The following is a 115,343-nucleotide window of genomic DNA, read 5'->3' on the forward strand; positions in this document are numbered from 1 at the left end:
TACCACTGAGCTACTTCCGCATGACAAAAGGTATTTTACCACATTCGCACTAGCTTGTCAACACATTATTTTATGTATTGAATACCGGGCTTTTTATCAGGTGCGTTCATCGGAACGCTTAATTATAATACCAAATCGCGCTACTACTGTCAAGGGATTTTGCTAAAAAAATATATTTTTTTACTGTCCTAGCAAAAAACTGTACTATGACAACAAAACGAACAGGCAGCCCCATGAAATTTAATCCGCTTCATGGTGCTGCCTGTTTCTGATGTGTGTAACGTATGTATCGTTAGAATGGAAGAGGTGTTATCTTTAGAAGGGAAGAGGTGTAATGATAGGTGGAAGTGCTTTAGGAAAGAGCTTGGGCAATGACCGGATCGAGTTCTTCCGGTGTCGTGCTCGGTTCAAATCGCTGAACCTGTGAGCCGTCGCGGCTGACGAGGAATTTCGTAAAATTCCATTTTACGCCGTTGCCATCGGCATTTTCCGGATAATACTGGGCGACGACCTGTTTGATAAGGCGGCCGCTTTCTTTATCCAGTTCATAACCGGCAAAGGGTGCTGCTTCCGTCAGGTACTGATAGAGAGGAATAGCCTGTCCGCCACGTACGTCTACTTTGGCAAATAAGGGGAATGTCACGCCATGGTTGATGCGGCAGAACGTTTCGATACTGTCATTATCAGCCGGTTCCTGTTCGAGAAACTGATTGGAAGGGAAACCGAGAATGACCAGACCTTTATCTTTATATTTCTGATATAAAGCTTCCAGGCCGTCATATTGCGGCGTAAAACCGCATTTGCTGGCCGTATTGACGATGAGGAGGACACTGCCCTTATACTGGCTCAAGGGCACGTCATTGCCCCGGATATCCTTGACGGTGTAATCGTATATGCTCATGATCAGGGCCTCCTATTATAATTCATGGATCCGGCAGCCGCCGAATTCAGGAGAGCAGGCAGCGCCATCGAGAACGTCGGCATCGCCCGTTTCAAAACTTTCCTTCCACAGGCCATGGAGATTGCAGTAGGCGTAAATTTCACCGGCATCGCCTGTTTCAAACAAAGCTTTCGGTTCTTCACCCGGCTTCAGGTAGTGGAAGTGGACGCCGCTGTCATCAACCAGGGCAATCCATTCGATGTAATGCTTTTCTTCCATAGGATGGGTAATGGATCCAACGTGGACCTCCAGGTGTCCATCGATTTTCTGAAAAGACGGTACGTGTTTTTCCTGTGCCGCATCGACAGAGCCTGCGACGAGACGGGTCAGTTCCTGGCCATCATAGATAACGCTGTCCGGAGTTTGTCCTCCCGTAAGTACTAATACCTTGCCATCTATATTGTTACGATAAAATTCTACGCGTTTCATAATAGTTTCCTCCTTTGACGGGAACGAAATGGATATATTTAATGTGATGTATTGATGTATTTAAGTAGAATTTATTTACTAGTGAATAATCATTTTCGATTACAAGTTAATTGTATACTAAAAAAGTCCATTTGTCAATAAAAAATAATGATTATCCGTTAATTATTTTTTCACAATCATCCGTTCTTCAGTCTCCGGCGGATACTGCTGTTGGGGATACGCATCTTCAGGCGGAATTTCGTTATCGTCCGGCGGGCAATATGGATATCGGCAGCGGCGAAGCGGTCGGCCAGTTCCTGATCGGAATAGGGGTGAGCTGCATCTTCTTCCTTAATCAGCTCAGCCATTTTCTGCCGGATGGCCTGATCAGAAATTTCCCCTTCAGCCCCGCTGTCTCTCCGGTAGGACTGGGCAAAGAAATCCTGTATGGCATAGGTCCGGCGGTCAAAGAGAACATATCTGCCATGACAGACACGGCTCACTGTCGCCGTGCTTAGTCCCGTTTCGACAGCTATATCTTTCTGGCGCAGGGGCTGCAGCGTATCGCCATAGAGGAAATGACCCTCCTGATGGCGTATGATACAATCCATGACCGTAAAAATAGACTGCCAGCGATAGGCCAGAGCCGACTGGAGGTCGAGGAAAGCCCTCCGTGCCTTGTGGATATAGGTCCGCGTCTTTTTGTCGCCTTGTTCTTCATATTCCTTATAAAGGTCTTCACGGAAAAACACTTCCGGCAGTTCTTCCAGAGAACGGACCGCCAGATGGCCCGATTCATCGGTATAGATTTCCACATCAGGACGGACAAATTCCGTTTCCGTCTCAGCCTGTCCGGCAGGCTGCAGAGCCAGAGTCTTCAAAAAATCCCGGATAGACTGGAGATCCGTATTGCTGAGTTCCATTTCTTTCTGCAGTTTCTGCCATTTCCCCGTGAGGAATTCCTGATAATGGTCCTGCAGGAGTTCTTCCGTCCGCGGCGGGGCATCGTCATGGCGCCGGGTCTGGATAAGCAGGGCTTCACAGATAGAACGGGCCCCGATGCCCGGCGGATCAAAGGATTGCACCAGAGCCAGTCCTTTTTCCATATCTTCCAGCGACAGGGCATAATCCTGGCCCAGAAGGTCAAGATCACCGGCAAAGAAACCTTTTTCATCAAGGGAGCGGATGATAAGGCCGGCAGCCAGCATGGTGGCTTTGGGAACGTTTTGTACCCGCAGCTGTTTCATTAGCCCTGTTTCCAGCGAATCACCGCGGTTCTTGATATTGTCAATGGGCTTTTCCTTGCCGTCTCCGCTGCTGGAACGGACATCTTTATACCGGATATCGAGGAGGGGATTATCGGTCACCTGTTCATGGAGGAAATCGGTCAAATCTTGTGAATGAAGGGTCAGCATCTGAATGGTCAGCCGCTGTATCTGGGACAATTTTGTTTTCTGTTCCAGTTTAAGTGCTATCTTTGCCATACTATCACGTCCTTTTACCTGTATGAAATAATTATACCATGATAGATGGCAAAAAAAAGCAGTCCCACTCTGGTTTTCATCATGGGACTGCTGACATTATTCTAAAAAGAGCACCAATGCCCCGATACCGGGAATGATGGTCATGACGACTTTCAAAACCTTCCGGGGAATGCGCCGGGTAAATTTAGCTCCTATGTAGGCCCCGGTCATGAGGCCGGCAACGACCTGGATGAACAAGGTGAAATCGAGATTGCCTTCCAGCAGATAACCCAGACCGCCAAACACGGCAATGGGCAGGATGACCATCATCGTCGTGCCAATAGCTACGGGAAGGGGCAGCCCAAATAAGATGAGCAGCACGAGCTGGATGAAGGGCGTCGCCCCAATGCCGAAGGTGCCGGACAGACAACCGACGACGAATCCGGCCGGCACTGCGGTCAGCCAGAATCGGGAGCCACCCTCTAGTTCAGTCGTGCCCACATAGGCAAACGGCCCGGACTGGGGATGATAGAGGCGCAAGTACATGAGTGCCATAGAGAGGAGCATCATGCCACCAGTGAACCAGTGCAAATCAGCCGCCGGAATCATAGCCGCGATTTTAGCACCGGTAAACGCGCCGGCTGCACCGAATACACCGACAGCAGCTCCGGTGCGGATGCGGACATTTCCTTCACGGAAATGACTGACCGCCCCGGATAAGGTCGTAAAAGTCATGGCGCTGAGACTCGTCCCCAGAGCCAGATGAATGGGCACGCCAAAGGCGGCCGTCAGCACGGCAATGACCACACCAGCTCCGCCAGCCCCGGTCAGTCCCAATAGGAACCCCAAAACAAATAACGTTATCAGAATCAACATTTCCATCACTCCTGTCCCGCCTGGTATTCTCTGAATATTACTATAGCATATTTCCGGTCATCTGTTATCTCTCCACCCAAAAGATATCCAAGAACAGCAAAGGGCTCCGCCTCTCATGGCAGGCGGAGCCCTTTATTTCATACACCTATATCTATGTCCATACTGCCGGGAAAGCAGGACCCATCTGCTGCGTTACATCTTACTTCCCGTATACGGATTAAACAGCGGCAAATCCAGCATCGAAGGCTTTCTGGTTAACTTCGATGAATTTCGGTTTGACAGCCTTGGCAATAATGGCTTTCCAATCGATATCCGTCATGCCGATTGCCTTGATGAGCGCACCCAGGAGAACGACATTGGCACTTTTAGGATTACCCAGATCGGTAGCAATCTTGGTAGCATCAAGCGTCATGGTCGGCACCTGTTCAGAGAGACTTTCAACGATGTGTTCCGGATAGGTCCGGGACCCGGACAAAATCGGCATAGAAGGAATCCGGTAGGTATTAACGACGATTTTGCCATCTTTCTTCAAATACTTGGCATAACGGGCCGCTTCCATTTCTTCAAAGGAGACGAGGAGATCTGCCGTCCCTTCCCCGATGATAGGAGAATAGACTTTCTTGCCGAAGCGGACCTGGGTGCTGACGCTGCCGCCCCGCTGGCTCATGCCGTGTACTTCCGACATTTTTACATCATATCCATTTTCGATAAGCCCCATAGTCAGAATCTTGCTGGCCAGAATCGTTCCCTGACCGCCGACACCGACGAGAAGAACACTTTTTACATCACTCATTATTTATACCCCTTTCTGCTGATGGCTTTGACCGGGCAGACCTGCATGCAAACTTTGCAGCCGACACAGTCCGATTCCACGATTTCCGATTTCTTATCTTTCAGATTAAAGCGTAAGGCCGGGCAGCCTGTGGTCAGACACTTCTTGCAGCCAATGCATTTTTCTTCATCGATGACGCACGGTGTCTTATCGAGATTGAATTCTTCTGCATCTTCGTGAGAATATTTCTTGAGTACGCAGGGCCACTTGGTAATGATGACGACCGGTTCCTTTTCGATGGAATACGCCCAATCAAGGGTTGCTTTCATATCGGCCAGATTATTCGGATCGACCGTACGGACATTGCGGATTCCGAGGGCATGGACAACTCGTTCTACATCGATGAGCGTTGTCGGTTCGCCTTTAATGGTATAGCCCGTCCCAGGATTTTCCTGATGACCGGTCATGCCCGTAATGCGGTTATCGAGGATGACACAGATCGTATTGGATTTATTATACGATACTTCTGTAAGGGCATTGATACCCGTATGGAAGAAAGTCGAATCGCCCATGACGGCTACGACCCGTTTCTGCTGGCCACTGTCAGCAAAGGCTTTGACCATGCCGTGGCCCAGAGAGAAGGCACTGCCCATGCAAAGAGCCATATCTTTGGCATTGAGCGGTTCAGCACCGCCCAGGGCATAGCAGCCGATATCGCCGACCATGACCGTATCTTTACGTTTAGCCAGTTCATAGAAGAAACCGCGGTGGGGACAGCCGGCACAGAGCGCAGGCGGACGGGGGACAAATAAGTCATCGGAAACGGTGACCCCTTCTTGTCCTTTATGGAGAATCGCTTCAGCAATGATGTTCGGGTTCAATTCATCGATATTAGGAATGACGTCTTTCCCATGGCAGGAAATGCCGGTGCGCTGGATTTGTTCTTCCATGAACGGATCCAGTTCTTCGACGACATACAGCGTATCGACTTTATCGGCAAAGGCACGGATTTTATTCATGGGCAGTGGATAGGAAAAGCCCAGTTTCAGGTACGATGCATTGTCGCCAAATACTTCTTTACAATAGTTGTAAGATACACCGGCTGTAATGATACCGATTTTTGTATCGTGCATTTCTTCAAAATTGAGCGGCGTCTGTTCGCTGTATTCTTTCAGTTTCTGTTCCCGTTCTTCGACAACGAAGCGTCGTACTTTAGAAATAGCCGGCACGGGATCCATTTTATCACGCTGTTTGACATAGGGAACCGCTTTGAAGGGAACGCGTTCACCCAATTCCACGAGGCTCTTAGAATGATCGACACGGGTCGTCATGCGCAGCATGACCGGCGTACCATAAGTTTCGCTGATTTTATATGCTTCGGCAACCATATCCTTAGCTTCCTGGGAGTCGGACGGTTCCAGCATAGCAATCTTGGCAAATTTGGCATAGTTGCGGTTATCCTGTTCGTTCTGGGACGAATGCATGCCCGGATCATCGGCGGAAACAAAGACAAGACCACCGTTGATAGCCAGATAAGCAAAGGTAAAGAGCGGATCGGCGGCCACGTTGAGACCTACCATCTTCATAGCTGCAAAAGAGCGGACACCACCGATAGAAGCGCCGATAGCTGCTTCCATGGCTACTTTTTCATTTGGTGCCCATTCGGAAGAAATACCGTCGTATTTCGCTACGTTTTCCAGGATTTCTGTGCTGGGCGTACCAGGATAGGCAGAAGCAAAGGACACGCCGGCTTCATATAACCCCCGGGCAATGGCTTCATTCCCCGTCATTAACTGTTTCATTCTGTTACCTCCTGTAAATAGACATATTGGAAAAATTATCCCTGATGACACTTGCGTGCCTGGATGAGACTGCTCGTCGGAACAGCCTGGATTTCGTCGCACATAGAGCGGACGGTGGACAAGACCTTATCCAGATCATATCCTGTATCATATCCTAAGGCCTGCAGCATATGCACCAGATCTTCTGTTGCGATATTACCTTTGGCCCCGGGCACGAAGGGGCAGCCGCCCAGGCCGCCGGCAGCTGCATCGAGAGAGGTTACGCCTTCTTCGACAGCTGCGTAAGCATTGGCCAGGCCCATGCCGTACGCATCATGGAGATGGATATCGATCTGACTGATATCACAGATTGACTTCAGGGCGCGGATAATTTCTTTTGTATGGGCCGGATTGGAAATACCTGCCGTATCGCCGAGGCCAATGCGGGTGACGCCGACCTTAAAGGCTTCTTCACACAGATATTTGATCCGGTCCGCCGGTACGTCATCACCGAAAGGAGACCCGAGACCGCAGGCCAGTGCCAGGGTCATCTTTACTCCTTTGACCTGGGATGCCATAGCCTTGAAGTTTTCCAGTGATTCTTCTATGGTCCGGTTGGCATTGCGTTTATTGTGTTCTTCGCTGGCAGAAATGACAAACTGGACGCTCGTCGCACCGGCCTTGAGAGCATTTTCAATGCCTTTGCCATTCAGTGTCAAAGCCATGAATTCGATATCTTTTCCTAATTCTTTCGCATACTTCTTACTTTCCTGCAGGACTTCTGCCGCATCCTTCATCTGCGGGACCCACTTAGGGCTGACGAAGGAGACGAGATCGAACATAGTGGCACCGTAATCGATCATTTCTTTGATATATTTGACTTTTGTTTCCGTCGGAATGGGAACTTTATGATTCTGCCAGCCATCGCGGGGGCAGACTTCTACGACGGTTATCTTTTTACCCATGATTCTTCCTCCTATTTAATAGCGCCATCGGCCTGCATAGCCGCAATCTGTTCATCCGAAAAGCCAAGTTCCTTCATGATATCCACATCGTCTTCACCGAGGTCCGGAGCCGATTTGCGGTATGTGCAGGGATAGGTATCCATCTTGATAGGATTGCCCAGGACGGTAAATTCGCCGGCTTTTTTGTCAGGAACCTTGACCAGCATATCTCTGGCTTCAACGATATTCTTATCGTTGCATACGTCGGCAATATCATAAATCGGACCGGCCGGAACGCCTGCACCGAGGATGATATCGACGACTTCCCGGCTCGTCTTATCGCTGGCCCAGTCTTCAATGATTTTTTTCAGGGAATCTGCATTCTTTTTGCGCAGTTCCGTATTCTTGTACAACGGATTCTGTGCCAGTTCAGGCATGCCCATGGCTGCCGAGAGGTGTTCAAAATGCTTGTCCGTCCCGCTGGCCAGTACGAAATAGGCATCCTTTGCTTTAAAGGAATCGTAAGGAGCGGAAGAAATGTATTTATTACCCGTCTTTTCAGGAACTTTGCCGGTATACAGATACTGCATGCATTTGGCTTCCAGGCCGGAGACGATGGAATCGACAAGAGCTACATCGATTTTCTGGCCTACGCCGGTCTTCTGCCGCTTAATCAGCGATGCCAGGATGCCCATACAGCAATTCATGCCGGCCATCATGTCGCCGATTGCCATGCCGGCACGGGTCGGTTCCGAACCGGGCCATCCGGTAATGCTCATGGAGCCGCCCATAGCCTGGGCGATGAGATCATATCCCGGACGGGAAGAATAGGGGCCGTACTGGCCAAAGCCGGAAATGGAAGCAAATATGATGCGCGGATTCAGGGCTTTACATTCTTCGTAGCCGAACCCTAATTTTTTGATAACGCCGGGACGCATATTTTCCAGAAGCACGTCGGCCGATTTGACCAATTCAGCAAAGGCCTTTTTCCCATCTTCTGATTTCAGATTGACGGCAAAACCGCGTTTGTTCCTGTTCAGATTGCCAAAATACATACTGCGGCCTGTCTTTTCTTCCAGTGGCCGGGCATAGCGGCAGAATTCGCCTTTGGTCAGTAAATTTTCTACTTTGATGACATCGGCTCCCATATCAGCCAGGAACATCCCGCAGTAGGGACCAGCCAGGAAACCTGTAAAATCGAGAACGCGGATACCTTCCAATAATCCTTCAGTCATGTCTTTCACCTTTTCCTTTCTTTTTATACAATCAGTCTTATGAGCATTTCATTCGCCAGTATATATGAAATTTCAATGCCAAATATGAAATTAGCCATATATAGGGATCTAGCGGTGTATGTGCGGGATGAACTGCAAGCGGCGTATATATTTTTTTACATTAATTTGACATTATCCCTATTTTCCCGTACACTGAAAGCGAGGTGAGGATATTGGAAAAAATCTGCTTCCTGGCCACTGACCAGGTCATGAAAAATAAAATCGAACAAGCCTTATGGAATCACACGAAAGAACCGGACAGTATGCCCATTGACGTAGCCATACTCGATTTCAATCATATCTTCCGGCAGGCCCGGGATATGATAAAAGAAGGGGCACAAGTTCTCATCGCCAGCGGCGGCACCTATCAGGAACTAGCTCCTGTCATCCGGGAAGTCCCGGTCCTGCGTCTGTACATTTCGACCTATGATATTATGTACGCCTTGGAACAGGCACGGAAGTATAAAAAAATTTATCTTCTCCTGAATTCCAGTGTCATCTTCGAAAGTTCTATGTGTCCGCCGGAATTACGGAGCAAAACGGAAATATATACCTATAAAGACCGGCCAGATCTGGAACATCTGGTGGACAGTCTCGATGTCGGTCCCGATATTGCTATCGTCGGCACAGCTATCCTGCCACGCATCACCAACATTCCTCTGCCCATATTTACTATCATGCCCAGCAATCCGACTATCTTTTCACTGTATCAGTATGCCCACGACCTGGCCTCGTTCAATAAGCGGGAACGGCAGCAGTTATCTTTGCTCTCCTCTGTATTGTCCCACGTCGATGAAGGCATCATCATGTACGATGCCGAAGGCACTATTTCCCATATTAACAAACAGGCCCGGCTGTTCCTGAAGATCAGGGAAGATACTCCGTCTATGGAAACCATTCTCCCCAGGCAGCAGGGAAGCCATGCCTATTCCTATTCCAATACAATCGTAGAAAAACCACCTTATACGCTCGTACTGAATTCCTCACCCTTTTCTATTGACAAGCAGACCCGGTACATCCTGAGCATCCGTGATGTCACGCAGCTGCAAAAAATGGAAAAGAATATCCGCTATAAGCTCTCCAAAACGGGGCTGACGGCAGTGCATCATTTCGCTGATATCCTGACGGCGGATGCAAAAATGAAAGCCCTCAAGGCGACGGCAGAGACGATGGCCGCCTATGACGCACCAATCCTCATCCAGGGAGAAAGTGGCACCGGCAAGGAACTTTTCGCCCAGAGCATCCACAATGCCAGTCCCCGCCGCAGCGGTCCTTTCGTCGCCGTCAACTGCGCCGCCCTGCCACCGGAACTGCTGGAGAGCGAACTCTTCGGCTATGAAAGCGGCGCTTTTACCGGAGCACGTAAGGAAGGCAAAGCGGGATTATTCGAGCTGGCCCACGGCGGAACGATTTTCCTCGATGAAATCAACAGCATGTCGCCGGCTATCCAGTCCAAGCTCCTGCGCGTCCTGGAAACGAAACAGGTCATGCGCATCGGCTCCGACTATGTCATTCCCCTCGATATCCGCATCATTTCCGCCACTAATACGGATATCATCGAAAAAATCAACGAGGGCGCGTTCCGCAAGGATCTATACTTCCGCCTGAACACCCTGACTCTTACCCTGCCGTCTCTCGACGAACGGCCTGCCGATATTGTCTACCTCTTTCTCCATTTCCTGTCGGAATTCGCCGGGCACACCGTAAAAAAATCTGCCCTTCCGGAACCGCTCCGCCAGGCATTACAGGACCATCACTGGTGGGGCAATATCCGGGAAATACGCAGTACAGCTTTGCGGTATTATATTTATGGGAAACCCGATTCGCCTTCCTATGATTATCTCTTTGACCAGACGAATCACAAAAAGCGGGTCCACCTCATCGACCCGCGGACGTTCAAACTGGATATGAAAAAGGCCCAGCATACCTTCCAGCAGCTGGTCATCAACGACCTTTTGGAGCAGGGGTATACGAAAACCGAAGTGGCTTCCATGCTCAACATCACCCGCCAGACCTTATTCAATCACCTGAAATAAAGCCCCTTTCACCGCTATGGCGGCTCCCGGCAAAGATACCCAAGGAGATGAACGTATGCGAAAACTATTAGCTGTTTTATGTATAATCGGATGTATAGCCCTATACAGCAGCGAAACCCACCAACCTGCCACGACCAGGCCGGCAAAATCACCAGCATCCGATAGCCAAACCGTAAAAACACAGGAAGCAAAACAGGAAAAGCCGGCGGCAAAGGCACAGGATCAGCCTGTGGAAAAGCCCGCCAAAAACTGGTATCGGGCCGGATACAGCGACGGATTCCAGGACGCCGGCAAGGGCATTTATCAGCCCAAATCGGAACGAGAAGACTACCGTACATACTACGACATGGGATACAGGGAACGGATAGAGGCCATACAGGCCAAAAGAGCCAGAAACTCATCAGATGATGAAGACCGGTACCAGAAGGGGTTTGACGAAGGCTATGAAGCGGGCCTGGAAAAATATGCCGACCCGTCAGCAGACGACGAACAGTACATGAACGGCTACGAAGACGGCCATGAAATGGCCAGAGACGATCAGGGCGAAAGAGACGACGAGTAGGAGAAGGGCCGCAGGACGGAAAGATAGTTTGCAGGCCCGAGTTTGCAGTTTGCAGGAAAAGAGCGGGCCGGGGAAGGAATAGTTTACAAAAAAGAGGAGGCCGCAACAAACTGAGATAAAAGCTCAATTTGTTGCGGCCTTTTTTCGTACCATATGCTTTAATTATCCGCCAGGGGATCTGGTCCATATGTATTAGGTCCCGTCGTGCCAGGAGCAAACAGTAAATAAAGACTGGCAATAATATTTACAATGGGAACAAAAACTAAAAGATAAAACCAACCGGATTTATTAACATCATGGCAACGTCGAATCCCCAACATAATACTGCTAATAGTAAGAACAAACATTATAGGAACCGCCAAAACAGGAATTGCATCCAGAAAAGGAGTATCTATAATGAGTATAATAAAAATCAATAGTCCTCTAAGGAAATATCGCTTGCGATTCAGTCTTCCATTATATGTAAAATACTTATCTACCAGTACTCCTAATATACCAGAACGCCCCTTACCGATTGCATGACTACTCGTGGATTGTACTTCTTTTTTTACAGCCTCGACAGGTGAAGTCATTTTAGTCGTGAACATATCTTTATCAAAAGCAGAAGTTTTGTCATGGCCCTGCATTTTCATATTGGTATTAGTTGTACCCATATTCATGGGATGATCAGTTATAGAATGGACCGTCTGTGTCTGCTTATCCGATTCTATGTCTGAAGAGACCATTGTTTCCATTGGCGGCTCATTATGGTCATGCTGCTTTAATGGCTCCCTGACATCTTCCATAGCATCATACACTTTTTTCCCGCATTTGCTACAAAATTTTGCATTTTCAGGTAATGGAGTTCCACACTGTGAACAAAATTTAGCCATTTTTACTGTCTCCTTCCCTCAAAATCATTCCAGACGTTCACCATTTTTCTGGCCACTTATCTCCTGAATTTTCCACTGGCCATTATCATTTACCATCGTCACACTTCCTGTAAAGTGTTGTACTTTTAAACGACTGTTACCAGGAATCCTATCCTTGGACTGCAGTTTGTATGAAAAAACCACCTTGCTGGGTCCTGCCGACTGGATACCGATGTTTGTAACTTTGCTTTCCACGGTATTCCCATACCCTACTGCATACCCGTCATATCCTCCTACACTGTCCTGCATACCCGGTGTAAAATACTGAAAAGCATCCTTTATTTGTCCTCTGGACAATGCATTGTGATAGGCCAAAAACGCCTTTTTCGCATTGTTTATATCATCTGACAAATCCCTGATACTTATGTAATCCACGTTATGGCTGTCATTGTTAACCGCAAAGCGTAATAGCGCCGGGACGCCATCTTTTGTTTTATAGGTATATTCATAATACGTTTGTGAATCATAATCGGATTCCTGATAATTGGAACCATATGCATTTAACACATCTGATAAGGAACTTCCCTGATGAATTCCTTTACGAGTGCTAACAGATGAATCCCGTGATACAAGTGCTACAACCGTTCCATCACTGACAACTACTTCCATATCCTTGAATTTATAGCGAATATAATTATGAGGTTCTGTCGCACTACTAAGTTCCTTGCCCAACTCTTGATGCGCCTCCGTCCATGATTCACCTACATATACGGGGCCCAGTGCCAAGTCAGAGGCCGGAGCCTTCTTTTTAGGTACTTCTTTTTTAGTTTCTGTAACCGGAATATCTTTTTTAACCGGCTGTTTATTTTCGTTATGAAAGAAGACTCCCATTCCTAAAATAATAAAAAGTAAGATAATACCACCAAAAACAACAGCTCTGTTTTGAAGCAACCGGGCAAATGCTGTTGTTTTTTCATTTTCTACCGGCTGTTGTGTATTTTCCACCGGCTGTTGTGCAGATGTTTCCCTTTCTTGCCTATCTGATATGTTATGGCTGCCACTATCACGGATTTCATCTTTATCCCGTATGGTGTCTTCCAATACAGCAGAATGATCCATTATATTTTTTTCATCAAATGCATCGGCAGCCGTTTTGTCTTGCGAAGGCTGATTTTCATGGTTATCAACGTTTTGGGGTAATGGGCTGCCACATTGGGGGCAATATTTCAGATTTGCATCAACCATCGCTTCACAAGTAGGACATTGAATCTGCCTCTTGCACGGAGTACCGCAATATATGCAAAATTTACTTTCATTGGGAATCTCTTTCCCACAATTCTCGCATTTCATAGTTTCATCTCACCACTTTCAGCCGTACTTCTTATGATTTGCACACCGCATTTGCAATGACACATCCTATAATAAATCCAATAACTCCTCCTGCGATTCCCCCACCACAAATGCCTAAAAAAATGCATATACAGACAATCCATGTAGCGCCATTGCCCGTCTTATTACCATTAGCATTGCCGCCAGATTGCGCTGTAGCAGATTGCACTGTATGAGAAACTGTATGAGAAGTAGCATTCACTAATTCGCATGCCGCGTTGTAAATCTTCTGATCCGAACCGAGTCTGGCATATTCCTGCGCTTTTTTTCCATATTCATTAGCGAGTTTTGCATCATTTATCCATGTGTATAAGTTGCCCACTTGAAGGTAGATAAGAGAGGCATATAAAAAAACAGCTTCTTTTTCTTCTGGAGTATATCCAGAATGCCGGATAAATTCTTCAACAATTTTTTTAAAACTTTTTTCAAAACTGTTTTGCAGAAAGTTTCTGTTCTGGTTTTCATATCCCGCTTCAAAATGACCTTCTGCTTCTATCTGTTTTAGTATTTCTTCAAAAGCTGTTTCTGCCTCTTTGTATGCAAAAGTTGATGATTGTCGCCCAACCGGGCGCCTAACCGGGCGTCCAACTGGTTGATTATTTCTTTTTAAATACTGGAGAATCGATTCAAAATCTTCATACCTTTTTGCAACAAGAGGGAAGCATTCTTTTAACAGCAGGAAGATCTTATAGGCTATATCCCTTCTCCCTTCATCGCGAATAGCCAAAGCGTTCCTTGCAAGTGTAGAAAAATAATTTTTGACATCACTGCTAAAAGAATCCTCTCCACGGCTGTCTATTAAAATGCATTCTGCCTTCGTGATGCTCGACATGACTCTAACATGGCTTTCCAAATGATTCAAAAAAAAGTCAGACGTATATGTTTCATTTTTGAAAAGCTGCTCCATGTCTGCCTGTTCTTTTAGTACATATGTACTCATGTCCAGCTTATAGGTATCAAAAAATCTTGTTAAAATACTTCCAAAAATGTTTTTATTGCGAGAAACGTTCTCGGCTATTTCATTGGCCAACCGGCTATATACAGGCCGTTTCAATTTTTTTGTATATTGCTGAATCGCACGATGGACGTCGTCTTCCAGGCCATGTATTCCCTGCTGAATATCCTGGACCTCCTGCACTAAAGGAAACCCGGCTGATTTTCTATCTGCATTGATGAGAAAGCGCACTTTTTCCGGTAACAGCTCCGTATATAATGAATCCAGGCGAATAATTTGCTTTACCGCTGTTTCGATATCTAATTGTTTCAAGCGATTGACAATAACTACAAATTCCTCTACTTCATTCTGGAATGTATATACATGTTCCAAATCATCAAGCAATCCCTTCAAATCAGCCGATGATACACCCAAAAACCAGCTGACTTCAGCTGCAATCCGCTTGTGCGGATTCAACAATATATCCCGGGCGCGATTATATGCATCTTCATTTTCCGTATCATCAAATGATTTATCTTCAGCCGCTTCCAAAATGCTATTTTTGTCTGATTGAGAATGTACGCCTAAAATATAAAACGGGTTTTCCTCTAGTAACATACTATTTCCTCTCTCTTATCCTTTAGTAATGTTAGTCATAACATCTGGTTCGTCATCTGCAATTTCAATTCTTGCTAATTCACCAATAACTTGTTTAACAGTTGAAATATCATTTTGTTCAATTGCTTTTTTCCCAATTTCTGCTAATTGATAAAATTGTTCCTGATTGCTATAATTTTCCGGATTTTGAATTTTATACATAAACCATCTTATTGGAAATTCCGGATTATTTTTATACAGAACGTCAAAATTTAAATATCTAACGGACTGCAACATATTGTCAAAAGCTGAGCTGTTTTCACCCATAACCAGTCTGGCATTGGCAAATAATTTCTCATAGCGTTCACGATCCTCTTCATCCGAGTATTTCTCTGTGGTATCATGGTAATACTCTATTAATTGTTCCAGATCCTTTTCTCTGATTTTCTGTAAATTTTCTCGTTTTATCCGATTCAGTATCCGTTTTGCATGCAGGATATCATCCGATAAATGCTGTAATGATTCTCTATCACTGGTTTCCTGTCTGACACAAATAGCACGAGATGCAATTTCCCCGCATTCATTCAATTCTTCATACGGTTGATCCAGCTGCGAAGACAGGCCTCTTACTTTTGCCAATATATTTTTGCCATCAGCATTGATTTTATTGGCAATATGGTCTAAATCAACCTGACCTTCCTGACGAGAATAGAAATTCTTATTACTGTTAAAACTCTGACTGATAGAATCAATGTTCAATTCAATATCGATAGAACCTGAATCATTGACGACAAACGAGCACTCAATTTCTGCCCCTGCCGGAATCATGCCATATGAAAAATCTTCACCGCTGACCTTGATGCAGCCGATAAAGCGATTATCTTCTACTTCGTCTTCAATTTCCCCTTCCCACAACTTAAAATTCAATGAAGCCGGACTGCCGGCTCTGATTGTTTCTGCAGCCCGAAACACCTTGGTTCCCTTTGCCGGCAACGTATCACCTTCCCGGACTAAATAATCTAAAGTGGATCTGGTCGAAGTACTGCTTTCCCTTACTTCAACACCGATAGAATGAGATGCTAAAATAGCCCCTACCGTTGCCATCGTATATGAAATAATGATGTGAGATTCCTGCAAAGGTATACTCCGGCCATAATTATCAAATACTTCTACGCTGAAATGATTGTCTCCACGTTTTTCCAGTGGAACGATTACCTTGGCCTTATCCTTTAAATCCACCAGCCCGGACGTCCAGCCTGTATCGTCAGATTTTATTTCAAATGTATAACCAGTTGCAGATTTCGTAAGAGAAACCGCCACACGAGCCTGATTTTCAGTGGTTCTCGAGACATATTTAAAACTTAACCCCAACGCATCTGCGCTTTCTACTTTCTTTCTCGTCGCTTTTCTTCCATGTTCTTCACTGGACCAGTCAATAGATTCGGCAAAAATGGCAGCACCTTCCGATACGGCAGTCATCGGGTTAACTTCTATACTGCCCTGGATACCTGTTTCTTCACAAACTTTGTCACGCAAAGGTTTATAATTTGTAGGCCCGCCAATAAAAACGATACGATCTATATTCGATTTCGTTAAGCCGGATTTTTCAATTGTTTCTTTTGTGGCTTTAATAGACTGCATGACCATATCATGTATCAGCTGGTTAAATTGTTCACGTTCAATCACTATGTCAAGGTAAATTTCTTCCCCTGATTCGTCAGTGACACCTGTTTCTCCATCGACACTGGAAGTTTCATCTGTTGACAGTTCAATTTTAGCAATTTCAGTCTTGTATGAGGCGATGCGCAATAATTTTTTATACTTATTGCTCTGCTGCATTTCCGTATGCGATGGAAGATCATAGTTTTCCTGCAGCCATGGAATCACTATTTTTTCCATTAGAATTCGGTCGAAATCTCTGCCACCACACATGGCAATGCCGTTATGGGCCAATAAATTGACTTTACCGCCAATACTCTCTGCTATAGCAACGTCCAATGTCCCGCCGCCTAAATCATAAATAACAAAGTTGGCGTCTTTGGAATTCACCAGCATGACACTCATAATAGCTGCTACAGGTTCCTGCATTAATGCCACTTTTCCCAGTCCCGCTTTTTGAGCTGCTTCTTTTGTCGCTGCATTCTGCATTTGATTAAATGCGGCAGGAACCGTAATAACTGTCGCCTTTTCATCACTTTCCCGAATTTCTTCCGGTAAGTTTTTATATAGTTCTTTTAATATTTCCGCACTGCATTCTTCCGGGCTCATTTTTTCATCACCGACAGTTAAAAGCGTATTGGTTCCCATATACCGCTTAAACAAAACAGCGCATCTGTCCGGCTGTTGTGCGGCTTTCAAATACGCTGTTTTACCATAAAAACGTTTTCCCCGTTTATCAATGTATATAGCAGATGGCGTAACATCATTTTGATCTTTTTTACTTTTCCAAACACGGACATTTTCTCCATCAAAAGTGGATATGGCACTATTAGTCGTGCCTAAATCAATTCCTACATAGTATTTCATATTATTTTTTTATCCTCCCTAAAACAGCAATTCCCTTATGAATAATATCGGGACTGTTCTTAATTTTTATAACCGGTTCCATCATAAATTCAATCATCAACTTATCATCTTCATCCTGAAAATCCGCGAGGTTTATGGGATTGATCGGCAATCCCGGATCGTATATTTTCCCAGAAAAATCAAGAACTTCCAGACCTATATCCAGTACTCCGGGAAAATAATGCTTGTCAAACCTGGTCATCTGATTTCTCAGCCTGTTTATCGATTTGGCATCTTGTATAAACCGGCTTTCCTGGATAATAGCCATTCTTAATCTCCAGGTTTCGACAATCAGTTTCGCTTCTTGTTCCTGCAAATCCCTGTCATATTGCTCATTTTCATCTGGTTTATCAGGTATTTCATGTTGCATATCATCATTTGAATCCAATTTTTTATTATTTTCTATCGGTTTTTCTTTAGGAAATTCCTCTCGTTTTCTAAAGGAAAAAATACCCATAAAATAACCTCCTTTATAGTTGAAAAATAGCATCTTGTAATTTCTGCTATAGTATTTTTATACAAGTGCTACTTGCATCAGCATGATTGCACATAGATGAATATTGAAAGAGTAGTATTAAAATTAGTTATTTTTCACTTACGTTTATTCTACTACCAACATACCACCCCTCACAAGGCCTTTGTGTCATAAAACTGTAACACAATATACTTTTTTATGTCATATTACTATCAAACAAGGACCCCATCTTCAATGGAAGACGAGGTCCTTATTTATTTTCGAGACGAATGTGTCACATATCCATCCGTTTTCGTACTATATAATTGTTTTTACATGGGACAGAATATGTTGGCGATGACATCAAAGAACAGGAATGCACAGATCATCAGTACGAGCAGGTTGACGGCTGCTATGATGAGGAGCTGGACAAATACTTTGTTCTGCTGTTCTTTGGTAAAGCGGTCTTTCAATTCTACAGCCATGATGGCGATGATCATGGCACCACCTGTGGACATGGGGGAAATGCCACTGCAGGAACCGCCGGCTGCGACGGCAGACATGAGAGCCACCGGATTGATGCCGCTGATCTGCTGGGCGATGCCGACGCTCATGGGCATCATGGTCGGGTAGACGACGCCGAGAGCGGAGCTGACGAAACTCAGGAGCCCTGCCGACAGGGCCATGAGGGTGGATGCCGTCGACGGCGACATCATGCCGGCCAGCGCCTGTGTCATGAGGGCGATGCCCCCGGTCTTTGCCACGATATGGAGCAGTGCGCCGACACCCAGGACCATGAGTATCGTTCCCCAGGGGACGGATTTGATGCACTTACCATCATCGGCAATATGAAAGAAGAGCAGGACAGCCGCAACGATCAGTGCCGCCAGACCTACGTTGACATTGGCAAAAATGATCAGGGCCAGCATGGCGACGATGCCGGCGAAGGAAATCCACTGCTTTTTCGTAAAGCTTTCCATTTTTTCTCTGGTGCCGTCCATGGATTCCGGTGCCTTTACCTTGTATCCCTTGAAGGCGATGAACAATACGATGGCCACGACGGCGTTAAACAATGTTACATTGACGATAATGGCCGGCACGGCGCTGGCGCTGCTGATTCCCGTATTTTCCAGTGCACTGAAAATAATGGCCGTTTCCGGCGTAATGGGGGAGAAGCGGCCGCCGGTCATGCCACAGATGCCGATGAGCGACAGCATGACCGGGTTGTAACCGACCCGTATGCCGATGGCGATCCCCATGGGGATCATGATGGCCAGAACGGGAATACCTCCCGGGCCGGCACCGGTAATGATGCCGCCGGCAATAAACAGCAGCACAGGTATGAGCCACAGCCTCTTTCCTGCAATGGCGACAATTTTACGGGCCAGCAGTCCCAGGGCTCCCGTATCGTTGACGATAGAAAACAGAAGGGTAATGCCAACCAGAGTAATGAACAAATTCCCGTTGACGCCGGCAATGATTTCCTTGCCGGGCATCCCGATCAGCATGGTACAGGGCACGGCCAGGGCCAGTGCCACGATGCCGATGTTTATCTTGCGGATAAAAGCCAGCACGATGGCTGCAATAAAAAATATAATCGAAATAATATCTGCTCCCATATCAGGATCCTCCTCGTATTCAATAATCCGGTATATCCGTACATTTCGATCAATCAGGGCAATACAATCACTTGATTCTATTATGCCTTTTTACTCGTGTTCTGCCTATCCCCCTCTCTTAACTTTATGTGATATGAAATATGCGTTTTTGTATTTGTCAATCTAAATGAAATTATAATGCCAATATGAGAAATGCCTGTATACAGCCGGTTCCAGCCGCTCCCGGTATGACAGCGGCCGATTTATGTATATATTTTTTTACACATATTTGACGTTGATTGAAATCTGCAGGCCGCAGGTAGCCGTCCGCAGGCCGTTTTTCGTAGGTCGTTCATCGAAGGTCGTTTGACGTTAGATGAAAAAGCTGGTTTGAAGAAAAGCTGGTTTAAAGTACCATGTAACATGGCGTCCCCGCGAGGGGAAGCTGGCGCCGCAGGCGTCTGAAGGGGCTTTTTATTATCTGAGTTCCAGTATCTGAGTCCGAGTATATGGCATGACGAACCGGCGTCGTCATTGCACGGACAAACTGACTCATAAAATTAAGACTCTGTATATATGTAAAGACCCTTCCGCCCTGACGGGCACCTTCCCTTCACAGGGACGGCAAAAATATCCGATCAGTCAAACCGGCTTTTTCTGCAAACTGCAAACTGGCCACTATCTCTCCTGCCGGCTTCAAGGAACGATATTGAAATAACGGGAGAATCCTCGTACAATAATAGTACTGCATGAAATCTTTATTTTACAGACAGGTACATTATGGACGAAGAAAAATATTTAGAACTCATCAAAATAAATCCGCTGACCATCCGCCACATCGACCATCCGTCACGGCGCCTGCAACTGGCTGCCGTAGAAGGAAACGGCCTCATGATACAGTATATAGATCAGCCCGATGCCTCCATCCAAGAGGCCGCCATCGCCAATAAGCCTGAAGCTATCCGCTATATCCGCCAGCCCATCCCGGGACTGGCCGAAAAGGCCATCAAAGCCAACTGGTATAACCTGAGTTATATTAAGAATCCATCGGAACCGCTGGTCCGTCTGGCACTGAAACAGTCGGCCTGGGCTATCCGCTACGCAAAAAATCCCAGTGAAGAACTGCAATTGGCCGCTATCGAAAAAAACTGGGAAGCACTGCAGTATATCAAGGATCCTGCACCGGCGGTGCAGCTGGCTGCCGTACGACAGAATCCGGAAGCGTTGCGCTATATAGAGTCTCCCACGGTAGAAGCTGCCGATCAGGCCATTGGCAGCGACGCACGGACACTGCGCTTTGTCATGCATCTGACCCACAACCAGGCCCTGCATTTCCTGGGCATCAACGTGTCTGTACTGGCCACGCTGCCACCGTCCATCCACATCAGCGAAGACGAATGCCGGTCCGTACTCAGCCAGGTCCTCACCCGGTCCGATGTACCGGAAAAATACGTCCGCAATCTCATCGGCTGCCGCGCGCTGAAGCAGCTCTACCACTGGACGCCGGCCGACGTACTGCGCCTCATCTATCACAAGGGCAGCTGCCGGGCTAAACAGATTGCCGTCGATGAACGGCTTCGCTTCAAACAGAACCGGGAGGAATCATAATGGATACAACACTGGCAGACCAGGCATTCGACCTGCGCAATCGTCTGGAAATCTGGGCCAACGATTATTATTTTCTTCCTGACCCAAAAGACCGGGCAACTGAACTTCCGCCATCACTGAAGGACGCCTTTTTCTCCTTTATCAGTCGCCTCAGTCTGGCTCTCATGGAAGATGAAGACAATTTCTTCGGCTACTTCTTTTTCCAGATGGGAAAAGAACTGGACCTGACGCTCCGGGCTCCTACGGGAGTCACCTTCCGGGGTACGAAATACGTTCTTTTTTTCCATCCCTTCCTGTTTCTGGAACAGACACCGGAACAGATGCTCAGTTCGATCCGTCACGAAATCCTGCACATCGTATTCCGCCACCTCCTGCGCGCCCGGGACCTTCGCAGTTCGTACAGCAAGCTGGCCCTCAACCTGGCCATGGATGCCATCGTCAACACGTATCTCGACCCGGTTCCGGCTGACGGCGTAACAATTGAACGCATCAACGGCCAATATCAGCTCTATCTGACGCCATACGATACACTGGAAAATTACGCCGAACAAATCCAGCGTGGCCTCGAATGGAAGAAAAAGAGCCAGACGACTACGACCGGCCAGGTCACCGATTCGGACAAGCCCCAGTTCGCCCCGGCCCACGCCCACGATTTATGGGAAACGGCAGACGCCTCCGATCCGCAGACCATGGTCAAATTTACGGAAAAGTATCTCGACGAAGCCGATAAGGGCAATCTGCCATCTCATCTCAGCAGTGCCATCGCCGCTATTAAAAGTGAAAACCCGGCCCTGCCCTGGGACTGGTACCTGCGCCGCATGGCCGGCACGTTGTCGTGCGGCACCAAACACACGACGGCCCGGCTCAGCCGCCGCCAGCCGTACCGCCTCGACCTGCGGGGAGAACTCCATCATTATAAGGCGCGTATCCTCGTCGCCCTCGACGTGAGCGGCAGCATCAGCGATGCCGAATTCCATCAGGCCATGGAAGAAGTATTGCACATCGTCCAGACCCAGCGTGTGGAAATCACTGTCATCGAATGTGACGACCAGATAAAAAAAATCTATCACGTCCGTTCTGTCCGCGACCTGCAGGAACGTTATCCCTACCGGGGCGGCACGGCCTTTTCTCCGGTCTTTGCCTACGCCAACAAACATAAAATCGACCTGCTCATCTACTTTACCGACGGCCAGGGAGAAGAGCATCTGGAAGTCAAACCGGGAGGCTATAAAGTATTCTGGATTCTGTCAGGCAAGGGGAAGACCTTGTCTCTCCTCAATCCGCCGGGCCTTATCAAACCATTGAAAACAAAAGAAGACATCACCCTTTCCGAACTGGATGACCCCCATAACGACGGCTATTCCATGAACAATCAGGAACCCATCGCCTTTACCTGATGCACCTTAACAGACGTTTAACGCACACGTGCGTTAGAATTAATACACCCTAACGCATATGTGCGTTAGGGTGTATTAAGGTGTGTGTTGAAATGTCGTTTTTTCCCTTATGTAAACTACATTATCAGACCATGGTCACGACGTATGCCAGGGCTTTGGCGCGGGCATACAGTGATTCTACGCTGGCGTATTCTTCCGGACTGTGATGACGGCTGCCTTCGACACCCATAGCACAGATAGTCGGTACGCCGGCAGCTACGGTATAGGCCGAATCAGATCCACCGCCGACGGTGATACCACTGGGGCGGGGCATACCGAAAGATGCATACGCATCCTGGACTTTGGCCAGCAGACCATCGGTTTCTGTCATCCGTTCCATGGGGATGCAGCACGAAAGCCGCGTCAGAGATGTCTTTGTCCCATTGACATAGGTCGTATGGGCTACATCCTGTAATTTCGCTTCAATATTGAGGACATACTCTTTCTTGAGATAGCGGACATCGATGAGGATAGACGCCGTATCCGGGACGGCATTGGCTACGGTACCGCCGGAAATGACACCTACATTATAGGTCGTTCCCTGTTGCCAATCCGTCAGATTCTGGATAGCAATGACCTTGTGAGCCACTTCCAGGATAGCACTGCGGCCTTTTTCCGGTTCATTTCCTGCATGAGCCGCAATACCGGTGACATCCATGCGATAGGTCAGTGCCCCTTTGCGCTGGACGACGACTTCATTTCCCAGACGGCCGCTTTCGCAGTTAAAGGCAGCTACGGCTCCCCGGGCTTGTTCCATGATCTGCTGGTCGCAGTCAGAATCGCAGTGACCTACCTCTTCATCACCGGCCAGGACGAGGCGGACCGGTCGTTTGGCCCAGCCCGCTTCTTTCAATGCTTTCATGGCAAATACGGCAATGGTTACGCCGCCTTTCATATCGAGGACACCGGGACCATAGGCCTTGCCATCCCGCAGGGTAAACGGCCGGGCTGCTACGGTACCATCAGGGAATACCGTATCCATGTGTCCCAAGAGGAGAACCGGGGCTTCCGGTACGTCTTCATTCAGGACCGACACGAGCATATTGCCGGCCCGTTTCATTTCGTGGATTTCCGTATGGGCCCCAATCGTATCCAGTTCTTCCTGTACCCGGTGCGCCACGGCATCGACACCGGCCTTATTGGCTGAACCGCTTTCTATCTGTACCAGCTGCCGCCAGAAATCTATCATGGCGTCGCGGTGCCCATCTATATAGACAGCAATCTGTTTCCGTATATCTTCCATTGTATATCACTCCTTTATACCATGTTCCCCTATATCATAGCACAAGGTCCGGAAAAAGATAGTTTGCAGTCCCGAGTTTGCAGAGGAAAGACCGCTGGCCGGGGAAGGCCAGCCGTTAGCAGTCAGCAGCTAACGGCTGGTGGTCAGTAGGGCTTTGCCGTTTCTGCGCGTAAAACGGGGCTGTACCCTAATGAGCTTTTCAGCCATTGGGGTACAGCCCCTGTCTCTGATCTGACACTGCCGGATTATTTTCCCTGCAAACTAATTACTGGTCACTATCTTTCCCCGCCTGCGACGGCCTCGCGGCCTTTCTGGAAGGCCTTGAGATTGACATCGACGAATTTCGGTTTGACCGTACGGGAAATGAAGTCCGACCAGTCCAGGTTGGTCAGGCCCAGTGCCTGGACGAGAGCCCCCAGGAGTACGACGTTGGCACTCTTGGGATTGCCGATTTCCGTAGCAATGCGGGTAGCATCGAGGTCGAGTACAGGGAAATCTCTTTTCAGTGATTCAATAATGTGTTCCGGATAGGCAACCTGACCGGAGAGGACCGGCAGGGACGGGATGCAGAGCCGGTTGATGACCATCTTGCCATCGGGTTTCAGGAATTTGGCATAGCGGGCCGCTTCCATTTCTTCAAAGGCGACGAGGATATCTGCCATGCCTTCCCCGATAATCGGAGAGTAGACCTTTTTCCCGAAGCGGACCTGGGTGCTGACGCTGCCGCCACGCTGGCTCATGCCATGTACTTCCGACATTTTTACATCATATCCGTTTTCTATGAGACCCATGGTCAGGATTTTACTGGCCAGAATAGTACCTTGTCCGCCGACACCGACGAGCAGTACATTCGTTACATCACTCATTATTTATACCCCTTTCTGCTGATAGCCTTGACCGGGCAGACCTGTGCGCATACGCGGCAGCCAACGCAGTCGCTTTCGACGATTTCCGATTTCTTATCTTTCAGATTGAAGCGCAGTGCCGGACAGCCTGTGGTCATGCACTTCTTGCAGCCGATGCATTTTTCTTCATCGACGACGCACGGCGTATGATCCAGATTGAATTCTTCCGCATCTTCCTGGGAGAATTTCTTGAGTACACACGGCCATCTGGTGATGATGACTACCGGTTCATTTTCCAGAGAATAGGCCCAGTCGAGGGTTGCTTTCATATCGGCCAGGTTGTTGGGATTGACGGTGCGGACATTTTTCAGGCCCAGAGCGTGTACGACCCGTTCCACGTCGATGAGCGTCGTCGGTTCGCCTTTGATATTATAGCCCGAACCGGGATTATCCTGATGGCCCGTCATACCGGTGATACGGTTGTCGAGGATGACGCAGATCGTATTGGATTTATTGTACGATACTTCCGTCAGGGAATTGATGCCCGTATGGAAAAAGGTAGAATCGCCCATGCAGGCGACGACCCGTTTCTGCTGGCCGCTCTTGGAGAAGGCGTGGCTCATGCCGTGGCCGATAGAGAAGGCACTGCCCATGCAGCCACCTAGATCCTTGGCATTGAGCGGTTCCGACCCGCCCAGGGCATAACAGCCGATATCGCCGACCATGACCGTATCTTTGCGCTTGCCCAGTTCATAGAAGAATCCCCGGTGAGGACAGCCAGCACAAAGAGCAGGCGGACGGGGGACAAACAGGCCATCGGGAACAGTCTTGCTGGGGAAACCCTTACCCAGGATACCCGTAGCCACGATATTGGGATTGAGTTCATCAATATTTGGGATGACATCCTTGCCGTGACAGTCGATGCCGGCCGCTTTTATCTGTTCTTCCATGACCGGATCCAGTTCTTCGACGACATACAATGTATCTACTTTTTTGGAAAAAGCACGGATTTTTTCAATCGGCAGAGGATAGGAAAAGCCGATTTTCAGGTACGACGCCTTGTCTCCCAGCACTTCTTTGGCATACATATAAGCCACGCCGGATGCGACGATCCCGATTTTCGTATCGTGCATTTCTTCATAGTTGAAAGAAGAATTTTCCGAATATTCCTTCAGCTGTTTTTCCCGTTCTTCAATGACATAGCGGCGCTGCTTGGAAACGGCCGGCACATCGTCAAGACGGTCCCGTTGTTTGACATAGGGAACAGCCGGGACTTCCTTCCGTTCACCCAGTTCGACCAGGCTCTTGGAATGGTCCACCCGGGTCGTCAGGCGGATCATGACCGGCGATTCGTATTTTTCGCTGATTTCATAAGCTGCCCGGGTCATATCGAGACATTCCTGTGAATCAGCCGGTTCGAGCATACAAATTTTCATCGCCTTGGCATAGCGGCGGTTATCCTGTTCGTTCTGTGAGGAATGCATGCCCGGGTCATCGGCATTGACGAAGGCCATGCCGCCGTTGATTCCCTGATAGGCAAAAGTAAACATCGGATCAGCCGCTACGTTGAGGCCGACCATCTTCATCGCTGCAAACGACCGGACACCGCCCATGGATGCCCCGATAGCCGCTTCGACGGCAACCTTTTCATTCGGTGCCCATTCGGAGTAGATTTCATCGTACCTGGCTACGTTTTCCAGGATTTCTGTACTCGGCGTACCCGGGTAAGCTGATGCAAAGCTGACGCCTGCTTCATAAAGCCCGCGGGCAATCGCTTCATTACCAGAAAGTAATTTTTTCATGTATAGACCTCCCGTCCTTTTTGGAACGTAAACTAAATGACTGCATTACACTACTGTACATGGAATAACCGTGCCAGATACTATAGCTGGCAAAATGCCCTGCAAATGCGCTTTGTCACCATCCGGCCAATCTGGTATTTGTACGGAATGTTAAATATTTTTGTCGTCTTTTACATCTGGCATTTACAGACATCCCATTCCGGTATACACTGGTACAAAGAAAAGGAGGGCGACTATGGATACCATCTATTTTTTAATCGCCGATACCGTGCAGGAACGCATGATAGAACAGACCTTGTGGTCCTATCAGGAGAGCTTCAATACGCATCACGTCGCCATCAGGATTGAAATCATCGATTTCCCCCGTCTGCCGGACCAGGCCCGCGCTATGATCCGCAAAGGAGCCCGGGTCATCATCACCAACAGCGGGTCCTATCAGATATTGTCCAATGCCATCGACGAAGTCCCCATTCTCTGCCTGTACAGCTCGACAAATGATGTCCTGTATACTCTCCGGGATATCCACTGCCAGAAAATCCATTTGTTCCTGAATAAACATTTCATCTTCAATATCAACGCCTGCCCGCCGGATGTACGCCAGCGCCTCATCGTCCATCCTCCCTACGGGATCGAACCGACTTACCACAAACTGCTGAAAATGGTGCAAAGCCTGCCGGTGACGCCCGATACGGCCATCGTCGGCTGCACTCTGCTGCCCCAGATTGCCCGGAACAGCCCCATGCCGATTTATCCCATCCGGCCCAGCGAATCGACCATCCTGTCCGTATACCAGTATGCCCTGGAACTCATTGCCTTCAATAAGAAAGACCGCCGCCAGCTTTCTCTCCTGGCCTCCATCCTGTCCCACGTGACCGACGGCATCATCCTGTATTCCACAGGAGGCGTCATTTCTCATATCAACCGTCAGGCCCGGGCTTTCCTGTCCCTGCCGCCCAATACGCGGAACATACGCGATATTTTCCCGGACTGGCAGGAGGGGAGCCAGCCATCGTTCAAAGAAAAAATCATCCAGCGGCCGCCTTATACCCTGGTAGCCAATTCGGACGTATTCCTCATGGATAAGGAAAAACAGTATATCCTCACTCTGCGTGACGTGACCGAACTGCAGCGGATGGAAAAAAATATCCGTTACAAACTCTCCCGGACAGGCCTCACGGCCAGCCATCATTTCTCCGATATCAAGACGACCGACCCGGCCCTGCAGACGCTGATCCGTCGTGCTGCCACCATGGCCTCTTACAATGCACCTATCCTCATACAAGGGGAAAGCGGCACCGGCAAAGAACTCTTTGCCCAGAGCATCCACAACGCCAGTCCCCGGCGCAACGGCCCCTTCGTCGCCATCAACTGTGCCGCCCTGCCACCGGATATCCTCGAAAGTGAACTGTTCGGCTACGTAGGAGGCACCTTCACAGGAGCCCGCAAAGAAGGCAAGGCCGGCCTCTTTGAAATCGCCCACAATGGCACGATTTTCCTCGATGAAATCAACAGCATGCCTCAGGACATCCAGTCCAAACTGCTGCGCGTCCTGGAAACAAAACAGGTCATGCGCCTGGGGTCAGACTACGTCATTCCCCTCGACATCCGCATCATCTCGGCCAGCAATGCCGATATCATCCAGTCGGTCCGCAAGGGGACATTCCGGCGGGACCTCTTCTTCCGCATCAACACCCTGCGCCTGACCCTGCCCCCCCTCAACGACAGACCATCGGATATCCCGTACCTGTTCTCCTATTTTCTCAATACCATCTCCGGCACCTCGGTCCCGGTCCCACAGACACTGAAAAAAATACTTACCCATCATCACTGGTGGGGAAATATCCGGGAACTGTACAGCGTAGCCCTGCGATACCATATCTATGGCGATACCGGTGATTCGTCCTACCAATACCTGTTCGACACGACAGAGGAAGAACAGACACCGCAGCTCCTTGATACGGGTTCCCTGTCCCTCAATATGAAAAACCTGGAAACGACCATCGAACAAATCCTCATACAGGAACTATCCGACAAAGGCTATACCCAGACAGACATAGCCAGACTCCTGAACGTCTCCCGCCAGACCGTATTCAACAAGATGAAGAAATGACAGTCAAAAACCGCCCTGCACGCGATACATGCAGGGCGGTTTTTTTAGCTGATTCATTAAAGAATGGATTTGTAGAGAGCGACGATCTGGGATTTTTCTACATCACGAGGATTGCCCGGTGTGCAAGCATCGGCCATGGCAGAGTCGGCAAGGAAGTCGATGTCTTTTTCCTGTACGCCCAGGTCAGATAATTTATGGGGAATTCCGACATCATCGGCCAGTTTCTGGCAGGCATCGATAGCAGCCTTGCGGTATTCTTCCTGGCTCATGTCATCGACACCGGCGACGCCCATGGCACGGGCTACTTCACGGTAGCGTTCGCCCGTTGCTTCGGCATTGAAGGTGAGGACCGGTGCCAGGAGGATAGCACAAGCTACACCGTGAGGAATGTCATAGAAGGCACTGAGGGGATGGGCCATGGAGTGATCGATGCCGAGGCCGACGTTGGAGAATCCCATGCCGGCGATATACTGGCCGAGGGCCATTTCTTCACGGGCTTTCATGTCGCCTTCGACGGATTTACGAAGCCATTTGCTGATGATTTCAATGGCTTTGAGATGCATCATATCGGTCATTTCCCAGGCGTTCTTTGTAATATAGCCTTCGATAGCGTGTACGAGAGCATCCATGCCGGTAGCGGCACAGAGTTTCTTCGGCATCGATGCGACCATATCAGGGTCGATGACGGCTACGATAGGGATATCGTGGGGGTCACAGCAGACGAATTTACGGTGTTTTTCCGGGTCAGTAATGACGTAGTTGATGGTTACTTCGGCTGCCGTGCCGCTGGTCGTAGAAACGGCAATGATGGGCAGACATTTGTTTTTCGTCGGCGATGCCCCTTCGAGGCTGCGTACGTCGGCAAATTCCGGATTGGTGAGGATGATGGCAATGGCCTTGGATGTATCCATGGCAGCACCGCCGCCGACGGCTACGATGATATCAGCTTTAGCCTGCTTGCAGAATTCGACGCCTTCCTGTACATTCTGGATGGTCGGGTTCGGTTTGATATGATCGTAAACGGTATAGGCAATGCCGGCCCCATCGAACAGGTCTGTGATTTTCGTCGCTACTTTAAATTTCATGAGGTCCTTGTCGGTGATGACGACGACATGCTGGCAGCCGCGGTTTTTGACTTCTGTTACGATTTCGTTAATGGCACCTTTGCCAAAATACGATGTTTCATTCAATGTAATCTTATTTGCCATAATAAGTTGTTCCTCCTTTTAACATAGGTAATACCAGATTTTGCTTATTTATATGGAATTTCTATGCCAAATAAAGAAATCAGGAGCCATCTGTCTGCCATATCCCGGAAGGATGCCCTATTGGCGGCGTTGAAGAGTCTGCAAAAAAACCTCGTCAGGTGAATACGCGAACCCTGCGAGGTTATTTTGTCTCATTATTCTTATTTTTCTCAAGAAACCAGTGATATATTTTGATATAAATGAGATTTTTGATACTTAGTGAAATTGCCGGCGGATCTGTTTCGGCACGATGCCATAGTGACGGCACAGGCGGTAAAAGGTGGCCCGGCTGACGCCCATGGCAGACGCCGCCTGTTCGACGCAGCCCCGGGCTTCTTCGAGATAGTGCAGGCATTCGGCTCGTTCATACGAAGCAGCTTCCGCCGGAGATTCCGGAGAAAGGGGAGACGATGGCGATAGGGCATCATGCTGTGATGAAGGCAGATGAAAGTCTGATGCCGTAATAGCCGGGCCACTGCTGGTATAAAAGGCTCGTTCCAGGGCATTCTGCAATTCCCGCACGTTACCAGGCCAGTCATAGGCCAAAAGCGCCGGCATGGCATCGGGAGCCAGGTGGCGCTGCCGGCTGGGATATCGTTTGTTAAACCGGGCCAGGAACCGGTCTGTACAACAGGCGATATCGCCGGGCCGCTGGCGCAGGGGCGGGATGTCGAGACGCAGGACGTTGAGCCGGTAGTAGAGATCGCCCCGGAAGGCTCCCCGTCCTACTTCCTGTTCGAGATGGCGGTTTGTCGCGGCGATGACCCGTACATCCAGTTTTTTCTCTTCTTTACCGCCGATACGGCGGATGCGCAATGTCTCTACGGCACGCAGCAGTTTGGCCTGGAATTCGATAGGCATTTCCCCGATTTCGTCGAGAAACAGGGTGCCATGGTCGGCCAGCTCGAATTTTCCCGGATTTCCCTCCCGGAGAGCTCCGGTAAAGGCGCCTTTTTCATAACCGAACAGTTCGCTTTCCATGAGATCCCGCGGCAGGGAAGCACAGTTGACGGCGACAAAGGGGCCGTCAGCCCGGCTGCTGCCCGAGTGGATGGCCTGGGCAAACAGTTCTTTGCCCGTACCGCTTTCGCCTTCGATGAGGACGCTGCCATCATAGCGGGCATACTGGCGCGCCCGGTCGATGACCTGTTTCATCAGGGGATCGGCCGCATAGATATCGCCAAAGGTATAGGCGGCCTGATTGCCCGACACGCGGTTGACTGAACGGAAGAGGTGTTCCTGCCGTCGCAGGATAACCGTATAGGTCCGGCCTGTCGCGTCGGCAGTCTTGGAGATGGTCGCACTGAACCGGCGTACATTTCCGGGCAGGACGACGCGCAGGTCATCAATATACAGCGGGGCATGGCGGTGGGCATCATCGGTCATGTCCCAATCGACCTGGGGCATAACCTGATGGAAGTCGAGTCCGGCCAGACGGGCCTGGGACAAGCCCAGTTCCCGCTGGGCCGTGGCATTGGCCCAGCGCAGTTCCAGTTTGTCATTCAGCAGCAGAATCGATTCGCGGATACCGTTAGCAGCGGCCCGCATGAAATGACTCTGATGGTAGCTGATGAGCGTCCGTTCGATACTGAACGCGCAAGCTACGACCAGTGCCAGCGTATGAGGATGGGCGGCTCCGGCACTGCCCGATAAGTCGAGGCTGCCGATGACCGCTCCGTCTACGCCGTGGATAGGGGCAGCCGAGCAGGTCCAGCCGTGCTGGTCGGCACAGTAATGTTCGGCACCGATGAGCTGGACGGGCTGATTATATTCCAGGGCGATGCCCGGCGCATTAGTCCCTACCTGATCGTTGCGCCACACCGAGCCCCGGCGGAAGAGGATATTTTCTGAACGGGCCAGGATGGCATCATCGCCGATGGTAGACAGGACATAGCCTTCTTCATCGGTCAGTGCCAGCAGGAAATGGGAATCGCGGATGATTTCATGGACGGACTGCATGATGGGACCAGCCGTCTGCAGAAGGAGACGGCTGCGCTGCAGGATCTGCTGCCATTTCCCCGGATCGGCGGTCGTACTGCTGCGCCGCCAGGGATCGACACCGCGGCACCGGCATTCCTGCCATGACCGGGCGACAAGAGGCGGCAGGCGCGGGTCCAGGGTCCCGTCTTCCATGAACCGCTGCCAGATTCGTTTCCGTTGTTCATTATCCATACAGCCTTACCTCCCAGTAAAAAAATAACTCCTGCCTATAAGAGTACCATGACAGGAGTCATTTTTCTATGGGTTTACCATTCTTTTGTAACGATAGCTCTGACCGGGCAGACTTGCGCACACAGGAAGCAGGCGGCGCAATCGTATATCAGGTAATGCTATGTATCATTTCAAGTATACGAAACAGTTATGCCAAAATATAAAACCGACACAATCGGGAGTAGTATCCTCTTTCTGGTTTGTATTCCCGCCGCTCCATACCATAATATGTAAAATTTTTTTGCTCTCTTTGACAAAAAAGCGGCCAGCAGGCCTCTGACAGGCATTCTGCTGGCCGTCCTATCTAAATGGACAAATTATAAGGTCACATCAACAGACGGGTGGTCTTTGGTGACGACGCCGCTTACGACAGGGCATCCGAAGACGTTTTTCAGGATGTCCGACAGTTCGGCGATGACCGCATCAACCCGGTCTTTATTGAAATCGACGAATCCGTCGATAGGGAAGAACACATAGCTCGTATCAGCCGTGATTTTTCCGTGTTCGCTCTGGCGCCAGGTCCAGCGGCGCGTGCGGACTTCATGGCCGACGGCGTAGACGACTTCGTCTTCACCGGGCGCTTCTTCTTCCGTTTCCCCGAAAGGCAGGAAATGGTCGCCTTCCCGGGCGTAACGCATTTCCATATCTTCCGGCGACCGGCCCAGGTCATGGGTCCCCATGGGGATGGTATACTTCAATGACAGGGCATTGTTCAGGTCCACCAGCGGATTGATATGGGGCATCCCCTTGCCTTTGCTGATGCGGTTGAACATGGCTTCGACAGAGCAGGGGAAGCGGTTTGGGTTGAGGCCCAGCGTGCGGAACGCTTCGCGATAGGGCACGATGTCCGGCGATGTCTTGACTTTGACACCGTCGAATTTCTGCTGTGCTGCAGCGATGGATTCGTCCAGCATGGCTTCGATCTGCGGATAGGATTTGCTGTTATCTACGCCTTTAACGGCGACGACACCGATATATAAATCAGGTACGTTTTCAAAAATGCGGTCTTCTACGATAAATTTCATTTCTTGTTACTGTTCCTCCAGATTTTCTGTTGTTCTGCGGCTTTGATGAGTTCGTCCCGGAAATCGGGATGAGCGATACCGATCAGTTTTTCTGCCCGTTGCCACGTCGTAAGTCCGGCCAGATTGACCGCCCCGTATTCGGTGACGATGTACATGGTCTGTGCCCGCGGCGTCGTGATGATGTCACCGCCGGTAAAGCGTGGTACGATGTTGGAATGACGGACGCCTTTCTTGTCCACCCGGCTCGACGCCATGGCCAGGAAGGTCCGGCCGTGTTCTGCCGTATAGGCACCGGTGACGAAATCAAGCTGGCCGCCGGTCCCACTGATCTGCCGCGTCCCCGCCGATTCGGAGCTGACCTGGCCGTAGAGGTCGCAGGCAATGCAGCCATTGATGGAAACGAAATGGTCCAGCTGACGGATCGTTTCCGGGTCGTTGACATAATGCATGGGCGCCGACAGAATGTCAATATTGTGGTCGAGGAACTCATAGAGCTCCTTCGATCCGCTGCAGATGGAAAATACGCCCTTTCCCTTCTGCAGGGTCTTACGCTTATTGGTGATCTTGCCGGCCTTATACAGGTCGAGATAGCCATCGCTCATGAGTTCTGTATGCATGCCCAGGTCCCTGAGGTCTGACCCGGCAATGAGCGACCCCAGGGCATTGGGCATACCGCCGATGCCGAGTTGCAGTGTGTCTCCATCGTGGATGAAGGGAAAAATCTGGGCGGCAATCTGCTTATCCAGTTCACTGGCTCCCCGGCTTGGGGCTTCGCTCAGAGGCTGATCATTTTCAACGACAGCATCGACGTCGCGGATATTGATGTGATCATCGGCCATACCGTATATAAAAGGCATATGGGGATTGACTTCCAGGATAATCCGGTCAGCCGCATCGAGCATTTCCTGCATACAGCAGTTAGTCAGGCCATAGCTGAAATTGCCATAGCGGTCCATGGGCGATACGGTCACCATGGCCACGTTGACCGGCGCCTGGCCGCGGCTGTAATAGGAGCCGCAGAAGCGGAACATCATAGGCGAGAAGAAAGCCCGTCCCGTATCGATATACTTACGATCCAGTCCCGAGCAGTGCCAGAGGTTGTATGTAAAGGCCTGCCGCTGCGGGTCCTGTTCTACTATCTGGACAGGGCGCATCGATATGGCGTGGCGCACCTTCACGTCAGTGAGCTCATCCCGCCGTGCCGCCAGAGCCGCATCGAGAGCCGCCGGAAAGGAACAGGTCTGGCTATAATCGACCCAGTCGCCGGACTGGACGAGATGCACTGCCTCTTCGGGAGTGTGCAGTTTTTCCTGATATATTTCGAATGGATTCAAGAGTAAGACTCCTTTAAGAAAATTTCAAAATTCCCGGCCCATCGGCGCCACCATTATTTATACTGGTCGATGAGCTTCTGGAAGGCGGCAAAGCTGCGGCGGATCATATCAGCTTCGACGCAGTAAGAGACGCGGACGTAACCCGGGCAACCGAAGCTGTCTGCCGGTACGATGAGCAGGTTCAGGGCCTTGGCCTTGTCGGAAAATGCCTTGGCATCCGGTTCCGGTGATTTGACGAAGAGATAGAAGGCCCCCTGGGGATAGACGCAATCATAACCCATATCTTTCAGGCCATTGTACAGGAGCTTGCGATTGTCATCGTAGATGCTCATATCGCTGGTCTTGCCCAGGCACTGGAGGACGACATCCTGGAAGAGATGAGGCGCGCAGACGAAGCCCATGGACCGGCCGGCTCCACAGACGGCAGGATACACGTCTTTGTCCGATACAGAATCCGGTACGAGGATGTAGCCGATACGTTCGCCGGGAAGGCTCAGGGATTTGCTGTACGAATAGCATACGAGCGTATCGGGATAAATAGCCGGCATATAGAGGATTTCCAGACCGTCGTAGGTGATTTCCCGGTACGGTTCATCGGAAATAAGGTAGATGGTATGGCCGATTTCGGCACTCTTCTTAGTCAGGATGGCTGCCACTTTTTCCATCGTTTCCCGCGAATAGACCGTACCTGCCGGGTTATTCGGCGAGTTGACGATGAGAGCCCGCGTATGGGGGGTGATAGCAGCTTCCAGTTCGTCCAGTTTAATCTGGAAGTGATCCGTATCAGGAGGCAGCATGACTTTTTTGGCGCCAGCATTGGCAATAAAGACTGTATATTCCGGGAAGAAAGGTGCGACGACGATGATTTCATCATCAGGATCTTCGACGATAGCTTTAAGAGAAATGGTCAGTGATGCTGCAGCCCCGCAGGTCATGTAGAAATTATCGGCCCCAACGCCGGCATCATAGGTCTGATTCATATAGTCTGCCAGTCCTTTGCGAACGGCCAGATCCCCGGCAGCAGCCGTATAGCCGTGGATAGCGGCTGATTCCCGTGTAGCCAGGATATGTTCAATCGATTCCCGGATGCACGAAGGGGCCGGTACAGTCGGATTGCCGATACTGAAATCAAATACATTTTCTTTGCCTACCTTGGTGGCCTGGGCCTGTCCGTACGCAAACAGTTCGCGGATAGCCGAACCCTGGGAACCCAGTGCATACATTTCTTTATTTGCCATAGAAAATCACTCCTTTATGATGAATACCTATATTGTACCACAGGTTACCCCTGCAGTGCATTTGTTTCAACAGGCAGCACACAGACAAACCGGAAAGCATCATCCCGGCAAAGGCCGGAACGGTGAGAGAAGGGAGTACAGCTGGAGCCTTCCGATTCATCCATCTGCTGCCTGTCACTGGTTAGCGGCGGATTGCCGTCGTAATGACAACTCCGATAACGGCCAGTATGGCGATGATGATAAAAGCCATCATGGGCGTACCATTGGCAAACATGGGGCCGAGGGTCGAAGCGCCGATAAGATTGAGATTGACGATACTGAAATTCATGCCATAATTCCGGGAGCCATAGAATGAGGCAGCAAAGGCAGACCCCGTCGGCGGACAGGCGCCATAGGCCAAGCCCGTAAGGACAAAGGCTGTCAGAAGGACAGGCTGGCTGTGGCTCACATCGGCACCGGCAAGGGCAGCAGCCGCTGCCAGATAGACCACAGAGACGGTATACATAGTGACTTTGTAGCCCTTGCTGTCAAAGAGCTGCCCCGCCAGTACGCGGCCCGCGCCATTGGCGATAGAAATGACACCGGCAATAGCTGCTGCCTGTGTGAGATTTCCACCTACGAAAGTCCCGGCATACCCGGCAGAAATATTGATGATGGAAAGGCCGGCCGCACTCAGGAGGATGGCCCAGAGAAAAAACAACCAGAACGATTGGCGGCGGAGCATATCCTGCCAGCCGATTTCTTCCCGTGCCTCTTTTCCTTTGGGGAGAGCGCCCGACAGAGCTGCCGTAAAGTCTGCATCAGGCGGCCGAAGGATAACAACGGCCAGGGCGATGACGACGGCATAAGACGCGGCGATGAGGAGAAAGGTCATACGCCAGCCGGCAAGGCTAATCAGTGAGGCTCCAGCCGTGCCGAGTATCATAGCACCAAATCCAAATCCCATGAGAGCAATGCCTGAGACGAGGCCCTGTTTGTCCGGAAACCAGCGCATGATAGTGCTGATGGCCGCATTATAACCGAGACCCACACCGAGACCGGCCATGCCGCCGTACGTCAGGTATATGCCCATGAGGGATGTAATCTGCGAGGCCAGCCCGAACCCGGAGACGAGGAGGAGCGCCGCCAGGACGAGAGTTATCCTCATGCCCTTGCGGGCTGTCAGGACGCCTGATATGAGACCGCCCAGGCAGAACATGACCATAGAGATGGAAAAGGTGAGCGATGTCCCGCTCTTAGACCAGCCAAATTCCTGTTCCAACGGTATGCGGAATACAGACCAAGCATAAATGAGTCCGAGGAACAGCAGGAGAAAGACGCTGAGAACCAGGTAGGCCCAGCGTCTCTGTTTCTGCTGTATGATAAGCGCCGTCATCCTACCGCTGCCATACCGGCGGCGAAGGCTTTGCGGTTTACGTCAATGAAAGCCGGTTTAACTGTCTTGGCAATGATCGGGTCCCAATTGATATCAGTCAGCCCCATGGCTTTGACCAGGGCTCCCAGCAAAACGACATTGGCACTCTTGGGATTTCCCACTTTTTCTGCAATCCCCGTCGCATCGAGAGCCATCGTCGACACGCGCTGGCGGAGCATGCCGATGATATCATCGGGATAGTCCTGATTACCGGTCAGGATTGGCATGGACGGGATACGGTACGTATTGACGACAGCCTTGCCATCTTTTTTCAGAAAATGAGCGTACCGGGCAGCTTCCATTTCTTCAAAGGAAACGAGGATATCCGCCGTCCCTTCCCCGATGATAGGGGAGTAGACTTTCGCACCGAACCGTACCTGGGTGCTGACACTACCGCTGCGCTGGCTCATGCCGTGGACTTCGCTCATTTTGACATCGTATCCATTTTCTATGAGACCCTGGGTGAGAATCTTGCTGGCCAGAATCGTCCCCTGCCCGCCGACACCGACGAGGAGTATGCTTTTTACATCGTTCATGATTATTCCCCTTTCTTTACGATAGCCTGTACCGGGCAGACCTGGGCACAGACAGAACAGCCGTTGCAGTCTGCCGGAGAGATACTGGATTTTTTCGTTTCCTTGTCAAAGCGCAGGGCCGGGCATCCTGTCGTAAGGCATTTGCGGCAGCCGATACACGCATCTTCCACCACTCCGTATACGGCTTTTTCTATAGTGAATTCTTTCTTATCAAAAGGCGTAAGTTTCTTCAGGGCACATGGCCATTTGGTGATGATGACTACCGGTTCATCCGTAATGGCAAAGGCCCAGTCCAGCGTTTCTTTCATAGCCGTCAGATTCTGGGGATTGACTGTACGGACGTTCCGGATGCCCAGGGCCCGGACGATGGTTTCAATGTCTAGCATGGTCGTGATTTCTTCTTTCAGATTATAGCCCGTGCCGGGATTTTCCTGATGGCCCGTCATGCCCGTCGTGCGGTTGTCGAGGATGACACAGATCGTATTGGATTTATTATAGGAGACTTCCATGAGAGCATTGATACCGCTGTGGAAGAAGGTAGAGTCGCCCATATAGCCGACGACGCGCTTTTGCTGACCACTCCGGGCAAAGCCGTGTACCATGCCATGTCCCATTGAAAAGACAGCACCCATATTGAGGCCCATATCCTTGGCATTCAGCGGGGGAGCACCGCACAGGCCATAGCAGCCGATATCGCCGAGCATGACTGTATTCTTACGTTTGGCCAGTTCAAAGGCAAAGCCCCGGTGAGGGCAGCCGGCGCAAAGGACAGGCGGACGGGGGACGATGAATTCTTCTGGAACAGATACTCCATCATTTCCTGTACCCGTCAGTGCTTTCTGTACGATATCCGGGTTGAGCTCGCCTATATTGGGGATGATATCATGTCCATGGCATGGAATACCCGCAGCCTTGATCTGGTCTTCCATAAAAGAGTCCAGTTCTTCCACGACATACAGGGTATCTACTTTTTCCGCAAAGGCACGGATTTTATTCATGGGAAGGGGATAAGAAAAGCCGATTTTCAGGACCGATACGCTGTCGCCAAATACTTCTTTTACATAGTTGTAGGCGGCACCGGATGTGATGATGCCCATATTTGTATGACCCGCTTCTTCTACATTCCAGGGACAGGTTTCGGAATACGCTGCCAGATCTTTCTCCCTCTGTTCGATGACGACGCGGCGCACGCGGGAAATAGCCGGTACGGGATCCATTTTTTCCGGCTGTTTTACATAGGGTACAGCCGGCACTTCTACACGGGCCCCTTCTTCTACGAGACTCTTGGAATGGCAGACACGGGTCGTCATGCGGATCATGACCGGCGTATGGAACCGTTCGCTGACGGCATAGGCTTCTTTAGTCATGTCCTTGGCTTCCTGGGAATTGGACGGTTCAAACATGCATATTTTGGCGAATTTGGCATAATTGCGGTTATCCTGTTCGTTCTGGGACGAATGCATGCCCGGGTCATCGGCCGATACAAAGACAAAGCCGCCATTGACATGGAGATAAGCGTAGGTAAAAAGTGGATCGGCCGCTACGTTGAGACCGACCATTTTCATAGCTGCAAAGGACCGTACACCGGAAACAGAAGCTCCGATAGCCGCTTCCATAGCTGTCTTTTCATTCGGTGCCCATTCGGCATCGATTTCTTCATATTTAGCTGCATTCTCCAGGATTTCCGTGCTCGGCGTGCCCGGATAGGCCGAAGCAAAGGTGACACCGGCTTCATACAGGCCCCGTGCCAGGGCTTCATCACCTGATATTAATTTTTTCATCATGATACCTCCTCATACATGTCTTTTTCAGTTATGGGATACTATACATCTGTCGGCAATATATGTGAAAGATATATGCCAACTTAAATAATGGTGATATATCCCCATTTCTTTGTATTTCTTTCGTTTTTCCAAATTAATTTGTATACATTTATTGACACACCTTTACAATTTTCCTATGATAGAAGAAATCAGGAGGTATGTTATGGAATCTATTTATTTTCTCGCAGCCAACGAAACTCTGAAGGAAGAAATAGAAGCAGTCCTCCGTCAGGCTTCTGTGGCAGAACAAAAAAATTACATCCCCACGAAGGTAGCTGTCCTCGATTTCCCCAACCGCTTCGAACAGGGCCGTCACCTCGTAGAGCAGGGAGCCCAGGTCATCATTACCCACACCGGACCATACTACGAATTGTCCCAGGCCATCCGGGATATCCCCGTACTGTGCCTGCATTATTCGACCAGTGATATTCTCTATACGCTCCATCAGGTAGAGAATTATGAAAAAATCCACCTGTTTCTCAGCCAGCATGTCATTTTCAACGAGGCTATGTGCTGGCCGGAAATCCGCAGTAAGATGGTCATTCATCCCTATAGTGTCGATATCTCCCCTGAGACGCTGGGAGCCCTGGCCGATGCCATTCCGGAATCACCAGGTACGGCTATCGTCAGCTGTCTGGTCATGCCGCTTCTTACGCACACACGGCTGCCAGTCTTTCCCATTACGCCCGGTGAATCGGCCATCTTGTCGGCCTACCAGTACGCCCATGACCTGGTACTTTTGAACCGGCGCGAACAGAATCAGATTTCCCTTCTGTCTTCCGTACTGAACAACGTAGACGAAGGCATCATCATCTATGATAAAAAGGGGAATATCACTCATTTTAATCCCAAGGCACACCATTTCCTGAAATTCCCCAGGACGCCTGATACGATCCAGCATATGTTTCCCGATCTGGATGAAGCCTTCAAAAAACCGCCCTTTTTCCAGAACCGCATCCTGCACTGTCCGCCATACACGCTGGTAGCCACGACGCGGCCGTTCACGCTCAACGACAAGCCGTATTTCATCCTCAATATCCGCGACGTCACGGAACTGCAGCGCTTGGAAAAAAATGTCCGCTATAAACTGTCCCGGACAGGGCTCACGGCCCGCCACACCTTCAGCGATATCCTGACCAGGGATAAGGCCATGAAACGCTGCATCGCCACGGCAAAAATCATGGCGGCTTACAATGCGCCGGTCCTCATCCAGGGAGAAAGCGGCACCGGCAAAGAACTCTTTGCCCAGAGCATCCACAATGCCAGCCCGCGGCGCAGCGGCCCTTTCGTCGCCGTGAACTGCGCTGCCCTGCCGCCTGAACTGCTGGAGAGCGAACTTTTCGGCTACGAAGGCGGATCTTTTACGGGAGCCCGCAAAGAAGGGAAAGCCGGCCTCTTCGAGCTGGCCCACACCGGCACGATTTTCCTCGACGAAATCAATAGTATGTCCGCCAATATCCAGTCCAAGCTGCTGCGCGTCCTGGAAACGCGGCAGGTCATGCGCATCGGGTCGGATTATGTCATTCCCCTCGATATCCGCATCATCTCCGCCAGCAATGCCGATATCATCCCCCAGATCGAATCGGGGCGCTTCCGCCGCGATCTCTATTTCCGCCTCAATCCTCTGACGCTCGACCTGCCGTCTCTCAACGAACGGCCATCGGATATTTTTTACTTATTCTCCATATTCCTGGAACGGTTGACCGGCCATGCCGTCGAGATTCCCGATGCCCTGCGCCCGGTCCTGGAAAAACATCGCTGGTGGGGCAATATACGGGAACTATACAGCGTTGCCCTGCGGTATCATCTCTACGGTGAACAGGGAGACCCGTCATACGGCTACCTTTTTGACCAGGCCGGCCACGGCTGGACCCGTCGCGATGCCGATACGCTGCATATCGACCTCAAAGGGCTGCAGGATACATTGCAACAGTCGCTCATCCACGGGCTCATCGAACAAGGGTGCAGCCATACCCAGGCGGCGCGCATCCTCGGCATCAGCCGTCAGGCTTTATACAATAAACTAAAAAAAGAATCGTAAAATATATCTATTCGTAGTATACTTACGGTAAAAAAGGAGGCAGTTTGTCATGTCTGGAACAATGAAAAAATTAGCTGCAGCCTATGCAGCAGAAGTCATCAAAAACCGGCGGTATCTCCACGCCCATCCGGAATTATCCTTCCATGAAACGAATACAGCCCAATGGATCCGGGACCATCTGGCAGCCATTGGCATTCCCACCCTGTCTGGTATTACGGGCAACAGCACGGTCGGCGTCCTCAAAGGAACACAGCCCGGTCCGTCCATCGGATTCCGCGCCGATATCGATGCTTTAGGTCTTACGGAAATGAATGACCTGCCCTACAAGAGCACCCATCCCGGCACCATGCACGCCTGCGGCCACGATGCCCATACGGCAGTCCTCATGGCCATGGCCGAAATCTTTGCCTATCACCGGGAACTCGTCCACGGCACTATCTATTTCGTATTCCAGCAGGGGGAAGAATTTCTCCCCGGCGGCGCCCAGCAGCTGGTCAAAGACGGCATCATGGACCGCATTGACTATATGTTTGCCTGGCATGCCGCAGCCCTCGAAAAGGTAGGCACTGTCGATGTCGCCGCCGGCGTCCGCGAAGCCGCCGTCGGTACCTACGACATCAAAATCACCGGTAAAGGCGGCCACGGCGGCTTCCCTCACAAGGCCAACAACCCAGTCATTCCCGCAGCCGAACTGGTCAGCGCCATCAATCTGATTCCAGCCCTGAAATGCGATCCCCTGGAAAACTGCACTGTCTCTGTGAGCTATTTCCAGTGCGGTGTAGACGGCGTAGCCAACGTCATTCCCGAACGGGTCAGCATGGGTGGCAATGCCCGCGTCCTCAATACGGATCTGCGCGACTTCGTCATGAAAGAAATCGAACGCCTGGCCAAAGCCATCTGTGCCGCTCACCAGTGCCAGTGCGATGTAAGCCTGGTCTATGGTTATCCGGCGAATACAATCGATGCCACATGCAATGACATATTCCGCAAAGCCGCCGCGTCCATGGGCCTTACGGTCCTCGACAACCCGCCCGTTCTCGGTGCCGAAGACTTTGCCTATTATGCCCAGAAGAAACCGGCGGGCATCGCCAAACTCGGCATGGCCGATCCGACCGGCGCCATCGCCCCCACGTCCCATCACAATCCCTGTTTCTATATCGATGACGAAAAGGGGCTTCCCCTGGCACTGGAATATATGCTCACAGTCTACGAAACGGCTCTGCAGGAGCTGATGTAATGTCAGGATAGACATGTATCTTGACAGAAAAGATTTTTTCAGTATAATTTAGATATATCACATTTTAAAAATTTAAGGTGATTGCAAAAAGTAATGAAGGAAAGAGTAGTATGACTGGACTTTCCAGAGAGCTGCCGCCTGGTGCAAGACAGCAGGGACGGTCATATGAAGTACATTCCTGAACTGCCTGGCTGAACCGTAAGTAGGCCTGGCCGGCAAGCTCCCGTTACAGAGCGCAAGAGCTGATCTAAATATTTTAGATTAACAGGGTGGTACCGCGGATATATTTCGTCCCTCACGTACCGCCCTTTTTTGTTACCATCATCATGCTATTGTTATATTACAGAAAGAGAGTGATTCCTATGACAGACGTAAAAAAACTCGTAGAAGAATATGGTGACCAGATTATAAAGAACCGCCGCTATCTCCATGCCCACCCGGAACTGTCCTTCCAGGAAACGAATACGGCAGCCTGGATCCGGGACCATCTGACAAAGGCCGGTATCGAACTGATGCCGGGCATTACGGGCAACAGTACGGTCGGCTTCCTCAAAGGCAGCCAGCCCGGCCCGTCTATCGGACTGCGCGCTGATTTCGATGCCCTGGGCCTCACGGAAACGAATGATCTTCCCTACAAGAGCACCAATCCCGGCGTCATGCACGCCTGCGGCCACGATGCCCACGCCTCTATCCTCATGGCCGTTGCCGAAACATTGGCCCGTCACCGCGAACTCGTCCGCGGCACAGTCTATTTTGTCTTCGAACAGGGTGAAGAATTCCTTCCCGGCGGTGCCCAGCAGCTGGTCAAAGACGGGATCATGGACCACATTGATTACATGTTCGCCATCCATGTCAACGCATCGGCCCCGCTCGGCCAGATCGATATCCACGACGGCGTCCGTTTTGCCGCTGTCGGTACATACGACTTCAAGATCCGCGGCAAAGGCGGCCACGGCGGATTCCCCCACAAGGCCAACAACCCTATATTTGCAGCGTCGGAACTGGTAAACGATATCGCCCTCATTCCGGCCCTGAAATGTGACCCTCTGGCCAATTGCACCGTCTCGGTCAGCTATCTCCACTGCGGCGTCGAAGGCGTAGCCAACGTCATCCCCGAAACGGTCAGCATGGGCGGCTGCGTACGCGTCCTCGATACGGATCTGCGCCAGTCAGTCATGGAAGAAATCGAACGGCTGGGCAACAGCATCTGCGCCGCCCATCAGTGCGAAGTCAAGACCACCATGGTATATGGCTATCCGGCCTGCAAAAATGATGCCTCCTGTGTCTCTATCATGCAGGACACGGCTGGCGCTATGGGCATCACGGTTATCGACTGCCCGCCCAGCCTGGGTGCTGAAGACTTCGGCTATTTCAGCGAACAGAAACCGGCAGCCGTCGCCTGGTTCGGCATGGGCGATCCGACCGGTACCCACGAACTGACACCGCATCACAACCCCAAATTCTACCTGTATGACGAAAAAGGCCTGCCCCTGGCCTTGGAATATATGCTTTCCGTATACCTGAAAGCAGCCAATACACTATAAAAAGGAGTTGTTACTATGAATGCCCTGGTTGCCCTCGGCCTGATCTTTCTCATTTATTCCATCGGCGATTTCATCGCCGACAAGACAAAGGCTTTCGTCTCTATGCTTCTGGCCTGTGCCGTCATCTTTACGGCCGGGTTCTGGCTGGGCCTGCCCAAGACGATTTTTGCCGATTCCGGTCTCATCGCCTTTGCCAAGATTACCCTCTGCATGTTCCTCATCCATATCGGTACGGCCATCAAGATCAATGATTTCGTCAAGGAATGGAAGACCGTCTTCGTCACCTTCTTTGCTACCCTTTCCGTAGCCGGCGGCGTCTTCTTCATCGGAAAATTATTCATCGACGCCTATTACGCCCTGGTAGGCGCCCCGGTCCTGGCCGGCGGGGTCGTCGCCTATCTGGTCATGTCTCCTATAGGCGATGTCCTGGGACGCCCCGATATCAAAGTCTTTGCCGTGCTGGTCCTGGTGTTCCAGAATTTCGTCGGCATCCCCATTGCCAGCTTCTTCTGCAAGAAAGAAGGGGACCGGGTCCGCACGGAATTCAACAACGGCACCCTCTCTAACGGAGAATCGGGAAAGAATTTGAATCTCCGTCTGTTCCACATACCGGAAAAATACAGTACGCCCAATATCATCCTCTGCAAACTCTGTTTCATTTCCTATGTTTCCATGCTCCTGGCCCAGGCTACGGGCATCAGCATCCTCATCTTCGGCCTCATTTTCGGCATCATCCTTCATGAACTGGGCCTTCTGGAAGAAAACTGCCTGACAAAGGCCAATGCCCTGACCTTCGTCATGGCCGGTGCCGTCGCCCTGATTTTCGTCGGCCTGACCAACACGACGCCAGACATGCTCCTGGGCATGATTGCGCCTCTCCTGGTCGTCCTGGCCGTCGGTACGGTCAGCTGCTCGGTCATTGCCGTCATCGTCGGCCGGATCGTCCGTTTCGACTGGAGGCTTTCCATCGCCATGGCCGTCACAGCCTTTTTCGGCTTCCCCGGTACATACCTCATCTCCCTGGAAGTATCCCGCGCCTGTGGCAGGACGGATGAAGAAAAAGAAGCCATTCTGCATTACATCATGCCTAAACTGGTCATCGCCGGCATTGTATCCGTATCAGTCGTCTCCGGCCTCCTGGCCAGCATCATGGTCCACTGGATCTGATCTGTCTACAGATTTCTAACGGCAGAACCAAAAGGGGGAATCTGGCATATTCTCATCCATGATAAACTAAAAGGAAGCCGCAACAAAACAGCCTTGAGTGGTCATTTTGTTGCGGCTTCCTTTTTTCTGCCCTTATTCGATGCAGGCCTTACTGAAAATAGCCGGGAAAAGATTGTTTAATCATTTCCTTTTCTTCATTATACCGGTTCAGATGTGTCCGGGCCAGTTCATAGGCCTTATCCTCATCGCGGGCTTCTATGGCATCGATGAGCTGCATATGATCGGCCAGGACCTGGGAGGCAGGCATGCACTGGAAACTCAGGACAATCGCCCGGTCGAAATGCGGTGCCGCCGCTTCGACGATTTCACTCCAGTAGGGCTTTCCGCACAGCGTATAGAGGAGTCCATGAAATTTCTTATCCAATTCAAAAATTTTGCGCACCTGCTTGCGGCCAATGTAATATTTCCAGACAATGACGTTTTCCCGCAGCCGGTCCAGATCATCTGCCGTCAGTTTCCGGCAGGCTTCCCGGGCGATTTCCGCTTCCAGGACGGCCCGCAGCTGGCGCACTTCTTCCACCCGGTCTTCGTCAATGTATGAGACAAAGGTGCCTCGCTTGGGCATGACGTCGATGAGATGATTCTTGTGCAGGTCCAGAATGGCCTCCCTGATAGGCGTGCGGCTTACCTGAAACAAATCGCAATATTCCTTCTCGATAATCCGTTCACCCGGTTTGATTTCTACATTGACAATATTATAAAGCAAACAGCGCCGTACATACTGCCGCGACGACTCATCTTCTTTTTTTGCCAGAATTTCCATACCCATCACCTGTTTCAGCCTGGTTCATGACGCCAGAAGCCGCTTTTTTATATAAAATAATCGGGGTAGAGCTGCATCAATTTACGGATACCCGTTTCCTGATTGGCCATATGCTGGCGGACCAGCCGGGCCGCCTTATCGCCCTCATGCGATTCTATCGCTTTCAGCATATCTTCATGGACAGAAAGGGGAATTTCTTTCGGTTCCAGAAAGGCATTGAGCACGCGGGCACGGGAATAATCGAGGCTGGCCCGCATCAGGGTCTGCCAGATATGAGGCCGGCCGCAGCCAGAAAAAACCGTTTCATGGAAGGCATTGTCCGCTTCAAAAAAAGCCCGTTTATCACCGGCATCTGCCGCTTTCTGCTGGCGCTCCAGGATTTCATACAGCTGCCGGAGGCAAGATTCAGGGAGGCCCTGACAGGCTTCTGCCATGACAGCTTCTTCCATGACAACGCGCATAAACCGGGCTTCCCGTATCATCTGGGTATGCAGCCTGGCCACAAACGTACCGCGCTGGGGAAAAATATCCAGCAGGTGATCCTGCCCGAGATGGATGAAAGCTTCCCGTACAGGCGTACGGCTCGTCTTCAGAAGGTCTGCCACTTCCTGTTCAGACATGGCCGATCCCGGCGGCAGATGGAGTGACATAATATTATCATATAACATGCGGTATACGTAAGAACGCACCGTCTCCCGCTGGAGAGGTGGCGTAATTTCCAAATCAATCATCGTTATCACCTGATTCATGTAGAATAGCGGACGGATCTCTCATCATTTGAAAAAATCAGGATGGGCCGCCCGCAGTGCCGCCAGGTCTATGATGATACGGTCGATGTGTTCATTGATGTCCCGTTCCGCCTGGTCCGTTTCATGCTGCCGTATATGAGTCACGAGCGACTGGTGCTTGGCATAGACAATATCCATTTCTTCTGTATTCAGTACGGAAAGCGCGCGGGACCGCAGATAATCCAGATTAGCCTGCATCAGTGTCTGCCAGACGTGGGGCTTGCCGCAGCCGGCAAAAATGATGCCGTGCATTTCATTATCAAGGGTCATGAAGCGGGCACTGTCGCCAGCATCCATGGCTTCTTTCTGATCGTTCAGAGATTGGTCGAGCTGTTTCAGGTACATGTCCGGCAGCTCCTGACAGGCCAGCCGTATGACGGCCCGTTCGAGAGTCAGGCGCATAAAACGGTTTTCTTCGATGAGTGCCGTGTCGATTTTAGAAACAAAGGTCCCCCGCTGGGGCAGGATTTCCACGAGCCCATCCTGGGATAAATGAATAAATGCTTCCCGTACAGGCGTCCGGCTGATATCCAGGTAGGAAGATACTTCCTGTTCGGAAACAGCCGTTCCCGGCGTCAGGCGGACTGCCATGATATTATGGTATAACAGCCGGTATACATAGGCCCTGACATTTTCCCGTGGTTCCATAGGTGTAATGGTAAGTTCAATCATACTGTAACCTCGCGCAGCAAAAGATAGCTGCCTTCTTTATAATATCGATATTCTTATAATGATATTATAGCATACCGTCAATACATAAGCCAGTTCTAATATACGTCCGCAACAGGTAAAAAAGGACTGCCAGACAAATCGTTTTTCTGCAGATGAGTTTAACCGTCACGACAGGCATTTCCTTTTACCATATCTGATATGGTAAAAGGAAATGCCTGCCGCATGATAGCAGAATTCTTCATGCGACAGGCTTATGAGTCATTCCTTATTCAACTTCAGCAATGATGGTAACCGGTGCGCTATCCACGTCCAGTGCCCGGATAGGTGCTACGATGATACTCTTTACGGTTTTTCCTTCGAGAGGCGACAGCATCATATCTTCAATGACGGTCACGAATTTATCCGTATAATAACCCAGCAGCCAGTGATGGGCTTCCGTCGCATAGTCATTGCATACCGATCCAAGGGACAGGGAATCGAGGCCGATAGTGCAGAGATTGGGGAAATTTTCTACGAGATATTTGCACAGGCCGGGATGAGCACTCGGATTTTCGTATTTGTATCCCTGGGGATTCAGTTCCTTCTGTTTTTCAAAGCCCGTACGGAACAAGAGCAGTTTCGCTTTGGCAATCTGATCCTTGTAGGGCATGACATCTTCCGCCGTAATGACTTCCTTAAACGTTTTTGGGATGTCGAGGATAAGGATTTCATCGCCCTTGAAGCAGAAGTAATCCATCGGCAGCTCTGTGATTTTAGGTCCCTTGGCATTGAAATGACGTGGTGCGTCATAGTGGGTACCGTAATGATTGGGAATCGTCATGACCGATGTATTGCAGTAACTGCCATCGATACCGATGATATCATGGCGGCCGGAAGTATATACGGGGGCATCCGGCCAGGCAATCTGTCCTTCTGCAATGGGATAAGAAAGATATACGTACATAGAGACTCACTCCTTTTCTATAACAGGTAACTCACTTATTTCTTTTCTACGAAAGCGACGGCACGGATAGGAGAGCCGGAACCATCTTTAATCTTGAGAGGCAGCGTGGCAAACAGGACTTCATCGGGAAGAGTTCCCAGATTATACAGATTTTCAATAATCAGGATGCCTTTGGGGAGAAGTGTCTTATGGGTTGGGTCCGTTCCGCCGAATACATCGAGAGCCAGGGCATCACAGCCGACGATTTTCACTTTCTTTTCTGCCAGATACTGGGCACCATCTTCTGCCAGGCCCGGCCAGTCAGACAGGAATTCATCATAATCCGGTTTCAGGGCATACCGTTTGTCCCATCCGAAATGGAGCAGTACAACGTCTCCTTCCTGGATTTCTACATGGTCTTTTTCCCAGGCGATGATATCATCCTTATGGAACAATCCCAATGCACCGACCTGAGTCGCTTCGATTTTGACAGCATGACCGAAGAACTGTTTGAGCGGCACTTCATCGACGGGAGTTGCACCAGTTATGAAATGGCGCGGTGCATCGAGATGAGTACCACAATGTTCGCCCATCGTAACGGCATAATGAGTGGCCGGATCTCCCATTTCTGTCGATTCTACAATATTGTGATAGAAATGCTGATGTGTCGGCCAGACCGGCATGCCTTCTTCCATGGTCAGCGTCAGATCGACGACATCCATTCCTTCTAATACAGCAGCTAATTCTTTCGTGTTCATGTGAAAACATCTCCCTTTCTTACGTTCACGTACTTACCTATAGTGAAGACAGCTTTATGCTTCTGCCTTTTCTGCATCTTTGTGTACCGTTTCCTTGATGATAGTCAGCGGGATATAGGACAGGGCCAGCATGATAGCCAGTACGACGTAGTGGGCCGTAAACCCATAGGTTTCAATAATCCAGCCTGCCGTCGGGGCAGCGAAGAACCCGGAAAGACCGAGGGCAATACCAATCATCAGGCCCATAGAGGAGCCGGCCGATTTGGGCAGGGAATCGATGAGCAGGGCATACATGACCGGGAATGGCGAATTACGGAAGAGGCCCCAGAAAATGAGGATCATCCAGGCTGACATTTCCGTATTGATGAACATGCAGGCCAGGGTCGCAACAATCCAGCCGGCAGTGATGATGCGCAGGGCAAACTTACGGCCCGTAGAATCCGATACCGTACCCCAGCCAATCTGGCCAATCCAGCCAGTCAGGCCGGAAGCACCCGAAACGACAGCAGCAGCCGCCAGAGAGATGCCGGCAACCGTCGTCAGCTGCAGGGTCATAAATGTGGTGATAGCCGCTTCAGACCAGAGGAAAATAAAGATCGTGATGATAGCCATGACACAGTTGCGGTTCTGGAGGCAGACGCCGACGTTTTTGACCATTTCTTTAAGAGACGGTTTCTTGCCTTCGGCTTCGACTTCATCGAGCGGTTTGGTCATCTGATGGTCTTCAATCCATTTATAAACCTTTTTCTGATTTTTTTCCGTACCAAAAATCAGCTGCAGGATGATGATAGGAATGGCCAGGAGGGGAACAAAGGTAAAAGCATCATGCCAGGTACCGACGGCCAGGATAAAGCTGATGACGACAGGTCCCAGGAACTGACCGAAGGGGAAGCCCGTGTGATGGACGCCGATGGCGAAACCACGATGTTCTTTCGGCCACCATTCACCGATAATCGCTACGTTTACCGGTTCAGCACCGCCAGTCCCCATGCCGAGGACAGCCAGAGCAGCGCGCATAGCATTGACGGTCGTACACATAGCAGTCAGAATGCCTCCGATAGCCGCGACGACCATGCAGCAGATCCAGGTCCAGCCCCGTTTATAGCCGGAACCGACAGAGTCAGAAAGGATGCCAAAGAAAGTAGCACCGATGAAGGCACCGATGAACATAGCCGAATTCAGGAAGCCGACTTCGGTAGCACTCCAATGAAATTCTTCCATAATAGCCGGCAGAACGGTCGGCAGAATGATACGGGATACGGACGTAGCCAGAATGGCCAGGGTCGTAACCAGCAAAAGGATCCATGATATAGGATGGGCCTTAGGCATTTTCATACAGATACACTCCCTTTTCTTTTTTCCTTCATGATACATAATAAAATAACAGTAAGCTTCATTTTCCGTTCATCAAAGACGTACGGTTCTTCCTCCTTTCCTCATTACCTGAACGATGCTGGGACACGTTGCGATTTATCGTTCGTATATACATATATTCTTTTATATCCGCACCTCATTGATATACTAACATTCTAGCACCTGTATGATGAATAATCAATAAATACAACGCATTTTTGCATACATATTTCTCATCATTTTATCTATAACATTGCCTATTTGTAATATAACTTCTTTTTATAAATAAAAAATAAACGGTAACTGCCACAAAAAGACAAGGCCAGTTCCTGTGTCGCGTGTAACGTAAAAAAAAAGATGGAGTCATCACATTACGCAAAAAAGCGTAATGTGATGACTCCATCTCATATCAGGCATAATTAATCAAAGGTAAGGATGATTTTCAGCACTTTATCAGGATGTTCGTCGTTAAAGGCAAAGGCTTCGCCAGCTTTTGCAAAGGGGAAGGTATGGGTAATGATTTCTTTTGGCTGTACTTTCCCATCTTTGAACCAGCCGATGACTTCGGGGAAGCGGTGGTTATTGAGCCGCGTACCGATGATTTCCAGTTCCCGTCCCATGATGTCTACCTGGCGGATAGGAAGTTCCTGTGTCGTAAAGCCGAGGACGACGATACGGCCGGCCTGGCTGGGCAGGTCGCGGATACACGTAGCCAGGATTTTCGTATTAGCCGTCGCTTCATAAATGAGGTTGAACCCTTCGCCATTCGTGAATTCCTTCATGGCATCGACTATATCCGTCGTCTTTCCATTGACGACCATATCTGCACCCATTTCTTTCGCTTTTTCCAGACGGCTTTCGACGATGTCGAGGATGGCGACTCTGGCCCCCTTCATCTTGGCAACCTGGAGAATGATCAGGCCGATCGGGCCGGCACCGCAGATGAGTACCGTGTCATCCCCGGTGAGGCGGCCGCGATGAGCGACCTGGGCCCCGATGGAGTACGGTTCTACTGTTGCCGCGATTTCCCAGGGAATATTGTCAGGCAGCTTATAGGCCTGGCGGTAGTCGGCAGCGACGTATTCCTGGAAACCGCCATCGCGATGGACACCCATGACCTGAAGGCTGGAGCAGACATTGTGCCGGTCGTGCCGGCAGGCATAGCAGTGGCCGCAGGAAACGACAGGATCGACGGCTACCCGGTCGCCGACAGCGATATGTTCCGTCTGGCTTCCCACTTTGACGACTTCGCCGACAAATTCATGGCCGACGACGCGGGGATAGGTTGCAAAGGCATTTTTCCCATGGAAGATATGGACATCAGAGCCACAGATACCGGCAGCTTTCACTTTTACCAATACCTGGGTTTCCGTAATTTCCGGTATATCCCGTTCGACAACGGCAATACTGCCCGGTTTTTCAACTACAACTGCTTTCATGACATTTCCTCCTTCGTATGAGCACATATATATGACAGGACTCAGCCTACATATTTCTTCAGGACGGCACGGACAGCGCCAGGACCGGCAATGAGTTCTTTAAAATAGCCTTCGATGACTGGTTCAAGGCCCACTTCTGAAAGGTCCATACCGCCAAAAATATCGCGGTTGGACAGGATGGGATGCAGCGCCCCTGAGGCCGTTTCCGGATGACCGAAACAGACGCCGGCAAGGATCTTCTGCAAATCTTCCAAAAGAGGATCCGGGCTGGGCGTAAACGCATTTCCCTTATCGTCTATACCGAGAAGGTAGCGGCACCAGCCGGCAATGGCCAGAGGGATATATTTCAGGTCTTTGGCCTTATCGCCATAGGCTTTGATAGTAATACCATAGCGGACGCCTACTTTCTGCGACGTGTCCGTAGCAATGCGCTGAGGCGTATCGGGGACATTGGGGTTGGGCAGCCGTTCTTCCAGCAGTTCATCGATGAATGCCTTCGGATTGAGGACGCCGGGATTAACGACGACGGGCAGCCCTTCATCATAACCGATTTTTTCAATGAGCCCTTTGAGCTGGGGATCGCCGATTTCATCGGAAATCTTCACATAACCCAGAAGGCAGCCGTACACGGCCAGGGCCGTATGGAGCGGATTGAGGCAGGTTCCTACTTTCATGCGTTCGCACTGGTTGACCGTTTCCCGGTCTGTAAAGATGACGCCGGCTTTTTCCAGGGGCGGACGACCGTTGGGGAAGGTGTCCTCAATGACCAGATATTCCTGCGGAGCTGCGTTGACAAAGAGGGCATAGGTGCTGCGGCCGGCTTTGATATATTCCGTATCAGCAAAGCCGCATTCTTTGAGATACGACTGTACTTTCGGCGACGGGCCCGGTACGATTTTATCGATCATGCTGTAGGGAAAAGCCGTTTTTTCTTCAATGTATGCCGTAAAACCTGCATCGGTATATCCCTTTTCTTCCCACGCTCTGGCAAAAGTCAGGAATGCCTGGCGGATCCGTTCACCGTTGTGAGAGCAGTTATCCATGCTGACAAAGGCAATGGGGCTGACACCTGCTTTATACCGGGCATAGGTAAGGGCCGTCAGACTGCCCATGGCACTCTGCGGGTGGGCCGGGCCTTCCTGCAGATCAGACGCTACATCGTCATAGTAGTTGCCATCATAGTCCTTAAGATTATACCCTTTTTCCGTAATGGTAAAGCTGACCATCTGCAGCGACGGAGCCGTAAAAATATCGAGCAGGCGCTGCCAGTCGGCCGGTCGGCTTTCTTTGACGGCTGCCGATTCACAGACGCTGCCGATGACTTCTTTGCCGAACTGCCCATCTGCTTCCATGGTCACGTTGACATGGAGGTTGTCATAAGGCCGGAACACATCGTCGACGACGGCCGCATTATGAGTCGTGGCGGCAATGATGCCTGTATGGGCCAGGCCCTGGTCGAGAAGGCGCTGCTGGAGGACAGCGATATACGCGCGGAACAGGTTGCCGCTGCCGATATGGAGCCATTGCGGCGCTTTTTTTGTTTCCTCTATGACAGCTTTGTCATTAAACGAATAGAGAGTAAATCCTTTTTCTTCCCAAAGAGAACGATTTTCAGCAATTTCCTGCCGGTTCAGATGCAACATACACAATCCCTCCACGTAATAAATTTCATAGGTAAATCCTTAAAACTGCCCGCACAGGCGGTTGATGGCATCCCAGAGGCCACATATATAATTCGCACCGAGCGCGCGGTCATAGAGGCCGTAACCAGGCCGTCCTTCTTCACCCCAGATCATACGGCCATGGTCGGGACGGATAGGCCCATCAAAGTGGATATCATAAAGCGCTTTGGCAATTTCAAACATATCGAGAGAGCCAATGGCCGATTTGTGGGCAACTTCGTTGAATACCCACGGTTCATGCACCTGGACGTTGCGCAGATGGACGAACTGGACGCGGTGCTGACGGCCGAATTTGCGGATAATATGGGGGATGTCATTCTGGCGGTTCGAACCGAGAGAACCGGTGCAGATAGTAAAACCATTGCTTTCACTATCTACCATAGCCGCGATTTTGTCAAGGTCTGCTTCATTTTTGACGATGCGGGGCAGTCCAAAAACGGAAATAGGCGGATCATCGGGATGAATGCCCATCTTGATGCCACATTCTTCGGCTACGGGCACGACGGCTTTCAGGAAATAGGCCAGATTCTTGCGCAGGCCATCTTCATCCATGCCTTCATACTGTTCAAAAAGATGCGATAATTCCTGGAGCCGTTCCGGTTCCCAGCCAGGCAGGACAAAGCCATTGCTGTTATCCAGGATTTCCCGGGCCATATCCTGGGGCGTCTTGCCAGCGACGAGATGATAGTCATAAGCCAGGCAGGTCGAACCGTCATAGAGAGGTTTGGCCAGGTCCGTCCGTGTCCAGTCAAAAATCGGCATGAAATTGTAGCAGACGACTTCAATCCCTGCTTTGGCTGCATTTTTCAGCGACTGGATGTAATTTTCAATATACTTGTCACGGCTGGGCAGGCCCAGTTTGATATCTTCATGGACATTGATGCTTTCCAGGTCTTTGAATACGAGATTGTGTTTTGCCGCTTCTTCTTTGATATGAAGCAGCGGTTCGACAGGCCATACGTCGCCGACGGGGATATCAAATAACGCCCCGACGATGCCGTCCATCCCGGGAATCTGGTCAATCTGCTGCAGTGTAATATTATCATCTTTTTCGCCATACCAGCGAAATGTCATTCTCATATGAATAGCCTCCTCAAAAACTACAGAAACAGTATATACTGTTTATTATTTCTTGTCTTTGTTAAATACTACCATACCAGAAAGGCTGTGACAATAGAAAAGAAAGAAAAAAACAGACGGATGCTATTTCTGCATCCGTCTGCCTAAACGTATCTCTTTAGAGAATAATATTCTTCTGATTCCCGGCCAAGTACGCATCGATATTATCAAAGACGATGACGGCCCGTTTGGCCATGGATTCTACCGTTGCAAAGGCGACGTGCGGCGTGACAATAGTGTTCTTGGAGTGGAGCAGCGGGTGATTCGTATCCAGTGGTGGTTCCTTTTCAAAAACGTCGATGCCGGCGCCGGCGATTTTACCGCTGTTCAGTGCATCTGCCAGGTCCTGGGATACGACGACAGGGCCACGGGCTTCATTGATGAGGAATGCCGTCGGTTTCATGTAAGAGAGAGTTTCTTTATTGATCAGGCCCTTCGATTGGTCTGTAACCGGACAATGGAGGCTGACGATATCGGCCTGTTCCATCATTTCTTTCATGGGCAGGTAGGTAATCAGGTCCGTATCGGCTTTATGGGAAAATCCGTTATAGGCGATAACTTTGGCACCAAAAGCATGGACCAGTTCGGCGACGCGATGGCCGATATGACCAGTACCGACAAGAGCGACTGTCTTACCTTCCAATTCATTGCCGACGAGACCGGCTTTCGTACCGCCAGCACGGCAGGCTGCATCGACCTGAGGTACGCGGCGGAGCAGATCGAGCATCATGGCAATGGTCAATTCGGCTACGGCAACAGTCGAATAGCCGGATGCATTGCTGACCTTAATGCCCTTTGCTTTGGCAGCATCGAGAGCAACATGATCGACACCCGTAAAGGCCACGTCAATATATTTCAATTTTGGACAGGCGTTGATGACTTCTGCCTTCAAAGGCATATTGGCGATGATGAGGATATCGGCATCCTTTGCTTCTTCGATCTGGACGGCCGGGTCATCATTGCGTTCATACGCGGCGAATTCATAGCCTTTTTCTTTCAGAGGTTTTACATACGAATCAAGTAATTCCTGACTGATACCTAACGATTCCAATAAGACAATCTTCATCATAAAAATCCCCTTTCATCATAGGCAATATCTGATTTTATTATAAGCATGCGTCGGGCAATTTGTAAGCTATCTATGGAAAATCAGTATAGATGTACTACCTATATGCTAAAAATATATACTATACTTCGTCTAAAGCCGCTTGTACTTTTGCACACAAAGTCAATAATAGTTTTCGTTCCTCTGGAGACAGTCCTTGCAACGCCTGTCTCCGGTGCGCTATCACAAAGGGTTCCGCCTGGACGAACAAATCCCTGCCTGCGTCTGTCAATTCGATATACTTACCCCGTCCCTTTTCCCGGGGGTGCCGGCATATCAGTCCTTTCTTTCCCAAGCGGCTCAACGTGCGCGTAATCGCTGCCGCTTCCACCTTAAAATAGCGGATTAAATCGGCCTGGGCAATACCTCCGTTCAAGTGGACAAGGTTCAGGACCATCCATTCCGAACTATGCAGCCCCAGAGGAGCTACACAGCCATTTAAGGTCCGGGAAAAAATCCGGGTCGTGCAGAATAATTGCCGTACCAGTTCGTCATCTTGCCGGTCTCGTACATCCATCATGATACCTCTCAATCTTTATGGATATCGGCAACAGGTCTTTTCACCGCTTTGGGACTGGCTATGCAATCATTACCATAATGGTAATGGCAGAACATGAACAAGACGGAAAAGCAGATCATGAGAGCCGTTACGCTCCAGTACATGTTGCGATAGCCCACCATCCCGGCAACGACACCCAGGACGAGGATGCCTGTACTGGTACCAATATCCAGCATATTATAAAAAGTCGCACTGGCGGAACTGCGCCGTTCCGGGCGGACCATATTCAAAATCCACGTCAGCAGGGCCGGAAGCAGCAGGCCGGCACCTAAGCCATAAAAGACAGATGCAGCCAATAAGACCGTCAGCGAGTGAGCTGCCATGATGAGCAATAAGCCAATCAAATATGAGACAGATCCCGGCACGATGACGGCGAAGGCTCCCTTGGAGTCGAGGAGGCGACCACCAAAAGGACGGGAAATAAAGACAAACAGCGTCCCCACAATGAAGAACAGGCCAGCATTTCCAATATGTGCTTCAGCAGCCATCATAGCAATATACGTATTGACACTGCCATAGGCGGCTCCAAATAAAATCGTCAAAACAGAAGGAAGGCCCGTACCCGTTTCACAAATGCAATCACGTAACGATGTCTTTTCTATCACTTCTACACGACGTATCTTCCTACCTGCATGGCAGAACCCAACAGTCAGAACAGCCAGAAAAGAAACGGCAGCAGACGAAAAAAACAGTGCCGACGGGCCGATTTCGCTGAGTAAAAATAAACCGACCGCCGGTGCCAGTGCCATCATGACCGTACTTCCCAATCCAAAATAGCCAATTCCTTCGCCGCGGCGGCTGGCCGGGATGATATCGGCGACGATAGCAGCAGCAAAAGTCGTGCTCATGCCAAAGCCGAATCCGTGAAGGATGCGTGCCGCAACGATGGCGTGGATACTGCTAAACATATAATACGACACCGTCGCTAAAATAGAAAGAGCCAGCCCCAGGTAAAGACATTTCTTTTTTCCTAAATGGTGGACGCCCGCATCGGTAAACAAGCGTATGCAGATGGCCGAATAGCCAAAGATGCCACCAATGAGACCGATTTCCCCACCCGTCGCCCCTAAACTGGCTGCATACAGAGTAATCGTCGGCAAGAGAAAATGAAAACCAGCAAATAAAAAGCCGTTGGCCAGAACCAAGGCAACAAAATCGCGAGTCCATAATGTTTCTTTCATCAATTCAACCTCTCCTCTATATTGACTAGTCAATTTAATCAGCATTGTATATCATAGCGCTTTTTAATTGACTAGTCAATATATTTATTCTAAAGCTTTTAATACAACCGATGGGTATCGTACCAATTAATTACTCTTCGTTTCACCACTATAGTATTTTCAATTTGAGGTGCGTCGCATCGAGCAGTTCTTCCATAGACGAAGCTCCAACGGCTTCGGCTGCCTTGACGACGATGAGGGCACAGGCCCGGGCATCATCCAGCGCCTGATGATGGTGGAAGGTATATCCCAGGAAGTTCGCTACCGTATCCAGCTTGTGGTTGGGCAGATCCGGCCAGACGCGGCGTGAAATTTCGACGGTGCAGGCATAGGAGGCCTGTGGCTTTTCCAGGTGATACGTTTTGAGAAGACTGCGCAGGACCCGCGTATCAAAGACGGCGTAGTGTGCGACCAGGATGCGTCCTTCCAGATGAAGCCGCACGGACGGCCAAAGCCGGTCAAACTGAGGTTTGTGTGCCACCTGGTCGGGAGTAATGCCGTGGATGCGAACATTATCAGGGGAAAATACCATAAAGGGCGGACGAATGAGCGTGTATCCTTCGCGGACGCACTGTCCGTCATGCATGGTAACCGCCGCCAGCGAGCAGGCACTATTGGCATATTTATTGGCTGTTTCAAAATCAATTGCCGTAAAGTCTAACATAATGTACATACCTTTCTACAGAAGAAGCAGCCGCATAACGCGGCATCACGTTCAACATACCACACCTGACGGTTAAAAGCAACCTATCCTCCTATGGACAAACGGAGTATTTCAGTATAAAGTAGAGGAAGTATGAAAAGCGCAGGGCGGACATCATCTCTATACCGGACCTGCCAAAAGGAGTCATTATGCCACGTTCTGCCCAATGCCATTTCCAAAACGGCACTCTTTCTTTTTCTTATGAACTGACCCGGAAAGCTGTCAAAAACATCAATCTCCGCATCCGCCGCGATGGATCCATCCATGTATCGGCCCCTTCATTTGTCTCCAAAGACCGGATTGATGCCTTTCTGCTCCGGGAAACACCGTTCATCGTAAAAACGCTTTCCCAGATAGAAAAAAAGCCGGTATTCAGACTGAATACCGGCGATGTCCTGTATATTCATGGCCGTCCGCTGACACTCCGCGTCGTCCCCGGCCCTGCTGGAAAGGTATATGAAAAAGGAGACATCCTGTACATGGAAACGTCTCATGGCGATGAAGAGAGCCAACGGGCCCATCTCTATCACCAATATCTGCGTCAGCAGGCAGGTACTTTATTTGCTGCCAGTATAGCCCGTATCTATCCCCGGCTCCAGCCATACGGAGTTCCCCTTCCCACGGTCACCCTTCGGCGGATGCGCTCCCGCTGGGGTTCCTGTACGCCGGCCAGAAAGCGGATCAGTCTTAACACCTATCTGGCGGTCATGCCCGATGGCTGTATCGACCAGGTCGTCCTTCATGAATTATGCCACTTCCTGGAATGCAATCATTCATCCCGTTTTTATGGCTGGATGAACCGCTTCATGCCCGACTGGAAAGTCTGGCGGCAGGAACTGGTACGATACGCTCCGTACTGCAACATCTGAATATATCCGGTTATCTCGGGTCCAGGTGAATCATAGGATCACAGGGCCCGTATTTTTTTTGCAATGCCGATTCTACCTTATCGGAAATAGCATGAGCCTGGGACAGGGGAAGTGTGCGGTCCAGTTCCAGATGAAAATCCATAATGGTTTCCGATCCGGAAATGCGGGTACGCAGATGATGATATCCTTTGACTCCCGGAGTTTCCATGATGATATGGCCGATTTTCGATTCTTCGTCATCACTGAGCGACGCGTCTGTCAAATCGTCATAACTGCGGCGGCACATCTTGTATCCGACGCGGAGAATCCCCAAAGCGACGAGGCAGGCGATGAGCGGATCCAGGATAGCCCAGCCCGTGACTTTCATGAGAAAGATACCGGCCATTACGGCAGCTGACGTCCAAACATCAGCCCGCAGATGCATGCCATCAGCCTTCAGTGCTTCCGAGCCGGTCTTTTCCCCGACATAATACAACCGGGCAGACACGATGGCATTGATCAGGCTGGATGCCAGCATGATGACAATAGCCAGATTCAGTGATTCCGGCACCTGGGGATGGAAAAATTTGCCCACCGCTTCGTAGAGGATACTCAGAGCCGCCACGATAATCAGCAGGGATTCAAAGGCGGCTGAGACATTTTCCACTTTACCGTGGCCATAGTCGTGATCCTGATCTGGCGGCAGGCAGGATTTGCGCACGGCCAGGCAGGCAATGGCAGCCGCGAGGAGATCGACACCGGAGTGGATGGCTTCGGATATCAGACTGACTGTGCCAGTCAGGATTCCAATGGATAATTTACCTATTACCAGAAGAGTATTGCTGAGTACGGAAAGACAAGCCGTACGGCGTTTGAGTGTTATTTCATCTGTCGTCATAATTAAAACTTCCTTTGTCTATGAAAATAATCAGACAGGACCTGCGGAACCGCATATCCTTACTTATATGTAGTCCCGCAGGTCCTGCCTGCTGCTTGCGCCCGACCGCTTGTGCAGTCTGTTCTTTACGCATATAGTATCATCCTAATTCTCATTTGTAAATATTTTTTGAGAATATCTGTATGGCAATTTTACATGAGCCCTATGCCTTTCAGCTATTGTATATTGACCGCCGGCTGCTTTTCCAGAAGGGCCGGTTCCCCTTCCCAGAAGGTGAGGATGAATACGGCTTTGATGGCATCGTGATTGGAGTCAAGGATGATGTGTCCCGTCGCTCCCGTAAAATCAATCGTTTTAGCCAGTTCCTGGGCTATCTGCTGCGGTTTGTCGGAATTACCGCGGCGGATGGCTTCGGCGATCATCATGAGAGAATCGTAGCCCAGCGCCGCATAGCTGTCCGGCCATTCTCCGTATTTTTCATAATACCGTTCAGCAAAGGTTTCTGCCGTTTTTTCGTGGACATCATTGGCATAATGGTCGGTATATACCAGATTTGTCAGGTATGCCGGATCCACGTTTTTGGCAAGAGCCGGACCGTTCCAGCCATCAGCCCCCAAAAGAGGAGTCGTCATACCGGATGAACGGGCGAGGACAATCACTTCCCGCGCCTTTTTATCATAGAGCGGTACATACACGGCCTGGCCCGGATCCTGCCGCACGGCGTCGAGTGCCGCCGCCAGATTGCCGTCATGATCAGCCAGATCGACAAATGCCGTAACGGTACCGCCACGGGCTTCTATGGTACTGCGGTAAAACTCAGCCAGCCCTTTAGAATAAGAGCTCTCTCCGTTGTATAGGACAGCCGACCGGGTCACGTGAAGATTTTCCATGGCATATTCGCCCATAGCCCGGGCCTGATAAGGATCGATGAACGTGGCCCGGAACATATACTGGTATACCTGCCGCGATTTGGCATCGACGGTAATATCCGGATCAGTACAGGCCGGACTGACTACGGGAATGCGCAGCGCTTCCGCTGGCTGCATGACTGCCGCCGCACAGGCTGTCATGTTGGGACCGATAATGGCACTGACGTGGCGTGTCGATAACTGCTGCACCGCCATAGCTGCATCATCAGCCTTGCCATGATTATCGACCGTGACCAGATTGACCTCCTTACCCAGAAGTCCGCCCTGCTCATTCAGTATATCCCTGGCCAGCTCTACCCCCTGTTCTGTTGAACGGCAGTATGCTTCGCCAGGGCCGGTGAGGGAGAGATTGGTGCCAATCAGCACTTCTTGGCGCTGAACGGCCTGTGGTGCCTGTTTGCTGCATCCTGAGGCCAGGAAAGCCAGGGACAGCAGGCATAGGCCTGCCGCCAGCAGGGTGCTGATACGTTTCATAGCATGTGTCTCCTTTTCATAAAAAAAACAGGGCGGTCCCGTCCATCCGTTCCCCCCTGTTTTATCTTCCTATGATGAATTATGGTAAAAACAGCAACGGATCCGTCGGAGTGCCGTTGACTCGTACTTCATAGTGGCAATGCGGCCCCGTACTGCGTCCCGTACTGCCTGCCAGAGCGACGATATCGCCCGTCCTGACTTCCTGGCCTACGACGACCAGAAGCATCGAATTGTGGCCGTAGCGGGTAACGAATCCGCCGCCGTGGTCGATTTCTACGAGATTGCCATAGCCATCGACCCATCCGGCCATGGTGACTTTTCCCGAAGCCGTAGCCCGTACAGGTGTCCCGTAATCGACGGCAATATCCAGTCCTTCATGATAGCCGGTACCACCGCCAATGGGATTGCCCCGGTAGCCGAAGTTCGACGTAATCGTACCGTTGACCGGCCAGATAGACGGATAATTCGAAGCCTGGTATTTCTTGGAAATCTGCTGCATCTCCCGGACCTGCTGACCGGCCGTATCACTGAGCACGGTCTTAAGCGTAATGAAACTGATGATGCGGGCATTTGTTTTGGTTTCCAGCCGGGAGGTGGCATGGAGCAGGTCGTTGTAGTCAGCATGAGAAACGTCCGGTGATTTCTTCTGCTGTCCTGCTACGCCACCTTCACCTTTTGGGCTGTCACCCGTACCTGCCCCCTTGACCATCTGCCGCAGCTCCTGGTCGAGGGCATCCATCTTATCCATTTTTTCCTGGAGCGATGCCGTTTTTTCCCGCATCAGTTCCAGCTGTTGTTCGTGAAGCGCGTTCTGTTCCTTCATGTACTGCAGCGAAATAAATTCATATATACCGATGCACAGTCCGGCAGCAATGACGACAACGCCTGCGATGACCGCTGCCAGTATCTTTTTATACTGTCCCGGTGTGATGACCAGCGGCTCTGTACGCCTGAGGCAGGAAGCATGGCCGGCCATACCAGCAGCACGTTGTTTCAAACGCGCAAGAAAATCCTGAAAATTCAAATATAGTCCCCTCTTTAATCCTTTTGTACCGTATCCAGCGTACCCGTATACTGCAGGGCGTTATCCAGACTTTCTTTTTCTTCTTCACTCATGCCATACAGGCACTTGCCATCGACGATCGGCTTGGCGAAAATGCGGGATTCGTTACGACCGTAAACACTGGAAAGACAGAAACCGTCGTTCTTGCCGTCGAGCACCGTAAAGGCAAAACTCAGATTGTTGCCAATATTGTCAAAGGCATTGTATTTGACAAAGCCGATTTTGCGGAAACAGTGGTTCTGCACGGCCATGATATCTTTCTGGGTCTTGTGGATGAGTTCCAGTGAATCCTGCAAATCGTGCAGCCGGGCAACATCTTCATGCAGCTTGGCTTCTACACTTTTGCCCGTTTCATCCTGCATAAAAAACTCATATTTTTCTTTGAGTTTGCCCATGCGGTGGGTCAGTATGCCAATGTAGATGATCAGCAGCAGCAACAGCACTCCCACAGCGCCGGCGGCAGCCAGATAAATAAGCTGCCAGTCTAATCCATAAAACATGTCTTTCCTCCTGCAGTATTACAAAAAAAGTCTGTATCTTATATTACACAAAAGAACTCTAAAAAACAACCGCTTTCCAGGATTTTTTTCTAAACTGTAAAAGAAGATGGCGTTTCCGTGCCGTCTCCCGTCTTTTCTTCTGTCAAAAGAGCCAGAAGCCGTTCAAATTCGGCTTCCGACGCTACGGAGATTTCGATTTTCCCCTTTTGCCTCTTCCGGTTGAAATGAATAGAAACATTAGTCCCCAGATGCATTTTAATTCGGTCCTGCATGGCTTCCAGATAGGCATCGGGTTCTTTCGGTCCCTTGTCCGTGCCACCCTGCAGCATACGGGCCACGAGGGCTTCACACTGCCGTGCCGATAATCCCTGGCGGATAATCTGTCCGGCTGCCGCCAGCTGCTGATCTTCATCGGCAAGCTGAAGCAGGGGGCGGGCCTGTCCCATAGACAGTGTCCCATCGCGGAGGAACTGGCATATTTCGTCAGGCAGTTTCAAAAGGCGTATCATATTGGCTACGTGGGGACGGCTCTTGCCCACTTTCTGTGCTGCCTCTTCCTGCGTCAGTCCGAACGTATGGATCAGCATGTCATATGCCGCTGCTTCTTCCATGACATTCAGATTTTCCCGCTGCAGGTTTTCAATGAGTGACACTTCGGCAGCCGCATCGGGTGTATACTCCCGTACCAGAGCAGGAATCGTTTTCAGGCCGGCCAGTTTCGCAGCCCGCAGGCGCCGTTCTCCCGCCACCAGTTCGTACGTGCCATCAGGCTTCTTCTGTACGACCAGCGGCTGGATCAGCCCATACTGGCGGATAGAGGAGGACAATTCTTCCAATGCCACGCTGTCAAACTCACGCCGCGCCTGATGAGGATTGGGCACAATGGCCGAAATATCCAGTTCCGCCGGCATCGTTCCGTCACCAGAAGCAGCCTTATCTATTTCATCTATTTTTTTTTCTTTTAATCCCAGTGCCTGAAGCCGGCTTCCCAGGATGGCATTACTGCCAAGTCCCTTTTTCCTAACCGACACGGCGAATCACCTCTCTGGCTAATTTTCGATACACTTCCGCACCGCGAGAATGAGGGTCGTACACGGTGATAGGCTCCCCATGACTCGGAGCTTCTCCCAACCGTACATTGCGCGGGATAATCGTGCGGAACACCTGTCCGCTGAAGTATTTTTTTACTTCTTCGGCAACCTGCAGAGACAGGTTCGTACGGCCGTCAAACATAGTGAGCAGCAGTCCCAGCAGACGCAGGCTGCTGTTCATATTATCCCGTACCATCTCGACGGTCTGCATCAGCTGGGCCAGACCTTCCAGTGCATAAAACTCACATTGCACGGGAATCAGTACCTGGTCCGATGCCACCAGAGCATTGATGGTCAGAAGCCCCAGTGAGGGGGGACAATCGATGAGAACAAAGTCATAGGGCTTTTTCGCCGCTTCCAGACAATCTGACAGCGCCTGCTTCAATACCTGTTCCCGTTTATCCATATTGACCAGTTCTACGGCTGCCCCGGCTACATCCATCGTCGCCGGAATGACAGACAACTTTTTCACTGCCGTCTTCTGCAATACCTGTTCCATCGGTACGCCATCAATCAGGCAGTCATATAAATTGCCGGAAAGGCTTTCTTTATCGATACCCAGACCGCTCGTCGCATTGCCCTGGGGGTCCAGATCCACCAATAATGTACGCTTGCCGCAGTCTGCCAGACAGGCGCTCAGATTAATGCTGGTCGTCGTCTTGCCCACGCCGCCTTTCTGGTTCGTCACGGCAATAATATGAGCCAACGCAGTCACCTCATTTCCAAATTTAAGTCTATATATTAGTATACCTTGCTACGATTATTTTAGCAAATATTTCATGCTCATCAGAACGGTCGTTCCGGCCTTTCCACACTTTTACTAGCCACTATAAGAAAAACTTGCTATAATGGAACAAAAAGTCAGGATTATCGCCGATAGTCCGGGAAAAGAGGATACCCTATGCCTGTTTATAAAGGAAATCTGAAACACATCGATACCAATAATGTACTCACCCTGGCAGGACAGCGCGCCGTTGACGATGCAACGCCGGAAATGGCAGAAGAAGTCTGCCAGACCGTCGTCCGCCTGGCCCAGCCGGTCAGTGTATTTTATCAGTTCTTTTATGATAAAGATACACACACCTTTTTATGCAATGATCCATTTGTCATCGAAGGGGAAACGGTCCGCAATTATCTGGAAAATACGGAAGTCGCCATCATCATGGCCGTCACTCTCGGGAAAGAAGTAGAAGATGCCTGTGATGAATTATTCATGCAGAAAGACTTCACCAAAGGCATCCTCATGGATTCCGCCATTTCTATCGCAACAGAACAGATGGTAGGACAGTTATGCGGCTATATCGACACCCTCGGCGCACCGGAAGGCTACAAGATTCTCTGGCGCATCACGCCGGGCCACAGCGACACGCCCCAGAAACAGGAAGTCACGCTGGTACAGGCCCTGCAGGCCGCCCAGATCGGCATTTCCGTTACGCCGACCAATATGCTCGTACCGCGTAAAGCCGTCACGGCTATCGTCGGCATGAACCACGTCGGGGGAGAAGGAGGCTGCAGCCCGTCCGGTTGTGCCAGCTGCTCCCACAACTGCCATGAATGATTCTAGGTACATCATACATCTGAAAACTAATAACGGAAAGCTCAGAAAGAGATTGTCTTCAATGGCAATCTCTTTTTTCTGCTCATATACGAAAAGCAGGCCCCGTGAACAGGGCCCGCTTTTCGTATATCGTTATGGTGAAAACCCAAAATAGCATTAGAAAATCGGCTGAAGGATAATCGTCTGGCTGCGGTTCGGACCGACCGAGACAATACCCAGGGGTACGCCGACGAGTTCACTGATGCGTTCTACATACTTACGAGCTGCTTCCGGCAGTTCATCATAGGTCTTGCAGGCAGAAATATCTGTCTTCCAGCCCGGCATTTCTTCATATACCGGTTCGACCTGTTCCAGTACTTCCAGACTGGCCGGGTATTCCGGCAGGAGCTGGCCATTGTACCGGTAACCAGTGCAAATCTTTATCGTGTCAAGGTCATCGAGGATATCCAGGCGGGTAATAGCCAGATAATCCAGGCTGTTCAGCATAGCCGCATATTTGACGACAGCCGTATCCAGCCAGCCGCAACGGCGCGGACGGCCCGTAACAGTGCCAAATTCATGGCCCGTATTGCGCAGATATTCCCCAATTTCATTATTCTGTTCCGCCGGGAACGGACCGGCACCGACACGGGTCGTATAAGCTTTGACGACGCCTACGATGTTTTCCATGCGGCGCGGGCCGACACCGGAACCGGTGCAGGCACCGCCGGCTGTCGGGTTGGAACTGGTGCAGAACGGATAGGTACCATGATCGATGTCGAGCATGGTCGCCTGGGCACCTTCAAACAGTACCTTTCTGCCTTCATTAATATATACGTTGGCAGAATAGTTTGTATCTTTTACATAGGGACGGATGCGGTCGGCATACCCAAGGTATTCCTGATATATCGTGTCGAAGTCAAAACCCTGGCAGCCATAATAGGTTTCAAACAGGCGGTTCTTTAATTTCAGATTGACCCGCAGTTTTTTTGCAAAAATATCCTTATCCATCAAATCGCCAATACGGATACCGACACGATTGATTTTATCGGCATAACAGGGACCGATGCCATTTTTCGTCGTACCGATCTTGGCATCCCCTTTGAGTTTTTCATCTTCTTCATCGATGCGGATATGATATGGCATAATCACATGAGCCCGCGTGGAAATTTCCAGTTTGCTGATTGTGACGCCTTTTTCTTTCATGCCATCCAGTTCCTGGAGAAGGACTTCCGGGTTTACTACGACGCCACTGCCGATGATGCACGTCTTATCAGAGAACAGGATCCCTGATGGCAGGAGGCGCAGCGCAAAGGCCTTGTCATCTACCACGACAGTATGGCCGGCGTTATTCCCGCCCTGGGAGCGGATAACTACATCGGCTTTCTGTGCCAGATAATCAACAATCTTACCTTTACCTTCATCACCCCACTGGGTGCCTAATACCATTGCTGTTGCCATTGCTTCAACATCCCTTCGTGAATTAGAGATTAAGAAAACAGGATACGGTATGCCAGTTCCCGTTTTCTAACGTACGTGTATATTATACACGAATTTAATTAAAATTCCTATCATATTAACCGAAAAAGCGTACATATTTCAAAAGAGCCGGTCAGGATATGTCTAGCCACGTTTCTTATTTTAGTTTATAATGAATAATTATATGGCAACAATTGTTCCATATAATTGATTATTATAGAATACATAAGGAGAGATTTTCATGTTATTTGATGCGTGTACCATAGGCGGCATCCATGCAGCCTGCCGTATTGTCCGTTCTGCAACGTTTGAAGGTATGGCTGATGCAGAAGGGCATCCGACAGATAAGCTCTGCCACATGTATGAAACACTGGCAGAAGGGGGAACGGGAATCATCATTACCGGCATGATTGCTGCTTCCAGACTGGAACCGCACCAGCATCACCAGATACTGCTCGATGACGATAGTTGTATCGCCCCCCTGGCAGCCATCACCCAGGCAGTCCACGCCAAAGGCGGAAAAATCATTGCCCAGATTGTCATCATGGGTTCGGCCATTATGGTTCCCGAAGGAGAAGACCGTATTATCGTAAGTCCAAGCGGTGTCCCTGATAAAATCGGCCGGACACTGCAGGAATCCCAGGCGCTGACAAAAGAGCAGATCCAGCGTCTCGTCGAAGACGTAGGACAGGCGGCGCTGCGTGCCCGCAAAGCCGGATTTGACGGCGTCCAGTTCCATGGAGCCCACGGCTATCTGGCCAGCAAATTCCTGACTCCTTATTATAATCAGCGCAGTGATGAATACGGTGGCGACCTCATGGGCCGTGCCCGTTTCCTCCGTCAGTGTATTGCTTCCATCAAACAGACCGCTGGCAGCGATTTTCCTGTATGGGTCAAATTGAACTGCGCCGATTTCATGAAAGAAGGCGGTATGACCGCAGAAGAAAGCCTGCAGGTCATGCACTGGCTGGCTGACGACGGCATTTCGGCCATTGAAATCAGTGGCGGCAATACATCCTCCCTGCCCCGCAAAGGCCCGATCCGCGCAATCCGGCGCACGAAAGAGCCCATGTACTTTGCCCCGTATGCAGAAAAAGCAGCCAAAGAACTGCAGGGCCAGACCGATATCGGTGTCGTCGGCGGCTGGAGAAGTGCCGCTGAGATGGAAGAATTCCTCAATACCGCGCCTGTATCGTTTATATCCATGTGCCGCCCGCTCCTCCGCCAGCCGGATCTGCCAAACAGATGGCGCCGCGGTGATACGGAACCGGCAACTTGTATTTCCTGCAGCCGCTGTTTCGGGGATACTGATGTAGATTGTATTTTCCATGATACAGCGGAAGAAGACTGACGTAAAAAGGAAATATCCGTATTGCGGCGAATATTCTAAGTATGACAAGGAATAGCGGCATCTGCCGGGAGAGGAGAGAATATCATGCTGATACTGTTGAGTCTGCTGGCCTTTATCGCTATGCTGTGTTCCTTCTTTCTCTTCCTGCCGCTTACGTATAGTCTGAGTGCAGATATTCAATCCCCATTTCACATCCGGACGGTCCTTTCCTTTCTGAATCACGGATTGTATTACGAGTGGGATTACGTTTTCGGTCAAAAACCAACGAAACTCTGCTATATAGGCTGGCATAAGGAACCCCTATCCGGTAGAGGACAGCCACCCGGTATTGTTCCTGACAAAAAAGACCCAGAAGAGCCAGACAAAGAAGAAGAGGACCCGCTGTCTGAAAACACAATCCGGGATGCCCTGCAGGGTGCAGACTCCCCGGAACCAGATGATGTCTGTGCCGCGTCCGATACATTCTGGTGGAAAGACTATGTATGGTCTGAAGACTTTCTTTCATCATGCCTGTCTTTCTTCCTGCGCCTTTTGCATCACAGCCGCATCCGCACCGTGCAGACGACAGGGACGTTAGGCCTATCTCAGCCGCATCAGACGGGTATGCTGTCCGGTTTCCTCTACATGCTCCTGCCACAAGCTGCGCAGGATCTGCAATTCGATTTCCTGAATGAAATATACGACTGCCACATACAAATAGCAGGACGCATCTATCCCGGTGTCATTGTGCTGTATGCCCTTTCCTTCATCGTTTCCCCGCCAGTCCGCCGGCTGCTTTGGGCCGTACGTCAGCACAGAAAGGAATTCGCTCATGGATAAAAATTATATAAAAAATAATTTAGAAACAATCTTTGAAAATTTCCAGAACATGATTAAAGTTGAAACGGTCGTCGGCCAGGCTGTACACATCGGCGATACGATTCTCGTTCCTTTTGTAGACATCACCTTTGGTTTTGGTACAGGAGGCGTGAACGGCAAAGAAGAAACAGGCCGTCAGAGCGGCGGTGGTGGCGGCGGTGCCAAAATGGAACCGACAGCTGTCCTGGTCATCAAAGGTGACCGGGTCGAAATGTTTTCTATCAAAAAAGGCGGATATCAGGCATCGGCCTTTGAAAAGCTGCTGACCATGGCTCCGGAAATTATCGACAAGCTGAAAAAGGATAAATACATCTACATTAAAGATGAAGATGAAACTACAGCCGCAGCTGAACCGGTCCAATCCGATGCAAAACTTTAAACATTTTGTCAATTATAATCACAGTATGGTCACAACCGTTGTACTTTCCGTTCTATTCTGATATAATATCTAAACAGACAGTAACCCTATTATTTTAATATACAGGAGGATCATATAATGAAATTAAGAAAACAACTGGCTTCCCTCGCCGTAGTAGGGATGATGAGCGTCGTCGCTGCTTCTTCCGCTTTTGCTGCCGGCGTTGGCTATGTCAATTTTGATACCCTCGTCCAGGCTCATAAAGATTTCCCGAAAGTAAGCGCCCAGATGCAGTCTGCTATCAAAAACGCCAATCAGGAATTTGCCAAAAAAGCTCCGACTCTGAAAACAGATCAGGAAAAACAGGAATTAGGCCGTCAGCTCGCCCAGAACCTGAGCAAGCTGGAAAACAGCCTCATCGTTCCTATTGAAAAAGATGTCGTCAATAAAGTCGAACAGGTCCGCAAGGATAAGAACCTGGACTGCATCGTAGCCCAGGGCGCCATCATTGCCGGTGCTGACAAAGCGACTGACGAAACCCAGGAAGTTGCTAAACTCCTCAAATAATTAGTATACGGGTAAAGGACCATACACGACGGTGGAAACCGTCATGTATGGTCCTTTTTAGCTTGTCACGGATGGTCGATAAAAACGCCTTTTAAGGCGTTTTTATTTTTCTTTTTATATTATATATCATAAAATCACGTTTTGCCCGTTACAGCGACGTTTACGGCGTTTTTCTATATTTAAATCATTTAGTTGTATTTTTTTAATCCATATTTCATCTTTTTGAAATAAATTCTTGTTTTCTCTTGACATATACCCCTTGCGGGTATATTATACTCACAGATACCCGATAGGGGTATATAGGAGGAGAATACGATGGAAGAGAAAAAACAAGAGACAGGATTGACAGACCATCCGGCCAAAACGTGCTGCTGTACCGGTCCCAAGCATAAATACCGTGATAAAACCAGTAAGGAATATAAATGCCTTATTTCACGCCTCAACCGGATTGAAGGCCAGGTACGCGGTGTCCGCAATATGGTAGAAAATGACCGTTACTGCGTCGATATCCTGATGCAGGTCAGCGCTATCCAATCGGCTCTCAATTCATTTAATAAAGAATTGCTGGCCCAGCATATTAAAAGCTGTGTCGTTCACGATATCCGTGAAGGAAAGGATGAGGTCGTCGATGAACTCGTCTGTATGCTGCAAAAATTAATGAAGTAGGTGATATGAGATGAAACATGAGAAATATGCCATTACCGGTATGAGCTGCTCGGCCTGCTCCAGCCGGGTCGAAAAAGCCGTTTCCAAACTGGCAGGCATGAAAAAAGCCAGTGTCAATTTACTGACTAATAGTATGCAGGTCGAATATGATGAAGGGACGCTATCCAGCCAGGATATCATCCAGGCCGTCATAGATGCCGGATACGGGGCAACTCTTTCCGGAGGAAATAAAAAAACAGCTGCGGCTCCAGAGCCCAGTCCTTCTGATTTGGCAAAAAAAGATATGGCAGCCATGAAAAAGCGATTGATCGGGTCTATCCTGTTCCTGATTCCCGTCATGTATATCGCCATGCACCATATGCTGCTGGAATGGTTCGGCATCCCCGTTCCGGAATCGTTCCAGGCAATATTCCATGGCGATGAAAACGCCATCACCTTTGCTTTTACCCAATTTCTGCTTATACTGCCCATCATGTATCTCAACAGAAAGTATTATATCAACGGCTTCCGGACCCTGTTCCAGGGCGCACCGAATATGGATACCCTCGTGGGCATGGGTTCTATGGCAGCCGCCGTATATGGTGTCTTTGCCATTTTCCGCATGAGCTGGGGCATGGGCCACGGCGACTGGGCTCTCGTTTCCCAGTACAGCACAAATCTCTATTTTGAATCAGCCGGTATGATCGTTACCCTCATCGATATCGGCAAGTACCTGGAAGCCCGCGCCAAGGGAAAAACCAGTACGGCCATTGAAAAACTGATGGATCTGGCTCCCAAGCAGGCCACGGTGCTCCGCAATGGCAAAGAAGAGGTCATTCCCGTAGAACAACTCGCCGTAGGTGATGAAATGGTCATCCGCCCGGGAGAAAGCATCCCTGCAGACGGCATCATTTCTGAAGGATCGACCAGTATCGATGAAGCCGCCATCACCGGCGAAAGTATCCCTGTAGAAAAACAAAAAGGCGATTCCGTCACCTCTGCTACGATCAATAAAACAGGTTTTATTCACGTCAGGGCCAGTCGTGTCGGAGCGGATACGACAATCAGCCAGATTATCAAGCTGGTTGACGAAGCCAGTGCCAGTAAGGCGCCTATTGCCAAAATGGCTGATAAAATTTCCGGGATTTTCGTTCCTGTCGTCATGACCATCGCCGTTATCACAGGGCTGGTCTGGTACTTCCTGCTCGGTGCCACTGCAGAATTTGCCTTTTCTACGGCCATTTCTGTTCTCGTCATTTCCTGCCCCTGCGCACTGGGACTGGCAACACCGGTCGCCATCATGGTAGGTACTGGTAAAGGAGCCGAAAATGGTATCCTCATCAAATCAGGAGAAGCATTGGAAACGGCCCATACCATCGATACAGTCGTCATGGATAAAACCGGTACCATTACGGAAGGCCGCCCCCGCGTAACTGACATCTGGGTCCGCAAGGGAACAGAAGACCAACTGCTTACGCTGGCAGTCAGCCTGGAGCAGGGGAGTGAACATCCCCTGGCAGAAGCTATTATGAATTATGCCCAGGACCATCATGCCGTTCCCGAAGCGGTAACAAACTTTAAAGCCCTTTTCGGGCGTGGTATTGAAGCTATATGGAATGGCCAGACTTACTATGCTGGCAATACCCGTCTCATGGAAGAAAAGGGTATTGCCACAGAAGAAATCCGACAACGGCTGGATGGACTGGCAGACGCTGGGAAGACACCGCTCATCTTTGCCGACAGTACAGAAGTCATCGGCATCATCGCTGCCGCCGATATGGAAAAAGAAAGCAGCGCCCAGGCGATTTCGCTCTTTGGCAAAATGGGAATCGACGTGGTCATGCTGACCGGGGATAATCAGCGCACAGCTGAAGCCATCCGCAAGCGGCTCCATATTCCTCAGGTAATCGCCGGCGTCCTGCCACAAGATAAAGAACGCCATATTGCAGCTCTCCAGGCACAAGGCCATAAGGTCGCTATGATTGGCGATGGTATCAACGATGCTCCGGCACTGGCCAAAGCAGATTTAGGGATTGCCATAGGGGCTGGCACGGATGTAGCGATTGAAAGCGCCGATGCCGTACTCATGCGCAATGATCTCCTCGACGCCGTAAGCGCCGTCCGCCTCAGCAAAGCTGTCATACGCAATATCAAAGAAAATCTGTTCTGGGCATTCTTCTACAATGCCATCTGCATTCCCCTGGCAGCAGGGGTCCTATATCCGGCCTTTGGCATCCGTCTCAATCCGATGATCGGTGCAGCGGCCATGAGTCTTTCCAGCTTCAGTGTCTGCATGAATGCCCTGCGCCTGCGCTTCTTTAAACCAGATCACCAGACTCACCATGTTTCACGTGAAACAAGGCAATCAGAATCCACCCATACCGCTTCGTCAGCCACAACCGATGCACTTACAATACAGCCGTCAACGGCCACTGAAATCATGGAAGAAACCGATCAGACAGTACCTGTTGCAGCGCATCAATATAAACTGACTATCGACGGAATGATGTGCCAGCACTGCGTCCGCACGGTCACCAAAGAACTAGAAGCAATGCCCGGCGTTGCAACGGTTCACGTCGATCTGGACAGCAAAGGTGCCACTGTCACCAGTTCATCTGCCATCCCGGCCGATGACTTTAAAAAAGTCATTACGGCTGCAGGATATACATTACTTTCAGAGAAAGAAGAGGATTCCACTATGAAAACCACATTAAAAATTGAAGGCATGATGTGCCAGCATTGCCAGAAACACGTCCAGGAAGCATTATCCGCTATGAATGGCGTAACCGCCGTATCGGTTGATCTCGATGGCGGCAAAGCCGACGTAGAAGCCACCCGTGACATCTCTACAGAAGAATTTGCCAAAGTCATTGCCGATGCCGGTTATAAACTGGTAACTGCCTGATAGACACCACCGGATTCTGTCGTGTATGGGTGAACTAGTACGGAAATTCCCATAGAAAAGACAAACGGACCTGCCGAAAAAATACCCCAGGTATTTCACGGCAGGTCCGTTGTGTATTACCCTCTAATGCAGGACCGGCAAATCAGAATATGCCCAGCCGGACACAGATTGCGAATTGTATGGCATACAGGGCAAGGATTCCGTATTTAAATTTTGGCCGGTCTTTTTTATAAGTAAAAATATAAATAGCAAAGAAAGCTCCCATCGATCCTCCCAGTACAGCCAGCAGGAGCAGGACCCATTCCGGTATACGGGAAGATCCGCCGTCCTGAAATCGTTTTTCCAATCCAAACAAGGCAAAGGTAAGGATATTCAGTAAAAATAAATACCAGTACACAAAGGTCAGATTAATATTCAGCATATACGAACTCCTTTCTTTCAATCCGCTCATTTCTGTTATTCCTATTGTATCATAAAAAAAGGATGCTGTACTATGTTTCACGTGAAACATGGTACAGCATCCTTTTCATTATAAAATGGGGAAGCAGATTGTAAAGATCGTGCCTTTTCCCTCTTTACTGTGGACGCGTATATATCCACCCTGATTGATGACATATTGCCGCGCCAGAGCCAGGCCAATACCGGAACCTCCACTCTTACGGTTTCGTGATTTCTCTGCCCGATAGAAATACTCAAAAATATGAGGTACGTCCTGATGACTGATACCCGGTCCGGAATCAGCAATACAGATTTCGACGCGCTGGCCGTTTTTTAGCCGCCGCAGCCGCGATTGAATGAAAACAGCCCCTCCGCAAGGTACATAGCGGATAGCATTATTTAAAAGATTATAAATAACCTGATTCATCCGGTCTTTATCCAGTGAAAGGAGCGGTACCTCATCATCTGTAGAAAGGCGGACCTGTAATTGTTTTTCCTCAAAAAGCGGTTCCAGCATACTGGCCGCCTGTTGAAGAAGGTCATTTATCTGCAAAGGATGGCAATGAAGTTGTAATTCATTGATTTCTGCCAGGGACAAATCCCGCAGATCCTGAACGAGCCGGCTTACGCGGAGAACTTCGTCTTCCAGAGACAAAAATGTTTTCTTGTCTGCCGGAATGACATTATCGATCATGCCCTCCAGATTTCCCTGGATAATGGCAAGAGGTGTCCGGAGTTCATGGGCTATACTGGCAAAGAGATGGCGACGCATCGTGTCATTGTATTGTAACTTTTTTGACATAGCATTAAAAGACTGGGCCAGTAATCCCACTTCATCCTGTCGGTCAACGAGCACGGTTTCCCCGAAGGAACCAGCCTCAACATGACGGACGGCTTCTGTCAGATCCTGCAGGGGCTGAATAGACCAGCGGATGACAATCCAGCTGATAAATACACTGAGAAGAGTCATGACGGCACCAACCCATAAAAGAGACCGGTGAACAGAAGAAACATATATTTCTTCTGCCATCCCATGGGAAGTTATGCCCATTTCCATGGAGTGATTATAAAGATAATGAGAGAAGTGCGCATCCATCTGATAATTGACTAAAAACAGAAGGATGCCGATAGTCATAATAAAAAGAAAAAAGATAATGCCTGTCAGCCGGAAGACAAGACTATAATAGTTAGTCATGAGCAGTCCCTCCAAATTTATAGCCAATCCCGTAGACGGTAAGTATGTATTCAGGATGGGCCGCGTCACGCTCCAGTTTTTTCCGCAGATTCCGGATGTGCGTATCAATAGTCCGTTCATACCCTTCAAAACTGTATCCGCCCTGTGCCCGCTCCATGAGCTGCATGCGGCTAAAAACACGACCGGGAGAAGAGGCCATCACTTCCAGCAGATTAAATTCTGTCGGAGTAAGCGAAACAGCCTCTCCGTTGCGGGTGACGGTGAATTTTTCTTTATCAATGACCAAATCCCCCCGTATAAGCTGTGACGACTGCTGTATGACTTCTCCCCGCGCTCTACGAAGCATGGCATGGGCACGGGCCATCAGTTCTTTAACGTTAAACGGTTTGGTCACGTAGTCATCGGCTCCAATGTTCAGCCCCACAAGACGATCTGTTTCATCGTCTCTGGCTGTCAGGAAAATAATGGGAATATCATTAGTCTGGCGTACATGCCGGCAGACTTCAAAACCGTCCATATCCGGCATCATCACATCGAGAACCAGGAGCTGAGGCTCATATCGTTTGAGTATATCCAGCGCCTGCCGGCCTGTCTGGGCCGTATACACCAGACATTGATCCTGTTCAAAATAAGAACGGAGCACGGTAAGTAATTTTTCATCATCATCAGCAATGAGAATAGAGTAGGGGAGCACAATACCACCTCCAAAAAATCTATATCCAATATGTATTGTACATCAAAATTCTACGCGGGAGAACTGTTCCATACCAAGTCGTATCAATCGGTATACAAAAAAGCCTCCCCACACAACGATTGTACGAGGAAGCTTTTAGGAAACATCATTGACTTCTATTTGTTATTGTTCATCTGGTCGTGCATTTGTTCATGGTTCATCTGGCTATGATCCATCTGATTATGATTCATATTGCTTTGATTCATATTATCATGATTCATCTGGCCCTGCTGCATAGTATCCTGATTGGTCATCTGGCCGTGATCCATACTGCCCTGTTGCATGTTCATCGTATTCATAGGCGGCTGATATCCTGCCAGCTGGGGATCGGCCATGCCGAATACCATAGCCAGGTGAGTGAATAAGACAAAGAGTATCATGAGCACAATATGACGTTTGATTTTCATGGTGTTATCCAGCTTTTTATAGATAATTCCCAATTCCTGGAGCAGAATCAATACGGCCGGAATAATGGCCAGTACATAAGACCAGATAGAAATGTAATCAATCGGGCCTCTCCATTCAATCGTGGGGACATAGCAGGCCACGATGTAAACAGATGCACAGATAAAGAAAATACCAAGGACCAATCCACAAACATGACTGAGAGAATCCCACTTGGCACTGCGTCCGTCTTTGTACAACAGAGAAAAAGCGCCGGAAGCGAGAATCGTTTCTGCCAGTACCATCGGTACGAGCATAAATAAAATTAAAAACCAGGGCTGGTGCAGAGACAACAGCTCCATGTAGTGAGTCATTACCATAGTCATATATTATTCCTCCTTTTGAACATATCCATACTATACACGATGCATATAGAGAAATCATGTAGAAAGTATGAAGAAACTATGAAGATAAAAAAATTTATTTGTTTCACGTGAAACAAATTTTCTGTATCAACATCTAAATTACCTGCCAGATGCACCTCAGCTATACCGCCCACGAGTAAAACGTTTTAATTCTGATGGCCTGTCTAATGCCTTGAGAATCGCTTTACAAACCCGTCCCATAACGGTAGAATAGGGTTATTATAGGCTGTTTGTACTCATTATCAGTATAAGTATCAGCTGAATATATTATGGAGGTGATACCATGCATTACCATATCCGTCACGCTCTGGAAAACGTGACCGTATACAGTTATTTGAAAGATGAAGGCACATCTCTGGAAAAGGATATCATCGATTGCTCACTGGGAGTCAATCCCTGCGGTGTTACACCGACTCTGACAAAAGAAGCCTATGCCGATACGTTCGATCTGCTTCATTCGTATCCGGCCCATCCTTTTACGGAAACCCGCCGCCATATCTGCCAGTATTTTTCAGATATCGCCGATCTGGACATATCCCAGATATCCATGCAAAGCGGATCTATGAGTGCCTTGTGCCGCATCAACAGTATCTTTCTGGAAGAAGGGACGACTGTTGTAGCACCGATGCCGTGTTTCTCGTCGTATACGTCCAATGCCCGCTCTTGCGGAGCAGCCATCGTATCCGTCCCGCTGAAAGAAGAAGAGAAATTCGCCTTTGACACAGACCGCTATATTGCGGCACTGAAACCAGGTCAGCGGCTGGCTTATATCGACAATCCCAATAATCCGACAGGGCAGGCACTACCGCTGGCTGACATCCGCCGTATTCTCGACGCTGCACGAGAAAAAGAAATTGTCGTCGTCATCGACGAAGCCTACGGCGATTTTCTTGAAAAAGAAGAATCGGCCGTTTCGCTCATCAACGACTATGACAATCTGGTCATCGCCCGTACCTTTTCCAAAGGATTCGGACTGGGTGCACTCCGTGCCGGTTACATAGTCCTGCCTAAGGCAATGGTCCCGGTCCTGGCTAAAGATCCCGGCGAAATGACCATCACGACACCAGCAGACAAACTGATTCCCATTGTGCTTCAAGATCCGGGCTTTTTGAAAATGTCCAGAGAAACCATTGCAAACAATAAAAAAGCCCTCATAGATAGTCTGCACGTCCTGCATGTTTCAAAAACACGCCCCGATGTGCCTATCGGACTGTATTACACAGATGCCGATACGGACTTGGGCGCCATATTCTGGAAACATGGCATCCGCGTCGAATATGGTGTCGATTTTGAAGGAATCGGAAAACGCCACGTCCGTCTGCGCGTCCCCGATGATGTAAAACCGCTGCTTACACGTATTGCCGCTATAGAAAGCGAGCTCCAGGCATAGGGTGGGGGATACCTATGGCCGGGTCCTGTCCAAATTTAAATAAAACTGGGGGAAAAAACATTGGATATCAATAAGACAGGCAAGACAAGTTTGAAAAACATTATTATTTTTGCCGGTGCCTATTGCGCTTTTATGATAGGTTCTGGCTATGCTACAGGACAGGAAGTCCTGCAGTTCTTTGGCGCGTACGGACCGGACGGTTTCATTGGCGCAGCCATCAGTATGCTCATATTTGCATTTTTTGGTGGCGCACTGATGCAAAAGGGCTATGATTTAAAATTAAAATATCACACCCAGGCTTTTCGTTATTATTGTGGAAAATATGTAGGAACCATCTTAGAATGGGTGACTGTCCTGTTCCTGTTTTCAGTCGTCTCTATCATGATTGCCGGAACAGGAGCCATTGCTTCTGAATTCGTAGGCATTCCTGCCGATGCCGGCCGTGTCTTCATGGCCGCTCTCTGCGTCCTTACGGTCATGCTGGGACTGATGAAGCTGGCCGATATCATCGGTGCCATCGGTCCTGTCATCATCGTCTTTACACTGGGCATCGGCCTCATGACGCTCATCAGCTTCCATGGCGGCTGGGCACAGAACTGGGAAGTCCTGTATGACCTGCGTGCCACTAAATCCTGGTGGTTCGCCAAGTACGCCTTCCTGGATTCCGCCTGGTTCAGTGGCGTCCTTTATGCATCCTGCATGGTATTTGGCTCTATCCCGTTCCTGACCGGGCTGGGCGGCAAGGCTAATAACCGCAAAGAGGCATTTCTCGGCGGCTTCATAGGCGGCGTCGCCCTCATGTTGGCCGGCGGCCTCATGACGGCTGCCATGCTCTGCTTCCCGGAACAGGTCGCCAAGCTGCAGGTTCCTAATCTGTTCCTGGCCCAGCAGTTCGCTCCGGCGCTGGCAGCCGTCTTTTCGATTATCCTTCTTATGGGTATTTACAGTACCGGCGCTCCTATGTTCTGGGTCGTCATCAACAAACTGGAACAATGGCTTCCCAATAAAACCGCCAAAATGGCCGTCTCCGTCATTCTGGGCATCGTCGCATTTTTCGGTGCACAGATTGGTTTCGGCAAACTGATTGGCTTCCTGTATCCACTTCTGGGACAGATCGGCATCATCATGATCATCGTCGTCTTCATCAAAGTATATTTCATGAAAGATAAAGAAATCGGCCTGGAACGGGAAGATTCAGATAATTAACCGGCTATGTCCATCACATCATAAACGGGTCCCTCCCATGACTATCCTGTTGTCATAGGAGGGACCTGTTTTATATTACCTATGAGTTTCTGCAGGCAGATGCCTTTAAATACGCAAAGCAGGTATAACAAACTCTTTCACCTGAATGAATTGATTTTTTATTCATTTTCCCATACAATGAATCCATATATCAATGCCGGCAGCTACAGGGGGAAACCGTACTGCCCGGCAGGAAAGAGGGGAGTTTTTCATGTCAATTCAGCTCAGTATCGTTATTTTGTACATCCTGCTATTATTTGGTATTTCTTTGTATGTAAAACGCCGGGCCGGACAGAATCCAACAGAATACCTGTTTGCCGGCCGCAAGTTTTCTGCAGGGCTCGTCGCTGTCAGTATCACCGGTATGGCCGTCGGAGCTGCTTCCACGGTAGGTGTCGCCGAAAGTGCCACAAAGATCGGGTTGTCAGCCGGCTGGTATAATGGAGCCTGGTCCATCGGTGCCATCATTATGGGGATCGTCGCTGCCGGCAGATACCGTTCACTGGACTGCACGACCATCCCGGAACTCTTCGAACGGTGTTATGATAAAAAAGCCCGTGTCATCAGTGTCATCGGCCTGTCTCTGATCATGATATGCATTACATCTCTCCAGTATGTCGCCGGCGGATCTATACTGCACGCGCTCATGCCAGATATCTTTTCTCTTCATGGCGGGATGATTACTAGTGCCATCGTCTTCATCGGCATCACTGCCATCGGTGGTCTATGGTCGAGCGGCCTTTCCAATGTGCTCAGTGTCGCTATTATCTATGCCGGCATCGTTTATTCCATGATACGTATCCTATTGCGGGATGGCGGCATATCCGGTATCAATGCCGCACTTCCCCCTTCTGATTTTGACTGGTTCAGTCCTTTTGGCGGACTGTCTCTGGCCGTACTCCTGGGCTGGATCATTGTCATGACTACCCAGGCCATTACTGCCCAGGGGCCGGTCCAGATTGCCTGTGGCGCTAAAAATGCCACAGCGGCCCGTAAAGGATTTATCCTGGGCGGCCTGCTCATTTTTCCTGTCGGCTTCCTGTCTGCCATCCTGGGTCTGGCTGCCAAAGCCCAGTTTCCGGGTCTGAATCCAACCATGGCTCTGCCACAGATTATCATGAGTCTGGACCCGTTTTCTTCCGGAATGACCCTGGCTGCACTCTGGGCTGCCGATGTATCAACAGCCTGTACCATCCTGCTCGGGGCCGGTACTCTCGTAGCCCAGGATATTTACAAACGTTTTTTCAATCCGTCTATCTCTGAAAAAGGATATGTCCGGGCCAACCGCCTCATCATCCTGATTATCGGGGCTGGAACACTCTGGCTGGCCTTCAATGCCGTCGGCATCGTCAAAGTCATGCTCATCGGTTTGTCTCTCACAACGGCCTTTACACTGGTTTTCCTGGCTACTATGTTCTGTCCGTCTCTGTGCCGGAAAAATACGGCTTTTGCCACTACTCTGGTAGGTATCATCGGATTATTCCTGTGGCAGCTGTGCCCGCAGATACGATTCCTGCCTCACGTCATTTATTTTGAATGGCTCATCTGCCTGATTACCTTTTTCCTGGTGTGGCTGATTGACAAAAGGCCTATCCGGACACCAGAAGTAAAAAAATAGTTTACCCCATACCACCATACAAAAAGGGCCTGACACATGAAGCTGGATAGATTCATGTGTCAGGTCCCTGCTATATCTGCATCTTATTTCAAAGCATCGTCTCCCGATTTCGGCAAATCCGGCATATCGGTATTAAACCATTTTTTATACAATTTCTGGAATTCGCCTTTTTCTTTCAATTTTGCCATGGCATCGTTGACCTTTTTCATCAATTCAGTATCCTTTTTATTAAAGGCAAAGGCCAGGTATTCCGATTTTGTATTCGGAATTTCGATGACTTTGAATTTGCCTTTTCCGTCCTGGGTGAGGAAATAATCGGCGACGGGTTTATCGAGGATAGCCGCCGGCGATCCGCCTACCTGAAGTTCCATGATGACATCGGAATTATTGTCAAACTGTTTGACCGTATATCCCTGATTTTCTGCATACTGGGCACCAGTCGTGCCAATCTGGACGGCAACCTGTTTACCTGCAATGGCGTCTGCTGAATCAATGCCGCTTTCATTAGGCGTCAGGATGACTAATTTAGATTCATAGAAGGGAGCAGAGAAATTGACTTTCTGGGCCCGTTCTTTTGTCACGGTCATACCGGCAGCAGCAATATCCATATCTCCCTGCTGCAGGATGGGGATAATGCCGGAAAAAGCAATATTATTGATTTCTACGTCTCTGCCCATTTCTTTGGCAACAGCCCGGAGCAGATCCATTTCAAAGCCCTGATATTCCTTGGATTCATCGTTTTCTTTGAACTCAAAGGGAACAAAGGTAGCATTCGTCGCAACGCGGAGCGGTTTCTTCGCATCTTCTTTCTTTTCGCTGCCACATCCTGCCAGTACCGATACGGCCAGGATGCCTGCCAGACAAGCTGTCATCATCGTTTTCCATTTCATGATATATCCCTCCACATATGAATAAAAATTTGTGTTGATTTTGATATTATACACATTATTACGGCGATTGTAAATGGTTTATACAAAATATTTGCATAAAAAAGAGTTATCGCAAACTAACCCGGTCTCTGAGCATGCCTATTGTCAGGCAAAGACGGAAACGATAACTCTTTTTATACAGTACTATTATTTTTTATGCAGGAATATATAAGATATGCCTTAGCCGTGCAGTTTGTCAATCATATCATGCAATGTGGCAATCTGTTCAGCCGCTTCATGGCGGATATCTTCAGGATCACGCTGGATACGGGCCGACCCGGTTTCCATGGCAGCTTTGGCAACAGCCGCTGCGACAGCCGGGGCAACGCGCTGGTCAAACGCATCGGGAATGACATATTCATCAGTAAGTTCATCATCACTGATAAGACCGGCAATCGCATAGGCGGCAGCTACTTTCATGTCTTCATTGATATGCCGTGCCCGTACGGCCAGGGCACCGCGGAATATGCCGGGGAATACGAGAACGTTATTGATCTGGTTCGGTGAATCAGACCGGCCTGTTCCGACGACACGGGCACCGGCTGCCTTGGCAGAATCATAATCCGTTTCCGGAATAGGATTGGCCATGGCAAAGACGATGGCATCGTGATTCATGGACTGGATGATTTCTTTCGTAAAGATGTGGGGAGCCGATACGCCGAGGAGCATGTCCGCCCCTTTTACGACATCTGCCAGTGTTCCCTGTACCTTATCCCGGTTCGTCACGGCGGCTAGTTCTGCCTGTACGGGATTGAGGCCGTCCATACCTTCATAGAGGGCGCCACAGCGGTCTACCATAGTCACATTCTGAGCACCGGCCCGGACGAGGAGACGGCCGATGGAAGCCCCGGCAGCACCGGCACCGTTGATGACGATTTTTGCCGTCTTCAAATCTTTGCCGACGCAGCGGAAAGCTCCGATGGCACCGGAGAGGGCAGCAATGGCTGTACCGTGCTGGTCGTCATGGAATACGGGGATGTCCATTTCTTTTTTCAATGTATTTTCAATTTCATAGCATTTCGGTGAAGCAATATCTTCCAGGTTGATACCGGCAAAGGAGGGCTGAAGCAGTTTGACCGTTTCAATAAATTTCTTTGGGTCCTTCGTATCCAGGCAGATAGGAACGGCATTGACACCACCGAATACTTTGAACAGGACGGATTTTCCTTCCATGACCGGCATGGCCGCTTCTGGTCCGATATCGCCAAGGCCCAGGACACGGGTGCCATCGGATACGACGGCAATCATATTGCCCCGGCAGGTCAAATCAAAGGAAAGGTCTTTATCCTTAACAATTTCCCGGCACGGCTGGGCTACACCCGGCGTATAGAGTGTACTCAGATCATTGCGGGTTTTCAAAACGGCACGGGGCATCGTTTCAATAATGCCCTTTTTGCCACGGCGTACCTTCATTGCAGCTTCATCAAAATTCATGACATTCACCTCATTATATTGAACATAACCACACTAATTTTTATTTCTTGTTTCCTGTACATGCCTATCTTATAATGGATTTATCTATAAGTCAAAGTCTTTTAAAATTATAGAATCTATAGCATGTGACTTATACTACAAATACGAAGGGGTGACATCATGCATAGCAATTCACGGGAATGGGAATATATCACGAAAATAGCCGAAACAGGCAGTTTCTCAACGGCTGCGGAAAAATTATTTATCTCCCAGCCTTCACTGAGCCAGTTTATACGCAGGATTGAAAAACAGATGGGGACAACGCTGTTTGAACGCCGCGGAAGTGGTGTCATCCTGACAGAAGCAGGGCGGATTTATCTCACAGCAGAAGAAAAAGTGCGGGAAATCTACCGCGAACGGGACAGCCGCATCCAGGACCTGCAGCAGACCGTAAGCGGTACCGTACGCATCGGCAGCTCCTATTACCGCAGTGCCACCATTCTGGCCGCCGTATTTCCGCTGCTGCACAAAACGTATCCTCATATCCATATCCAGCTGTCGGAAGGAACGACGCGGGAACTGGAAGAAGATGCCCTCGAAGGGAGGACGGATTTTTCTATTGTACTCCACCCGTTCTTCCATGCCGGCCTTGCTTATGAAGAACTGTTCCGGGAAGAACTGCTCCTGGCCCTGCCGGAAGAGCAGGCACGGCACTATGAAAACCAGGCCCGCACTGTACCGTTTTCCCAATATCCCGCCTTTGATTACCATCTGCTGGGTAATGAGCCATTCATTGTCATCAAGGAAGGGCAGAAACTGCGTCAGAATTTCTATGAATTTACCCAGAAAGCCGCTATTTCGCCGCCTGTCGTCCTGGAATCCAACGATATGGTAACAGCCCTTACCCTAGCCTCTGTCGGCGTAGGAGCGACAATAATCCCGCAAGGCCGGTCTGTCTACAGCCGCCTGCCCGCCCAGCCCCGTTACTACACGCTGCGCCAGTATACGCCAGACTGGAACGTCGCCATCGCCTATAAAAAAGGCCGGTATCTCTCCCAGGCAACGCGGGCCGTCATAGACATCATCCATCAGGAAGCCCAACGGACAGCCAGTGCGGGGAAGAGAGCAGGGTAATTCATCATATAAAATACACCGTCATATCCTGAAGCTATGGCCTGCGATAAAATAAAAGTGTTATCTATGGGAAAACAATAACTGGTATAATACATCCTGTAAAGAATATGTTAAGTATTTATACAAACTGCGCGCAGAATATAAAGTTTTTTAATCGTAATTATGTATTAGAAATTTACAGGCATACAGGAGGAGAAACTCATGATTAAACCAGTCATTAAAACCGTAGATGGCAATGAAGCTGCAGCTGATATCTCTTATGCATTTACCGATGTTGCTGCTATTTATCCTATTACACCTTCTTCTACGATGGCAGAACATATCGATACCTGGGCTGCCCATGGACGCAAAAATCTATGGGGCCAAAAAGTAAAACTCGTAGAAATGCAATCAGAAGCAGGCGCAATCGGCACCGTACATGGGGCTTCTGAAGCAGGCAGCCTGTGTTCATCCTATACGGCATCCCAGGGACTGATGTTGATGATTCCCGTCATGCACAGGCTGGCCGGCCAGTTAAAACCCGTCGTCCTGCATGTAGCAGCCCGGACAGTCGGCAGTAACGGAATTTCTATTTGTGGTGATCATTCGGATGTTATGGGATGCCGCAATACGGGGTGGGCCATGCTTTGCAGTGCCAGCGTACAGGAAGCTGCTGATCTGGCTACAGTAGCCCATCTTTCAACCATTAAGGGACGTGTGCCGTTTCTCCATTTCTTCGATGGATTCCGCACCTCTCATGAAATCCAGAAAATTAAAATGTTACCAGAGTCAGTCCTGAAATCACTCATCGATGAAAAAGCCTTATTCCAGTTCAAACATACCGGCCTGAATCCAGAACATCCGACTATGCACAGCCTTGGTATAAATGGAGACTTATTCTTCCAGAGCCGGGAAGCCAGCAATATCTGGTACAACAATATGCCCGATATTATACAGGAATATATGGACAAGATTTCTGCACTGACTGGCCGTTCTTATCACTTGTTCGACTATTACGGTGCTCCCGATGCGGAATATATCACGATTGCCATGGGTTCGGTCACTGGCACGATTCAGGAAACAGTAGATGCTCTTAATGAACAGGGCATCAAAGCAGGGTATATTCAAGTTCATCTGTACAGACCCTTTTCACTCCGTCATTTTCTGAATATCCTTCCTGAAACAGTCAAAGCCATCACTGCCATGGATCGTACCAAAGAAGCCGGCGCTTTGGGAGAACCACTCTTTGAAGACGTATGCACGGCTTTGCGCGACGGCGATAAAAATATTCCCGTTTACGCGTGCCGGTATGGCATTTCTGGTAAAGATGTCCCACCTGCCTCTATCAATGCAGTATATCAGAATATGAAAGCCGCTGCACCTAAACGTCATTTTACATTAGGCATTACTGACGATGTAACTCATTTATCCCTGCCAGATATCCCTATTGATGTCCATACGAAAAATACGATTAACTGTAAATTCTGGGGCTTCGGATCTGACGGTACCGTCGGGGCCAATAAGAACTCCATCAAAATCATCGGCGATAACACCGATATGTATGTTCAGGCCTATTTTGAATACGATGCTAAAAAATCTGGTGGCGTCACCAAATCCCATCTTCGTTTCGGACACAATCCCATCCGTTCTGCCTATTATATTAAACAAGCTGATTTCCTCGCCTGTCATAAACAAGCCTACATGAATTCCTATGATATCATCAGGGAAGTCAAGGATAACGGCATTTTTCTCCTGAACTGCAACTGGTCTGACACCGAACTGGATCAGGCGCTTTCCCATGACGTAAAACGCCAGATTGCACGGAAACACATTCGCTTTTACACGATTGATGCCACCAAAATCGCCATCGAAATAGGCCTCGGCGGCAACCGTACCAACACGGTATTACAGGCATCCTTCTTTAAATTATCCCACATTCTACCTATAGATGATGCCGTCCGTTATATGAAAGAAGCAATCCAGAAGACCTATGGTGCCAAAGGAGAAAAAATCGTTTCCATGAACCAGGCCGCTGTTGACCGCGGTATTGCAGACGTCCATGAAGTCGCTATACCCGCGGCCTGGGCTGACCTCCCGGACGATGCACCAAAGGACGAAAATGAGCTCCCCGATTTCATCAAAAAAATCATCATTCCCTGCAATGCCCAGAAAGGTGATGATGTACCAGTCAGCGAATTTCTCCCTTATGCGGATGGTTCTTTCCCTGTCGGTTCGACACAGTATGAAAAAAGAGGCATTGCCGTCAGCGTTCCCAAATGGGATGCCACAAAATGTGTACAATGCAATCGCTGCTCCCTTGTCTGTCCCCATGCCTGCATCCGTCCTTATTTGATTGATAAAGAAGAAAAGGTGGCAGCTCCGGAATCATTCGAAACGAAAAAAGCTATCGGAAAAAATCTGGACCGCTATGAATTCCGTATGCAGGTCTCATCACTGAACTGCTATGGTTGTGGAAGCTGCGCAAATATCTGTCCGGTAAAAGCGCTTTCAATGGAACCGCTTGAAACGCAACGTGCGGAAAACGAAAACTGGAATTATGCCCAGACACTTTCTACAAAACAGACCGATATTGATATGTATTCCGTAAAAGGCAGTCAGTTCCAGCGCCCGCTCCTCGAATTTTCCGGCGCCTGTGCCGGCTGTGCTGAAACAAGTTACATGAAAGTCCTGACTCAGATATTTGGTCCCCGTATGCTCATTGCCAATGCTACAGGCTGCACCCAGGCCTGGGGGGCCATGATTCCCAGCCTGGCATATACGAAAAACAGTGATGGTCACGGTCCGGCCTGGTCCAATTCTCTCTTTGAAGACAATGCGGAATTTGGACTCGGCATGGTCCTTTCCACGCAACAACAGCGGGAAGACCTCATTTTGCACACTCATGAACTCCTCTCCCTGACCGATAACCCCGACGTAAAAGCTGCCGGCCAGAAATGGCTCGATTCCATCGGTGCTGATGATGAAGGAAGTATCACTACAAGAATAAGCCATGCCTATGCCAATGCACTGAACCAAGCAGAATTACAAGGACAGGCCCGTGAGCTGCGCGATTATATTTTGGCTCGCAGAGAACATCTCATCAAAAAATCAATCTGGATGTATGGTGGCGATGGCTGGGGATATGACATTGGTTATGGTGGTCTCGACCATGTACTGGCTATGGATATCGATATCAATGTCATGCTCGTCGATACAGAAGTATATTCTAATACCGGTGGTCAGTCATCAAAAGCGACCCCTCTCGGTGCTGTCGCACAGTTTGCTGCTGCCGGCCGGCGGATAAATAAAAAAGACCTGGGATGCATTTCCATGACCTATGGACATATTTATGTCGCCCAGGTGGCCATGGGAGCTGATTCCAATCAGCTCATGAAAGCCATTAAAGAAGCGGAAGCTTATAAAGGGCCGAGCCTGATCATTGCCTATGCGCCATGTATCAACCACGGACTGAAAAAAGGCATGGGGACCGCTCAGATTGAAATGAAGAAAGCCGTTGAATGTGGGTATTGGCATCTGTACCGTTACAATCCGGATTTGAGAAAACAGGGCAAAAACCCGTTTACTCTGGATTCGAAGGAACCAAAAGCCTCGTTCCGGGATTTCCTCATGGGAGAAAACCGTTATGCCTCTCTCGTCCGTACCTTCCCGGAAACGGCGGATGAACTCTTCACACGGGCTGAAGAGTTTTCAAAAGAGAAATATCAGCTTTATAAGAAAATGGCTGAAGAACAGTAGTATATCCTGATTTAAAAGCAGCTTTCTCTCTGGAGAAATGCCGGAGAAAAAGCTGCTTTTAACACTATTTGCAGAGGTAAAAAAATGGCTGATAAAAATGTTTCTACTATTTTAACCGGACTAAAAGTCTTAGATATGACCCGCGTCATCGCCGGTCCCTACTGCGGCATGATGCTGGCTGATATGGGAGCAGAAGTAGTCAAACTGGAAGTTCCAGGCCGCGGTGATGATTCCCGGTACTATCCGCCTTTTCAAAAAGGTGAATCCCTGTTGTATCAGCTTTTTAACCGTAATAAAAAATCTATTACGATTAATTTAAAAACAGAAAAAGGAAGAGCTATCTTCAAAGAAATCCTGCCTCATTTTGATATTTTATTGGAAAATTTCCGTCCTGGTGTCATGGAAAAAATGGGCCTTGGCTATAAGGACCTGGAAAAAATCCATCCCGGACTGATTTATGGCGCCGTATCCGGCTTTGGTCATACCGGCCCTTATTCCCAGCTGCCCGGCTATGACATCATTGGTCAGGCCGTAGGAGGCCTCATGAGTACTACCGGATGGCCTGGTGGCGAACCGACGCGCACAGGTCCGGCAATGGCTGATATTCTGAGCGGACTGAATCTGACCATCGGCATTCTTAGTGCTTACATCCGCCGTCAGCAGACGGGCAGGGGAGATAAAGTAGATATTGCGCTGGTAGATTCTGTCGTATCTGCCCTGGATTTTCTTCCCCAATGGTATTTTACAACAGGAAAAGTACCGGAACGAAAAGGCAATATGTACGATGCTGCTTACCCTTATGATACGTTTAAAGCGGAAGATCAGACCTTTGTCATCGCCTGTGGGAATGACAAATTATTCCATATTGTCCTCAACGTACTCGGCCGTACCGATTTATTAGATGACCCCCGTTTTCAAACAAACGAGTCCCGTCTGAATCATCACGACATCATTAAACAATTGATAGAAGAGTGGGCTTCCGACAAAAAGGCTGATGATATCGTCCGTATGCTGACTGATCATGGCTGTCCGGCCTGTGTCGTATTCGATATTGAGAGAATTGCCCACGATCCACACATCGTCGGTGATCGTCATATGTTTGTAGAAGTAGAAAGCCCAAAAATAGGAACGATGCATCTTACCGGTTCTGTCTTTAAGTTTACCAACGGTCATACGGGAGAGTATACGGCCGCTCCAGAACTAGGAGAGAACACACAGGAATATTTAAAAAACTTATTAAACTATGATGATACCAAATTGAAACAACTAGAAAAAGACCATATTATATGACAAAAAGCACCTGTTTGGATGGATCTCAACCAGTACACAATCCAAACAGGTGCTTTTATTATTTGTGCAATAGCCTCCACAGCGTCGTACGGCTCATGTGAAGCCGTGCTGCCGTTTCTTCATAGGTTTCATCAAAGACAGCACGCAGTACCCGGACCGCCTCTTGAAAAGGAGAAATCTGTTCTACGGGACGCTGGCAAAGGACGGGATATTGTGAAAAGATATCTGACTCCAACGTCTCATCTCCTATAGCTTCCAGCAGAAGACTGTATCGGTAACGGGCCGTACGGGTAACTGCTTTTTTCAACAGAACAGCATAACGGGTACTGACTGCACGCAGTTCAACGACATTTCCAGGCCAGCTGTACGTCATGAGTACCCGTTCCATCGCTTCCGTTACGATATTACCACGACTTCCGGGCAGCTGCTGGCGGACGTAATTTGAAAAAAGGAGACAAATATCTTCCTTACGTTCATGCAAAGAGGGGATAGGAAGCACGAGAATAGATAAAAGCCGTCTCAGACCTGCCGGTATACGGTGATATTCTTCGTCCGTCACCACCGTATAAAACATAAGGTCCAATGTCATCGGAGTTTCCATTCCGGGGCGGAAAAATTGGCGGACCGTAAGGGCTTCCTGCAGAACGGCCTGAAGGCGCGGCCCTGCCAGACCGGGATGCTTGATGATAACACTGCCGCCAGATGCCGTGAGCAATAATCCGTCGGTCGTATTATTTCCCTGACTGTAGCCATACAGCATTTCCACAGCCCGATCATCTATAATCGTGGCACAATCAATAGTAATACACGGCTTACCGGCCCTCCGGGATGCATTATGCAGGCAGTGAGCCAGTTCTTCCCGGCCGCATCCGGCAGGACCGACAAGCGTAGTCGCATACTCTACAGGAGAAATCTGGCGGCACAAATTCACAATATGGCTCATTTCTTTTGATTGCGCCGTAACTTTTTCTAATTTGTAGACAGGCGAAACGGTATATACCGGATGCTGCCGGTCTTTTTTCCTGTTATGGGGATTGGGATGAAAGGTAAGCAGTACGCCGCCTTCATGAATTCCTACAACAAGACGGCGGAAAACGCAGCGCATCATAGTCGCATTAATCAGGTGATAGCTATCCTGCTGGTTGAACCCGCTTTTCAAAAAATCTGATAAAGGCAGGTTAGGAAACACATCAGACAACGATCTGCCGCTTACCTGATGCAGTGCCAGTCCGGTATAATTCTGCATAGTGTGATTAAAAAATTCAATCATACCCTCCCTGCTGGTTACCACAATACCAAGCTGCGCCGTATCCAATACAGATTCTGCAATGACGTGACTGCGCCGGGTATCATACATTTTTTTAATCAGTTCCCCTGCTTTAAGGCAGGCGTCGCGGATGGCGTCTTTCCCTGCATAGATGAGAAGCGAATCCTTTCCCGCCACATCAGCTGCATCCTGTACAACTACAGGCCCGATGAGGACATCACAAGATGTCTTTTTCGCTATTTCATAGACCTGAGGAACTTCATCATAGACTAATTCTGTAAGTTTCGCCTGCATGAGATATTCATATTTTTTTAAATCAAGTGGCAGTGCATAGCGGTAATGCATAATGCCGATACGATGATGTCCCTGATTGAGAGCCTTACGGATGGCATTCATATAATCCATGTCACTCACCTGGAACGAAATGACAGGATAGCTATACCGGGTGGCAAATAACGCCGCTCCGGCCGGTCCGGCTATGAATACTTCACATCCCAGGCGGCGTGCTTCTTCCACACAGATGGCCTGCTCATCGGCCAGACCTGACTCCATGATAATGTATTCTACATCACCATCGGGTAATTCACTAATAACTTGCCGGGCTACATCAGCTACGCGGCTGTAGGCCAGAATGCAGACCTTATATTGTTTTTTCATAGAATCTGATGTGATATGTGCCATAAAAATTTCTTTATAAATACCTTTCTCCTACTAGAAAAAATCAGAATAATTAACAGAAAAATAAACCATGATACCTGTTTTTTTGTTTCATTAATAAAAAAATATCATTTTTTGAAACATAAATCAACGCTTTATCATAACATAGCCTGTAAATTGGCAGAAAAGTCACGGGATATTATAATCAGCCTATAAGCAAAAGCGATTATAAAAAGAAAAGGAGCTATTTACCATGAATCAACCGCTAGTACAGCAATTTTCACAAGCCACGCAAGCTGTTCACTGTCTCATACCCGATTATATTATGCTTACGGACACGATTTCAGATGCCCTGTTGGAAAAATTAGAAACTGTGTCCATTCCATGCAAAAAGAAACTCATCGTATGCATCGATCATGATACACCAAACAGCAGCATTGCTGTCGGAAAAAAACAACGCCGCCTTCTGAACTGGGCAGTAAAAGAACATCTGCCCATAGAAAAATGCCAGGGCGTCGGCTATATCCGCCTCCTCGAATCCTATATCCATCGTAATGACATAATAGCCGGTACAGGATGCCATATGGCATGTCTGGGAGCTGCCGGTGCACTGGGAATACAGATGACAGAAGATGAGTTATGGGAAACCATAAAGAATGACAAAGTAACACTGCCGCATCCGGCTGTCCTCACGATTTCCCTGGCAGGAACCATGCCAAACTATGTATCCATTCAGGACGTTGCTCTGGCAATACAGAAAGAATACAGCCATAAAATCGATGATCATACGCTGATTGTCTTCAAAGATGAAATTGGCCTTACGACAGACCAGCGTTACGATCTCTGTCATTTCGCACAGCAATATGGTGCCTGCAGCGCCTTGTTTACTGAAGAAACGATCTCCTGCAATACGACATTCGATATATCTGCCACCCAGCCACTGGTTGTCCTTCCGGGAAAGTCCAATCAGACAGAATATCTGGGCGCTCTGCACGGCATCCACGTAAACGAAGTCTTTATCGGCGGATGCCGCGGTGGCAAACTGGAAGACCTGCGGGCAGCCGCCGCGATTCTCAAAGGGAAACACATCGCCTACCGTCTCCGCCTAGTCGTCACTCCTGCTACCAGTTCCATATACCTGCAGGCATTACGGGAAGGACTCATTGATATTTTTCTGGACTGCGGGGCTGTCGTCATGAATCAGGGATGCAGCGTCTGCTGGGGGAAAGCACAAGGCATACTGGACGCCGGAGAAGTCCTCGTTTCAACCGGCTCTTATCATTATCCCGGCTGTTGCGGCGACACCAGCGCAGATGTTTATCTCGCCTCGCCCTGCACGGCAGCACATTGCGCTATTACAGGAATACTGAGTGAATGAGGAGGTAACAATATCTATGGAAAAGTCATTTGAAGGAAGAATCTGGAAACTCGGTGATGATATTGATACGGATATCATCATGCCAACGCAATGGGTCACACTGGATACGATGGACGAAGTAAAAAAGCACGCCTTTGAACCATTACGGCCGGACCTGGCTGCTGCTATCCAGCCGGGGGATATCATCGTTGCCGGTAACAATTTCGGCTGCGGATCTTCCCGCGAACAGGCACCGGAAGCACTGAGTGCCCTCAAAATTAAATGCATTATCGCCAAATCATTCGCCCGTATTTTCTTCCGCAATGCTATCAACAATGGTCTGCTGCTCATCGAATCCAAAGACCTCCCCGACCATTGCCAGGAAGGAGATACCGTAAAAGTCGAAATCAATCACTGCATCTGGTGCAACGGAAAAGAATACGATATTCCCCGCATGCCGGAAAACATCTTCCAGATCATCGAAGATGGAGGACTCGTAAAGAGCATGCAGAAACGAAATCATTGTCTGAAATAGGAGGACCATCATGGGACATACATTAGCAGAAAAAATTCTGATGCATAATACAGGCGTAGCAGACTGCAGACCCGGTGACATCGTCATCACTCATCCGGACTGCGTCATGTTTCACGATATCTATACGACGAATGTATACCGGAAGTTCAAGGAAATGGGATTTACTAAATCCTGGGATCCGGAAAAAGTCATCATTATGTTCGACCATCTGCTCCCGACCTGCCTTCCCCTCGATGGGGACCACATGAAACACGGATATCAGTTTGCCGAAGAATTCGGTGCCAGAAAGGTCCATGCCGGCGACGGCATCTGCCATCAGCTCATGCCGGAACTGGGATATGCCCGGCCCGGTGACGTCGTATTTGTCACTGATTCCCATACGACAACCTACGGTGCTGTCAGCGCTTTTTCTACGGGCATCGGCTACACGGAAATGGCCGCCATCCTGGGGACAGGGGAAATGTGGGTCCGCGTACCGTCAGCCATTAAAATCCAGATAGACGGCACACTGCCGGACGGAGTCTGCTCCAAAGACATCGCCCTGCGCATCCTGGGAGATCTGAAAGCTGCCGGCGGCACCTATAAATCCCTGGAATTCTGTGGCTCTACCATCGATGCCATGCCCGTTGACGAACGGCTGACTATTGCCAATATGGCCGTCGAATGTGGTGCCAAAGTCGGACTGTTCGCACCGACAAAAGAAAGTTGTGCTTACAGCAACGTAAATTATGACGACGTATCGTGGCTCCATTTTGATGACGATGCAGAGTACGAAAAAGTGCTGACGTATAAAGCTGAAGATATGGTACCGTATATTGCGGCCCATCCGTACGTAGATAACGTCAAACCGCTGTCCGAACTGGAAGGAATGAAAGTAGATAAAGTATTCATCGGTTCCTGTACGAATGGAAGGCTGCAGGATCTGGCAGCTGCCGCCCGCATACTGGACGGACATCATATTGCACCTCATATCGAACTGCTCATCACCCCGGCATCGCGGTCGATTTTTAAACAGGCCATTGCTCTGGGGTATGTAGAAAAACTGGTCCGGGCCGGCGCCATGTTCACCCATCCCTATTGTTCTCTCTGTGAAGGACGGAGTGGAGGGCTGCTCTGTGATGATGAAGTATTACTTGGAACGAATAACCGGAATTTCCTGGGCCGTCTGGGCAGCCCGAAGTCCAAAACATACCTGAGTTCACCAGCTGTAGCTGCTGCCACGGCTGTAACAGGATATTTGACAAATCCTGCAGATGTAAAATAGGAGAGTATACTATGAATTTCGATATATCCGAATGGGGAGAAGTTTCTTCTACTTCCTTATCTGATGCCATGCTGGGACTCCACACGATGGAACCCTCTATCAAGCCACTGAACCGGAAAATGCGGGTTGTCGGCCCGGCCTATACCGTGCAGATCATAAAAAATGACTGTGCGATTATCTTCAAAGCTCTTCAGGAAGCTCCAGAAGGATCCGTCCTGGTCATAGCTGCCCAGGGTACGACCGATGTGGCATTCCTTGGGGAAATAGTCACTAAAATTGCACAGAAACGAGGGATTGCAGGCATTGTCATTGACGGATGTATCCGCGACAGCCTGGCTATAGAAGAAGGAACATTCCCTGTATTTGCCAAAGGAGCGATTCCCAAAATACCCGCCGCCAATTATCTGGGACAGGTCCAGAAGACCATCGTATGTGCCGATGTAATCGTGCGCCCCGGGGATATCATCTGTGCCGACGCCGATGGTGTGGTCGCTGTCCCTTTGGAAGAAACAAGCCAAGTTCTGCAAAAAGCGATGGAAAAAGAAACCAAAGATCACTGGAAAATAGAAACGATGATTCCCGATTCCGAAGCACTACAATCTTATCTGGCTAAAATTAGTGAAAAATATAAAACCGCCCTGTAAATTCGAAAGGAGAAAAAAATGACACATATCTGGCGTGATATTCCCTGCATGATGTTCCGTAAAATTCCGGCAGCAGCCATGATTATTCCCATGTTCTTGTCGGTTATCTTCAATTATTTCTTCCCCGATTTTGTAAAAATGGGCAGCCTGACGACGGCTATTTTCTCAAAATCAGCTGTCGTCCCTCTTACGGCTGCCGTCTTATTCTTTGCCGGCACCCAGCTCAAAGTCAATGAAGCGCCGGCTGCACTAAAACGGGGCGGTGTCCTGCTCCTGGCCAAGTTTGCCGTCGGGTATGCCGTAGGTACACTGTTCTCCATGACATTCGGCCCCATCGGTTTCCTGGGAATTTCTACACTGGCCGTATTTACAGCCCTCCTGAGCTCCAATGGTTCCATCTATCTCGCCATTGTCGGCGAATATGGTGATGACAAGGATTTCGGAGCTTACAGTCTCCTTTCCATCAAAGACGGCCCCTTCCTGACCATGCTGGCCCTCGGCGCTTCGGGAGCATCAAATATCCCTGTCATGGCTCTCTTTGCCACATTGTTCCCCATGATTCTCGGTATTGTCCTCGGCAATCTGTATCCGGGAATCCGCAATTACTTTAAAGGCGGTGCCCGCCTTCTCATTCCTCTCATCGGTATTTCCGTAGGTTCTTCTTTGAATCTTTCCATGATGTTCCAGGCTGGCCTGAGCGGTGTCGTCCTCGGTATCATCGCCTTTGTAGCCGGCGGTATCATCCTCATCGGCGCAGATAAACTGATTCTCCGCCGCCCTGGCTATGCCGGTGCATCCCTGGCATCTGTCGCCGGTAGTGCCGTAGCGACACCGACCATCGTAGCCGGCGTCGTCCCGGGACTGGAAGAAGCAGCAGCCCTGGCATCCGTACAGGTTGCCGCAGCTGTTATTGTAACAGCCATTCTCTGTCCCATGTTATCATCCTGGGCCTTAAAGAAATGGGGTGCTCCCCGCTACGGCATAAAAAAAGAAACCACAGAAGCTGCCGCTGAAAGCAAGGTAAATGCCACTGTTAAATCCCATGCCTGATGAAAAACAGCTGTAGCATATACATGCCATGCAAATTGTGAATCCTAAAGAGGCTGTCCCAAAAGACAGTCTCTTTTGTCCATAAAAAAAGAAAGGCGCCCTCTATGACACTGCAAAACCTCCGCTATATTATTTCCATAGCAGAAACCGGTTCCATTACAGAAGCATCCAAACGTCTGTTTATTTCCCAGCCCAGTCTTTCAAATGCCGTAAAAGAAGTAGAAAAAGAAATACATTTTCCTATTTTTATCCGGACCAGCCGTGGTATCACAGTGACAGCAAAAGGATTAGAATTTATTGGCTGCGCACGACAGGTCATCCAGCAAATGAATGTACTGCAGGATACATATATTACTATGCGGCCACAAAAAACATATTTCAGCGTATCTACCCAGCATTATGTATTTGCAACGAATGCTTTCGTAGATATGATTCGTAAATATGGACAGGAACGCTATGAATTCTGTCTCAACGAAACACAGACATACCAGATTCTGGAAAACGTTAAAAATCATATCAGTGAACTGGGGATCATCTACCTGAGCAATACAAATGAAATCGTGATTCGCCGTACCTTAGAGGATATGCGTTTAGAATTCCATCCACTTTTTACAGTTAAACCACACGTCGCTTTATATGTAAAACACCCACTGGCATGTCATACCTCTCTCAAGCTGATCGATTTGATTGAATATCCACGGTTAAAATTTATACAGGGAAATTATGAATCTTCTTTTTTTTCTGAAGAATTGTATTCATCCCTTCCCGTAGATAAAGAAATACGGGTCAGTGACAGAGCCGCTATGATCAACATGATGATTGGCCTCAACGGCTATTCCATCTCTACGGGAATATTTCCCAAATACATGCAGGGCGATGCCATTAAAGGAATCCCACTGCATGAAAAAGAGAGGATGACTGTAGGATATGTCATTAACACAGGCCAGACGCTGTCCGATTTGGGAATGATGTATATAAAAGCGCTGGAACAATATCAAAATGGCGGAAAGCTCCTTTGAAATTTGTTAGAAAAAATAATATATCATTACCTGAAAATACGATAACAATAAGTACTCCATGATAGTTACACTGATTCATGTATGTCATTTAAAATCGTAAAAACCGGGGCTGCCCATAACGACAGTCCCGGCTTTTACATGTATATTAATTTTTTAATGGCGCATCATATGGGATTTTGCCGGAATTCCGTTGTCTTTTTCCAGGGCATCCCAGGCTTCATTGGCCCGTTCTACGAACATCTTGCGCACGGCTGTATTTTCACCGAGGCCATGAATATAGGGTGTGACTTTGAATCCTTCTTTTTCCAGGATACTCTTGTGGGAATCGGCGTCAGCACCGGCCATATCATTGTTGGCATGGTCGCCGGCGACCATCATCATGGGCATGAGTGTCACGTGCTGGATACCCTTAGCCTTCAGCATAGGAATGACCGTATCCAGATGAGGCCAGCCTTCGACGGAGTAAACGTAGACATTGCCGAGATGGGCTTCGTCAATCCGGTTCTGCAAGACAGAATAGTAGGCATTGGCCGGATGGGGCGTGCCGTGGGCCATAACCAGGACGGCGTCTTTTTCGCCCATTTTCGGGAACTGTGTAGAAAGAGCCTGCACGAATTCACTGACATCGTCGCGCTGGTTTTCCTGTCCCATCCAGTAGAGAAGAGACGTACCCATCGTCATTTTTTTGAAATCCTTTTTATACATGTCGTAAATAGCCGTATCGTAGGCGTACTCCATACCGGGGATGACATCGAGAGATGTCAGGGCCACCCGCGTATATCCCTGGGCTTTGAGGTCTGCCATGGCTTTTTCCGGTGTAGGAATTTCCAGACCTTCATTGGCTTTGATGCGATCGACGATAATATGAGAGGTGAAGGCCAGGACGACTTTCGTATCCGGATGGGCAGCCTGGATATCGGCCACCGTTTTTTCAATCGTTGCCTTACGGCTGTCTTTAAATGTCGTACCAAAACTCATGACGACAATGGCATCTTTATTGGCCGCATCCTGCATAGCCGGGTTATTATACGTACGTACGCCTATTTCTGCGGCCTGTTTGAGAGCCGGTGTCGCATCTTTGACTTCCGGATTCAGGGTATACGAGGCCTGGGCCGGCATACCCGTAAAAGTCCCGAATGCCGTAATAGCCAGGGATAACATCAATACTGTCTTCAGTTTCTTACCGAACATATCCATCACTCCTTAAGAAATATACAAACGGCCTGCCTTAATATGCAAAAGCCGCAAGGATATCCTTGCGGCTTATTGATGCGCCAATTCGCATTATAATCTCCATTCCCATCGCTCGCAGGTCCATCGGTGATTATCAGTCAGGCAGTTCTTCTGGCTTGGCTTCATGGCTTTGCTGCGCCTTCCCATACGAATCGTACAGTGACATCATTGCAGCATCGCTCTTCCTCACAGCGGCGGGACCGCGCCGGCTTCTACCGGCTTTTCTATTGAGTCTTGCGACACCTGACCTGCATATTAAACTAATTTTACTCTACCACAATCCATTACTATCTGTCAATTAACCCATACTGAATATATATCATGACAGCCGTGGAATTTCTCATATATAGTACTTATTTCTTCAAATCAAGAGACCGGATTTTTTCCCGGAGGGGCAGTACGGCCGGAGGGCTGACAGACAATTCATCGACGCCCATGCGCAGGAATGTCTCCGTCAGCGCAAGGTCTGCACCGAGTTCCCCGCAGATGCCGACCCAGATTCCTTCCTTATGGCCGTTGGCAATGGTCTGTCCGATAAGACGAAGCACGGCCGGATGATGGGCATCGAAGAACGCATCGAGCTGAGTCTGCTGGCGGTCGATAGCCAGTGTATACTGGGTCAGGTCATTGGATCCGATACTAAAGAAATCCACTTCCTTAGCCAGTTCATCACTCATGACGGCCGCAGCCGGCGTTTCGATCATGATGCCCACTTCCATATGAGGATCGTATTTCATGCCCTGTTCATCCAGTTCACGCTGTACATCCTGGAGGATTGCCTTGGCACGGCGCACTTCACCGGTAGAAATAATCATGGGGAACATGACGGCAATGGTACCAAAGGCCGATGCCCGGCAGAGTGCCCGTAACTGCGTCCGGAACAACTCCGGCCGGGTCAGGCAGATACGGATAGCCCGCATGCCCATGGCAGGATTTTCTTCCGGGGCCAGATTGAAATAATCGACTTTTTTATCGGCACCGATATCGAGAGTACGGATGATGACTTTTTTTCCTGCCATCGTCTGGGCCGTCTTTTTATAGGCTTCAAACTGTTCTTCTTCTGTCGGATAGGTATTCCGTCCCAGATAGAGGAACTCACTGCGGAACAGGCCGATTCCTTCGGCATCATTTGAAAGGACCTGGGGCAGATTGTCAGGATTTCCAATATTGGCATAGACATCAATGTGGCGGCCATCACGGGTTACTGATTCGGTTCCGCGTACCGATTCCAATTCCTGCCGGCGCCGGATTTCTGAATTCTGCCGTTTCTTCATGCGTTCCAGTGTTTCTTCATCAGGGTCAATGTACACTGTCCCCGTCGTCCCATCGACGATAGCCGTTTTGCCATCGACGTCATTATGCAGCTGGGTACCGGTGCTGACGACGGCAGCAATGCCCAGTGTACGGGCCAGGATAGCCGTATGGGAATTGGTACTGCCACCGGATGTGACAAATCCCAGGATTTTGTCCGTATCGAGCTGCAATGTTTCACTGGGAGCCAGATCATCAGCGGCGATGATGACCTGATCGTATGCGCTGAAGTCAATTCCTTCACCGCCGCATAATTCCCGTTCGACACGGCGGGAAATATCCAGGACATCGGCAGCACGGGCCTGCATATAAGCATCATCCATCCCGCGGAACATGGCAGCGAAGTTCTGTGCTGTATGTTCTACGGCTGCTTCGGCGTTGAGTTTTTCATCCCGTATCTGGGATACGATGTCATCGACATAATCATCATCATCGAGCATCATCTGATGCACTTCAAACACGGCAGCCTGTTCTTCGCCAATTTTTTCTACGGCCTTTTCATACAGAGACTGGAGCTGGCTGATTGACGCAGCGCGGGCCGCCTGAAAGCGGCTGACTTCCGCCTCGGCATCGTCAATAGGCCGGACGGCTGTAGAAATCGTATTGCGGTGAAATAGTGCCAGCGGTCCGATGGTGATGCCGGAACTTACGCTTTTTCCTTTAAGGGTCAGCATGACTTACACCTCCCGGTTATGGCAAAGGAGGATTGCCCATGCAGTCCTCCCCGCCTCATACATTAGAAATTTTCTTTGAAAAATGTTTCCATAGCAGAAGCAGCTGCTTCTTCATCGGAACCTTCTGCCTGAACCGTTATGCTTTCACCTTGTTTGACACCCAGACCCATGACGGTGAAGATTTTCTTCAGATCGCCTTTTTTATTCCCTTTGACAATCGTCAGGGACGAGGCATATTTCTTGGCTTCTTTAACCAGCAGTCCTGCCGGGCGGGCATGGATACCCTGGGGATCGGTAATGGTGTAAGTAAATTCTTTCATGATAATTCCTCCTCTGTATGAAATCCTATGATTTAGTTTACTCTATGTTCATTAGTATGGCAACCGTTACGACTGGGTGCGTTTTTTGCGGATAATCCCCATGATGACGGCTGCAATGACAGCGCCGGCTGCCAAAGATGCAAAATACATAGGCCAGTTGGTGACGACGCCGAAGACAAAGATGCCACCGTGCGGTGCCGGTACGGTACATCCGAAAAGCATGGAAAGGGCACCAGCTGCAGCAGATCCGATAGCGCAGGGCGGAATAATGTGCAACGGATCCGACGCGGCAAAGGGAATAGCTCCTTCTGTAATGAAGGACAGTCCCATGATAAAGTTGGTAATCGTAGACTGCCGTTCTTTCGGCGTAAATTTTTTCTTGAAGAGCAGCATGGAAAGGGAAATCGCAATGGGTGGCACCATGCCACCGATCATGACCGATGCCATGATGCCCGAGCTGACGGCCGCACCAGATGCGTCCATAAGGGATGCCGTGCCAAAAACATACGCCGCTTTATTGATAGGACCGCCGAAATCGATTGACATCATACCACCCAGGACAAGGCCTAGGATGATGCGGCTGGATGTCGTCATAGATGAGAGCGTATCTGCCAGCCAGTGATTGAACACCGATGTCGGAGGATTAATGATATACGTCATGATAAGGCCGATGAGGACCAGTCCCAGTACGGGGTAGATGAGAATCGGCTTAGTCCCTTCTAACGCCTGGGGAAGATGGGAAAATATTTTTTTCAGCAGGATGATGAGATACCCGGCAATAAATCCGGCAAAGAGGGCCCCGAAGAAACCAGAACCACCAGTCGTCGCCAGGAAGCCGCCGACGATACCCGGCATGAGAGCCGGCCGTTCACCGATACTGGCAGCAATATAACCGGCCAGGATAGGCATCATCATACTGAATGCCAGTCCGCCGACGTTTTTCAGGAATGCCGAAAGAGGAGTTCCTGTACCAAATTGGGCCGTACCGGCATTACCCATATCGAAAAGAAATGCCAGGGCAATGAGAATCCCGCCGCCAATGACGAAGGGCAGCATGTGGGATACGCCGTTCATCAGATGCTTATATATCTGACGGCCTGTACTTTCGCCGCTTTCCGCCTCTGTTACCGCTTCCGACTCAGAAGCCGTACCATGGAATACAGGCGGTGTCCCGTCCAGGACCTGCCGGATGAGAGCCTGCGGCTCTTTGATTCCTGCCGCCACATTGACGAAGAGGACGCGTTTGCCATCAAACCGTTCCACCGGTACGTCTTTATCGGCAGCGACGATGACACCGGCAGCACGGCGGATATCATCCGCCGTCAGGTGATGCTTGACACCGCCGGAACCGTTCGTTTCAATCTTGATATCGACACCCATTTCAGCAGCCTTCTGTTCCAGTGCTTCCGCTGCCATATAGGTATGGGCAATGCCGGTCGGGCAGGCCGTAACGCCGATGACATAAGGGCGTCCGGCATCTGGTGCGGCAGATTGCGTTTCCGTATCAGTCACATCATCGGATACGGCATTGCCGTCTACAGCAGTTTCTTCAGCTGCGTCTTCAGCCAGCTGGGCCGTTTCGGCATCGGTGATGATCTGCAGGTATTCATCAGCCGATGCAGCCTGCATCAGTTTTTCCCGGAAATCATCATCCATGAGCATCCGGGAAAGGCGGCTCAGAACTTCCAGATGAATATTGGCACCACCGGCAGGGGCTGCAATCATGAAGAACAAATAGGCCGGTTCATCATCGAGGCTTTCGTAATCGACGCCCTGACGGACAATCATCGACGCCAGGCCTGGCGTCGCTACGGCGTCGGTCTTGGCGTGGGGAATCGCTATGCCTTCACCGATTCCCGTACTGCCTTCTTCTTCCCGGGCAAGGACACAGGCCTTGTAGGCTGCCGTATCTTTCAGATGACCGCCCTTTTCCATCAGTCCCACGAGATGATCGATAGCCCCGGCTTTATCAGCAGCCCGGGCCTGCAAATCAATACTTTCTTTTTTTAATAAGTCTGCAATACGCACGGAATTTTCCTCGCTTTCCAGAAAACGCACATCGGTCACAGTGTTTTATACAATTTCTTTATTTCCTTTTCGCCAGCAAGCCAGTCCTGGAACGCTGTAGCACTGCCGGCAGCAATCCCCCATTTCAGCGCTTCTTCCAGACTGCCGCCAGATGCTTCAAAACCAGCCAGGAAACCGGCTACCATGCTGTCACCGGCACCGACGGAATTCACCAGCCGGCCCTGGGGAGACGGACGGCGGTAGATCTTTCCATCTTCACCGAGAAGCAGGGCCCCGTCACCGCCGAGAGAAACGAGGACATTGCGTGCTCCCATGGTCTGGAGCCGTTTGGCACACATGATGATTTCTTCATCCCTGTGCAGGACAACACTGAAGAGTTCACCCAATTCATCCTGATTGGGCTTGATGAGAAACGGCCGGTAGGCAATGACGTTGCGCAGCAAGTCACCGGTGGCATCGACAACCGTGCGGATATGGCGAAATTCCATGCGTTTCAGGATTTGTTCATACATATCGCCCGGAAGAGTAGAAGGAATGCTGCCGGCCAGTACCAGCGTGTCTCCTTCATCCAGAGCTTCAATTTGTTTCATGAGCTGTTTCAGTTTATCCTTCGGAATAACCGGCCCCATTCCGTTGACAGCCGTTTCTTCTTCCGCACTGATTTTCATATTGATACGGGAATACCCCTTGTCCAGACGGATGAAATCACAATCGCCTCCGTTTTCTTCACAGAGCCGTTCAATTTCCTGCCCCGTAAATCCGGCCATAAAGCCCAGCATCCGTGCCGGTATGTGGAGATTTCCCAGGACAAGCGCTACGTTGATGCCCTTGCCACCGGGATAAATCGTTTCCTTTTCAGCCCGGTTAATGGCACTAGCGGCAAATTTTTTCATGTGAACGACATAATCCAGAGAAGGATTAAAGGTAACGGTATAAATCAAAGCACATGCACCTCCGTCAATTTCTTATAAGGAGCAAAATCGACATCCCGGCTGCTCCGTGCCGTTATGACTGACACGCCTGTAAGAGGCGCAAATGTAATATGGGAAGCCAGGCCGAATTTGCTGCCATCCGCCAGTATATAGGCCCGCCGGCACTGGGAAAAGGCCGCGGCCTTGGCAGCAGCTTCTTCTGCGTCCGGCGTCGTACAACCTTCTTCCAGGCTGATACCATTGGTACCAAAAAAGCCATAGGTAAAATGATACTGCGCCAGTGCCTGAAGGAGTTCACTGCCGACGACGGATGCAGTCGTTCCCCTTACATGGCCTGGCAGCATATGGACAGATATGCCATTCCGGGCCAGTTTTTGTGCCAGGGGCAGGCTGTTGGTCAGAAAGGATGCCCCTGACCCCGTCAGAAAATCTGCCATCTGTTCCACCGTCGATCCCGCATCAAGATACACAAAATCGCTATCAGTCACGCAGGAAGCAGCATACTGGGCTATGCGCCGTTTTTCCGTCATATGGAGAGAATACTTATGTTCCAGTTCTTCCATATTGGCTTCATACACCCCTTCTTCAGAAGGCAGTGCCGTTGCCCCGCCATGAACACGGCGAAGCCGGCCGTCCCGGTTCAGGACCGACAAATCACGCCGCACCGTCGCTTCAGAAACCTGAAAATAATCAACCAGTTCCTGTACGGAAACAGAACCGCCGGCCGTTACCAGCCGTACCATCTCATCTTGTCGTTCTTCTGTCAGCACATATATCACCTACCTCTGTACAATCAGAATTACTTTTTATACCCCGTATTATACAAACATTTTCATTCATTTTCAATCACGTTCAATCATTATATTGAAATAGCAATCATTTCCGTTCATTTATACTAGAAGGTAATAGAAAAAACGGCTGCCACACGAAGCAACTATTTCATGTGACAACCGTTTTCTGATATGCTTTTCGCCTTTATAAAAACTATTTGAAAAATTTACATCTGTTACTGCATGCTGTGTTCTTTCTGTACACTGGCTGCTACAGCATTGTCGCTGGTAACAATACCATGACGCGTCTTGTATTTGAGGAAGAGCATAATGGCCAGAGCCAGTACGAAACAGCCAGAGAAGAACTGCAGTGTAATGGCATAACTGTTGGTCGTTTCCTTAATGAGCGACAGGACCAGGGGACCAGCAACGCCAGCAGCTCCCCAGGCCGTCAGGATCCGGCCGTGGATGGCACTCAGTTCCCGCGTCCCAAAAAGATCGGAAAGGTAGGCCGGCATGCAGGAGAAACCGCCACCATAACAGGTAATGATGAGCAGGACGAGTATCTGGAAACTGAAAGCTCCCGTGACATGGGACAGCTGCCAGAATGCCAGGATTTCAATAGTAAAGAACAGGACATAGGTCATAGAACGGCCCAGGTAATCGGAAACAGTAGCCCAGGCAATGCGGCCGGCGCCGTTCATGAATCCGATTATGCCGACCATCGAAGCCGCTGCCATCGGCGACATGCCGACGACTTCCTGAGCCATAGGAGAGGCGACAGCCAGAAGAGCAATGCCACAGGTAATATTGGTAAAGAAGAGCCACCAGATAGTATAGAGCTGCCACGTCTTCATCGCTTTTTTTACGCTAAACTGAGGCATGGCATCGGCATAGACCGGCGTATGGCGGGAACCGGCTTTGCGAAGAGCCGCATCGGAAACGGGGACTTCTCCCGGTTTGGGTGGAGCCAGATACAGAGAAGAAGCCGTCATGATGACCATATATACCGTGCCCAGGATGAGAAAATTGGGAATCAGGCCCAGATGCTGGACCAAAAGCTGCATGACCGGACCGGCAATCATACTGGCAAAACCAAATCCCATGATAGCCAGGCCCGTCGCAAAGCCACGGTTGTCCGGGAACCATTTGACCAGTGTCGAAACGGGAGTGATGTAACCTGTTCCCAGACCAATACCGCCAATGACTCCGTAGAAGAGATATAACAGAGGCAGGCTGTGGAAATATAACGCTGCAGCCGTGCCGAACATGCCACTGCAGAAAAAGGTCATGGCCAGCAGACCCGACTTACGGGGTCCGATTTTCTGGACGAAGCTGCCGAGAAAACCAGCAGACAGTCCTAAAAACAAAATAGCCAGGGAAAAGGTCCACGTCGTATCTTTGAGAGAAAATCCCATAGCCTGCATGATAGGACGGGTAAGGACACTCCAGGCATAGACACTGCCAATGCAGATGTGGATGCCCATAGCAGACAACGCAATAAGCCAACGGTTCTTTTTCATGAATCCATCTCTCCTTTGCGGTCGGCCGGCAAAGAGAGTGCAAAAAAAGCACCGGCCGGCTGGCCAAAGCATATTTTCATATCTTTGCCCAGACGGTCGGCGCTTTTTCTAAACGATACAGTCCACGTGGTTATTCCACTTGATTCCGTCAGGCCTGCATCGCATATTTTCTTGATATTCTTTCATTATATCAGGAAACATCTGTCTGTCAATAGGGAGCCTGTCTTATTTTTCATTCTGATTTTCCGCAGCAATCCGGGCCGCCTGTTTCTGCTGGGCTGCTATCTGGGATAAGGTCTGTCCTGCCGGCGCATCGCGCAGGACATAGGCTTCATCGGCATCAGCCGGTGCATTAGATGCACGGCCAGTCTGTGTTACAGCCTGGGAAGCGGTAACCGCTGCTTTTTCGGCAGCTGTCGCCGTCGTTGCCGTCGTTACATTCTTTACAGCAGCTTCTGGGGCCGACAGGCGTTCAAAGCCATAGGTCAGGAGAGCTGCCGCATCACCAGCACGGTCACCGCTGTTGAGTATGGACGCAACCAGGGTATGACCATTACGCGTAGCAGAAGCTACCAGACAAGGGCCGCCATCGTTAGTCGCACCGGTCTTGATGCCGTCAGCTCCCGCAAAACCGCTGGTGAGAAATTCATTCGTCGTTTCGCAATGCTTCGTACCACTGTCTGCATAGGGCATGTCAAAGGAAGCATGATTGACGAGTCCCCGGAAATCGGCTGATTTCATGGCATAGGCGCCAATTTTTGCCAGGTCTCTCGCCGTAGAATAATGATTTTCATCAGGAAGTCCGGCCGGATTGGTGAAGTGCGTATGACTGGCCCCAATAGATGCCGCTTTTTCATTCATAGACTGAACAAAGCTGTCCAGAGACGGCGAAACCGTAACAGCCGCATCATATGCCACATCACAGCCCCCGACCGTCATCATGCCCGTCAGGGCATTGCGCAACGTCACCTTGTCACCGGGATAAATGCCGAGACGGCTCACATCGCCGGCCAGCTGCTGGGATGCATCGGATACGGTCATGACCGTATCGAGTTTTCCCGATTCGACGCCAAGGATGCTGGTCATCATCATAGTCGTACCGCCAGGATACATGCGCTGATCTGCATTTTTGGCATACAGTTCATTGCCCGTCGCAGAATCGATGACGCAGGCTGACTGAGCATCGATCTGCGGTTCTTCTGCCAGTGCCGATGCACTGAACATCGTAAAGCAGGCTGCCAGGACGACAGCTATAGACGTTTTCAAAGACATAATCATACACCCTTTCTCCTGAAGTTTTTATTTTATAATGGATGTTTTGCCGCCATTTTGGGTTTGCGCGGGTATTTAGCCGGACTCGTGCCACTCTTGCGGATATAGAGGACCGCCCGTTTATCGGAAAGCCCGGGAAGCGTTACCGGGCGGACTTCTTCCAGTGTCCCTCCCAATATGCGCAGGGCATTGGAAGCCTCTTTGATTTCTTCCTCATATTGCGCTCCTTTAAGAGCAATGAATAAGCCATTGTTCCGCACGTAAGGCAGCGCCCATTCACAGAGAATGGAAAGGCGGGCCACCGCCCGGCTGGTCACCAGATCAAACTGTTCCCGGTATGCTTCCTGATGGGCCATTTCTTCAGCCCGCCCGTGAAGGAACGCCACCTTCCGGAGGCCCGTTTCCCGGCATACTTCATTCAGGAAGTTCAATCGCTTCTGCAGGGAATCAAAAAAAGTCACCGTAAGATCCGGCCGGAAAATAGCCAGGGGAATACCGGGAAAACCGGCACCCGTACCGAGATCCAGCAGGGAGGCATCCTTTGGAAAATACCTTTCATCATAACAGGACAAGCTGTCAGCCATGTGTTTGACTGCTACTTCACCCGGATCGGTAATGGCTGTCAGATTCATGACTTTATTCGTTTCCAGGAGCAGTTCTTCAAACCGGCAGAACTGTCGTATCTGATAGTCTTCCAGTACAAGTCCCATAGCTTCCATAGCATGGATGAGGTCATTTTGAAACATGGCCGCCCTCCCGCTGATACTGTTCCAGATAAATGAGAAGGGCCGTAATATCTGCCGGAGAAACGCCGGAAATACGGCTGGCCTGCCCAAGCGACCGGGGCCGGATTTCATCAAGTTTCTGCCGCGCTTCACCGGACAGCGTATCAATATCGGCATACACAATGTCGTCCGGCATGAGTTTTTGTTCCAGACGGTTCATTTTTTCTACTTGTTCCATCTGGCGGCCAATATATCCTTCGTACTTGATCATGATTTCGATTTCTTCTTTGACATCGGCATCCAGTTCGGGAAGATCAAAAGTCTGGCACAGTTTGTCATACGACAGATCCTGACGGCGCAGTAATTCATAGGCCGTTATGCCCGTATGGACCGGAGCCGTGCCGAGAGCATCCAGTTTTTCCGCCATCGCTTTGCTCGGTGTAATGGAAATGGATCGCAAAGCGGCGATGCCATCAGCAATAGCTTTCTTTTTGGCACAAAATACGTCGTACCGTTCCTGACTGACCAGACCGATATCATAGCCTTTCTGGGTCAGACGCAGATCGGCATTATCCTGACGGAGGACGAGGCGGTATTCACTGCGGCTGGTCATCATGCGATATGGTTCCTGCGTTCCTTTCGTAACCAAATCGTCAATGAGTACGCCAATATACGCTTCCGAACGGGTAAGGATAAAAGGATTTTTTCCCTGCACCTTGCGGGCAGCATTGATACCGGCAATCAGGCCCTGGGCTGCTGCTTCTTCATAGCCGCTGGTACCATTGGACTGGCCGGCAGAAAACAGGCCGCTCACTTTTTTCGTTTCCAGGGACGGTGTCAGCTGCAACGGGTCGAGGCAGTCATATTCAATAGCATATCCGGGCCGCATGATTTTCACATCTTCCAGCCCGGGAATGGTGCGCAGGAATTCGTATTGGACATCGATAGGCATACTGGTACTCATGCCCTGGACGTACATTTCTTCCGTAGATTGTCCTTCTGGTTCGATAAAGAGCTGATGCCGCTTTTTATCGGCGAAGCGGACGATTTTTGATTCAATGGAAGGGCAGTACCGGGGACCGATACCTTGTATGATGCCATTGCACATGGGTGCCCGGTCAAGATTATCGCGGATAATTTTGTGCGTTTTTTCGTTGGTAAACGTCAGCCAGCAGCATTCTTTATTCCGGTTTTTCCATTCTGACAGGAACGAAAAGGCATGACCATCAGTATCACCTTCCTGCACAGCCATTTCATCCGTACGAAGCGTACGCCGGTCTACCCGGGCTGGTGTCCCCGTCTTGAAACGCATGAGTTTCAATCCTGCTTTTATCAGCGACCCGGACAGATCTTCTGCCGAGCGCTGGCCGATAGGACCTCCGGAATAGGTGCATTCGCCGATGATGATTTTACCTTTCAGATATGTCCCGGTCGCCAGGATGACACAGGATGCGCCATAGACTTCCCCCAGTTCGGTCTGTACGCCGGTTACTTTTCCGTCTTTTGTAAGGAGGTCCGTAATCATGAGCTGCTTGACATCGAGATGATCCTGATTTTCCAGTGTTTTTGTCATGGTCATCTGATACAGTTTTTTATCTGACTGGGCACGCAGGGAATATACGGCTGGCCCCTTGCCCGTATTGAGCATACGCATCTGCAGGCACGTCAGGTCCGTATTGATTCCCATCTGGCCACCCAGGGCATCGATTTCCCGTACGAGGTGGCTCTTTCCCGGCCCTCCTACAGCAGGATTACAGGGCATAAGAGCAATATTATCAAGATTCAATGTCGCCATCAAGGTTCTGGCACCCAGACGGGCACTGGCAAGGGCTGCTTCACAGCCGGCATGGCCGGCACCGATGACGATAACATCATACGTATCTACTACATACATGGAATTTCCTTCCCTTTCGCAATACATTTGCAATCTATTTATCATTTACCCAGACAGAACCGGCTGAATATTTCTTCAACAATATCATCGTGAACCGTATCGCCTGTAATCGAGCCCAGCGTATCCCACGCCTGACGGATATCGATGACAGCACAATCCAGAGGCATTCCATCCTGCAACGACTGCCGTGCCCGTTCCAGAGCTTCTGCACTCTGCCGTACCAGTTCTATATGGCGGGTATTGGTCAGAAGAGCGCTGGGGCCATCGGTAAAGCCGCCTTTCAGCACTTCCTGCAGGAGTCTGTCCTTCAACTCTTCCAGACCGTCCCCGGTACTGGCCGAAATGGGGCAGATTGGGAAGCCATAGGTGCTCAGGTCCTGGCTGGTCATGACAGACGGCAGATCCGTCTTATTTAGGACAATAATGACATTTTTATCTGCCGCAGACTGGAGGATATCTTTGTCTTCATCCGTAAGGGGACGGGAACCATCTATGACAGCCAGGATGATGTCTGCCTGGTCCAGATACCGACGGGCCCGGCTGACGCCAATTTTTTCGACTGTATCATCCGTTTCCCTGATACCGGCTGTATCGACGAGGCATACGGGAACGCCGCGCAGGGTAATCCATTCTTCTAATACATCCCGTGTCGTACCCGGCACGTCCGTAACGATGGCCCGTTCTTCCTGAAGAAGACGGTTCAGGAGACTCGACTTACCGGCATTGGGCGTACCGGCAATAGCGGCCATGACGCCGTCGCGGATCATGCGCCCGTTCTGGGATTCTTCCAGCATATGCTGCAGTTTTTCCTGCATTTCCTGCAAAGCACCGGATACGTCCGGCACAGCAATATCTTCCAGATCTTCTTCCGGATAATCAATCATGACTTCCAGCCGCGTCACCAGCTCGGTCAGTTCTTTGCGGGTCTTATTGATGACCTTGGAGAGCCGGCCCTCCAGCTGGCTTACAGCACTGGTGAGACCGGCCCTGCTTTTAGCCTGAATCACATCCATGACGGCCTCAGCCTGGGCCAGGTCGATACGGCCATTGACAAAGGCCCGTTCCGTAAATTCACCGGGATTGGCCATGCGGGCACCACTGCGCAATATGAGCTGCAAGATAGATTCCAATGCTTCCCGGCCGCCATGGCACTGGATTTCCAATACGTCTTCTGCCGTATAGGAGTGAGGGCCTTTCATGATAAGGGCCAGGACTTCATCGATACAGGTCCCATTTTCATCGACAATAGTCCCGTACTGAATAGAACGATCACGGCGTTCCTTCAGGGGAACTGCCGATTTACTTTTAAATATTTTATCTCCTACAGCATAGGCATCGGGTCCGCTGATACGGATTGCACCGATACCGCTTTCTCCCAGCGGTGTCGTAATCGCCGCAATGGTATCTGCCGTATCGTACATACAAACACTCCTTTCTGACAGGACTACAGGCGGACCGGTCAGATAACAAAAATGGCCAGATACCAGCGGTCCGTGAAAGATTCACTAACCAACTGACACTGACCACTGGTCACTTGCTCCGTTAGCCTTATTCAGCGTAATAAATGACGACATGACGGTACGGATCCTGACCTTCACTTTCCGTACGGACATGTTCGGCGTCCTGAAGTGCTACGTGGATAATTTTCCGTTCATAGCCGTTCATCGGTTCCAGGACGACTTTATCACCTTTCTTTTTCACCCGTCCAGAAAGGCGCAAAGCCAGCTGCTTCAGCGTTTCTTCCCGGCGGTGGCGGTAATTTTCGACGTCGAGCATGATGAAATGCCGCGTTTCTTTTCCCTGATTGGTTGTCAGATTGGTAAGATACTGGAGTGCATCCAGCGTCTGTCCATGTTTGCCAATGAGGATACCGAGATTTTTTCCATGGAGATGAAGGATAATTTTGTCCGGCTTGATCATTTTTTCAATCATGACCTGCATGCCCATATTCTTCAGGACTTCCTGGAGAAATTCCCGTGCTTTGGCAGCCGCTTCTTCAGCGGTAAAATCTTCTACGGAATCTGCTGATTCTTCTGCAGGAGAATCTGTTACGGAATCTTCCCCGTCATCGGCAGGACTAGCTGTTTCCGGTTCGGCCGGATCAGCAGCTGGTTCAGACGCAGACTGTGGTTCTGCCACTGCTTTTGTTTCCGTAGCGGCGGTCTGTTTTTCTGCTTCTTCTGCCTTGCGCACATCTTCCTGCTGCCGCTGCAGCACGTGTTCTGCTTCTTCTTTGGCTGTCACGCGGACGACGGCAGGCTTGCTGCCAATGCCGAGAAAGCCGCTTTTCGGTTCGGCCAGCACTTCTACCGTCACTTCATCACGGGTCAATCCCAGCTGTACCAGACCGGAACGGACAGCATCTTCTATCGTTTTTCCTGTCGCTTCTACATGATTCATGCGTTAGCAGCTCCTTTCTTTTTGCCGCGGAACATGATGATCTGCTGCAGCCACTGGAATACGTTGGATACAACCCAGTAAATGACAAGGCCACTGGGGAAACTGATGCTGATCCAGCCAATGAAAAGAGGCATGACAATCTGCATGATTTTCTGCTGTTTGGCCTGGGCTTCATTCATCGCTACCTGGGCACCGCTCATCTGTTTCTGGATAGCAAAAGTGGAGATAGCTGAAAGAATAGGCAGAATATAAGTAGGATCGGCATCGCCGAGACTGGGCATCCAGAGAAAACTCTTGTATGCTTCATCATAGGGATATTCACGCAGGGCATAAAATATGGAAATAAGGAACGGCATCTGGATAAGGATAGGCAGACAGCCTGAAAACGGACTGACTTTTTCTTCTTTATACAATTTCTGCAGGGCCATCTGCATTTTTCTTTGGTCGCCCTTATACTTTTTCTGTAATTCCTTGACTTTCGGCTGAATTTTCTGCATGCCTTCCATAGAACGGATTTGTTTAGCCGTCAGAGGCGCCAGTATCAGCTTGATGATAACCGTCAGCAAAATGATGGCAATGCCATAACTCGGATACCCGACCATATGGGTAAACTGGTAGCAGTAATCGAGAAAAACGGACATAATGCCAGACAGCACGTCCATGATTCCGCTAAAAAAACTCAATACTCTCAACTCCTGTCGAAGATTAAAAATGAAAAAATCAGACAGCCTTCATTTCATCTGCCTGATACCTAGGGTACAGGATCATATCCGCCTTCATGAAAGGGATGGCATTTTAAAATGCGCCTGATTGCTAAATAACTCCCTTTCAGTGCGCCGTACTTCTGCAACGCTTCAATGGCATAAGCAGAACATGTAGGATAAAAACGGCAGCACGGCAGATGCAGCGGAGATATGCACATCTGATAAAAACGTATCAGGAATATGAATAAGGATTTCATTCACATCGCTTCTTCCATACGTTCGCCCGGCGGAACAATTGCAGGATGCTCCGCTCAGCTTCTTGATATCCAACCTGTTTTAAATAGCCGCGCCCAATCAGTACCAGATCATAACCGTCTTTCAGCTCGTATTGATGGAGGCGGTATACTTCCTTCATCAGCCGGCGGCACCGGTTGCGTTCTACGGCACAACCGATTTTTTTGCCAGTTACAAAACCGATACGGGTTGGCTGTTTGGGAGAACGGGGCAGTACATACAATACGGCCAGGCGGTTGACAACAGATCTGCCATGGCGGTATACGAGCTGGTATTCCCGGTTTTTGCACAGCCTCTTCTCTTTGTTTAACTCGTACATCGTATAGTTCCTAAGCTTGTAATTCCTAAAAATGGCAGAAGAACAGAAAAATTCCTTCCAGGAACTTTTCTGTTCATCTCGTAAAAATTAAGCAGAAAGCTTCTTTCTGCCTTTCATGCGGCGTTTTTTCAAAACCATACGGCCACCTTTAGTCTTCATTCTTTCACGGAAGCCATGAGTTCTTTTCTTCCACAATACATTCGGCTGATATGTCTGTTTCAAGATAGACACCTCCTTCTTATCGATACAACGTATATTGAATTTACACCATAACAGTGTAATTATAGACAATCCCCCTGCCGATGTCAATTGTTTATTGGAAAAATTTGAAAAGACTGGGTTATCCAAAAAAGCAGAGATATAGACGGAGTATATAGATGCTTTATTAAATATAATCAAAGCCTAACATATATATAACCAATTTCTAACTTCTATTTGTGCACAACTTACTTTTGATGTACAATACAGATGTGGTCTTCATACAAATATTCACCAAGTTATACACAGTTTATCCACAGATTGTGGATAATTTAATAGGTCGGAAACTCGATATTTATCGGCTTTCCGCTTTTTTCAGCCTATTTTATCCACTTTATCCACAATCTTTTATGAACATATCCACACATCACCCGATTGGAAAGGAATGCATGACATGATAGACCTGACTGAACTCTGGATCGGTATACTGACCGATATACGGCCTCAGGTATCCCCGCAAATTTACGACAACTGGTTTGAAGCAGCCCTGATTCCCTGTATGTATGAAAACGATGTCCTAACACTGGATACGACGAGTCGTTTCGTCTGTTCTTTCATCAGCAAAAAATATACAGATCTCCTGGAAACGGCAGCCAGCCATGTAACAGGCCGTCCTACACAGGTACGCCTTATCTACAGCACGGGAGGGGAAACGACCCCCGACCCGTCTGTATCTCCGGCAGCACCATCATCGGCGTCTTCAACACCTGCAGCATATCATCCGGAAAAAACGGTATCTGCAGCACCAGCTTCGTCTTTTAAAGTACTGGAAGAAGACACGATCCGGGAAAATCAGGAATATGATGAACCCGAATGGGCACAAACGACACTGGAACCGGTAGATACGGAAAATCCTGATACGTATGAATACGAAAGTATTTCTCTTCCAGAAATCCGCTCAGCCAAAGATATCACGCCACCGCCAGCAGCAGAAAAACCAGAACCGGTCCCGGCCGCACAGGTTCCCGTTTCTGACGGATTGAACAGCAACTATACGTTCGATACGTTCATCG

At 49.6% G+C, this 115,343-nt stretch carries 98 protein-coding genes, 2 riboswitches and 1 other annotated feature (1 of these 101 running past the window's edge); of the genes, 30 read left to right on the forward strand and 68 right to left on the reverse strand.

The window, feature by feature from the left end:
* Positions 1-352 precede the first annotated feature (352 nt).
* The 8 genes from B2U90_RS09350 to B2U90_RS09385 all read right to left on the reverse strand — a co-directional run bounded on the left by B2U90_RS09350 (position 353) and on the right by B2U90_RS09385 (position 8,419).
* Entirely contained in the window at positions 353-901 is a 549-nt protein-coding gene (locus tag B2U90_RS09350; RefSeq protein ID WP_292017630.1) for a glutathione peroxidase, read from the reverse strand.
* A gap of 15 nt (positions 902-916) precedes the next feature.
* The gene (locus B2U90_RS09355) at positions 917-1,369 is read right to left on the reverse strand and encodes a desulfoferrodoxin family protein (RefSeq protein WP_292017631.1); all 453 of its coding nucleotides are present in this window, start codon (positions 1,367-1,369) and stop codon (positions 917-919) included.
* Positions 1,370-1,545: 176 nt separating this feature from the next.
* Complete coding sequence (gene rpoN, locus B2U90_RS09360) at positions 1,546-2,832, reverse strand: RNA polymerase factor sigma-54 (RefSeq protein WP_292017632.1); 1,287 nt, start codon at positions 2,830-2,832, stop codon at positions 1,546-1,548.
* Between the two features lie 96 nt (positions 2,833-2,928).
* Complete coding sequence (locus tag B2U90_RS09365; RefSeq protein WP_292017633.1) at positions 2,929-3,687, reverse strand: sulfite exporter TauE/SafE family protein; 759 nt, start codon at positions 3,685-3,687, stop codon at positions 2,929-2,931.
* A gap of 217 nt (positions 3,688-3,904) precedes the next feature.
* Positions 3,905-4,480, reverse strand: a complete 576-nt coding sequence (locus B2U90_RS09370; RefSeq protein WP_292017634.1) for an indolepyruvate oxidoreductase subunit beta — start codon at positions 4,478-4,480, stop codon at positions 3,905-3,907.
* Complete coding sequence (gene iorA / locus B2U90_RS09375; protein ID WP_292017635.1) at positions 4,480-6,261, reverse strand: indolepyruvate ferredoxin oxidoreductase subunit alpha; 1,782 nt, start codon at positions 6,259-6,261, stop codon at positions 4,480-4,482. Before iorA (B2U90_RS09375) ends, B2U90_RS09370 begins: the two co-directional genes overlap by 1 nt.
* A gap of 35 nt (positions 6,262-6,296) precedes the next feature.
* Positions 6,297-7,205: a hydroxymethylglutaryl-CoA lyase gene (locus B2U90_RS09380; protein WP_113855237.1), complete on the reverse strand. Its 909-nt coding sequence runs from the start codon at positions 7,203-7,205 to the stop codon at positions 6,297-6,299.
* Between the two features lie 11 nt (positions 7,206-7,216).
* Entirely contained in the window at positions 7,217-8,419 is a 1,203-nt protein-coding gene (locus tag B2U90_RS09385) for a CaiB/BaiF CoA transferase family protein (protein WP_113855236.1), read from the reverse strand.
* 203 nt (positions 8,420-8,622) lie between these two features.
* Between B2U90_RS09385 and B2U90_RS09390 the strand changes: the two genes are divergently transcribed.
* On the forward strand, positions 8,623-10,494 hold the full coding sequence (locus tag B2U90_RS09390) for a sigma 54-interacting transcriptional regulator (protein ID WP_292017636.1): 1,872 nt from the start codon (positions 8,623-8,625) through the stop codon (positions 10,492-10,494).
* A gap of 55 nt (positions 10,495-10,549) precedes the next feature.
* A complete protein-coding gene (locus tag B2U90_RS09395) occupies positions 10,550-11,056 on the forward strand; it encodes a hypothetical protein (protein ID WP_292017637.1) in 507 nt (168 codons plus the stop codon).
* A gap of 158 nt (positions 11,057-11,214) precedes the next feature.
* Here the strand turns inward: B2U90_RS09395 and B2U90_RS09400 are convergent, their stop codons facing one another.
* The 6 genes from B2U90_RS09400 to B2U90_RS09425 all read right to left on the reverse strand — a co-directional run bounded on the left by B2U90_RS09400 (position 11,215) and on the right by B2U90_RS09425 (position 19,465).
* The gene (locus tag B2U90_RS09400) at positions 11,215-11,928 is read right to left on the reverse strand and encodes a DUF805 domain-containing protein (protein WP_292017638.1); all 714 of its coding nucleotides are present in this window, start codon (positions 11,926-11,928) and stop codon (positions 11,215-11,217) included.
* Positions 11,929-11,952: 24 nt separating this feature from the next.
* On the reverse strand, positions 11,953-13,257 hold the full coding sequence (locus tag B2U90_RS09405) for a zinc-ribbon domain-containing protein (protein ID WP_292017639.1): 1,305 nt from the start codon (positions 13,255-13,257) through the stop codon (positions 11,953-11,955).
* 31 nt (positions 13,258-13,288) lie between these two features.
* Positions 13,289-14,848 (reverse strand): hypothetical protein, encoded by a 1,560-nt coding sequence (locus B2U90_RS09410; RefSeq protein WP_292017640.1) that lies wholly within the window; start codon positions 14,846-14,848, stop codon positions 13,289-13,291.
* 15 nt (positions 14,849-14,863) lie between these two features.
* Positions 14,864-17,353, reverse strand: coding sequence for an Hsp70 family protein (locus B2U90_RS09415; RefSeq protein ID WP_292017641.1), 2,490 nt, complete (start codon positions 17,351-17,353; stop codon positions 14,864-14,866).
* Between the two features lies 1 nt (position 17,354).
* Complete coding sequence (locus tag B2U90_RS09420; RefSeq protein WP_292017642.1) at positions 17,355-17,849, reverse strand: hypothetical protein; 495 nt, start codon at positions 17,847-17,849, stop codon at positions 17,355-17,357.
* Positions 17,850-18,178: 329 nt separating this feature from the next.
* Positions 18,179-19,465: an SLC13 family permease gene (locus B2U90_RS09425; RefSeq protein ID WP_292017643.1), complete on the reverse strand. Its 1,287-nt coding sequence runs from the start codon at positions 19,463-19,465 to the stop codon at positions 18,179-18,181.
* Positions 19,466-20,224: 759 nt separating this feature from the next.
* On the opposite strand from B2U90_RS09425, the gene B2U90_RS09430 reads away from it, so the two are divergent.
* Both B2U90_RS09430 and B2U90_RS09435 read left to right on the forward strand, forming a co-directional pair.
* Entirely contained in the window at positions 20,225-21,052 is an 828-nt protein-coding gene (locus B2U90_RS09430) for a hypothetical protein (RefSeq protein ID WP_292017644.1), read from the forward strand.
* Positions 21,052-22,449: a VWA-like domain-containing protein gene (locus tag B2U90_RS09435; protein WP_292017645.1), complete on the forward strand. Its 1,398-nt coding sequence runs from the start codon at positions 21,052-21,054 to the stop codon at positions 22,447-22,449. Before B2U90_RS09430 ends, B2U90_RS09435 begins: the two co-directional genes overlap by 1 nt.
* A 124-nt stretch (positions 22,450-22,573) precedes the next feature.
* Here the strand turns inward: B2U90_RS09435 and B2U90_RS09440 are convergent, their stop codons facing one another.
* The 3 genes from B2U90_RS09440 to iorA (B2U90_RS09450) all read right to left on the reverse strand — a co-directional run bounded on the left by B2U90_RS09440 (position 22,574) and on the right by iorA (B2U90_RS09450) (position 26,378).
* Complete coding sequence (locus tag B2U90_RS09440) at positions 22,574-23,731, reverse strand: M20 family metallopeptidase (RefSeq protein WP_200817497.1); 1,158 nt, start codon at positions 23,729-23,731, stop codon at positions 22,574-22,576.
* Positions 23,732-24,006: 275 nt separating this feature from the next.
* Positions 24,007-24,597, reverse strand: a complete 591-nt coding sequence (locus B2U90_RS09445; protein WP_292017646.1) for an indolepyruvate oxidoreductase subunit beta — start codon at positions 24,595-24,597, stop codon at positions 24,007-24,009.
* The gene (gene iorA / locus B2U90_RS09450) at positions 24,597-26,378 is read right to left on the reverse strand and encodes an indolepyruvate ferredoxin oxidoreductase subunit alpha (RefSeq protein WP_292017647.1); all 1,782 of its coding nucleotides are present in this window, start codon (positions 26,376-26,378) and stop codon (positions 24,597-24,599) included. Before iorA (B2U90_RS09450) ends, B2U90_RS09445 begins: the two co-directional genes overlap by 1 nt.
* A 235-nt stretch (positions 26,379-26,613) precedes the next feature.
* Between iorA (B2U90_RS09450) and B2U90_RS09455 the strand changes: the two genes are divergently transcribed.
* The gene (locus tag B2U90_RS09455) at positions 26,614-28,488 is read left to right on the forward strand and encodes a sigma-54 interaction domain-containing protein (protein ID WP_292017648.1); all 1,875 of its coding nucleotides are present in this window, start codon (positions 26,614-26,616) and stop codon (positions 28,486-28,488) included.
* Positions 28,489-28,544: 56 nt separating this feature from the next.
* On the opposite strand, the gene fucO is transcribed toward B2U90_RS09455, so the two are convergent.
* The 8 genes from fucO to iorA (B2U90_RS09495) all read right to left on the reverse strand — a co-directional run bounded on the left by fucO (position 28,545) and on the right by iorA (B2U90_RS09495) (position 39,277).
* Entirely contained in the window at positions 28,545-29,696 is a 1,152-nt protein-coding gene (fucO, locus tag B2U90_RS09460) for a lactaldehyde reductase (protein ID WP_292017649.1), read from the reverse strand.
* 255 nt (positions 29,697-29,951) lie between these two features.
* Entirely contained in the window at positions 29,952-31,907 is a 1,956-nt protein-coding gene (locus B2U90_RS09465) for a sigma-54-dependent Fis family transcriptional regulator (RefSeq protein ID WP_059076284.1), read from the reverse strand.
* A 356-nt stretch (positions 31,908-32,263) separates the two neighbouring features.
* Positions 32,264-32,971, reverse strand: coding sequence for a B3/B4 domain-containing protein (locus B2U90_RS09470; protein ID WP_059076282.1), 708 nt, complete (start codon positions 32,969-32,971; stop codon positions 32,264-32,266).
* Positions 32,968-34,305: an acetyl-CoA hydrolase/transferase family protein gene (locus B2U90_RS09475; RefSeq protein WP_292017651.1), complete on the reverse strand. Its 1,338-nt coding sequence runs from the start codon at positions 34,303-34,305 to the stop codon at positions 32,968-32,970. Before B2U90_RS09475 ends, B2U90_RS09470 begins: the two co-directional genes overlap by 4 nt.
* A gap of 53 nt (positions 34,306-34,358) precedes the next feature.
* A complete protein-coding gene (locus tag B2U90_RS09480) occupies positions 34,359-35,543 on the reverse strand; it encodes a pyridoxal phosphate-dependent aminotransferase (RefSeq protein ID WP_059076280.1) in 1,185 nt (394 codons plus the stop codon).
* Positions 35,544-35,724: 181 nt separating this feature from the next.
* The gene (locus tag B2U90_RS09485) at positions 35,725-36,918 is read right to left on the reverse strand and encodes an MFS transporter (protein WP_292017652.1); all 1,194 of its coding nucleotides are present in this window, start codon (positions 36,916-36,918) and stop codon (positions 35,725-35,727) included.
* Positions 36,915-37,493 carry an indolepyruvate oxidoreductase subunit beta gene (locus B2U90_RS09490; RefSeq protein ID WP_292017653.1) on the reverse strand — a complete coding sequence of 193 codons (579 nt, stop codon included), beginning with the start codon at positions 37,491-37,493 and terminating at the stop codon, positions 36,915-36,917. Before B2U90_RS09490 ends, B2U90_RS09485 begins: the two co-directional genes overlap by 4 nt.
* 2 nt (positions 37,494-37,495) lie before the next feature.
* Positions 37,496-39,277, reverse strand: coding sequence for an indolepyruvate ferredoxin oxidoreductase subunit alpha (iorA, locus tag B2U90_RS09495; protein WP_257536612.1), 1,782 nt, complete (start codon positions 39,275-39,277; stop codon positions 37,496-37,498).
* 202 nt (positions 39,278-39,479) lie between these two features.
* Here iorA (B2U90_RS09495) and B2U90_RS09500 point away from each other — a divergent pair, with 202 nt between their 5' ends.
* The 4 genes from B2U90_RS09500 to B2U90_RS09515 all read left to right on the forward strand — a co-directional run bounded on the left by B2U90_RS09500 (position 39,480) and on the right by B2U90_RS09515 (position 45,305).
* The gene (locus B2U90_RS09500) at positions 39,480-41,357 is read left to right on the forward strand and encodes a sigma-54 interaction domain-containing protein (RefSeq protein ID WP_292017654.1); all 1,878 of its coding nucleotides are present in this window, start codon (positions 39,480-39,482) and stop codon (positions 41,355-41,357) included.
* Positions 41,358-41,406: 49 nt separating this feature from the next.
* Entirely contained in the window at positions 41,407-42,594 is a 1,188-nt protein-coding gene (locus B2U90_RS09505; protein WP_292017655.1) for a M20 metallopeptidase family protein, read from the forward strand.
* An 84-nt stretch (positions 42,595-42,678) separates the two neighbouring features.
* Positions 42,679-42,893 (forward strand) — a binding site (T-box leader).
* A 63-nt stretch (positions 42,894-42,956) separates the two neighbouring features.
* Complete coding sequence (locus B2U90_RS09510) at positions 42,957-44,138, forward strand: M20 metallopeptidase family protein (protein WP_240937109.1); 1,182 nt, start codon at positions 42,957-42,959, stop codon at positions 44,136-44,138.
* 15 nt (positions 44,139-44,153) lie between these two features.
* On the forward strand, positions 44,154-45,305 hold the full coding sequence (locus B2U90_RS09515; RefSeq protein WP_059076274.1) for a hypothetical protein: 1,152 nt from the start codon (positions 44,154-44,156) through the stop codon (positions 45,303-45,305).
* A 148-nt stretch (positions 45,306-45,453) separates the two neighbouring features.
* On the opposite strand, the gene B2U90_RS09520 is transcribed toward B2U90_RS09515, so the two are convergent.
* From B2U90_RS09520 to B2U90_RS09580, 13 genes are all read right to left on the reverse strand, one after another.
* On the reverse strand, positions 45,454-46,134 hold the full coding sequence (locus B2U90_RS09520; protein ID WP_201784365.1) for a GntR family transcriptional regulator: 681 nt from the start codon (positions 46,132-46,134) through the stop codon (positions 45,454-45,456).
* Positions 46,135-46,175: 41 nt separating this feature from the next.
* The gene (locus tag B2U90_RS09525; RefSeq protein ID WP_059076272.1) at positions 46,176-46,859 is read right to left on the reverse strand and encodes a GntR family transcriptional regulator; all 684 of its coding nucleotides are present in this window, start codon (positions 46,857-46,859) and stop codon (positions 46,176-46,178) included.
* Between the two features lie 42 nt (positions 46,860-46,901).
* Positions 46,902-47,588 carry a GntR family transcriptional regulator gene (locus B2U90_RS09530; protein ID WP_113855221.1) on the reverse strand — a complete coding sequence of 229 codons (687 nt, stop codon included), beginning with the start codon at positions 47,586-47,588 and terminating at the stop codon, positions 46,902-46,904.
* A 265-nt stretch (positions 47,589-47,853) separates the two neighbouring features.
* Positions 47,854-48,531: a cyclase family protein gene (locus B2U90_RS09535; protein ID WP_059076270.1), complete on the reverse strand. Its 678-nt coding sequence runs from the start codon at positions 48,529-48,531 to the stop codon at positions 47,854-47,856.
* Positions 48,532-48,566: 35 nt separating this feature from the next.
* The gene (locus tag B2U90_RS09540) at positions 48,567-49,268 is read right to left on the reverse strand and encodes a cyclase family protein (RefSeq protein WP_059076269.1); all 702 of its coding nucleotides are present in this window, start codon (positions 49,266-49,268) and stop codon (positions 48,567-48,569) included.
* Between the two features lie 54 nt (positions 49,269-49,322).
* Entirely contained in the window at positions 49,323-50,603 is a 1,281-nt protein-coding gene (locus tag B2U90_RS09545; RefSeq protein WP_292017656.1) for an MFS transporter, read from the reverse strand.
* Positions 50,604-51,040: 437 nt separating this feature from the next.
* Positions 51,041-52,060 (reverse strand): zinc-binding alcohol dehydrogenase family protein, encoded by a 1,020-nt coding sequence (locus B2U90_RS09550; RefSeq protein ID WP_292017657.1) that lies wholly within the window; start codon positions 52,058-52,060, stop codon positions 51,041-51,043.
* 41 nt (positions 52,061-52,101) lie between these two features.
* On the reverse strand, positions 52,102-53,703 hold the full coding sequence (locus B2U90_RS09555; RefSeq protein WP_292017658.1) for a mannitol dehydrogenase family protein: 1,602 nt from the start codon (positions 53,701-53,703) through the stop codon (positions 52,102-52,104).
* 39 nt (positions 53,704-53,742) lie between these two features.
* Entirely contained in the window at positions 53,743-54,822 is a 1,080-nt protein-coding gene (gene uxuA / locus B2U90_RS09560; RefSeq protein WP_059076265.1) for a mannonate dehydratase, read from the reverse strand.
* 157 nt (positions 54,823-54,979) lie between these two features.
* Positions 54,980-55,927, reverse strand: coding sequence for a 2-hydroxyacid dehydrogenase (locus tag B2U90_RS09565; RefSeq protein ID WP_150824385.1), 948 nt, complete (start codon positions 55,925-55,927; stop codon positions 54,980-54,982).
* A 121-nt stretch (positions 55,928-56,048) separates the two neighbouring features.
* The gene (locus B2U90_RS09570) at positions 56,049-56,486 is read right to left on the reverse strand and encodes a MarR family winged helix-turn-helix transcriptional regulator (protein WP_236699650.1); all 438 of its coding nucleotides are present in this window, start codon (positions 56,484-56,486) and stop codon (positions 56,049-56,051) included.
* Between the two features lie 8 nt (positions 56,487-56,494).
* Complete coding sequence (locus B2U90_RS09575; protein WP_292017659.1) at positions 56,495-57,706, reverse strand: MFS transporter; 1,212 nt, start codon at positions 57,704-57,706, stop codon at positions 56,495-56,497.
* A 148-nt stretch (positions 57,707-57,854) separates the two neighbouring features.
* The gene (locus B2U90_RS09580) at positions 57,855-58,409 is read right to left on the reverse strand and encodes a 3'-5' exonuclease (RefSeq protein ID WP_059076261.1); all 555 of its coding nucleotides are present in this window, start codon (positions 58,407-58,409) and stop codon (positions 57,855-57,857) included.
* Between the two features lie 188 nt (positions 58,410-58,597).
* Here B2U90_RS09580 and B2U90_RS09585 point away from each other — a divergent pair, with 188 nt between their 5' ends.
* Entirely contained in the window at positions 58,598-59,317 is a 720-nt protein-coding gene (locus B2U90_RS09585; protein WP_150824383.1) for a M48 family metallopeptidase, read from the forward strand.
* A 10-nt stretch (positions 59,318-59,327) separates the two neighbouring features.
* Here B2U90_RS09585 and B2U90_RS09590 read toward each other — a convergent pair whose 3' ends face one another.
* The 6 genes from B2U90_RS09590 to B2U90_RS09615 all read right to left on the reverse strand — a co-directional run bounded on the left by B2U90_RS09590 (position 59,328) and on the right by B2U90_RS09615 (position 64,957).
* A complete protein-coding gene (locus B2U90_RS09590; protein ID WP_059076259.1) occupies positions 59,328-60,194 on the reverse strand; it encodes a cation diffusion facilitator family transporter in 867 nt (288 codons plus the stop codon).
* 215 nt (positions 60,195-60,409) lie between these two features.
* A complete protein-coding gene (locus tag B2U90_RS09595; RefSeq protein ID WP_075582468.1) occupies positions 60,410-61,597 on the reverse strand; it encodes an ABC transporter substrate-binding protein in 1,188 nt (395 codons plus the stop codon).
* Positions 61,598-61,676: 79 nt separating this feature from the next.
* Positions 61,677-62,594, reverse strand: coding sequence for a peptidoglycan DD-metalloendopeptidase family protein (locus tag B2U90_RS09600; RefSeq protein ID WP_292017660.1), 918 nt, complete (start codon positions 62,592-62,594; stop codon positions 61,677-61,679).
* A gap of 41 nt (positions 62,595-62,635) precedes the next feature.
* Positions 62,636-63,160, reverse strand: coding sequence for a DUF4446 family protein (locus tag B2U90_RS09605; protein WP_059076258.1), 525 nt, complete (start codon positions 63,158-63,160; stop codon positions 62,636-62,638).
* Positions 63,161-63,249: 89 nt separating this feature from the next.
* Positions 63,250-64,191 (reverse strand): ParB/RepB/Spo0J family partition protein, encoded by a 942-nt coding sequence (locus B2U90_RS09610; protein ID WP_234995368.1) that lies wholly within the window; start codon positions 64,189-64,191, stop codon positions 63,250-63,252.
* A complete protein-coding gene (locus tag B2U90_RS09615; protein WP_059076257.1) occupies positions 64,181-64,957 on the reverse strand; it encodes a ParA family protein in 777 nt (258 codons plus the stop codon). The genes B2U90_RS09610 and B2U90_RS09615 overlap by 11 nt, the downstream gene beginning before the upstream one ends.
* A 195-nt stretch (positions 64,958-65,152) precedes the next feature.
* Between B2U90_RS09615 and B2U90_RS09620 the strand changes: the two genes are divergently transcribed.
* Positions 65,153-65,809, forward strand: coding sequence for a hypothetical protein (locus tag B2U90_RS09620; RefSeq protein ID WP_059076256.1), 657 nt, complete (start codon positions 65,153-65,155; stop codon positions 65,807-65,809).
* 156 nt (positions 65,810-65,965) lie between these two features.
* On the opposite strand, the gene B2U90_RS09625 is transcribed toward B2U90_RS09620, so the two are convergent.
* Complete coding sequence (locus B2U90_RS09625; protein ID WP_059076255.1) at positions 65,966-67,249, reverse strand: adenylosuccinate synthase; 1,284 nt, start codon at positions 67,247-67,249, stop codon at positions 65,966-65,968.
* A gap of 259 nt (positions 67,250-67,508) precedes the next feature.
* Here B2U90_RS09625 and B2U90_RS09630 point away from each other — a divergent pair, with 259 nt between their 5' ends.
* From B2U90_RS09630 to B2U90_RS09655, 6 genes are all read left to right on the forward strand, one after another.
* Complete coding sequence (locus B2U90_RS09630) at positions 67,509-68,618, forward strand: NADH:flavin oxidoreductase (protein ID WP_113855171.1); 1,110 nt, start codon at positions 67,509-67,511, stop codon at positions 68,616-68,618.
* Between the two features lie 84 nt (positions 68,619-68,702).
* On the forward strand, positions 68,703-69,437 hold the full coding sequence (locus B2U90_RS09635; protein WP_113855170.1) for a hypothetical protein: 735 nt from the start codon (positions 68,703-68,705) through the stop codon (positions 69,435-69,437).
* Positions 69,430-69,855 (forward strand): GerW family sporulation protein, encoded by a 426-nt coding sequence (locus tag B2U90_RS09640; protein ID WP_059076252.1) that lies wholly within the window; start codon positions 69,430-69,432, stop codon positions 69,853-69,855. The genes B2U90_RS09635 and B2U90_RS09640 overlap by 8 nt, the downstream gene beginning before the upstream one ends.
* A gap of 117 nt (positions 69,856-69,972) precedes the next feature.
* Positions 69,973-70,401, forward strand: a complete 429-nt coding sequence (locus tag B2U90_RS09645) for an OmpH family outer membrane protein (protein ID WP_059076251.1) — start codon at positions 69,973-69,975, stop codon at positions 70,399-70,401.
* 315 nt (positions 70,402-70,716) lie between these two features.
* A complete protein-coding gene (locus tag B2U90_RS09650) occupies positions 70,717-71,067 on the forward strand; it encodes a metal-sensing transcriptional repressor (protein ID WP_059076250.1) in 351 nt (116 codons plus the stop codon).
* A 10-nt stretch (positions 71,068-71,077) separates the two neighbouring features.
* Positions 71,078-73,951, forward strand: coding sequence for a heavy metal translocating P-type ATPase (locus tag B2U90_RS09655; protein ID WP_170087334.1), 2,874 nt, complete (start codon positions 71,078-71,080; stop codon positions 73,949-73,951).
* A gap of 142 nt (positions 73,952-74,093) precedes the next feature.
* Here the strand turns inward: B2U90_RS09655 and B2U90_RS09660 are convergent, their stop codons facing one another.
* The 4 genes from B2U90_RS09660 to B2U90_RS09675 form a co-directional block, all read right to left on the reverse strand.
* Entirely contained in the window at positions 74,094-74,372 is a 279-nt protein-coding gene (locus B2U90_RS09660; RefSeq protein WP_070807738.1) for a DUF1294 domain-containing protein, read from the reverse strand.
* Positions 74,373-74,480: 108 nt separating this feature from the next.
* Positions 74,481-75,584 (reverse strand): sensor histidine kinase, encoded by a 1,104-nt coding sequence (locus tag B2U90_RS09665; RefSeq protein ID WP_059076247.1) that lies wholly within the window; start codon positions 75,582-75,584, stop codon positions 74,481-74,483.
* Entirely contained in the window at positions 75,577-76,278 is a 702-nt protein-coding gene (locus B2U90_RS09670; RefSeq protein WP_059076246.1) for a response regulator transcription factor, read from the reverse strand. Before B2U90_RS09670 ends, B2U90_RS09665 begins: the two co-directional genes overlap by 8 nt.
* Before the next feature lie 155 nt (positions 76,279-76,433).
* Entirely contained in the window at positions 76,434-77,087 is a 654-nt protein-coding gene (locus B2U90_RS09675) for a DUF6803 family protein (RefSeq protein WP_292017661.1), read from the reverse strand.
* Between the two features lie 322 nt (positions 77,088-77,409).
* On the opposite strand from B2U90_RS09675, the gene B2U90_RS09680 reads away from it, so the two are divergent.
* The 3 genes from B2U90_RS09680 (at position 77,410) to B2U90_RS09690 (ending at position 81,379) form a co-directional block, all read left to right on the forward strand.
* Positions 77,410-78,516 carry a pyridoxal phosphate-dependent aminotransferase gene (locus B2U90_RS09680; protein ID WP_059076245.1) on the forward strand — a complete coding sequence of 369 codons (1,107 nt, stop codon included), beginning with the start codon at positions 77,410-77,412 and terminating at the stop codon, positions 78,514-78,516.
* A gap of 60 nt (positions 78,517-78,576) precedes the next feature.
* Entirely contained in the window at positions 78,577-79,722 is a 1,146-nt protein-coding gene (locus tag B2U90_RS09685; RefSeq protein WP_234995371.1) for a hypothetical protein, read from the forward strand.
* Positions 79,723-79,972: 250 nt separating this feature from the next.
* On the forward strand, positions 79,973-81,379 hold the full coding sequence (locus B2U90_RS09690; RefSeq protein ID WP_075581721.1) for a sodium:solute symporter family protein: 1,407 nt from the start codon (positions 79,973-79,975) through the stop codon (positions 81,377-81,379).
* An 83-nt stretch (positions 81,380-81,462) separates the two neighbouring features.
* On the opposite strand, the gene B2U90_RS09695 is transcribed toward B2U90_RS09690, so the two are convergent.
* Together B2U90_RS09695 and B2U90_RS09700 are read right to left on the reverse strand one after the other, a co-directional pair.
* Positions 81,463-82,269, reverse strand: coding sequence for a basic amino acid ABC transporter substrate-binding protein (locus B2U90_RS09695; protein WP_059076243.1), 807 nt, complete (start codon positions 82,267-82,269; stop codon positions 81,463-81,465).
* 219 nt (positions 82,270-82,488) lie between these two features.
* Positions 82,489-83,742, reverse strand: coding sequence for an NAD(P)-dependent malic enzyme (locus B2U90_RS09700; protein ID WP_292017662.1), 1,254 nt, complete (start codon positions 83,740-83,742; stop codon positions 82,489-82,491).
* A 159-nt stretch (positions 83,743-83,901) separates the two neighbouring features.
* On the opposite strand from B2U90_RS09700, the gene B2U90_RS09705 reads away from it, so the two are divergent.
* From B2U90_RS09705 to B2U90_RS09715, 3 genes are all read left to right on the forward strand, one after another.
* Entirely contained in the window at positions 83,902-84,855 is a 954-nt protein-coding gene (locus B2U90_RS09705) for a LysR family transcriptional regulator (RefSeq protein WP_292017663.1), read from the forward strand.
* Positions 84,856-85,056: 201 nt separating this feature from the next.
* Positions 85,057-88,590 (forward strand): pyruvate:ferredoxin (flavodoxin) oxidoreductase, encoded by a 3,534-nt coding sequence (gene nifJ / locus B2U90_RS09710; RefSeq protein WP_292017664.1) that lies wholly within the window; start codon positions 85,057-85,059, stop codon positions 88,588-88,590.
* 84 nt (positions 88,591-88,674) lie between these two features.
* Positions 88,675-89,880, forward strand: a complete 1,206-nt coding sequence (locus B2U90_RS09715; protein WP_113855161.1) for a CaiB/BaiF CoA transferase family protein — start codon at positions 88,675-88,677, stop codon at positions 89,878-89,880.
* A 58-nt stretch (positions 89,881-89,938) separates the two neighbouring features.
* Here the strand turns inward: B2U90_RS09715 and B2U90_RS09720 are convergent, their stop codons facing one another.
* Positions 89,939-91,804: a PrpR N-terminal domain-containing protein gene (locus B2U90_RS09720; protein ID WP_292017665.1), complete on the reverse strand. Its 1,866-nt coding sequence runs from the start codon at positions 91,802-91,804 to the stop codon at positions 89,939-89,941.
* A gap of 253 nt (positions 91,805-92,057) precedes the next feature.
* On the opposite strand from B2U90_RS09720, the gene B2U90_RS09725 reads away from it, so the two are divergent.
* The 6 genes from B2U90_RS09725 (at position 92,058) to B2U90_RS09750 (ending at position 97,673) form a co-directional block, all read left to right on the forward strand.
* Positions 92,058-93,182: an aconitase family protein gene (locus tag B2U90_RS09725; protein WP_292017666.1), complete on the forward strand. Its 1,125-nt coding sequence runs from the start codon at positions 92,058-92,060 to the stop codon at positions 93,180-93,182.
* A gap of 16 nt (positions 93,183-93,198) precedes the next feature.
* Positions 93,199-93,696, forward strand: coding sequence for a 3-isopropylmalate dehydratase (locus B2U90_RS09730; RefSeq protein ID WP_113855158.1), 498 nt, complete (start codon positions 93,199-93,201; stop codon positions 93,694-93,696).
* Between the two features lie 10 nt (positions 93,697-93,706).
* Positions 93,707-94,960 carry a 3-isopropylmalate dehydratase large subunit gene (locus B2U90_RS09735; RefSeq protein WP_292017667.1) on the forward strand — a complete coding sequence of 418 codons (1,254 nt, stop codon included), beginning with the start codon at positions 93,707-93,709 and terminating at the stop codon, positions 94,958-94,960.
* Positions 94,961-94,971: 11 nt separating this feature from the next.
* On the forward strand, positions 94,972-95,604 hold the full coding sequence (locus tag B2U90_RS09740) for an RraA family protein (protein ID WP_292017668.1): 633 nt from the start codon (positions 94,972-94,974) through the stop codon (positions 95,602-95,604).
* Between the two features lie 18 nt (positions 95,605-95,622).
* Complete coding sequence (locus B2U90_RS09745) at positions 95,623-96,654, forward strand: 2-keto-3-deoxygluconate permease (RefSeq protein WP_292017669.1); 1,032 nt, start codon at positions 95,623-95,625, stop codon at positions 96,652-96,654.
* 104 nt (positions 96,655-96,758) lie between these two features.
* Complete coding sequence (locus B2U90_RS09750; protein ID WP_113855154.1) at positions 96,759-97,673, forward strand: LysR family transcriptional regulator; 915 nt, start codon at positions 96,759-96,761, stop codon at positions 97,671-97,673.
* A 153-nt stretch (positions 97,674-97,826) separates the two neighbouring features.
* On the opposite strand, the gene B2U90_RS09755 is transcribed toward B2U90_RS09750, so the two are convergent.
* The 16 genes from B2U90_RS09755 to rpmH all read right to left on the reverse strand — a co-directional run bounded on the left by B2U90_RS09755 (position 97,827) and on the right by rpmH (position 114,294).
* Positions 97,827-98,864 (reverse strand): sirohydrochlorin cobaltochelatase, encoded by a 1,038-nt coding sequence (locus B2U90_RS09755; RefSeq protein WP_395754073.1) that lies wholly within the window; start codon positions 98,862-98,864, stop codon positions 97,827-97,829.
* Positions 98,865-98,990: 126 nt separating this feature from the next.
* Positions 98,991-99,168, reverse strand: a riboswitch (cobalamin riboswitch).
* 91 nt (positions 99,169-99,259) lie between these two features.
* Positions 99,260-100,891, reverse strand: coding sequence for a phosphoenolpyruvate--protein phosphotransferase (ptsP, locus tag B2U90_RS09760; protein WP_292017670.1), 1,632 nt, complete (start codon positions 100,889-100,891; stop codon positions 99,260-99,262).
* Between the two features lie 62 nt (positions 100,892-100,953).
* Entirely contained in the window at positions 100,954-101,211 is a 258-nt protein-coding gene (locus B2U90_RS09765; protein WP_292017671.1) for an HPr family phosphocarrier protein, read from the reverse strand.
* Between the two features lie 66 nt (positions 101,212-101,277).
* Positions 101,278-103,239 carry a PTS fructose transporter subunit IIABC gene (locus B2U90_RS09770; protein WP_292017672.1) on the reverse strand — a complete coding sequence of 654 codons (1,962 nt, stop codon included), beginning with the start codon at positions 103,237-103,239 and terminating at the stop codon, positions 101,278-101,280.
* A gap of 35 nt (positions 103,240-103,274) precedes the next feature.
* Positions 103,275-104,180 (reverse strand): 1-phosphofructokinase, encoded by a 906-nt coding sequence (pfkB, locus tag B2U90_RS09775; protein ID WP_292017673.1) that lies wholly within the window; start codon positions 104,178-104,180, stop codon positions 103,275-103,277.
* Positions 104,177-104,941: a DeoR/GlpR family DNA-binding transcription regulator gene (locus tag B2U90_RS09780; protein ID WP_059076236.1), complete on the reverse strand. Its 765-nt coding sequence runs from the start codon at positions 104,939-104,941 to the stop codon at positions 104,177-104,179. Before B2U90_RS09780 ends, pfkB begins: the two co-directional genes overlap by 4 nt.
* Positions 104,942-105,177: 236 nt before the next feature.
* Entirely contained in the window at positions 105,178-106,464 is a 1,287-nt protein-coding gene (locus tag B2U90_RS09785) for an L-lactate MFS transporter (protein WP_059076235.1), read from the reverse strand.
* A gap of 79 nt (positions 106,465-106,543) precedes the next feature.
* A riboswitch (ZMP/ZTP riboswitch) is annotated at positions 106,544-106,630 on the reverse strand.
* Positions 106,631-106,689: 59 nt separating this feature from the next.
* Positions 106,690-107,742 (reverse strand): D-alanyl-D-alanine carboxypeptidase family protein, encoded by a 1,053-nt coding sequence (locus B2U90_RS09790; protein WP_292017674.1) that lies wholly within the window; start codon positions 107,740-107,742, stop codon positions 106,690-106,692.
* Positions 107,743-107,768: 26 nt separating this feature from the next.
* Entirely contained in the window at positions 107,769-108,482 is a 714-nt protein-coding gene (rsmG, locus tag B2U90_RS09795) for a 16S rRNA (guanine(527)-N(7))-methyltransferase RsmG (protein WP_292017675.1), read from the reverse strand.
* Positions 108,469-110,355, reverse strand: coding sequence for a tRNA uridine-5-carboxymethylaminomethyl(34) synthesis enzyme MnmG (mnmG, locus tag B2U90_RS09800; protein ID WP_292017676.1), 1,887 nt, complete (start codon positions 110,353-110,355; stop codon positions 108,469-108,471). Before mnmG ends, rsmG begins: the two co-directional genes overlap by 14 nt.
* A gap of 41 nt (positions 110,356-110,396) precedes the next feature.
* Positions 110,397-111,776: a tRNA uridine-5-carboxymethylaminomethyl(34) synthesis GTPase MnmE gene (mnmE, locus tag B2U90_RS09805; RefSeq protein WP_059076231.1), complete on the reverse strand. Its 1,380-nt coding sequence runs from the start codon at positions 111,774-111,776 to the stop codon at positions 110,397-110,399.
* 127 nt (positions 111,777-111,903) lie between these two features.
* Complete coding sequence (jag, locus tag B2U90_RS09810; RefSeq protein WP_059076230.1) at positions 111,904-112,755, reverse strand: RNA-binding cell elongation regulator Jag/EloR; 852 nt, start codon at positions 112,753-112,755, stop codon at positions 111,904-111,906.
* Positions 112,752-113,438, reverse strand: a complete 687-nt coding sequence (locus B2U90_RS09815) for a YidC/Oxa1 family membrane protein insertase (RefSeq protein ID WP_369814267.1) — start codon at positions 113,436-113,438, stop codon at positions 112,752-112,754. The genes jag and B2U90_RS09815 overlap by 4 nt, the downstream gene beginning before the upstream one ends.
* Before the next feature lie 68 nt (positions 113,439-113,506).
* Positions 113,507-113,716 (reverse strand): membrane protein insertion efficiency factor YidD, encoded by a 210-nt coding sequence (gene yidD, locus B2U90_RS09820; protein WP_059076229.1) that lies wholly within the window; start codon positions 113,714-113,716, stop codon positions 113,507-113,509.
* Positions 113,713-114,072 carry a ribonuclease P protein component gene (gene rnpA / locus B2U90_RS09825; protein ID WP_059076228.1) on the reverse strand — a complete coding sequence of 120 codons (360 nt, stop codon included), beginning with the start codon at positions 114,070-114,072 and terminating at the stop codon, positions 113,713-113,715. Before rnpA ends, yidD begins: the two co-directional genes overlap by 4 nt.
* Positions 114,073-114,159: 87 nt before the next feature.
* On the reverse strand, positions 114,160-114,294 hold the full coding sequence (gene rpmH / locus B2U90_RS09830; RefSeq protein WP_059076227.1) for a 50S ribosomal protein L34: 135 nt from the start codon (positions 114,292-114,294) through the stop codon (positions 114,160-114,162).
* 430 nt (positions 114,295-114,724) lie between these two features.
* On the opposite strand from rpmH, the gene dnaA reads away from it, so the two are divergent.
* Positions 114,725-115,343 carry the start of a chromosomal replication initiator protein DnaA gene (gene dnaA / locus B2U90_RS09835; protein WP_292017677.1) on the forward strand. Its footprint extends 992 nt past the window's final position, so only the first 619 of its 1,611 coding nucleotides appear in the window; the start codon lies at positions 114,725-114,727; its stop codon lies beyond the right edge, outside the window.

The sequence above is a fragment of the Megasphaera sp. UBA4233 genome (assembly GCF_002395615.1).
Classification (GTDB): domain Bacteria; phylum Bacillota; class Negativicutes; order Veillonellales; family Megasphaeraceae; genus Megasphaera; species Megasphaera hexanoica.

Excerpts from the sequence above, each read along its gene's own strand:
- B2U90_RS09550 (WP_292017657.1), bottom strand. The coding sequence starts at position 52,060 with ATGAAAGCAGTTGTAGTTGAAAAACCGGGCAGTATTGCCGTTGTCGAA.
- B2U90_RS09680 (WP_059076245.1), top strand. The coding sequence starts at position 77,410 with ATGCATTACCATATCCGTCACGCTCTGGAAAACGTGACCGTATACAGT.
- B2U90_RS09350 (WP_292017630.1), bottom strand. The coding sequence starts at position 901 with ATGAGCATATACGATTACACCGTCAAGGATATCCGGGGCAATGACGTG.
- B2U90_RS09445 (WP_292017646.1), bottom strand. The coding sequence starts at position 24,597 with ATGAGTGATGTAACGAATGTACTGCTCGTCGGTGTCGGCGGACAAGGT.
- B2U90_RS09785 (WP_059076235.1), bottom strand. The coding sequence starts at position 106,464 with ATGAAAAAGAACCGTTGGCTTATTGCGTTGTCTGCTATGGGCATCCAC.
- rnpA (WP_059076228.1), bottom strand. The coding sequence starts at position 114,072 with ATGTACGAGTTAAACAAAGAGAAGAGGCTGTGCAAAAACCGGGAATAC.
- B2U90_RS09630 (WP_113855171.1), top strand. The coding sequence starts at position 67,509 with ATGTTATTTGATGCGTGTACCATAGGCGGCATCCATGCAGCCTGCCGT.
- B2U90_RS09540 (WP_059076269.1), bottom strand. The coding sequence starts at position 49,268 with ATGAACACGAAAGAATTAGCTGCTGTATTAGAAGGAATGGATGTCGTC.
- B2U90_RS09405 (WP_292017639.1), bottom strand. The coding sequence starts at position 13,257 with ATGAAATGCGAGAATTGTGGGAAAGAGATTCCCAATGAAAGTAAATTT.
- B2U90_RS09435 (WP_292017645.1), top strand. The coding sequence starts at position 21,052 with ATGGATACAACACTGGCAGACCAGGCATTCGACCTGCGCAATCGTCTG.
- B2U90_RS09420 (WP_292017642.1), bottom strand. The coding sequence starts at position 17,849 with ATGGGTATTTTTTCCTTTAGAAAACGAGAGGAATTTCCTAAAGAAAAA.
- B2U90_RS09380 (WP_113855237.1), bottom strand. The coding sequence starts at position 7,205 with ATGGGTAAAAAGATAACCGTCGTAGAAGTCTGCCCCCGCGATGGCTGG.
- B2U90_RS09515 (WP_059076274.1), top strand. The coding sequence starts at position 44,154 with ATGAATGCCCTGGTTGCCCTCGGCCTGATCTTTCTCATTTATTCCATC.
- B2U90_RS09585 (WP_150824383.1), top strand. The coding sequence starts at position 58,598 with ATGCCACGTTCTGCCCAATGCCATTTCCAAAACGGCACTCTTTCTTTT.
- B2U90_RS09455 (WP_292017648.1), top strand. The coding sequence starts at position 26,614 with ATGGATACCATCTATTTTTTAATCGCCGATACCGTGCAGGAACGCATG.
- B2U90_RS09730 (WP_113855158.1), top strand. The coding sequence starts at position 93,199 with ATGGAAAAGTCATTTGAAGGAAGAATCTGGAAACTCGGTGATGATATT.
- B2U90_RS09745 (WP_292017669.1), top strand. The coding sequence starts at position 95,623 with ATGACACATATCTGGCGTGATATTCCCTGCATGATGTTCCGTAAAATT.
- B2U90_RS09480 (WP_059076280.1), bottom strand. The coding sequence starts at position 35,543 with ATGGCAAATAAAGAAATGTATGCACTGGGTTCCCAGGGTTCGGCTATC.
- fucO (WP_292017649.1), bottom strand. The coding sequence starts at position 29,696 with ATGGCAAATAAGATTACATTGAATGAAACATCGTATTTTGGCAAAGGT.
- B2U90_RS09660 (WP_070807738.1), bottom strand. The coding sequence starts at position 74,372 with ATGCTGAATATTAATCTGACCTTTGTGTACTGGTATTTATTTTTACTG.
- B2U90_RS09655 (WP_170087334.1), top strand. The coding sequence starts at position 71,078 with ATGAAACATGAGAAATATGCCATTACCGGTATGAGCTGCTCGGCCTGC.
- B2U90_RS09370 (WP_292017634.1), bottom strand. The coding sequence starts at position 4,480 with ATGAGTGATGTAAAAAGTGTTCTTCTCGTCGGTGTCGGCGGTCAGGGA.
- B2U90_RS09365 (WP_292017633.1), bottom strand. The coding sequence starts at position 3,687 with ATGTTGATTCTGATAACGTTATTTGTTTTGGGGTTCCTATTGGGACTG.
- B2U90_RS09490 (WP_292017653.1), bottom strand. The coding sequence starts at position 37,493 with ATGAACGATGTAAAAAGCATACTCCTCGTCGGTGTCGGCGGGCAGGGG.
- B2U90_RS09400 (WP_292017638.1), bottom strand. The coding sequence starts at position 11,928 with ATGGCTAAATTTTGTTCACAGTGTGGAACTCCATTACCTGAAAATGCA.
- B2U90_RS09640 (WP_059076252.1), top strand. The coding sequence starts at position 69,430 with ATGGATAAAAATTATATAAAAAATAATTTAGAAACAATCTTTGAAAAT.
- B2U90_RS09635 (WP_113855170.1), top strand. The coding sequence starts at position 68,703 with ATGCTGATACTGTTGAGTCTGCTGGCCTTTATCGCTATGCTGTGTTCC.
- rpoN (WP_292017632.1), bottom strand. The coding sequence starts at position 2,832 with ATGGCAAAGATAGCACTTAAACTGGAACAGAAAACAAAATTGTCCCAG.
- B2U90_RS09645 (WP_059076251.1), top strand. The coding sequence starts at position 69,973 with ATGAAATTAAGAAAACAACTGGCTTCCCTCGCCGTAGTAGGGATGATG.
- B2U90_RS09700 (WP_292017662.1), bottom strand. The coding sequence starts at position 83,742 with ATGAATTTTGATGAAGCTGCAATGAAGGTACGCCGTGGCAAAAAGGGC.
- B2U90_RS09705 (WP_292017663.1), top strand. The coding sequence starts at position 83,902 with ATGCATAGCAATTCACGGGAATGGGAATATATCACGAAAATAGCCGAA.
- B2U90_RS09565 (WP_150824385.1), bottom strand. The coding sequence starts at position 55,927 with ATGAAGATTGTCTTATTGGAATCGTTAGGTATCAGTCAGGAATTACTT.
- B2U90_RS09465 (WP_059076284.1), bottom strand. The coding sequence starts at position 31,907 with ATGGATAATGAACAACGGAAACGAATCTGGCAGCGGTTCATGGAAGAC.
- B2U90_RS09505 (WP_292017655.1), top strand. The coding sequence starts at position 41,407 with ATGTCTGGAACAATGAAAAAATTAGCTGCAGCCTATGCAGCAGAAGTC.
- ptsP (WP_292017670.1), bottom strand. The coding sequence starts at position 100,891 with ATGCTGACCCTTAAAGGAAAAAGCGTAAGTTCCGGCATCACCATCGGA.
- B2U90_RS09395 (WP_292017637.1), top strand. The coding sequence starts at position 10,550 with ATGCGAAAACTATTAGCTGTTTTATGTATAATCGGATGTATAGCCCTA.
- iorA (WP_292017647.1), bottom strand. The coding sequence starts at position 26,378 with ATGAAAAAATTACTTTCTGGTAATGAAGCGATTGCCCGCGGGCTTTAT.
- B2U90_RS09590 (WP_059076259.1), bottom strand. The coding sequence starts at position 60,194 with ATGACGACAGATGAAATAACACTCAAACGCCGTACGGCTTGTCTTTCC.
- iorA (WP_257536612.1), bottom strand. The coding sequence starts at position 39,277 with ATGATGAAAAAATTAATATCAGGTGATGAAGCCCTGGCACGGGGCCTG.
- B2U90_RS09415 (WP_292017641.1), bottom strand. The coding sequence starts at position 17,353 with ATGAAATACTATGTAGGAATTGATTTAGGCACGACTAATAGTGCCATA.
- uxuA (WP_059076265.1), bottom strand. The coding sequence starts at position 54,822 with ATGAGAATGACATTTCGCTGGTATGGCGAAAAAGATGATAATATTACA.
- B2U90_RS09750 (WP_113855154.1), top strand. The coding sequence starts at position 96,759 with ATGACACTGCAAAACCTCCGCTATATTATTTCCATAGCAGAAACCGGT.
- B2U90_RS09665 (WP_059076247.1), bottom strand. The coding sequence starts at position 75,584 with ATGACTAACTATTATAGTCTTGTCTTCCGGCTGACAGGCATTATCTTT.
- B2U90_RS09430 (WP_292017644.1), top strand. The coding sequence starts at position 20,225 with ATGGACGAAGAAAAATATTTAGAACTCATCAAAATAAATCCGCTGACC.
- B2U90_RS09650 (WP_059076250.1), top strand. The coding sequence starts at position 70,717 with ATGGAAGAGAAAAAACAAGAGACAGGATTGACAGACCATCCGGCCAAA.
- B2U90_RS09720 (WP_292017665.1), bottom strand. The coding sequence starts at position 91,804 with ATGAAAAAACAATATAAGGTCTGCATTCTGGCCTACAGCCGCGTAGCT.
- B2U90_RS09530 (WP_113855221.1), bottom strand. The coding sequence starts at position 47,588 with ATGATTGAACTTACCATTACACCTATGGAACCACGGGAAAATGTCAGG.
- rsmG (WP_292017675.1), bottom strand. The coding sequence starts at position 108,482 with ATGTTTCAAAATGACCTCATCCATGCTATGGAAGCTATGGGACTTGTA.
- B2U90_RS09440 (WP_200817497.1), bottom strand. The coding sequence starts at position 23,731 with ATGGAAGATATACGGAAACAGATTGCTGTCTATATAGATGGGCACCGC.
- B2U90_RS09595 (WP_075582468.1), bottom strand. The coding sequence starts at position 61,597 with ATGAAACGTATCAGCACCCTGCTGGCGGCAGGCCTATGCCTGCTGTCC.
- B2U90_RS09735 (WP_292017667.1), top strand. The coding sequence starts at position 93,707 with ATGGGACATACATTAGCAGAAAAAATTCTGATGCATAATACAGGCGTA.
- B2U90_RS09675 (WP_292017661.1), bottom strand. The coding sequence starts at position 77,087 with ATGACTATGGTAATGACTCACTACATGGAGCTGTTGTCTCTGCACCAG.
- yidD (WP_059076229.1), bottom strand. The coding sequence starts at position 113,716 with ATGAAATCCTTATTCATATTCCTGATACGTTTTTATCAGATGTGCATA.
- B2U90_RS09605 (WP_059076258.1), bottom strand. The coding sequence starts at position 63,160 with ATGTTTTATGGATTAGACTGGCAGCTTATTTATCTGGCTGCCGCCGGC.
- mnmG (WP_292017676.1), bottom strand. The coding sequence starts at position 110,355 with ATGTATGTAGTAGATACGTATGATGTTATCGTCATCGGTGCCGGCCAT.
- mnmE (WP_059076231.1), bottom strand. The coding sequence starts at position 111,776 with ATGTACGATACGGCAGATACCATTGCGGCGATTACGACACCGCTGGGA.
- B2U90_RS09620 (WP_059076256.1), top strand. The coding sequence starts at position 65,153 with ATGCCTGTTTATAAAGGAAATCTGAAACACATCGATACCAATAATGTA.
- jag (WP_059076230.1), bottom strand. The coding sequence starts at position 112,755 with ATGAATCATGTAGAAGCGACAGGAAAAACGATAGAAGATGCTGTCCGT.
- B2U90_RS09410 (WP_292017640.1), bottom strand. The coding sequence starts at position 14,848 with ATGTTACTAGAGGAAAACCCGTTTTATATTTTAGGCGTACATTCTCAA.
- B2U90_RS09755 (WP_395754073.1), bottom strand. The coding sequence starts at position 98,864 with ATGTTCGGTAAGAAACTGAAGACAGTATTGATGTTATCCCTGGCTATT.
- B2U90_RS09625 (WP_059076255.1), bottom strand. The coding sequence starts at position 67,249 with ATGGCAACAGCAATGGTATTAGGCACCCAGTGGGGTGATGAAGGTAAA.
- B2U90_RS09725 (WP_292017666.1), top strand. The coding sequence starts at position 92,058 with ATGAATCAACCGCTAGTACAGCAATTTTCACAAGCCACGCAAGCTGTT.
- B2U90_RS09470 (WP_059076282.1), bottom strand. The coding sequence starts at position 32,971 with ATGAAATTTATCGTAGAAGACCGCATTTTTGAAAACGTACCTGATTTA.
- B2U90_RS09510 (WP_240937109.1), top strand. The coding sequence starts at position 42,957 with ATGACAGACGTAAAAAAACTCGTAGAAGAATATGGTGACCAGATTATA.
- B2U90_RS09555 (WP_292017658.1), bottom strand. The coding sequence starts at position 53,703 with ATGTTGCATCTGAACCGGCAGGAAATTGCTGAAAATCGTTCTCTTTGG.
- B2U90_RS09485 (WP_292017652.1), bottom strand. The coding sequence starts at position 36,918 with ATGACGGCGCTTATCATACAGCAGAAACAGAGACGCTGGGCCTACCTG.
- B2U90_RS09385 (WP_113855236.1), bottom strand. The coding sequence starts at position 8,419 with ATGACTGAAGGATTATTGGAAGGTATCCGCGTTCTCGATTTTACAGGT.
- B2U90_RS09500 (WP_292017654.1), top strand. The coding sequence starts at position 39,480 with ATGGAATCTATTTATTTTCTCGCAGCCAACGAAACTCTGAAGGAAGAA.
- B2U90_RS09355 (WP_292017631.1), bottom strand. The coding sequence starts at position 1,369 with ATGAAACGCGTAGAATTTTATCGTAACAATATAGATGGCAAGGTATTA.
- B2U90_RS09740 (WP_292017668.1), top strand. The coding sequence starts at position 94,972 with ATGAATTTCGATATATCCGAATGGGGAGAAGTTTCTTCTACTTCCTTA.
- nifJ (WP_292017664.1), top strand. The coding sequence starts at position 85,057 with ATGATTAAACCAGTCATTAAAACCGTAGATGGCAATGAAGCTGCAGCT.
- B2U90_RS09790 (WP_292017674.1), bottom strand. The coding sequence starts at position 107,742 with ATGATTATGTCTTTGAAAACGTCTATAGCTGTCGTCCTGGCAGCCTGC.
- B2U90_RS09425 (WP_292017643.1), bottom strand. The coding sequence starts at position 19,465 with ATGGGAGCAGATATTATTTCGATTATATTTTTTATTGCAGCCATCGTG.
- B2U90_RS09765 (WP_292017671.1), bottom strand. The coding sequence starts at position 101,211 with ATGAAAGAATTTACTTACACCATTACCGATCCCCAGGGTATCCATGCC.
- B2U90_RS09575 (WP_292017659.1), bottom strand. The coding sequence starts at position 57,706 with ATGAAAGAAACATTATGGACTCGCGATTTTGTTGCCTTGGTTCTGGCC.
- B2U90_RS09525 (WP_059076272.1), bottom strand. The coding sequence starts at position 46,859 with ATGATTGATTTGGAAATTACGCCACCTCTCCAGCGGGAGACGGTGCGT.
- B2U90_RS09535 (WP_059076270.1), bottom strand. The coding sequence starts at position 48,531 with ATGTACGTATATCTTTCTTATCCCATTGCAGAAGGACAGATTGCCTGG.
- B2U90_RS09520 (WP_201784365.1), bottom strand. The coding sequence starts at position 46,134 with ATGGGTATGGAAATTCTGGCAAAAAAAGAAGATGAGTCGTCGCGGCAG.
- B2U90_RS09580 (WP_059076261.1), bottom strand. The coding sequence starts at position 58,409 with ATGTTAGACTTTACGGCAATTGATTTTGAAACAGCCAATAAATATGCC.
- iorA (WP_292017635.1), bottom strand. The coding sequence starts at position 6,261 with ATGAAACAGTTAATGACGGGGAATGAAGCCATTGCCCGGGGGTTATAT.
- B2U90_RS09695 (WP_059076243.1), bottom strand. The coding sequence starts at position 82,269 with ATGAAATGGAAAACGATGATGACAGCTTGTCTGGCAGGCATCCTGGCC.
- B2U90_RS09715 (WP_113855161.1), top strand. The coding sequence starts at position 88,675 with ATGGCTGATAAAAATGTTTCTACTATTTTAACCGGACTAAAAGTCTTA.
- B2U90_RS09690 (WP_075581721.1), top strand. The coding sequence starts at position 79,973 with ATGTCAATTCAGCTCAGTATCGTTATTTTGTACATCCTGCTATTATTT.
- B2U90_RS09570 (WP_236699650.1), bottom strand. The coding sequence starts at position 56,486 with ATGATGGATGTACGAGACCGGCAAGATGACGAACTGGTACGGCAATTA.
- B2U90_RS09545 (WP_292017656.1), bottom strand. The coding sequence starts at position 50,603 with ATGAAAATGCCTAAGGCCCATCCTATATCATGGATCCTTTTGCTGGTT.